106 protein-coding genes and 2 pseudogenes are annotated in these 113,667 nt (G+C 60.8%); 58 read left to right on the top strand and 50 right to left on the bottom strand.

From position 1 onward, the window contains the following. Positions 1-46: 46 nt before the first annotated feature. The 3 genes from NBH21_RS22910 to NBH21_RS22900 all read right to left on the bottom strand — a co-directional run bounded on the left by NBH21_RS22910 (position 47) and on the right by NBH21_RS22900 (position 4,191). The gene (locus NBH21_RS22910) at positions 47-2,509 is read right to left on the bottom strand and encodes a membrane-bound PQQ-dependent dehydrogenase, glucose/quinate/shikimate family (protein ID WP_250913117.1); all 2,463 of its coding nucleotides are present in this window, start codon (positions 2,507-2,509) and stop codon (positions 47-49) included. A 126-nt stretch (positions 2,510-2,635) separates the two neighbouring features. After that, positions 2,636-3,643, bottom strand: a complete 1,008-nt coding sequence (locus tag NBH21_RS22905) for an NAD(P)H-quinone oxidoreductase (protein ID WP_250913116.1) — start codon at positions 3,641-3,643, stop codon at positions 2,636-2,638. Further along, on the bottom strand, positions 3,640-4,191 hold the full coding sequence (locus tag NBH21_RS22900; RefSeq protein WP_250913115.1) for a hypothetical protein: 552 nt from the start codon (positions 4,189-4,191) through the stop codon (positions 3,640-3,642). Before NBH21_RS22900 ends, NBH21_RS22905 begins: the two co-directional genes overlap by 4 nt. 464 nt (positions 4,192-4,655) lie before the next feature. On the opposite strand from NBH21_RS22900, the gene NBH21_RS22895 reads away from it, so the two are divergent. Then, positions 4,656-4,859 (top strand): cold-shock protein, encoded by a 204-nt coding sequence (locus tag NBH21_RS22895; protein WP_250913114.1) that lies wholly within the window; start codon positions 4,656-4,658, stop codon positions 4,857-4,859. A 349-nt stretch (positions 4,860-5,208) separates the two neighbouring features. On the opposite strand, the gene NBH21_RS22890 is transcribed toward NBH21_RS22895, so the two are convergent. The 4 genes from NBH21_RS22890 to NBH21_RS22875 form a co-directional block, all read right to left on the bottom strand. Then, positions 5,209-5,595, bottom strand: coding sequence for a hypothetical protein (locus NBH21_RS22890; RefSeq protein ID WP_250913113.1), 387 nt, complete (start codon positions 5,593-5,595; stop codon positions 5,209-5,211). Positions 5,596-6,018: 423 nt separating this feature from the next. Further along, positions 6,019-6,423: a DUF2177 family protein gene (locus NBH21_RS22885; protein WP_250913112.1), complete on the bottom strand. Its 405-nt coding sequence runs from the start codon at positions 6,421-6,423 to the stop codon at positions 6,019-6,021. Positions 6,424-6,433: 10 nt separating this feature from the next. Continuing rightward, positions 6,434-7,105 (bottom strand): ChrR family anti-sigma-E factor, encoded by a 672-nt coding sequence (locus NBH21_RS22880; protein WP_250913111.1) that lies wholly within the window; start codon positions 7,103-7,105, stop codon positions 6,434-6,436. Further along, positions 7,102-7,788 carry a sigma-70 family RNA polymerase sigma factor gene (locus tag NBH21_RS22875; protein WP_342452022.1) on the bottom strand — a complete coding sequence of 229 codons (687 nt, stop codon included), beginning with the start codon at positions 7,786-7,788 and terminating at the stop codon, positions 7,102-7,104. Before NBH21_RS22875 ends, NBH21_RS22880 begins: the two co-directional genes overlap by 4 nt. Before the next feature lie 111 nt (positions 7,789-7,899). Here NBH21_RS22875 and NBH21_RS22870 point away from each other — a divergent pair, with 111 nt between their 5' ends. From NBH21_RS22870 to NBH21_RS22860, 3 genes are read left to right on the top strand one after another with little or no spacing between them, the layout of a single operon-like run. Continuing rightward, positions 7,900-9,258 carry an NAD(P)/FAD-dependent oxidoreductase gene (locus NBH21_RS22870; RefSeq protein WP_250913110.1) on the top strand — a complete coding sequence of 453 codons (1,359 nt, stop codon included), beginning with the start codon at positions 7,900-7,902 and terminating at the stop codon, positions 9,256-9,258. Further along, positions 9,255-10,058, top strand: a complete 804-nt coding sequence (locus tag NBH21_RS22865) for a DUF1365 domain-containing protein (RefSeq protein ID WP_250913109.1) — start codon at positions 9,255-9,257, stop codon at positions 10,056-10,058. Before NBH21_RS22870 ends, NBH21_RS22865 begins: the two co-directional genes overlap by 4 nt. Continuing rightward, entirely contained in the window at positions 10,055-11,269 is a 1,215-nt protein-coding gene (locus tag NBH21_RS22860) for an SAM-dependent methyltransferase (RefSeq protein WP_250913108.1), read from the top strand. Before NBH21_RS22865 ends, NBH21_RS22860 begins: the two co-directional genes overlap by 4 nt. 5 nt (positions 11,270-11,274) lie before the next feature. On the opposite strand, the gene NBH21_RS22855 is transcribed toward NBH21_RS22860, so the two are convergent. Next, complete coding sequence (locus NBH21_RS22855; RefSeq protein ID WP_250913107.1) at positions 11,275-12,033, bottom strand: SDR family NAD(P)-dependent oxidoreductase; 759 nt, start codon at positions 12,031-12,033, stop codon at positions 11,275-11,277. Between the two features lie 17 nt (positions 12,034-12,050). Then, positions 12,051-12,437, bottom strand: a complete 387-nt coding sequence (locus NBH21_RS22850; protein ID WP_250913106.1) for a hypothetical protein — start codon at positions 12,435-12,437, stop codon at positions 12,051-12,053. 248 nt (positions 12,438-12,685) lie between these two features. On the opposite strand from NBH21_RS22850, the gene NBH21_RS22845 reads away from it, so the two are divergent. The 6 genes from NBH21_RS22845 to NBH21_RS22820 all read left to right on the top strand — a co-directional run bounded on the left by NBH21_RS22845 (position 12,686) and on the right by NBH21_RS22820 (position 16,622). Continuing rightward, complete coding sequence (locus NBH21_RS22845) at positions 12,686-12,895, top strand: cold-shock protein (RefSeq protein WP_250913105.1); 210 nt, start codon at positions 12,686-12,688, stop codon at positions 12,893-12,895. A gap of 111 nt (positions 12,896-13,006) precedes the next feature. Further along, positions 13,007-13,297, top strand: coding sequence for a cold-shock protein (locus NBH21_RS22840; protein WP_250913104.1), 291 nt, complete (start codon positions 13,007-13,009; stop codon positions 13,295-13,297). A gap of 26 nt (positions 13,298-13,323) precedes the next feature. Next, positions 13,324-13,560, top strand: coding sequence for a 30S ribosomal protein S21 (rpsU, locus tag NBH21_RS22835; protein ID WP_250913103.1), 237 nt, complete (start codon positions 13,324-13,326; stop codon positions 13,558-13,560). A gap of 974 nt (positions 13,561-14,534) precedes the next feature. Continuing rightward, positions 14,535-14,780 (top strand): hypothetical protein, encoded by a 246-nt coding sequence (locus NBH21_RS22830; RefSeq protein ID WP_250913101.1) that lies wholly within the window; start codon positions 14,535-14,537, stop codon positions 14,778-14,780. Between the two features lie 64 nt (positions 14,781-14,844). After that, positions 14,845-15,744 (top strand): transglutaminase family protein, encoded by a 900-nt coding sequence (locus tag NBH21_RS22825; RefSeq protein WP_250913100.1) that lies wholly within the window; start codon positions 14,845-14,847, stop codon positions 15,742-15,744. 68 nt (positions 15,745-15,812) lie between these two features. Continuing rightward, the gene (locus NBH21_RS22820; protein WP_250913099.1) at positions 15,813-16,622 is read left to right on the top strand and encodes a transglutaminase-like domain-containing protein; all 810 of its coding nucleotides are present in this window, start codon (positions 15,813-15,815) and stop codon (positions 16,620-16,622) included. Positions 16,623-17,372: 750 nt separating this feature from the next. Here NBH21_RS22820 and NBH21_RS22815 read toward each other — a convergent pair. The 8 genes from NBH21_RS22815 to NBH21_RS22780 all read right to left on the bottom strand — a co-directional run bounded on the left by NBH21_RS22815 (position 17,373) and on the right by NBH21_RS22780 (position 25,748). Then, on the bottom strand, positions 17,373-18,902 hold the full coding sequence (locus tag NBH21_RS22815) for a GMC family oxidoreductase (RefSeq protein ID WP_250913098.1): 1,530 nt from the start codon (positions 18,900-18,902) through the stop codon (positions 17,373-17,375). Positions 18,903-18,905: 3 nt separating this feature from the next. Next, positions 18,906-19,949: a 2,5-dihydroxypyridine 5,6-dioxygenase NicX family protein gene (locus NBH21_RS22810; RefSeq protein WP_250913097.1), complete on the bottom strand. Its 1,044-nt coding sequence runs from the start codon at positions 19,947-19,949 to the stop codon at positions 18,906-18,908. A gap of 143 nt (positions 19,950-20,092) precedes the next feature. Further along, positions 20,093-20,608, bottom strand: coding sequence for a flavin reductase family protein (locus tag NBH21_RS22805; RefSeq protein WP_250913096.1), 516 nt, complete (start codon positions 20,606-20,608; stop codon positions 20,093-20,095). Continuing rightward, complete coding sequence (locus tag NBH21_RS22800; protein ID WP_250913095.1) at positions 20,605-21,903, bottom strand: amidase; 1,299 nt, start codon at positions 21,901-21,903, stop codon at positions 20,605-20,607. The genes NBH21_RS22805 and NBH21_RS22800 overlap by 4 nt, the downstream gene beginning before the upstream one ends. A gap of 11 nt (positions 21,904-21,914) precedes the next feature. After that, a complete protein-coding gene (locus tag NBH21_RS22795) occupies positions 21,915-23,333 on the bottom strand; it encodes an amidase (RefSeq protein WP_250913094.1) in 1,419 nt (472 codons plus the stop codon). 4 nt (positions 23,334-23,337) lie between these two features. After that, positions 23,338-23,727, bottom strand: coding sequence for a nuclear transport factor 2 family protein (locus NBH21_RS22790; protein WP_250913093.1), 390 nt, complete (start codon positions 23,725-23,727; stop codon positions 23,338-23,340). Positions 23,728-23,796: 69 nt separating this feature from the next. Next, positions 23,797-25,287, bottom strand: coding sequence for a 4-hydroxyphenylacetate 3-hydroxylase N-terminal domain-containing protein (locus NBH21_RS22785; RefSeq protein ID WP_250913092.1), 1,491 nt, complete (start codon positions 25,285-25,287; stop codon positions 23,797-23,799). A 59-nt stretch (positions 25,288-25,346) separates the two neighbouring features. Then, positions 25,347-25,748: a carboxymuconolactone decarboxylase family protein gene (locus tag NBH21_RS22780; RefSeq protein ID WP_250913091.1), complete on the bottom strand. Its 402-nt coding sequence runs from the start codon at positions 25,746-25,748 to the stop codon at positions 25,347-25,349. A 173-nt stretch (positions 25,749-25,921) separates the two neighbouring features. Here NBH21_RS22780 and NBH21_RS22775 point away from each other — a divergent pair, with 173 nt between their 5' ends. From NBH21_RS22775 to NBH21_RS22750, 6 genes are all read left to right on the top strand, one after another. Next, positions 25,922-26,776: an N-acyl homoserine lactonase family protein gene (locus tag NBH21_RS22775; protein WP_250913090.1), complete on the top strand. Its 855-nt coding sequence runs from the start codon at positions 25,922-25,924 to the stop codon at positions 26,774-26,776. Beyond that, positions 26,773-27,555, top strand: coding sequence for an SDR family NAD(P)-dependent oxidoreductase (locus NBH21_RS22770; protein ID WP_250913089.1), 783 nt, complete (start codon positions 26,773-26,775; stop codon positions 27,553-27,555). The genes NBH21_RS22775 and NBH21_RS22770 overlap by 4 nt, the downstream gene beginning before the upstream one ends. After that, positions 27,486-28,481 carry an NAD(P)-dependent oxidoreductase gene (locus tag NBH21_RS22765; RefSeq protein WP_250913088.1) on the top strand — a complete coding sequence of 332 codons (996 nt, stop codon included), beginning with the start codon at positions 27,486-27,488 and terminating at the stop codon, positions 28,479-28,481. The genes NBH21_RS22770 and NBH21_RS22765 overlap by 70 nt, the downstream gene beginning before the upstream one ends. Position 28,482: 1 nt before the next feature. Then, complete coding sequence (locus tag NBH21_RS22760) at positions 28,483-29,844, top strand: MmgE/PrpD family protein (protein WP_250913087.1); 1,362 nt, start codon at positions 28,483-28,485, stop codon at positions 29,842-29,844. Between the two features lie 18 nt (positions 29,845-29,862). Continuing rightward, a complete protein-coding gene (ppaT, locus tag NBH21_RS22755; RefSeq protein WP_250913086.1) occupies positions 29,863-31,047 on the top strand; it encodes a pyridoxamine--pyruvate transaminase in 1,185 nt (394 codons plus the stop codon). Between the two features lie 532 nt (positions 31,048-31,579). Further along, positions 31,580-32,299, top strand: a complete 720-nt coding sequence (locus NBH21_RS22750; RefSeq protein WP_250913085.1) for a GntR family transcriptional regulator — start codon at positions 31,580-31,582, stop codon at positions 32,297-32,299. 27 nt (positions 32,300-32,326) lie between these two features. On the opposite strand, the gene NBH21_RS22745 is transcribed toward NBH21_RS22750, so the two are convergent. Beyond that, the gene (locus NBH21_RS22745) at positions 32,327-33,094 is read right to left on the bottom strand and encodes an SDR family oxidoreductase (protein ID WP_250913084.1); all 768 of its coding nucleotides are present in this window, start codon (positions 33,092-33,094) and stop codon (positions 32,327-32,329) included. 277 nt (positions 33,095-33,371) lie between these two features. After that, the gene (locus NBH21_RS22740) at positions 33,372-33,773 is read right to left on the bottom strand and encodes a hypothetical protein (RefSeq protein WP_250913083.1); all 402 of its coding nucleotides are present in this window, start codon (positions 33,771-33,773) and stop codon (positions 33,372-33,374) included. Positions 33,774-33,949: 176 nt separating this feature from the next. Between NBH21_RS22740 and NBH21_RS22735 the strand changes: the two genes are divergently transcribed. The 4 genes from NBH21_RS22735 (at position 33,950) to NBH21_RS22720 (ending at position 38,588) form a co-directional block, all read left to right on the top strand. Then, positions 33,950-34,903: a putative B6 ABC transporter substrate-binding protein gene (locus NBH21_RS22735; protein WP_250913082.1), complete on the top strand. Its 954-nt coding sequence runs from the start codon at positions 33,950-33,952 to the stop codon at positions 34,901-34,903. A 77-nt stretch (positions 34,904-34,980) separates the two neighbouring features. Further along, on the top strand, positions 34,981-36,552 hold the full coding sequence (locus tag NBH21_RS22730; RefSeq protein ID WP_250913081.1) for a putative B6 ABC transporter ATP-binding protein: 1,572 nt from the start codon (positions 34,981-34,983) through the stop codon (positions 36,550-36,552). Next, on the top strand, positions 36,549-37,640 hold the full coding sequence (locus NBH21_RS22725) for a putative B6 ABC transporter permease subunit 2 (RefSeq protein WP_250913080.1): 1,092 nt from the start codon (positions 36,549-36,551) through the stop codon (positions 37,638-37,640). Before NBH21_RS22730 ends, NBH21_RS22725 begins: the two co-directional genes overlap by 4 nt. Positions 37,641-37,655: 15 nt before the next feature. After that, positions 37,656-38,588, top strand: a complete 933-nt coding sequence (locus tag NBH21_RS22720; protein ID WP_250913079.1) for a putative B6 ABC transporter permease subunit 1 — start codon at positions 37,656-37,658, stop codon at positions 38,586-38,588. A gap of 162 nt (positions 38,589-38,750) precedes the next feature. Here the strand turns inward: NBH21_RS22720 and NBH21_RS22715 are convergent, their stop codons facing one another. The 9 genes from NBH21_RS22715 to NBH21_RS22675 all read right to left on the bottom strand — a co-directional run bounded on the left by NBH21_RS22715 (position 38,751) and on the right by NBH21_RS22675 (position 52,008). After that, on the bottom strand, positions 38,751-40,832 hold the full coding sequence (locus tag NBH21_RS22715; RefSeq protein WP_250913078.1) for a carboxy terminal-processing peptidase: 2,082 nt from the start codon (positions 40,830-40,832) through the stop codon (positions 38,751-38,753). A 350-nt stretch (positions 40,833-41,182) separates the two neighbouring features. Then, positions 41,183-42,145 (bottom strand): dihydrodipicolinate synthase family protein, encoded by a 963-nt coding sequence (locus NBH21_RS22710; protein ID WP_250913077.1) that lies wholly within the window; start codon positions 42,143-42,145, stop codon positions 41,183-41,185. A gap of 155 nt (positions 42,146-42,300) precedes the next feature. Next, positions 42,301-43,002 (bottom strand): GntR family transcriptional regulator, encoded by a 702-nt coding sequence (locus NBH21_RS22705; RefSeq protein ID WP_250913076.1) that lies wholly within the window; start codon positions 43,000-43,002, stop codon positions 42,301-42,303. A gap of 155 nt (positions 43,003-43,157) precedes the next feature. Next, entirely contained in the window at positions 43,158-44,960 is a 1,803-nt protein-coding gene (locus NBH21_RS22700) for an aminopeptidase P family protein (RefSeq protein WP_250913075.1), read from the bottom strand. Between the two features lie 19 nt (positions 44,961-44,979). Next, positions 44,980-46,281 (bottom strand): alpha/beta fold hydrolase, encoded by a 1,302-nt coding sequence (locus NBH21_RS22695; protein WP_250913074.1) that lies wholly within the window; start codon positions 46,279-46,281, stop codon positions 44,980-44,982. An 11-nt stretch (positions 46,282-46,292) separates the two neighbouring features. After that, the gene (locus NBH21_RS22690) at positions 46,293-47,249 is read right to left on the bottom strand and encodes an ABC transporter permease (RefSeq protein WP_250913073.1); all 957 of its coding nucleotides are present in this window, start codon (positions 47,247-47,249) and stop codon (positions 46,293-46,295) included. After that, entirely contained in the window at positions 47,246-48,211 is a 966-nt protein-coding gene (locus NBH21_RS22685; RefSeq protein WP_250913072.1) for an ABC transporter permease, read from the bottom strand. Before NBH21_RS22685 ends, NBH21_RS22690 begins: the two co-directional genes overlap by 4 nt. Further along, the gene (locus NBH21_RS22680; RefSeq protein ID WP_250913071.1) at positions 48,208-50,055 is read right to left on the bottom strand and encodes a dipeptide ABC transporter ATP-binding protein; all 1,848 of its coding nucleotides are present in this window, start codon (positions 50,053-50,055) and stop codon (positions 48,208-48,210) included. The genes NBH21_RS22685 and NBH21_RS22680 overlap by 4 nt, the downstream gene beginning before the upstream one ends. 210 nt (positions 50,056-50,265) lie before the next feature. Continuing rightward, positions 50,266-52,008 carry an ABC transporter substrate-binding protein gene (locus tag NBH21_RS22675; RefSeq protein ID WP_250913070.1) on the bottom strand — a complete coding sequence of 581 codons (1,743 nt, stop codon included), beginning with the start codon at positions 52,006-52,008 and terminating at the stop codon, positions 50,266-50,268. Positions 52,009-52,229: 221 nt separating this feature from the next. Here NBH21_RS22675 and NBH21_RS22670 point away from each other — a divergent pair, with 221 nt between their 5' ends. Next, a complete protein-coding gene (locus NBH21_RS22670; RefSeq protein ID WP_250913069.1) occupies positions 52,230-53,363 on the top strand; it encodes an aminotransferase class V-fold PLP-dependent enzyme in 1,134 nt (377 codons plus the stop codon). Between the two features lie 100 nt (positions 53,364-53,463). On the opposite strand, the gene NBH21_RS22665 is transcribed toward NBH21_RS22670, so the two are convergent. From NBH21_RS22665 to NBH21_RS22635, 7 genes are read right to left on the bottom strand one after another with little or no spacing between them, the layout of a single operon-like run. Further along, positions 53,464-54,957: a M81 family metallopeptidase gene (locus tag NBH21_RS22665; protein ID WP_250913068.1), complete on the bottom strand. Its 1,494-nt coding sequence runs from the start codon at positions 54,955-54,957 to the stop codon at positions 53,464-53,466. 25 nt (positions 54,958-54,982) lie between these two features. Then, positions 54,983-55,930, bottom strand: coding sequence for an ABC transporter ATP-binding protein (locus tag NBH21_RS22660; protein WP_250913067.1), 948 nt, complete (start codon positions 55,928-55,930; stop codon positions 54,983-54,985). Then, the gene (locus tag NBH21_RS22655; protein WP_250913066.1) at positions 55,927-56,892 is read right to left on the bottom strand and encodes an ABC transporter ATP-binding protein; all 966 of its coding nucleotides are present in this window, start codon (positions 56,890-56,892) and stop codon (positions 55,927-55,929) included. The genes NBH21_RS22660 and NBH21_RS22655 overlap by 4 nt, the downstream gene beginning before the upstream one ends. Beyond that, a complete protein-coding gene (locus NBH21_RS22650) occupies positions 56,889-57,770 on the bottom strand; it encodes an ABC transporter permease (protein WP_250913065.1) in 882 nt (293 codons plus the stop codon). Before NBH21_RS22650 ends, NBH21_RS22655 begins: the two co-directional genes overlap by 4 nt. Beyond that, the gene (locus tag NBH21_RS22645) at positions 57,767-58,693 is read right to left on the bottom strand and encodes an ABC transporter permease (RefSeq protein WP_250913064.1); all 927 of its coding nucleotides are present in this window, start codon (positions 58,691-58,693) and stop codon (positions 57,767-57,769) included. Before NBH21_RS22645 ends, NBH21_RS22650 begins: the two co-directional genes overlap by 4 nt. A gap of 28 nt (positions 58,694-58,721) precedes the next feature. After that, positions 58,722-60,305, bottom strand: coding sequence for an ABC transporter substrate-binding protein (locus NBH21_RS22640; protein WP_250913063.1), 1,584 nt, complete (start codon positions 60,303-60,305; stop codon positions 58,722-58,724). A 41-nt stretch (positions 60,306-60,346) separates the two neighbouring features. Next, on the bottom strand, positions 60,347-61,207 hold the full coding sequence (locus NBH21_RS22635; protein ID WP_250913062.1) for a MurR/RpiR family transcriptional regulator: 861 nt from the start codon (positions 61,205-61,207) through the stop codon (positions 60,347-60,349). 204 nt (positions 61,208-61,411) lie between these two features. Here NBH21_RS22635 and menC point away from each other — a divergent pair, with 204 nt between their 5' ends. Together menC and NBH21_RS22625 are read left to right on the top strand one after the other, a co-directional pair. Next, positions 61,412-62,557 (top strand): o-succinylbenzoate synthase, encoded by a 1,146-nt coding sequence (gene menC / locus NBH21_RS22630; protein ID WP_250913061.1) that lies wholly within the window; start codon positions 61,412-61,414, stop codon positions 62,555-62,557. Beyond that, entirely contained in the window at positions 62,554-63,273 is a 720-nt protein-coding gene (locus NBH21_RS22625) for a GNAT family N-acetyltransferase (protein ID WP_250913060.1), read from the top strand. The genes menC and NBH21_RS22625 overlap by 4 nt, the downstream gene beginning before the upstream one ends. 304 nt (positions 63,274-63,577) lie before the next feature. Here the strand turns inward: NBH21_RS22625 and NBH21_RS22620 are convergent, their stop codons facing one another. Beyond that, positions 63,578-64,948 carry a sensor histidine kinase gene (locus tag NBH21_RS22620; RefSeq protein WP_250913059.1) on the bottom strand — a complete coding sequence of 457 codons (1,371 nt, stop codon included), beginning with the start codon at positions 64,946-64,948 and terminating at the stop codon, positions 63,578-63,580. Next, positions 64,945-65,604 (bottom strand): response regulator transcription factor, encoded by a 660-nt coding sequence (locus NBH21_RS22615; RefSeq protein WP_250913058.1) that lies wholly within the window; start codon positions 65,602-65,604, stop codon positions 64,945-64,947. Before NBH21_RS22615 ends, NBH21_RS22620 begins: the two co-directional genes overlap by 4 nt. Before the next feature lie 137 nt (positions 65,605-65,741). Here NBH21_RS22615 and NBH21_RS22610 point away from each other — a divergent pair, with 137 nt between their 5' ends. The 5 genes from NBH21_RS22610 to NBH21_RS22590 all read left to right on the top strand — a co-directional run bounded on the left by NBH21_RS22610 (position 65,742) and on the right by NBH21_RS22590 (position 70,088). Next, on the top strand, positions 65,742-66,023 hold the full coding sequence (locus NBH21_RS22610) for a PepSY domain-containing protein (RefSeq protein WP_250913057.1): 282 nt from the start codon (positions 65,742-65,744) through the stop codon (positions 66,021-66,023). 113 nt (positions 66,024-66,136) lie between these two features. Continuing rightward, positions 66,137-66,478: a hypothetical protein gene (locus NBH21_RS22605; protein WP_250913056.1), complete on the top strand. Its 342-nt coding sequence runs from the start codon at positions 66,137-66,139 to the stop codon at positions 66,476-66,478. 30 nt (positions 66,479-66,508) lie between these two features. Further along, a complete protein-coding gene (locus tag NBH21_RS22600; RefSeq protein WP_250913055.1) occupies positions 66,509-66,979 on the top strand; it encodes a DUF2271 domain-containing protein in 471 nt (156 codons plus the stop codon). An 18-nt stretch (positions 66,980-66,997) separates the two neighbouring features. Next, positions 66,998-69,196 carry a PepSY domain-containing protein gene (locus NBH21_RS22595; RefSeq protein ID WP_250913054.1) on the top strand — a complete coding sequence of 733 codons (2,199 nt, stop codon included), beginning with the start codon at positions 66,998-67,000 and terminating at the stop codon, positions 69,194-69,196. Continuing rightward, positions 69,177-70,088, top strand: a complete 912-nt coding sequence (locus tag NBH21_RS22590; RefSeq protein ID WP_250913053.1) for an FAD:protein FMN transferase — start codon at positions 69,177-69,179, stop codon at positions 70,086-70,088. Before NBH21_RS22595 ends, NBH21_RS22590 begins: the two co-directional genes overlap by 20 nt. A gap of 368 nt (positions 70,089-70,456) precedes the next feature. Here the strand turns inward: NBH21_RS22590 and NBH21_RS22585 are convergent, their stop codons facing one another. Together NBH21_RS22585 and NBH21_RS22580 are read right to left on the bottom strand one after the other, a co-directional pair. Next, entirely contained in the window at positions 70,457-70,702 is a 246-nt protein-coding gene (locus NBH21_RS22585; RefSeq protein WP_250913052.1) for a hypothetical protein, read from the bottom strand. Positions 70,703-70,938: 236 nt separating this feature from the next. Continuing rightward, entirely contained in the window at positions 70,939-71,601 is a 663-nt protein-coding gene (locus NBH21_RS22580; RefSeq protein WP_250913051.1) for a GntR family transcriptional regulator, read from the bottom strand. 395 nt (positions 71,602-71,996) lie between these two features. On the opposite strand from NBH21_RS22580, the gene NBH21_RS22575 reads away from it, so the two are divergent. Genes NBH21_RS22575 through NBH21_RS22555 form a run of 5 tightly spaced genes read left to right on the top strand, consistent with a single transcriptional unit; the run spans position 71,997 to position 78,247 of the window. Then, the gene (locus NBH21_RS22575) at positions 71,997-73,256 is read left to right on the top strand and encodes an NRAMP family divalent metal transporter (RefSeq protein WP_250913050.1); all 1,260 of its coding nucleotides are present in this window, start codon (positions 71,997-71,999) and stop codon (positions 73,254-73,256) included. A gap of 11 nt (positions 73,257-73,267) precedes the next feature. Then, positions 73,268-74,032 (top strand): LamB/YcsF family protein, encoded by a 765-nt coding sequence (locus NBH21_RS22570; protein WP_250913049.1) that lies wholly within the window; start codon positions 73,268-73,270, stop codon positions 74,030-74,032. Positions 74,033-74,057: 25 nt separating this feature from the next. Then, the gene (locus NBH21_RS22565) at positions 74,058-74,864 is read left to right on the top strand and encodes a putative hydro-lyase (RefSeq protein ID WP_250913048.1); all 807 of its coding nucleotides are present in this window, start codon (positions 74,058-74,060) and stop codon (positions 74,862-74,864) included. Between the two features lie 7 nt (positions 74,865-74,871). Then, positions 74,872-76,473, top strand: coding sequence for a 5-oxoprolinase subunit B/C family protein (locus tag NBH21_RS22560; RefSeq protein ID WP_250913047.1), 1,602 nt, complete (start codon positions 74,872-74,874; stop codon positions 76,471-76,473). 43 nt (positions 76,474-76,516) lie between these two features. Then, the gene (locus NBH21_RS22555; RefSeq protein WP_250913046.1) at positions 76,517-78,247 is read left to right on the top strand and encodes an acetyl/propionyl/methylcrotonyl-CoA carboxylase subunit alpha; all 1,731 of its coding nucleotides are present in this window, start codon (positions 76,517-76,519) and stop codon (positions 78,245-78,247) included. A gap of 269 nt (positions 78,248-78,516) precedes the next feature. Here NBH21_RS22555 and NBH21_RS22550 read toward each other — a convergent pair whose 3' ends face one another. Then, positions 78,517-79,737, bottom strand: a complete 1,221-nt coding sequence (locus tag NBH21_RS22550) for an ROK family transcriptional regulator (protein WP_250913045.1) — start codon at positions 79,735-79,737, stop codon at positions 78,517-78,519. A 228-nt stretch (positions 79,738-79,965) separates the two neighbouring features. Here NBH21_RS22550 and NBH21_RS22545 point away from each other — a divergent pair, with 228 nt between their 5' ends. The 7 genes from NBH21_RS22545 to NBH21_RS22510 all read left to right on the top strand — a co-directional run bounded on the left by NBH21_RS22545 (position 79,966) and on the right by NBH21_RS22510 (position 87,462). Next, positions 79,966-81,204, top strand: coding sequence for an extracellular solute-binding protein (locus NBH21_RS22545; protein WP_250913044.1), 1,239 nt, complete (start codon positions 79,966-79,968; stop codon positions 81,202-81,204). Positions 81,205-81,272: 68 nt separating this feature from the next. Next, the gene (locus tag NBH21_RS22540; RefSeq protein ID WP_250913043.1) at positions 81,273-82,154 is read left to right on the top strand and encodes a carbohydrate ABC transporter permease; all 882 of its coding nucleotides are present in this window, start codon (positions 81,273-81,275) and stop codon (positions 82,152-82,154) included. Next, the gene (locus NBH21_RS22535) at positions 82,154-82,999 is read left to right on the top strand and encodes a carbohydrate ABC transporter permease (RefSeq protein WP_250913042.1); all 846 of its coding nucleotides are present in this window, start codon (positions 82,154-82,156) and stop codon (positions 82,997-82,999) included. Before NBH21_RS22540 ends, NBH21_RS22535 begins: the two co-directional genes overlap by 1 nt. After that, a complete protein-coding gene (locus NBH21_RS22530; protein ID WP_250913041.1) occupies positions 82,996-84,018 on the top strand; it encodes an SIS domain-containing protein in 1,023 nt (340 codons plus the stop codon). Before NBH21_RS22535 ends, NBH21_RS22530 begins: the two co-directional genes overlap by 4 nt. Positions 84,019-84,023: 5 nt before the next feature. After that, positions 84,024-84,959: a PfkB family carbohydrate kinase gene (locus NBH21_RS22525; protein ID WP_250913040.1), complete on the top strand. Its 936-nt coding sequence runs from the start codon at positions 84,024-84,026 to the stop codon at positions 84,957-84,959. Beyond that, a complete protein-coding gene (locus NBH21_RS22520; protein ID WP_250913039.1) occupies positions 84,956-86,047 on the top strand; it encodes an ABC transporter ATP-binding protein in 1,092 nt (363 codons plus the stop codon). The genes NBH21_RS22525 and NBH21_RS22520 overlap by 4 nt, the downstream gene beginning before the upstream one ends. A gap of 471 nt (positions 86,048-86,518) precedes the next feature. Further along, positions 86,519-87,462 (top strand): IS630 family transposase gene (locus tag NBH21_RS22510; RefSeq protein WP_250913038.1). Its coding sequence is split into 2 segments (ribosomal slippage): positions 86,519-86,855 and positions 86,855-87,462, totalling 945 coding nucleotides; the frame shifts between segments, so codons are not numbered across the junction. 247 nt (positions 87,463-87,709) lie between these two features. Here NBH21_RS22510 and NBH21_RS22505 read toward each other — a convergent pair. Beyond that, complete coding sequence (locus tag NBH21_RS22505) at positions 87,710-88,657, bottom strand: LysR family transcriptional regulator (protein WP_250913037.1); 948 nt, start codon at positions 88,655-88,657, stop codon at positions 87,710-87,712. A gap of 90 nt (positions 88,658-88,747) precedes the next feature. On the opposite strand from NBH21_RS22505, the gene NBH21_RS22500 reads away from it, so the two are divergent. The 4 genes and pseudogenes from NBH21_RS22500 to NBH21_RS22485 all read left to right on the top strand — a co-directional run bounded on the left by NBH21_RS22500 (position 88,748) and on the right by NBH21_RS22485 (position 91,371). Then, positions 88,748-89,764: an NADP-dependent oxidoreductase gene (locus NBH21_RS22500; RefSeq protein ID WP_250913036.1), complete on the top strand. Its 1,017-nt coding sequence runs from the start codon at positions 88,748-88,750 to the stop codon at positions 89,762-89,764. A gap of 71 nt (positions 89,765-89,835) precedes the next feature. After that, entirely contained in the window at positions 89,836-90,138 is a 303-nt protein-coding gene (locus tag NBH21_RS22495; RefSeq protein ID WP_250913035.1) for a putative quinol monooxygenase, read from the top strand. Between the two features lie 176 nt (positions 90,139-90,314). Further along, positions 90,315-90,560 (top strand): annotated as a pseudogene (locus NBH21_RS22490) (Tn3 family transposase); the annotation flags it as partial. Between the two features lie 349 nt (positions 90,561-90,909). Then, positions 90,910-91,371, top strand: a complete 462-nt coding sequence (locus NBH21_RS22485) for a YHS domain-containing (seleno)protein (RefSeq protein ID WP_250913034.1) — start codon at positions 90,910-90,912, stop codon at positions 91,369-91,371. A gap of 84 nt (positions 91,372-91,455) precedes the next feature. On the opposite strand, the gene NBH21_RS22480 is transcribed toward NBH21_RS22485, so the two are convergent. From NBH21_RS22480 to NBH21_RS22470, 3 genes are read right to left on the bottom strand one after another with little or no spacing between them, the layout of a single operon-like run. Continuing rightward, entirely contained in the window at positions 91,456-92,691 is a 1,236-nt protein-coding gene (locus NBH21_RS22480; RefSeq protein WP_250913033.1) for a CaiB/BaiF CoA transferase family protein, read from the bottom strand. Positions 92,692-92,697: 6 nt separating this feature from the next. Further along, a complete protein-coding gene (locus NBH21_RS22475; protein ID WP_280924888.1) occupies positions 92,698-93,831 on the bottom strand; it encodes an OpgC family protein in 1,134 nt (377 codons plus the stop codon). After that, a complete protein-coding gene (locus NBH21_RS22470; RefSeq protein WP_250913031.1) occupies positions 93,815-95,452 on the bottom strand; it encodes a thiamine pyrophosphate-binding protein in 1,638 nt (545 codons plus the stop codon). Before NBH21_RS22470 ends, NBH21_RS22475 begins: the two co-directional genes overlap by 17 nt. A gap of 95 nt (positions 95,453-95,547) precedes the next feature. Between NBH21_RS22470 and NBH21_RS22465 the strand changes: the two genes are divergently transcribed. Then, positions 95,548-96,360: a CE1 family esterase gene (locus NBH21_RS22465; protein WP_250913030.1), complete on the top strand. Its 813-nt coding sequence runs from the start codon at positions 95,548-95,550 to the stop codon at positions 96,358-96,360. 37 nt (positions 96,361-96,397) lie between these two features. On the opposite strand, the gene NBH21_RS22460 is transcribed toward NBH21_RS22465, so the two are convergent. Both NBH21_RS22460 and NBH21_RS22455 read right to left on the bottom strand, forming a co-directional pair. Next, the gene (locus NBH21_RS22460) at positions 96,398-96,877 is read right to left on the bottom strand and encodes a hypothetical protein (protein ID WP_425340469.1); all 480 of its coding nucleotides are present in this window, start codon (positions 96,875-96,877) and stop codon (positions 96,398-96,400) included. Positions 96,878-96,911: 34 nt separating this feature from the next. Then, a complete protein-coding gene (locus NBH21_RS22455) occupies positions 96,912-98,240 on the bottom strand; it encodes a tetratricopeptide repeat protein (protein WP_250913028.1) in 1,329 nt (442 codons plus the stop codon). A gap of 233 nt (positions 98,241-98,473) precedes the next feature. Here NBH21_RS22455 and NBH21_RS22450 point away from each other — a divergent pair, with 233 nt between their 5' ends. Together NBH21_RS22450 and NBH21_RS22445 are read left to right on the top strand one after the other, a co-directional pair. Beyond that, positions 98,474-98,977, top strand: coding sequence for a hypothetical protein (locus NBH21_RS22450; protein WP_250913027.1), 504 nt, complete (start codon positions 98,474-98,476; stop codon positions 98,975-98,977). Positions 98,978-99,014: 37 nt separating this feature from the next. Continuing rightward, complete coding sequence (locus NBH21_RS22445) at positions 99,015-99,431, top strand: CopD family protein (protein ID WP_250913026.1); 417 nt, start codon at positions 99,015-99,017, stop codon at positions 99,429-99,431. Between the two features lie 63 nt (positions 99,432-99,494). Here the strand turns inward: NBH21_RS22445 and NBH21_RS22440 are convergent, their stop codons facing one another. Next, positions 99,495-100,199 carry a DUF1223 domain-containing protein gene (locus NBH21_RS22440; protein ID WP_250913025.1) on the bottom strand — a complete coding sequence of 235 codons (705 nt, stop codon included), beginning with the start codon at positions 100,197-100,199 and terminating at the stop codon, positions 99,495-99,497. 238 nt (positions 100,200-100,437) lie between these two features. Here NBH21_RS22440 and NBH21_RS22435 point away from each other — a divergent pair, with 238 nt between their 5' ends. From NBH21_RS22435 to NBH21_RS22405, 7 genes are all read left to right on the top strand, one after another. After that, the gene (locus NBH21_RS22435) at positions 100,438-101,055 is read left to right on the top strand and encodes a TetR/AcrR family transcriptional regulator (RefSeq protein ID WP_250913024.1); all 618 of its coding nucleotides are present in this window, start codon (positions 100,438-100,440) and stop codon (positions 101,053-101,055) included. Next, positions 101,052-101,783, top strand: coding sequence for a glutathione binding-like protein (locus tag NBH21_RS22430; RefSeq protein WP_250913023.1), 732 nt, complete (start codon positions 101,052-101,054; stop codon positions 101,781-101,783). The genes NBH21_RS22435 and NBH21_RS22430 overlap by 4 nt, the downstream gene beginning before the upstream one ends. Positions 101,784-101,900: 117 nt before the next feature. Further along, a complete protein-coding gene (locus tag NBH21_RS22425) occupies positions 101,901-102,467 on the top strand; it encodes a sigma-70 family RNA polymerase sigma factor (protein ID WP_163897601.1) in 567 nt (188 codons plus the stop codon). Beyond that, positions 102,454-103,089: an NrsF family protein gene (locus NBH21_RS22420; protein ID WP_250913022.1), complete on the top strand. Its 636-nt coding sequence runs from the start codon at positions 102,454-102,456 to the stop codon at positions 103,087-103,089. The genes NBH21_RS22425 and NBH21_RS22420 overlap by 14 nt, the downstream gene beginning before the upstream one ends. A 52-nt stretch (positions 103,090-103,141) precedes the next feature. Further along, complete coding sequence (locus NBH21_RS22415; RefSeq protein ID WP_250913021.1) at positions 103,142-103,777, top strand: NrsF family protein; 636 nt, start codon at positions 103,142-103,144, stop codon at positions 103,775-103,777. 338 nt (positions 103,778-104,115) lie between these two features. Continuing rightward, positions 104,116-105,063 (top strand): alpha/beta fold hydrolase, encoded by a 948-nt coding sequence (locus NBH21_RS22410; RefSeq protein WP_250913020.1) that lies wholly within the window; start codon positions 104,116-104,118, stop codon positions 105,061-105,063. A gap of 130 nt (positions 105,064-105,193) precedes the next feature. Then, entirely contained in the window at positions 105,194-105,769 is a 576-nt protein-coding gene (locus NBH21_RS22405; protein ID WP_250913019.1) for a CGNR zinc finger domain-containing protein, read from the top strand. Positions 105,770-105,794: 25 nt separating this feature from the next. Here the strand turns inward: NBH21_RS22405 and NBH21_RS22400 are convergent, their stop codons facing one another. Continuing rightward, complete coding sequence (locus tag NBH21_RS22400) at positions 105,795-105,980, bottom strand: LysR substrate-binding domain-containing protein (protein ID WP_250913018.1); 186 nt, start codon at positions 105,978-105,980, stop codon at positions 105,795-105,797. A gap of 54 nt (positions 105,981-106,034) precedes the next feature. On the opposite strand from NBH21_RS22400, the pseudogene NBH21_RS22395 reads away from it, so the two are divergent. Together NBH21_RS22395 and NBH21_RS26295 are read left to right on the top strand one after the other, a co-directional pair. Then, positions 106,035-106,265: pseudogene (locus tag NBH21_RS22395) on the top strand (transposase); the annotation flags it as partial. A gap of 25 nt (positions 106,266-106,290) precedes the next feature. Next, positions 106,291-106,893 (top strand): cyclophilin-like fold protein, encoded by a 603-nt coding sequence (locus tag NBH21_RS26295; protein ID WP_425340468.1) that lies wholly within the window; start codon positions 106,291-106,293, stop codon positions 106,891-106,893. A 167-nt stretch (positions 106,894-107,060) separates the two neighbouring features. Here NBH21_RS26295 and NBH21_RS22380 read toward each other — a convergent pair whose 3' ends face one another. Beyond that, positions 107,061-110,180, bottom strand: a complete 3,120-nt coding sequence (locus NBH21_RS22380; protein WP_250913017.1) for an efflux RND transporter permease subunit — start codon at positions 110,178-110,180, stop codon at positions 107,061-107,063. Beyond that, positions 110,180-111,292 carry an efflux RND transporter periplasmic adaptor subunit gene (locus NBH21_RS22375; protein ID WP_250913016.1) on the bottom strand — a complete coding sequence of 371 codons (1,113 nt, stop codon included), beginning with the start codon at positions 111,290-111,292 and terminating at the stop codon, positions 110,180-110,182. Before NBH21_RS22375 ends, NBH21_RS22380 begins: the two co-directional genes overlap by 1 nt. Positions 111,293-111,389: 97 nt before the next feature. Here NBH21_RS22375 and NBH21_RS22370 point away from each other — a divergent pair, with 97 nt between their 5' ends. Both NBH21_RS22370 and fabF read left to right on the top strand, forming a co-directional pair. Then, the gene (locus tag NBH21_RS22370) at positions 111,390-111,974 is read left to right on the top strand and encodes a TetR/AcrR family transcriptional regulator (protein WP_250913015.1); all 585 of its coding nucleotides are present in this window, start codon (positions 111,390-111,392) and stop codon (positions 111,972-111,974) included. Between the two features lie 167 nt (positions 111,975-112,141). After that, on the top strand, positions 112,142-113,440 hold the full coding sequence (gene fabF, locus NBH21_RS22365) for a beta-ketoacyl-ACP synthase II (RefSeq protein ID WP_250913014.1): 1,299 nt from the start codon (positions 112,142-112,144) through the stop codon (positions 113,438-113,440). Positions 113,441-113,667: the final 227 nt, after the last annotated feature.

Below are 113,667 nucleotides of genomic sequence, written 5' to 3'. Positions count from 1 at the left end.
CCCCGAGAGATCCCGGGGGCGGGGTTTCTGTCATGCCGGATCGCGATCAGTTCGCCTTCGGCAATGCATAGGCGACGAGATAGTCGCCGGGCTGCGTCTGCATCAGGTTGTGTCCGCCGGCGGCGATGACCACGAACTGGCGTCCGCTTTCGTTGGAGAGATAGGTCATTGGCGTGGCGTTGCCGCCTGCCGGCAACCGGTCCTTCCAGAGGATATCGCCGGTGGCGAGGTTCATCGCACGAAGTGACTGTTCGCCTGAGGCCGCAACGAAGACGAGGCCGGACTTGGTGGTGATGGTGCCGCCGAGACCCGGAATCCCCATCTTGATCGGCAAGCTGGCCTTGATCTTCGTCTTTCCGATGGTGATGCCGCTGTCCTCCGCCGTGCCGGAGCGCTTCGACCAGATGACCTTCTTGGTCGTCAGGTCGATTGCGGTCACCATGCCATAGGGCGGCGCGAGACAAGGTGCGCCGAGCGGCGACATGAACGGGGCAAGACCCGCCGCATAGGGCACACCCATCTGCGGAACATTGCCGCCGACGCTGGTGCCAGGCGAGCCGTCAGCCGCCTTGAGACCCATCTTGTCCGCTTCCGGGCGCGGAATGAGGCGCAGGTACATCGGCACGCGGTTCCAGTTGGCGACGAGGATCTTGCGCTCCGGGTCGTAGGAGCCGGAGCCCCAGTTGTTGCCGCCGAGCGAGCCGGGGAAGAAGACGATCGGGTCTTCGCCAGGCGGGGTCAGCGGACCTTCCCAGCGGGCCTTCCTGTACTGGATGCGGCACCACATCATGTCGAAGGGCGTGGCGCCCCACATGTCGGTTTCATCGATGCCGGTCACCTTCTGCGGGTCGACGCCGGAGAATTCCGGCATTTCGACCGAGAAGGGCTGCGTCTTCGAGAGCCGCTCCGCTTCCGCGCCACCCTGCGGCACCGGTAGTTCCTTGACCTCATAGACCGGCTTGCCGGTGCGGCGGTCGAGAACGAAGTTCTGGCCGCGCTTGGTAAGCTGCACGAGGGCTGGCACCGTTTCGCCGTTGACCTTGAGATCGATCAGACTCGGCTGGGAGCCGACATCCATGTCCCAGACATCGTAATGAATGGTCTGGAAGGACCAACGTACGGCACCGGTTTCGGCGTCAAGCGCCACGACCGAGCCGGAATATTTATTGTCGAAGTCCCGGCGATGGCCACCCCAGTAGTCCGGCGTCGCATTGCCGGTGGGCATGTAGACGAGACCCAGTTCATCGTCGGCGGAAATCGGCGCCCAGGAATTCGGTGTGCCGCGCGTGTATTCCTCGCCCGGTTCCGGCTCGCCGTGATAGGTGTCGCGGCCCATGTCGAAGGCCCAGGTGAATGCGCCGGTCCTGGCGTCGAAGGCACGGATCACGCCCGAAGGTTCGTTGACCGACTGGCCGTCGGAAATCCAGCCGCCGATGACCACCTTGCCGCGGACGATCTGCGGTGCGGACGAAACGTAGGAATAACCGGAAATGACCTCGCCGAGACCCTTCTTGAGGTCGACCTGACCGTTCTCGCCAAAGCCGGTGCAGGCTTCGCCAGTTTCTGCATCGACGGCGAGCAGGCGGGCATCGACGGTCGGGCCGATGATACGACGGGTGCAGAGGGCGTGACCGGCGCTGTTCTGTGCGGTATCCGTGCCCTGATCCGGTTCGGAAACCGGAGCCTCATAATAGGCGACGCCACGGCAGGCGGCCGAGCCGGTCACGCCCCGGAGGTTCACCTTGGCATTGAAGCGCCAGCGTTCCTTGCCGGTTTCCGCATCGAGCGCGACGATATCATTGCGCGGCGTGCAGAAGAACAAGCTGTCACCGACCTTCAGCGGCGTCACTTCGAACCGGCGGTTCGGGCCTTCCGGCGGCGGATAATCGCCCGTGCGATAGGTCCATGCGACCTGCAACTTGTCGACATTTTCCGGGTTAAGCTGCGTCAGCGGCGAAAAGCGCGTGCCGTGCTGGTCGTTACCGTAATAGTGCCACTCGCCTTCCGGCGCGGCGGATGCGTAGGTGTCCACGGCTTCCGGCAGCGCATGCGTGGCGGTCGTCTCATGAATGTCGCCCTTCACCAAGCCCCAGCCGAAAAGACCAAGGATGGAAAGCGCGAAAACTGCCGCGATGCCACGACGGAAACCTGCAGGACGGGGGCCGGAAACGATGCTGCGCTTATAGGCCGGAGTGAGGAAGAACAGGCTGAACAGGAAGGGCCCGGACAGTCGCGGCAGCAAGGTCCAGAAGTCTACCCCTGCCTCCTTCACCGCCCATACCCATGTGTAGGCAAGCATGGCGGCATACACCCAGCCGCCCCAGGCGCTGCCCCGCCAGACCAGGATAGCGGAGACGACGACGGCGATGCCGGTGATGATAAAGTAGGGAGAACCGCCGAGAGACGCGAGTTGCGCGCCTCCATAGGCGTAAGCCGCACCGATCAGGACCAGGATGACGGCAAAGAGCCTCACCACAAGCCCCGTCGGGCGCTGCGAAGATGTTGTCATTTGATTGACCTCGGTGATGGCGAGAGCGCCGATATGTCGCATGACAAAGGGCTTACCCGCAGAGAGACAATTTAAAAATGACTACAAGTTCACTTTTGTCAAGCCAGATCGAATTCGACGTTTAGACTAGGTCTCTGCACCAAGCCGGACGTCGTCGATTGTCAGAACGATCTTGCCGAAGCCTCCCCCGGCTTCCATGGAACGATGCGCCTGCGCCGCTTCGGATAATGGATAGGTCTGCCCGACTACAGGCCTCAGGCGACCATCCGCCAGCATCGGCAACCCATTTTCGGTGAAGCGGCGAACCATTGCTCGCTTCTCGTCGACGCTCCGTGATTTCATGACGGTGCCTATGAGACGGAGATGGTTGTGCAACAGGAGTCCGAGGGGAATCCTTGTATCCTCATGACCGCTGAGCAGCCCGACCTGCACGAGCCGACCACCGGGCCGGAGACTGCGCAGATTACGCCCGAGATAGTCACCGCCCAGAAAGTCGACGATGACGTCAACGCCGCTGCCACTCGTCTGTTCGCGAATGCCCTGCTCGAAATCTTCCGCGCGGTAGTCGAACACGACTTCCGCACCAAGCGCCTCAACCTCAGCTCGGCGAGCCGATGAAGCCGTGGCAAAGACCCTTGCGCCCAAAGCCTTGCCGATCTGGACTGCCGCTGATCCGATGCCGCCTGCGGCTGCGTGGACGAGAATGCTGTCGCCGGGCGCTATTTCACCCAGATGAACAAGCGCTTCCCAGGCCGTGACGAAGGATTCCATCACGGCAGCGGCGCCAATGAAATCGAGGCCTTCAGGAATTGCCACCGCCATGCCGCGATCAACGCGCGCATATTCCGCATAGGCTCCACCGCCAACGATGGCCATGACGCGATCGCCAGGCTGCATATCGACGACATCGGATCCGACTGCCACGACTTCGCCGGACAACTCCAATCCCAGCAGTGCACTTTCCCCATAGGTTTGCGTGCCGTAGTAGCCTTGACGCTGGAGAATATCGGCGCGGTTGACACCCAGTGCCCTGACCCTGACAAGGAGGTCTCCCGGGCGCGGTTCCGGCTGCGGAACATTGGCAAGGCGGAGAACATCCGCCGTGCCAAATTGATCGTAGACGACCGCCTTCACTTGACCGCCGCCTTAGCCCGGGCCTTGCGGGCAATGCTTTCTGCAAAAAGCGGAGTTTCGCGGTGGTTATGGTCGCCGCCGGCTGCCTGACGTGCTGCTGCGGCCTGTTCGAATGTCTGGCCATGCTGCTCGATGAAGGCCAGAAACACATCCGTCGGATGGCAGGTGACACGGTTGGTGTAGCGGGTGCGGTTGCCTTCGATCGGTTCAGCGATCAATTCCCAGATCACATTGACCTGCGTGCGATCGCCCGTCGGGGTAAAGACGTCGGAGATCGAGTTCATACGGCAATAAGAGGGCGTCGCCTCTTCTGCAACATAGTGCTGGATGACGAGACCGGTGCCGATCTTCTCCACGTTGATCGACATCTTGCGGCCGTCATCCGTGAAAGTTGCGCCGCAAGCGATATGATCAGGCGGGCAGCAACGCTGATACTCGGCCTCAGGCAAGTTGAACAGCCAATCGGCGATATCGACCTGTTCGAAGGGAATGTCGATATCGTGAGAATACGCGGATTGGGAAAGAAGCTTGTCGGTTACAACATTCATTGTCTCGTTCCTTCGGTCTGTGTTCGGCAGCGCCGTTTCGCGCCCTGCAGAAAGGGTCGCTGGCGCTTCGATGCTGGTCGTTGCGGAGTAAACTGAACGCCTGCTCCGGGGAGAAATGTGCCGCCGGACGCCTGCGGTCTCAATCATACGGGTGGATCCGAATCCTATCCCTTGGTCGTGCTCACCCTGAACCGAGGACCGCGCGCACTTGCTGCGGTCGGTTTTCCACCGTGAAAATGTGGATGTTTGTATCCAGCATGACTTCAGCATCAAGGAGGCTCTTGCGCCTGCAAGACCGGCTGATCATGCTCGCGCAGGCAGATAAGATGTCCGCTTTTCTTCCAAATATAGCCTCCCATCCGTGACCATTGCCAAAACCTCTCAATCGCGAAGTTGCACAAATAGCTGCCGGTCAATAAACTTCCGGCCAGCGGCAAACACGCCGCCTAAATCATGAGGATGCAATGGCAACGGGTACGGTTAAGTTTTTCAATCAGGACAAGGGCTTTGGCTTCATCACACCCGATAGCGGCGGCCCGGACGTTTTCGTGCATGTTTCGGCGCTGGCAGACGGTGGATCGCTTCGCGATGGCCAAAAGGTCAGCTATGAAATCGGGCAGGACCGCAAAACGGGTAAGTCAAAAGCGGAAAACGTAAGATCTGCTTGATCACGACCTGAATGCGCCCGCTCTGCTAGGGGCGCATTTTTCACCTGGATGAAGACAGCCGACATCCGGGGGGCCGGCCGGGGGTGGAATTCCCCCGCGTGGCGTCAGGCGAATACCTAACGGGGTGTTCCAGCCCCACTCTCGGAATGATCGAGAGCATAAATCGCACGCAGGCCATGATAGGCCGCGGAGAAACGAATACGTTGCCTTCCACCGTCCATCGCGGGCAGTGAAAATTTTCTGCGACCACACCCTTTGCCAAGAATGAGACCACCTGCAATGGTCATCGCCAAGTTCCATCGGCTGCGACAAACATCGCGCTCGAACCGCGTGAGCAGATCACCGCGACTTAACTGATGGAGAGCGAGTACAGACATTCCTTTTTTTCGGTCCATGCGGTCCGGGACTGGAAGAATGAGAGTATGAACGTCTCTCCTCTTTTCGCGCTGAAGACACGGGATGCAGGAAAGGAGCTGATGTCGGGCTGGAACCCGGGAGCAGAACTACGTTTTATTTCGAAGCCGCAGATGGCGTTTTCTGCGGCAACCTTGACGGTGATATCACCGTCCGCAGCTGATCGGTAAACAAACGAACGGGTGGTGTCGTGGGTAATGGTGCCAGCGACTTCATGAGAAATCTTGTCCGTGGACAGGAAGATTTCGGTAAATGGCTCCTTGGCGAACGCACCCGGCGCCATCAGCAAGAGAAGTCCCAAAGACAGCAGTGAGGTTCGCATGGATGTTTCCCTTAAAAATCATCCTGCGCACGATTGGGCGGTGATGGCCAGTCAATTCGTGTTGGCCGCCGCGTAACGGCAAGAAAAAACAGAACTGGCTCGGGAAATCTGCGCATCGGGGATAACTGGAATTTCTGCCCGGCTTTGGCATAGATGCCGGATTTAACCTGATACGGATCGTAACCTGGCAGGGTTTAGGTGGAGACCAATCAATTCCGGGCAGCGCCTGTGCTGACTGAAAAGGTTCTAATCAGTGTCATTGACCGCGATTGCAACCACCATAATACACAAGAACGGAAACGCTAAGCGCTCGGCGATGCAGGCATGCACATGTGCAAAGCCAAATTCGGCGGCACCGCCGCTGAAACTGGTCGCCAGTGAGAAAGATCGGATCACGGCAGGGCAGGCGCCCTGCATATCAGCTCAACCCTTGAAATAGGAGGAGACGAGGTAGCCGGAGGAAGCGGCGATCGCCGTCAGGATCGCACCCCACAGAACATCCACGACACTTACGTTGAGGGTCCAGTTCTTCAGCGTAGCGAGATTGGTGGCGTCGTAGGTTCCATAGGCGACAAGCCCGAGAAGCGCGCCATTGAAACATGTGACCGCGAGGCTCTCCTTCTGAAGGCCGGGAATGACTGCGAAATAGACGATGCCGCCGATGTAGAACAGGTAGAACGCTGCGGCCGCCGCCATGTTGGGTTTGTCGCGCAGCAAATCACCGATTTCAGATCGATAGAAACCGATAGCGACACGACTCAGCCAGATGTAATCAAGGCCGAAGAACACGACAGCTGCAGACAGATAGGCGATCAAGGGTGTCGGCATTGCAAGTCCCTCAAATCCCGAGAACAGGCTGTATCAACCGTAGGAAACGGCTTTTGAACCGCAGGGGCGCATCCGTTACGGCCAGACAGATGCAATCTTCTCCCGCGCCGGCAATCGGTTGATGTTGCAGCTCTTCATCGGCTTCCTCTATATCGCCGCGGCTGAATCGTCCCTGATCATCGGAAAAGTTCCCGGCCAACACGAGTGTCAACTCACGGCCGCCGTGACTGTGTTCAGGCACCGGTCGGCCGGCGGGAATACGCAACAGGCGAACGCTCGTCACGCCGTCGCCGGTTGGGATCGGCACCTGATAGGCACCGCGGCCGAGCGGTTTCCATTTCAATGCGGGTGCATCGGCCCCGACATAAGAGCGCAAGGGCTCAGGCAGCACCGGCACATCAGGAACCGACGCAGGAGCAGGTTTCAGCGCCACGGGAGCGATGGCATCCACCTGCACGGCAAGCCTCTGGGTAAGTTCTGTCCAGGATGTGCTCATATCATCAGACGCTTCAGGCAGGGCCTCGAGCAGGTCTCCCGCAATCATCTCAAATCCGCGAAGCCGGCTCCGGCAAGCAGGACAAAGTGCCAGATGGGTGGCGACGGCAAGGCTCCAGCCCTCCGCCAGATCACCGGTCGCATAGGCCGATAGAAGGGCGTCGCTTACATGGTGACGAACGTTCATCGCCGATCCTCCATGCTCTTGCGCAGCTTGGCTATTGCCATGCGGATACGGGATTTGACCGTGCCAAGAGGCAGGCCAAACTCCTGTGCCAAAGTGCTGTGCGGTACATCCCCGAAAAAGGAGCGCTGCACCAACTCCCGCTGTTCGGACGGCAGGTCGAGCAGAGCCGCATGAAGCGTTTCCGCATCCTGACGGCTTGCCAGCCCGACATCGGCCGGCTCGGTTGTAGCCGGTACGAAAGCCGGATCATTCGGGTCGAATTCCGGCCGGTTCTGTTTGCGGCAGGCGGAAATGAAGAGATTGCGGGCGATGGTAAAGATCCACGCGGAAACATTGCCGCGCGCAGGATCGTAAAGCGCGGCCTTCCTCCAAACAGTAACCATCGTCTCCTGCATCAACTCTTCTGCCATATGCAGATTTTTCGTCTGGCGAAGCATGTAGGTTTTCACCCTGGGGCCAAAATGCCGGAATAGAATCTCGAACGCCGCAACATCGCCTCGAGACGCGACGGCGTCCAAAAGTCGAGCCCATTCTTCCGGGGTTTCATCGATCACCGCTTCAGAAATCCTTACACGCGCAACGCCACTCATGCGCCGCGCGGACTGCGCGGTTAACACGGATTGCGTCGCCTCATTGTGGCATCGGCCGACGAAGTGTGAAACGCTTAATGTCATGCCTGCCATTACGCAGCCAACGAAACCTTGGATCATCGCGCCGAAAAATCATCTTGAACCGATCCAACCGGAACCTCCCGTCGTAGAGCCTTTGACGGTGCAATTGGCGGGAGCGGTTACATGGACACGTTGACTGGACGCAGGCAAGACGCGGCAAAACGCAAGGTGGCCGTGATCGGAGCCGGCATTTCCGGCCTTTCCGCGGCATGGCTCCTTTCTCGTTCGATGGATGTCACACTCTATGAAGAGGAAAACCGGGCCGGAGGCCATGCAAACACCGTCGAGGTTCGCGGCCCGAAGGGCCCGATCCCCGTCGACTGCGGCTTTATCGTCTTCAACGACCGGAATTATCCTAACCTTGTGGCAATGTTCGAGCATCTGGGCGTTGAGACGCAGACATCGGATATGTCGTTCTCTGCCTCGCTCGACGGTGGCCGTTTCGAATATTCCGGTTCGGGCATTGCTGGGCTGCTCAGCCAGAAGACCAATGCGCTGAAGCCACGCTTCTGGTCGATGGTTTCCGACATCATGCGTTTCTACAAGGAAGCGCCCCGCCTGCTCGAAACCGGCAAGATGAGCCAACTGACGCTGGGTGGCTATCTCGAGCGCGAGAAATATGGCGACGCATTCATCCGGGACCATCTGCTTCCGATGGGCGCGGCGATTTGGTCGACCACGGCGGGCGACATACGCTCCTATCCGCTTGAAGCCTTCGTGCGATTTTTCGTCAATCACGGGCTACTTCTTTTGAAAGGCCGGCCGGCATGGCGAACAGTCACCGGCGGTAGCCGAAGATATGTCCAGCGCATTCTCGAGGATTTCAATGGCGAACGACGCTTCGGCTCACCGGTTGTCGAAATCCGGCGTGACGCATTCGGGGTGACCGTCACCTGTGCCAACGGTCGAGCCGATCGCTTTGCCGACGTGATTGTCGCCACGCATGCCGACCGGGCGCTCACCATGCTGGCCGATGCGGACGACCGCGAAAACGCCGTGCTCGGAGCGTTCAGATATACTGGCAATCTGGCCGTCGTTCATTCCGACCCGAGTCTGATGCCGAAGCGTAAGGGAGCCTGGGCAAGCTGGAACTACGTCGCCGGCAAGAGCCACGAAAGCGACGCGCCGCTTTGCGTCACCTACTGGATGAACCGCCTTCAGGGTATCGATGCCGCCCAGCCGCTATTCGTGACCCTCAATCCCTGCATGGCAATCGACGAAAGCAAGGTTCATGGCCGCTTCCACTACACCCACCCGCTCTTCGACGCGCAAGCCATTGCCGCCCAGAAGGACATCTGGGGGCTACAGGGGCGCCGCCGCACCTGGTTCTGTGGGGCACATTTCGGCAGCGGGTTCCATGAGGACGGTCTTCAGGCCGGACTGGCCGTCGCGGAACAGCTGGGTGGCCAGCGGCGACCGTGGACGGTCGCCAATGAATCCGGGCGCATCTTCATCGACGCCCCGAAGGTTGGCGCAGAATGAACCCGGTTTCGGCAATTTTCTCGGGACATGTGTTTCACCATCGGCGCCGCCCGAAGGTGCATCGGCTGAATTACAGCGTTTTCTCCCTGTTGATCGATCTTGAAGAGGCCGAGGCCCTTTCTCGCAGCCTGAGGCTCTTTGGCTATAACCGGTCCGCAGTGTTCAGCTTCCATGACATCGACCACGGTCGCCAGGAAAAGGACGGCCTGCGGCGCTGGGTGGAAGAAGAGGTGAAGAAAGCAGGCATCTCGATCAAGGACATGGGCATATCGATACTCTGTTATCCCCGTATTTTCGGCTATGTCTTCAACCCACTGACCGTTTATTTCTGTCGCGCGGAAAACGGTGTGCTTCGGGCGATCGTATACGAGGTCTGCAACACCTTTCACGAGCGCCACGCATACGTCATCCCGGTTGAACCGGATGCGAACGGAGCCGTGCGCCATGAATGCGCCAAGGGCATGTATGTCTCCCCCTTCGTGCCGATGGATTGCCGTTACCGGTTCCGCATTGCGCCTCCAGACGAGACTGTATTGGTCGCCATCGATGAAGCCGACCGCGATGGTCCGCTTCTTTTTGCTTCCTTCGCCGGCAAGCGTCGGCCACTCACCGACCGCATGCTTGTAAAGATGCTTTTCACCTACCCGCTGATGACGCTGAAGATCATGGGCGCCATCCATTGGGAGGCGCTGCTTCTCTGGTTCAAGGGCGTGCCGGTCCATCGTCACCGCAAGGCAGACTCGTCGCTCGCCACCACCATCGTTATCGCCGGGAGCGCCATGAAGGGAAAAAAGGCATGAGCCATGCAGACCACTCAACGAACGCCATTTTCCGCCAGGAGCATCCATTCTGGCAACGCATGATCTGCGGCTGGGCCCGGCGCATTTCAATTGGTCGCCTGACACTGGTCTTCCCCGACGGTCACGAAGTGACCTTTATGGGCCGCGAAGCAGGACCGGCCGCAACGCTACGTCTCAACTCCCCCCGTCCTGTGTGGAAACTCCTGCGTTCAGGCAGCCTCGGCTTCGCGGAAGCCTATATGGACGGAGGCTGGGAAAGCCCGGATGTTGCCGCACTGCTCGAGCTCGCCCTGCTCAACGAGGAGCGCCTCAAGGACGTGATTGCCGCCCCGGCGCTGAGCCGGATCATTGCGCGTATTCGCCATGCGCTTCGACGCAACACCCGGTCTGGCAGTCGCCGCAACATCGCTTTCCATTACGATCTCGGCAACGCGTTCTACGCCGCCTGGCTCGACGGTACGATGACCTATTCCTCCGCGCTTTATCATCGTGATGATCTCTCGCTCGATCAGGCCCAGGAAGCGAAGTACGACCGGATCATCGATGAGCTCGATATCGGTCCCGATGATCATGTTCTGGAAATCGGCTGTGGCTGGGGCGGATTTGCCGAACGTGCCATCCGTCGCACCGGGTGTCGGGTGACAGGTCTGACGCTGTCCTGCGAACAGGCGAAGTTCGCAAGCGAGCGGCTGGCGAAGACAGGCCTTGCCGACAGATCCGACATCCGTCTGGAAGACTATCGCGACATCAGAGGCCGCTTCACCAAGATCGTATCCATAGAAATGTTCGAGGCGGTGGGCGAGGAAAACTGGCCGGTCTATTTCAGCCGTCTTCGCGAGCTTCTGGTCGATGGCGGCAAGGCTATCGTGCAGGTGATTACCATCGACGAAAACCGTTTCGACTTTTACCGGCGCGGGGCAGACTTTATCCAGACCTATATTTTCCCCGGCGGCATGCTCCCCTCCGTTACCGCATTCGAGGCCACCGCGACGAAAGCGGGCCTTGCCGTGACCGACCGCCTGCGTTTCGGTCGCGACTATGAGCGGACGCTGCTTGCCTGGGACAGAGCCTTCTCCGGCAACTGGTCGAATATTCGCTCGCTAGGCTTCGATGAGCGGTTCCATCGCACCTGGCGTTATTACCTGCACTATTGCGCCGCCGGTTTCCGCACGGGAAGGCTCGATGTGGTCCAGTTCACGCTGGAGCGATGAAAAACTCAGTCCTGACGCAGCAATCGCCGCGTCAGGGCAAAGAAAAGCGGATAAGGCAGAAGCCGCAACAGCTTCAGCCCAAACACCATCTGCCAGGGAAAGGCTATCTCGAAACGCTCTTTCCGCAGCCCTTTGTAGATGTGATCCGCTGCATCTTCCGCGCTGACGATGAAAGGCATCGGGAAGTCGTTGAGATCGGTGAGTGGCGTGCGCACGAAGCCGGGGTTGACGATGCTGACGGCGACGCCATGGCGAGCCAGATCCGGGGTGATCGATTCCGCCATTGTGATTAATGCCGATTTCGTCGCTCCGTAGAGCCCGCCACCGGGAAGACCGGCATAGCCTGAAACCGATGCGACAAGCGCAATTCGTCCTCCGCCGTCTGCGATGAGGATGGGAATAACCGCCTCGAGGCAATGGGCAGTGCCCATCAGGTTGAGCTCGACCAAGCGCCGCATGGCATCCGCATCGAAGGCGCTGGGAGTGTCGCGCAAATAGGTGCCGGCCGCCTGTACGACGAGGGAAAGCGGCCCCATCGACTGCCTTACGCCAGCTGCGACCCGCCGCACTGCATCGCGGTCGCAGATGTCGAGCGGGAATATTTCAACATCACTACCCGCCTCTCGACCAAGCTCGGCAAGCGCCTCCTCACGGCGCGCACTCACGGCGACGCGCCAGCCCTCCCGCACGAGCTTAAGAGCCAGCGCCCTGCCAATCCCGGAGCTGGCACCAATGATCCAGGCTGTCTTTTCACCGCTGCCCATGTCCGGTACCTCCTGGCTCAATCGCTGATGATCGCCGATCCCTTGGCACCGTCGTCGCGCAGCCAGGTGATACGATTTTCGCCGGCGCTGCGAATGGAGAAGCAGAAGGTCCGCCCATCATACCATGTGGGCCATTTCTGGCAGAGCCGATCTGCAGCCACCCACCAACGGCCCTCTTCCTTCGGTGCGAACATCCTGGCCATCGAAAAACTGGAAATATTGCCAGCGACCACGCCGTTGGGACGGTAGCGCAACGGAAGTTGCAGGCCGAGAGATGTGTTCAGTCGAACCGTCTTGCCCTCGATCAGCGCCTTTATCTCGTGACCGCTCAAATCCGCGGCCAGAACGGTTCCAGTCTGCAAGACCACCAATGCAGCCAATAAAACTTGCAGTGCGACAGACAAGGTTTGCCTCCTGCTTTTTGTTTGCCACCTTGTTTACGCTTGACTGTCCCGGATGGATCATTGGCAAAATCCGTACTCGGCGCCGATAATCCTTGTAAAATCAGGAATTGAGCTTATATAGCTAATATCGACCATTGCTTGTGACGTCGGTCCAGAGCCTAGCTCCCGTCGGATTTCCTCTCAAAACATCGATCTAATCCCGCAAAGTATGGCGGGAACAACAACGATTGCTTTGAAAGGAGATCGTTATGAACACTGGTATGGTGAAGTGGTTTAACGCCACCAAGGGTTTCGGCTTCATTCAACCCGACAATGGAAACACGGACGTATTCGTGCACATTTCGGCTGTTGAACGCTCGGGCCTCGGATCGATCGTCGAGGGACAGAAAGTCCGCTACGACATCGTCGAGGACCGCCGGTCCGGAAAAAGCTCCGCCGACAACCTTCAGGCGGCGTGAATTTGTCATTCGCTCCTGCTGACCACGGATGTACTGGCAGCAGAGCTGAGTGACTGTGAGAGGTCGGGTTAACGCCCGGCCTTTTGTCTTTTATGGCGATCGGAGTTTTTTATGCCGGAAGTCCGTTACCGCCCCGGAGATACGATCGTTCTCAAACCAAACGCACTCGGTGGCGTGCAGCCGCAGAGTACCGGGCGGATCATTGCACTTCTGCCCGAAGCACAAAGGTCGGTGCGCTACAGGGTACGTCTTCAGGGTGAGAATTTCGATCGAAGCATCGACGAAGACGATATCGACGTTGAGGCTTCGACCGCACGCAGGCCTGATCCCAATAGCGATTCATCACGCGGCAGGCACGGTTCGACCTGGATCGATCTATCCATCATCAGAACAAAAAAATAGCGGCAATTGTCGTATAAGGAGAGATTTTGCAGGTCATCGTCAGAGACAACAATATCGACCAAGCACTTCGCGTTCTTAAGAAGAAATTGCAGCGCGAAGGCGTTTTCCGGGAAATGCGGGCCCGACGCCATTATGAGAAGCCGTCTGAAAGGCGTAACCGTGAAGAGGCCGAGGCCATTCGCCGTCACCGTAAGATGGCGAAGAAAAAGATGCAGCGTGAGGGATTGCTCCCCGCCCCCAAGAAAGTTGTCCGCCCACGCTGACCGTCCATTGCGCCATCCGGAAAGGGAGTGGTCGTGACGACGACGACCTTGCAAACCCGGCAGACCTGAAACAGCTTGCCGGAACGCTGATACAGGCGCAGACTTCCCCAATCGGCAGCCATTTCAAGGGCGCTGCTGCTTCAGGGTCAATGACCCTGGCCCCAACGAAAGGAGGACGTGATGTCTTCCGACTTTTATCCCGCATGCCTGGCACGCAATCTCGTTCGTGCTGGAACGTTCGGATACCGCGAGAATGCCGACTTGCGCTCGCTTCCAGACGACGCCAATCGCACTGATAGCCGGCACAATCTGCCTACGGTGAATTTCGTGGCTTTTCCCAATTTCGGTCGAAGACGGAAAACGGGGTATCCTGATACGTCCGTGCCTTCCGCCTGACGAGTATGCCAGTCGTTCCGACGAACCTGCAAAGAACTCATCTCCGCACGCCAGTATTCGCGCGCGATTTCAACAGCAGACCAGACCTGTAATCCCACGAGATATTCCGAGGAGGAAATAATGGCCAAAGGCCAGATACGTAGCAACCGCGAAGCCCGCAAGCCGAAGAAAGACAAGACCGTCACATCGCCTCCTCCTCCCTCTGGATCGCAAGTCAAGCTGTCAGGTGGCGAGACGACAGGGTTCGGCAAGAAGAGATAGCCGAATTTTGTCACTCCGGCCCGCGCCAGCGCGGGCCGATCCATTCACTCTTCAAAAGGATAGAAAATGAACATCAACATCACACGCGAAACGGCGGATCATCTCTTTCGGCCACCGGATACCGAGACCGGCTCCAATGCGGAAAAGCTTCAGGCTCTTCGTCAACGACTTCAACTGCGCAAACGCGAACAGCGCTCCTTGGAACGTAAGGTTCGACAGGAAACGCGAGCGCGCCGCTCATGTCTGTCCTGAGTTTTCGCCGTAACAGATCCGTACCCGAACGCCCAGCCGCGTTCTGGACGGCCAAGGATGATCGCATGACCGAATTCGATTACACTTCCGGAGCCGGGCTATATGCCGGCAAGAGGCTGAAAGGCAGCAGCGGAACCCGGTATAGACGGTTCGAGACTGCCGCCGAGGCCGTTCGCTTCGCCGTTGAAAATCTATCCGGATCGCAGTTGCGTGGGTCCATACTTGAGGTTGACGAAGCCCGCTTCAATGATCAACAGATTCGTATGCTCTACGACGCCCCCCGGTTCCCGCTCGCACGCCGAATTCGGTGACCGGAAAACCGTGTAAATCACCGGCACGCATCGTCCGTGCCGTATGCGAGAGAACGAGAATGGAATGACCATATTCTCCGTTCAGCATCTCACCGCCTATCGCTACGCCCGGCCGGTCACGTTCGGTCAGCATCGATTGATGTTCCGTCCTCGAGACAGCTTCGATCAAACGCTGCTCAGCTGTTCGCTCGATGTTTTTCCGCCGCCGGATGCCGTGCGCTGGATACACGACGTTTTCGGCAATTGCATCGCCCTGATCGATATTGCCAAGGCGTCATCGGAATTGCGGATCCGGACCTTGATCAGGCTCGATCATACGGCCCACGTTCCGCTTGACCTCGAGATGGACCGGCAAGCCTTCGGCTTTCCCTTCGCTTATGATCCAGAGGAAGCGATAGACCTCGAACCGACTATTCTGCGTCACTATCCGGACCCCGACGACAGCGTCGGGAAATGGGCCCAACAGTTCGTGCCGATTGGGAAAACTGCCCGCACCGGCCATGTGCTGATGACGCTATGCTATGCGATCCGGGAGAGTTTCAGTTATGTTCGCCGCAACGAGCATGGCACGCAACACCCGGCCGAGACTCTCCGGCTTCGCAGCGGCACCTGCCGGGACTTCGCGCTTCTGATGACAGAAGCCACTCGCTCGCTGGGTCTCGCTGCCCGCTTCGTCACTGGCTACATCTACGTTCCCGATCGCGACGGGCCGGTGATGCTCGGCGGCGGTTCGACCCACGCCTGGTGCCAGGTCTATTTACCGGGTGCAGGCTGGGTGGAATTCGACCCGACTAACGGCATCGTCGGCAATCACGATCTCATCCGCGTCGGTGTTGCCCGCGATCCGGGGCAGGCAATTCCGCTTTCAGGCAGCTATGACGGAGGGCCGACGGATTTCGCCGGAATGGACGTGCAGGTCAATGTGACCACCGAACAGGGTTATGGCAGCGCGACCCGCGACTAGGCGGAACGCTCCGCCGAGCCCAGCGTTACTTCTATCCATTTATTTCCAACGCAAAGGAACGGAACGACATGAAGATACGCGCAGGCTTTCACTTGGGATACGAATGCGAGCACGAGACACCGATGTTGCTCGTGCTCAACATTCACCCCTCCCGCCGCGTCGATCTTCTGAGCGAACAGACGCTGGTGTTCGATCGTCCCATCGAGGCCTGGAACTACACCGACATCTTCGGCAATTCCTGCGATCGTATCGTCGCACCGGCTGGTCTCACGACCATATCAACGACATTCGAGATCTACGACAGCGGACTGCCCGATCCCGTGCCCGAAGACGCCATACAGCACGACATCAACCATCTGCCTGACGATGTGTTGATCTATTTGCTCGGCAGTCGCTACTGCGATACCGACCGGCTCGCGGAATTTGCATGGAAGACATTTTCCCACACGCCGCTCGGCTGGCCTCGCGTTCAGGCCATCCTCGACTTTGCCCATGGACGGATCGCCTTCGACTATATGAAGGCCGATCCCCTCAGAACCGCATTCGGCGGCTTCACCGACCGAACCGGCGTATGCCGCGACTATGCCCATCTCGCAATCACGCTCTGCCGCTGCATGAACATTCCTGCCCGCTATTGCACCGGCTATCTCGGCGATATCGGAGTGCCGAAGGATCCGAACCCGATGGATTTCAGCGCATGGCTGGAAGTCTATCTGAGTGGCCGCTGGTACACTGTCGATGCGCGCCACAACACGCCCCGCATCGGCCGTATCCTGATGGCAACCGGACGCGACGCGACGGATGTGGCCATGTCAACCGCTTTCGGTCCGGCAATCCTCAGGCGTTTCGAGGTCATCACCGATGAAATCGCCCCTTGAGCCCAACGATGACGAACCTCATCTGACTGCAAAACCACCAGCGCCAGGGACACCTGAGCGTCTCGGCAGGAACACAATTGACGGATATAATGCTTCATCGGTCGCATATGAAACGGGCGTTGCCGGCAGAAGGTTTCAACCTCCGCCCCAAGAAAGGAGGACGTCATGTCTTCCAGCGCTTATTTTGCAAACTATCCCGGCTCGGTCCTGACCGGTTACACCGTCTCAGCACTCAGCTTGATCTTCATCATCTATGTCACCGCCGAGGGTTGGCTCTGGTAACGATCCTTCGTTCCGCACGTATCGCCCCACAACGCGAACTTACTCGAAACATGGGAAGAGGAGGGCGTCACTCTCGAAAGAGCGAATGACAGAGAGGTTTACGTTCAAAAAGAGGATAAGTGAATGCTTGCTCAAAGATATGAATGCCAGCTTGGGGCGTCGGGAACGTGGAGTGTCATCGACACGTTTACGGGCCGGGTATGCGAGATCGGCGCACACGATGTTCACCGGCTTCGGCAAGGCGACGCGATCGAGATTGTGGAACTTTTGAATATCAAATCCGCCACCCCTGTAACCAAGCACTGAGATGATGAAGAAGCGGCGCAACCCCTTCTTTTACCGCTTGTATGTCGCTTCTACCACATAGTTGATCCATGACTGCAAAGACCTCTCAACCGGTCTTCAAAATTGCCCTGAGCCTGCCAAAGCACCGCCGCCATCTCTCAATCCAGTCAGGCTTATTGGATTTCAAGCCCCTGCAATCTGTCTTGCGAACGTCTCCGCGACCGCCAGTATAGCCGCGTGGATCGGCCCCGCCGTGAGGCTCGGCAGCACGGAGCCGTCGACGACGTAGAGGTTGTCCAGGCCCCGCAGGCGCAGGGTGGGATCGACGACCGCAGTCTCGTCCTTGCCCATCCGGCAGGTCCCGGAGGGATGGTGATGCGTGATCGCTGCCTTGGCGATGAAGGCGTCGATTTCCTCCGTGGTATCGAGCGGTCCCGGAAGCAGTTCGTGGCTGCGCCATTCGGCAAGTTCGACTTGCTGTCCGATCTCCCGTGCGGCGGCAAGGGCTGCGCGGAACATGCGACGGTCGTGATCGGTTTGCAGATAGCACGGGTCGATCTGGAGCGGATCGGTCATCTCCGGCCCGGAAATGCGCACATCCCCACGGCTTGTGGGGTGCGTCACGCCGAACAGGAAGGAATAGGCGGTTCCCGGTGCAGGCGCCGTAAAGCATTCCGAGACAATCGGCGCAACGCCGCAGCCGACCACGATTTCGGGCTGGCCGTCTGCGCTGAAACCCCCCGCCCGCATATAGGCCATGCTTTCCGAGTGCTGCAGACGTGACGGCGCCACCTCTTTTCGAGCGGCATAAAGATTACCCGCTCCGAGCAGATGGTCCATCAGGTTGCGCCCAAGCTCCGGCGACTTCACCCGGCAGGTGACGCCAGCCTGTTTCAGGACGTCTTCAGGACCGATCCCGGAGCGCATCAGCAGTGCCGGGCTTTCCAGCGAACCGGCCGACAGGACGAGGGTATCGGCGCCGATCCTGACACTGCCGGTCGGTCCGACAACCTCAAGGGCCGTGACTTTCGATCCGTCGAGTTCCAGACTGCGTGCAAGCGTCCCGGTCATGATCGTCAGGTTCGACCGTGCTCGCACCGATGGCGTAAGCCAGGCTTCGGACACCGTGACGCGCCGACCGTCCCTGATCATCAGGGAATTTGGCGTGACGCCGACCATCCTGCCGGTGTTGTGGCCGGGGATGCGCGGCAGGCCCAGGGCTTCGCCTGCCCGCATATAGGCCTGCGCCAGCGGGCTTACCTCATCACCGGGAATCCAGACGGGCATCGGCCCGCCCTTGCCGTGGATGCCGTCACCGCCCGGCGAATGGTCTTCGATGGCCAGAAAGGCCGGCAGCAGGCCCTCCCAGCTCCAGCGCTCGTCGCCAGTCGCCTCCGCCCAGGCGGCGAAGTCGGCGGGATGACCGCGCATATAGCCCATGGCGTGCAACAGGCTCGATCCACCAAGCGCCTTGCCGCGTGCCCAAGCATGGCTGCGTCCCGCCGTGCCCTTCTGGGGAAGGGTGCGATAGTCCCAGTCATAGCTGCGATGCTGGATCGCCGGCCACATGGCGGGCTTCCAGATATCGGGATCGGTCGGCTCGCCGCCCGCTTCGATCAGAAGCACCTGCCGCGCCGGATCTTCGCTCAGGCGGGCCGCGAGAAGGGCACCGGCAGAGCCGGCGCCGATGATTGTCACGTCATACTGTGTCATGGCTTATTTCTGATCTTCGGGAATGACCACGCCATCCAGCGTCATAACTTCGCCGTCGAGAGAAACCGAGCAGTTGCGAAGCGGAATGTCGAGATGGCACGGCGTGTCGCGGTCGCCGCCGGCCTCGGTGTTAGGGCCCGACGACCAGAGGAAGTTGCCGGCAAACGACCGGGCATCCATGCCGAGCTGTGCCTCGGGATTGTAGAGGCCGAGAACCGTCCAGTTCGCGCGGTTTTCGAGACCCCAGCCGACATGCGCCATTGCATAGGCCCGGGGATCATTGAAGCTGTCCATGAATCTGCGCATGAACTCGGCATCGTAGCCGCCCTTGATGTCGACGATGTAACCTTTTTCGATGGTCACCGTGACGGGCGCACGGGCATATTTCTTGAACGGGAGAAGGATGTCGCCCTCGTCGATCACGATCGTGCCTTCGGCGCTGCCTTCGTCCGGCCAGCGTGCCGAGAAGCAGCTCGGCCAGTGGTCCCAGCGGCCCGGTTCGTCGGCGAGACCGTACTGGGTGAGCACCGGATACTGCCCCAGCCGGCAGCGGAAATCGGTTCCGGCCTTCGAGGTCACATGCATTTCGCGCGCGGCGCCGATCTTGCGCGCTGCGGCGAGAACGCGCGCCTTGTCTTCGGGGCGCGGGATCTGACGCATCATGATCTCCGGCGGCTCCACGGCGAGCAGCATGCGCGTGCCGCCCTTCAGCACCTCTTCCTGCTCCTTCGAGAACAGAAGCTGCAGGGTGTCGATCACCAGATCGGATGCCTGGAGGCAGGCAAGCGCTGCGCTATTTCCTTCGAGAGGCGTCTTGCCGACATAACCTGATTTGTCGGGCGAAAGCGCCTTTTCGCCGTTCATCGGAGCAAGGTTCAGTTCGGTAACGACGGCCCCGAGATCCGATGCGGCAAGCTTGGCGATGTAGGCGATCTGCTTGTTGCTGTCGTCACCGGTCAGGATCGTCACCTGCTCGCCCGGTTTCAGGTTGCACATGCCGAGCACCTGTCTCCAGCCCTTCAAGAACTGCGCGTCACTGATTGCCATGATGTCATACCTCCGTTGGGCCATTGCGTTGCCCGTTTGATATTTGTGGCTGCGACCAGGCGCGGAGCCGGCCATGCCGGATCGAAGGCGCTCTTTGCTTTTGTCTTGTGGTCGAAGAGCCGGTTCCCGATTTCGTTGGTCGTTCAGAGTGCGGTCTGGTTGGCCAACGAGAAAAAGTTTCGATTGTAATGAAGCAATGGCGATGTTTCCGGCCCGAAGCGAATGGCCTTCACATTGCCGATGAAAATGGAGTGGCTGGACGTTTCCGATACCGAGGAAATCTCGCAGTCGAGATTGGCCATCGCACCGTCGAGGGCGGGAGCGCCGGTTGCCAGACGCGTCCATCCGTAAGGTGCGAACTTGTCTTCCCCCACCTCTCCGATCTGGCCGGCGAACCGCATCGCGATTTCGCGCTGGTCGTCGGAGAGGATGTTGACGCAGAAGCTGCCGGCGGCGGTGATCGCCTTGTGCGCTTCGCCGAAGCGGTTGACGCAGACCAGCATCGAGGGAGGCGTCATCGACATCGAGCAGACCGCCGTTGCCGTCAACCCACGCCGGGTCGCTCCCTCACCCGCGGTGATGATGTTGACGGTCGCCGCAAGCTGTCGCATGGCCGAGCGAAAGTCATCTGTCAGCTGATCCGTTGGAAGCTGGGTCATTTGATGCCTCCTTCGGCAGCGATGGCGGTTTCCAGGAATTGCGCGGCGGAGACCAGACGGTGGTCCGAACCGCGGGCACCGACAAGCTGGACGCCGACGGGAAGTCCCTGCGGGCCTTTGGTGACTGGCAGGCAGACCAGCGGCACCTGCAACACGCTCCAGAGACGGTTGAAGATCGGATCGCCCGTCGCCATGCCCTTCGGCGCTTCGCCGGGTGCGGCCAGCGTCAGCACGGCATCGAAGCGGGACAGGATCGCGTCCATCAGATGACGGATGCCCGGGATTTCGGCCATGGCCGAGCGATAACGGATTTCGTCGACGCGTCCCTGATCGTCCAGCATGGCTCGCGTAACAGGGGTCAGACCGTCCCGGTTGCGGGCAAGCTCGGAGGCAAGCGAGTTGGTCACTTCCCAGCCCATGACGGCTTCGTGCAGATCGAAGATGCCGTCATACCAGGCGGGTGCCGGGATGATCGTTGTTTCCGCGCCGGCCGTTTCCGCGATGGCTGCGAGCCGCTCGACTGCCTCGAGCGCACTGCCTTCAGCCTTGTCGAGGCGGGTTCCGGTCAGGATGCCTATGCGCGGCCGCGCCGGCGGGCTCGGGTTTTCCAGATCGGACCGGCCGCTCAGAGCCGCAGCGCAATGGGCCGCATCGCCGATATTGCGCGTGATGATGCCGAGCGTATCGAGACTATGGCAAAGCACCTTGATGCCGACGGTATTGATCAGTCCGAAGCTCGGCTTGAATGCCGTCACCCCGCAGAAACTTGCCGGGCGGATGACGGAGCCGGAGGTCTGCGTGCCGAAGGCGACCGGCACCATGCCGGCTGCGACCGCGGCGCACGAGCCCGACGACGAACCGCCGGGGGTGTGGGCGGGGTTTTGCGGATTGCGCGTCTTGTTCGGGCTCGCCATCGCCAGCTCGGTGCTGACGGTCTTGCCGAGGATCAGGCCCCCGGCGTTTCTGGCATTCTGTACGCAGGCCGCATCCCATGGAGGCTGAAAGCCATCATAGATGGAGGTGCCATAGCCTGTAGGCATGTCGGCGGTATCTATCACGTCCTTCACGCCGATCGGCACGCCTGCGAGTAGACCCGTCACGCCCTGCCGATCCATTGTGTCGGCGGAGGCAAGCGCCTTATCGGCGTCGAGATGCTGCCAGGCCATCACCGGCCCGTCGGTCTCTTCGATATGCTTCAGATACACCTCGGTAACGGCGCGCACCGTAAGTGTACGCGAACGGACGGCCGAAGCGATGTCGCGGACGCTCAATTCGAGGATTTCTTTGTCTTGCACGAGATTTCTCCTCAGCCGAACAGGGCGGGTCGCCGGTTGATCCATGGAGCGAAACGCTCCAGTTCCCCGGCCAGCGAAAGAAGCAGGGCGTCGTTGCCGAAGGCGGCACCGAAATGCGATCCGACAGGCAGGCCCTCCGTGCTCATGCCCAGCGGAACCGACATCGCCGGGCAGCCCGAGGTGTTGAAAACCGCGGTGAAGGGCGAGTGCGACCAGAAAAGGTCATAGAATTCGTCGAGCGTCTTGCCACGGCCGGCGAGCTTGCCCAACAAGGGAGCCGGTTCCGCCGCCGAGGGCGTCAGCATGACATCATACCGGCTGAAAAACGCCGCGAGCGCACGCGACGAGGCATGAAGCTGGTTGATCGCCCAGAGGTAGCGTGTGCCGGGAACGGCCAGCGCCTCGCGGACCCATTCCTGATTGACGGGCTCGAGCCTGGACAGATTCGCTGAGGCTGGGTCTCCGCCGGTCACTCCCAGCGCGACATTGACCCCGACGACGATGCGCCAGGCGGTTTTCAGCGCTTCGGCGTCATAGCCCGCATCCCGGACCTTTTCGACGTGATGACCCAGATTCTCCAAAAGACGTGCCGTTTCCTCGACGCTCGCAACCATGTCCGGTTCGACATGGCTCCCGGTGGGCACATCGACGATCATCGCAATCTTCAAACGCGGCGGCGTCTTGTAGACGGCAGCAAGATAGCTTCCCGCAACGGCCGGCGAGGCCCAGGGATCGCCCGCGTCTCCTCCGGCGGATATGTCGAGCATGGCGGCATTGTCGCGAACCGACCAGGAGACCGCGTGCGGGGTCGACATCCCGCCGATCGCCTCGGCTGCGGCCGGACCGACGGGATTGACCAACCGCGACGGCTTGAAGCCGAACAAGCCGCAATGGCTTGCCGGAAGTCTCGTCGAACCGGCGCCATCCGAACTGTTGGCAATCGGAACCATGCCGCTTGCCACGGCGGCAGTCGAACCACCGGATGAGCCGCCGGCCGTGCGCTCAAGATCCCAGGGATTACGCGTGGGGCCGAATGCATCGGGTTCCGTCGTGAAGCTGAGGGCAAACTCCGGTGTGTTGGACTTGCCCAGGATCACCATGCCCGCCGCCTTGTAGCGCGCGGTAATCGTGGAATCCCGCTTGCTGACATTGTTGCGCAGCAGTTCGGATCCGGTGGACAGGATCATGCCCTCGGCTTCGAAGCCGGTGTTCTTCAGGAGCGTGGGAACCCCGGAAAGGGGGCTTTCCGGCAATCCGGCCGCCACCTGCTTGCGGGCGAGATCGAAATGCTCGTGCACGACGGCATTGAGTTTCGGGTTCAACCGCTCGATACGCTCGATCGCGGCTTCGAGCACTTCGCCGGCGCTGATTTCGCGTTTGGCAATCAATCCGGAGAGAGCGATGCCGTCCAGTGTCGCAAGATCGTTCATCGGTTCAGCCCATCTGCGCCTTGAAAATGTCGAGGTCCCACATGTCCTTGCTGGAGGCGAACAGACCGTCGCGGATCTCGAAGATGTGCAGACCGTCGAGTGCGATCTGTCTCGGGGTTCCGTCACCTCCGCGAGGCGTGAAGGTCCCGGTCATGAAATAAGGAACGGCAACCTGATTGGCGGCCCGGATATAACCGCGCCGGTCCCACGAAACATCGGGCAGCATCCGCCAGAAGCCGACAAGTCCCTCCGCAAGGGCCGCTCGACCTTCGCGGCGCTTGGCCATCGCGACTTCCTCGTGCCAGCCGTCGGGATGATAGAGAGAGGCCACCTGATCCGCGTCGCGCGACGCGTAGGCCTGGTAGAGGCAGTCAATGAGCGTGGCGTGATCCATCACGGGCTCCCGCATTGTCGGACAAAGAGAACCCCGCCCTTCACTGGGTCGGGCGGGGTCGACTTGAATTCACTCGATGCCGGCGATCTTCTTCACCTGAGCGACATATCCGTCGCGTTTGACTTCGTTGTAAAGCCTTGCGCGAAGAGCGGGAGCCGGCGTGGCATTAACGTTTTCGAACAATGCGACGCGGCCGGCAAGTGAGCCGGAGGTCATGTCCCAGATGAAATTCATCAGCTGCTCCTTGACCATTGCCGACACGCCATGACCGGGCAGCAGTTCGTGCAGGAAGTGGCCGACATCCGGATTGTCGAAGGCCTTCTTGCCGAAGCGCATGACGAGACCCTGTCCGCACATTTCCTGAAGGATGTGGATGATCTTCGGGTAGTTCTCGATCGAGTAGAGACGACCGGCCGTCAACATCCCGACATCCGGGCGCATGACGTCACCTTCCGTCGGCACGGCGAGAGCCTCTGCCGCCGTCACGAAGGCGCGCAGCGTCTGGGCGTATTCGACGAGCTGGCCGAGCATCATCTGTACGGCCGGGATCTTGCCGGTGCCGAGATAGTCGAGGACCATCTGGCCTGCGCCGACGAACAGCTCCGCCTTGACGGCCAGACGGGTGAGCACGTGCCAGTGTGCAAAAACGCAGACCGGGCCGTAGTAGCTCATCGCGGTCGGATCGCCGAGATTGAAAAGCCGCTCCTTCGGAACGAAGACGTTGTCGAAGACGATGAACTGATCGGCTTCCTCACCGAGGCTGGAGATCGGATGATCGAATTTGCTGGACAATGGCTGTGACACCATCTCGCGCGAGATCATCTTGATGCCGGGGGTGTCGATCGGCACCGAACCCCAGATGCAGGCGTCAGCAGGCGTTTCCTGGATGCCGCCGAGATTGGTGAAGAAGATGTCGTTTGCCTGAGCGGCGATGGAGCCGACCGTCTTGGCGCCGTAGATGTAGACACCGTCCTTGGTGACCTTGCGCGCCTTGAGCAGAGAGGCCTCGGAGGCCTTGGGAGACGAGCGGTCGGCCTGCGGGCCGGCAAGGCTTTCCGATGCGGTCAGGTTGTTGTTCTGACCGTATTCCATGTAGCGTTCGATGTTTTCGGCAAAGTCCGGATCGATGCCTTCGATCAGCGACTTCTTCTTCTTGAAGGTCGGCAGGTAGGCGTAGAGGCCAACGACGATGGACGGCGCGAGATCCGGCGGGCGACCGAAAGTGCCGGCGGTCTTGAGCGAAGTGTATTCGATCATCCGGCGACGCGCCGCAAGGTCTTCCTTGGTGCGCGGGATCTGCCAGGACCGGCTCAGTACGGCTCCGACCTTTTCGTCATAATAGGTGGTGGCGTCGGCATGTTCCTCGGTGAACTGGTCGTCGAACATCGAGGCCAGGAGGTCGATGCCCCGTGCCAGCGCCGGTTCGTCATAGACCGAGTTCAGCTTTCCGCCGCCAACCCAGATCTGACGGTTATCCTTGAGCGATTCCTTGTATTCCTCACCAGTCTTGAGCCTGTGAGGCACGTCCTTTGTGGACTTCAGCGTTCCCGTCTCTGTCATTTAGGCCTCCTGTTGAAATTCGAATTGCCGATCGCGCGCCCTCGGACGCGAGGGCCAAATCAAGCTTTTTCTTCGCGCACCTGACGGATCACTTCCGTTACAACCCGCATCGCGTCCAACGCGGCCGGAACGCCGCAGTAGATTGCTGCCTGCAGGATGACTTCGACGATCTCTTCCTCCGTCACGCCATTGTTCAGCGCGCCGCGAACATGGATCTTGATCTCGTGCGGACGATTGAGGGCTGTCAGCATTGCAAGATTGAGGAAACTGCGGGTCTTGCGCTCCAGTCCCGGGCGGGTCCAGATTTCCCCCCAGCACCACTCCGTCACGAGCTTTTGCAAGGGAGCGGTGAGGTCGTCGGCGCTGGCAAGAGACGGCGCAACATATGCATCGCCGAGAACTTCACGCCTCACCTGCAGACCTTTCTGGAATTGTTCACCGCTGAATTCAGGACGAGTCATGCATCTCTCCGTTAAGGTGGGTAGGCAGGCAGTTGTCGAACCGGTCGCTCTGCCGTCCTGATGGTGAAGACTAGACACGCCGGACTTGACCTGTCAATAGATTGTATGACAAGATTACGGTCATATCGTAGGAGCCTTTTCCGCATCCGCCACCTGATCGCGACGAGGATTAAATGAGCATGATTGACCCGATGGCGGAGCCCGATGCAGGAATTGCGCCATTCGAACTCTATGCCCTGCGCTATGCCACTCATGGCGGACGGGTTGCCAAAGACAACTTCCTCCACGCCGACCCGCACGAGGCGGGAGCCGATCTCGATTACTTCATCTGGCTTGCCCGTCGCGAAGACGAGGTGTTCGTTATCGACACGGGCTTCGGCATCGAAGCGGCCAAGGCGCGGGGACGCACCTTACTGCGCGATCCGAAAGACGCGCTCGCCCTGCTTGGCGTTGATGCTCGCGAGGTGTCGCAGGTCGTCCTGACGCATCTTCACTACGATCATGCCGGGACCCTGGGGGATTTTCCCTCCGCACGGTTCCATCTTCAGGTCGATGAAGCCGGACATGCCACGGGTCCCTGCATGTGCGATGCAAAGGCGCGTGCGCCGTTCGACGTCGAGAATATCGTCGCCTATATCCGAAGCCTCTATGCGGGCAGGATCGAGTTTCATAGAGGCGACCGGGAGCTTGCTCCAGGTTTCTGGTTGCATGCGATACCGGGCCACAGCGCCGGCCTGCAGGCTGTGCGTGTCATGACCCGCCGCGGTTGGGTCGTTCTGGCGTCTGATGCGACGCATTTCTACGCCAACATGGAACGTTGCAATCCTTTTCCCGTGCTCTTCGACGAGGCCGCCCTCATTCGCGGCTATTCGAGGCTGATCGAACTTGCGCCCAGCCTCGATCACATCGTGCCGGGGCATGATCCGGCGGTAATGCGCGCCTATCCGCCGGCTTCGACGGAACTGGAAGGTGTCATCGTCCGGCTGGATGTCGCGCCTGGGCTCTCCTGGGAGGAACTGACGCGATGAGTGCCCTGAGCGGAAGAGGCGTCCTGATCACCGGCTCCGCCCTCGGCCTGGGGCTGGAGTTGGCGCGATCCTTTGCCAAGGCGGGTGACCGGGTTTTTCTGACCGATGTCCTGCCCGGCGTGAGAGAAGCCGCCGATGCGCTGGCGGAGCAGACAGGCCGGCCGGCCGGAGCGCTCGTAACGGACCTGTTCGAAGCGGGCGCTACTTCGCGCCTCGTTTCCGAGGCGGAAAATTACCTCGGCGCGATCGACGTGCTGATCAACAATGCGGTGGTTCGCAAGATGTCGCCGGTGGAAACGCTTGGCGATGCGGACTGGGACCGGGCGCTCGAGGTCAATCTTTCCGCGCCGTTTAGGCTGATCAGGGCGTGCCTGCCGGGGATGCGGGCGCGTAATCAGGGGCGCATCATCAACATGGCCTCGGTCTACAGCCTGATCGCGCTTGCCGGACGAGCGGATTATGTCACCACCAAGCACGCCATGGTCGGCCTGACGCGCACCATCGCGCTCGAACTGGCATCGACGCGCATCACCTGCAACGCGATCTGCCCCGGCCTGATGGCAACGGATTCGGCACTCGGCCGCATTGAGGCCCTGGCGGACGAAAAAGGGATTTCCCGCGACGAGGCGCAACGGCTTTTCCTTTCCACCCGGCAGCCGGGGGGGAAATTCATCCCGATAGAGACGGTGACGGCGCTTGCACAGTTCCTTTGCGGCCCCTCCAGCGAGGGCATCAACGGTGCGGCCATCCCCGTGGACAATGGCTGGTCTTTCGCTTGAACAGCGGGCCGCGACAACAGGAGAGTGAAATGAGTGAGATTGGTTTCATTGGCCTTGGCAACATGGGCCGACCGATGGCGGAACGCATCATCGGTGCGGGCTACAAGCTTGTCGTCAATGATCGTGTCGATGCGGCGGTCGCCGCCCTGACGGATGCCGGCGCTGACGCTGCGGCAACCATTCCCGAGCTGACCGCTCGCGCCGAAACGCTTTTCCTGTCGCTGCCGACGCCCGAAGTGGTGCTGGCCGTCGGCCGCAGCATTGCCGAAAACCCGGGCATCGTGAAACGCGTCGTCGATCTTTCGACGACCGGCCCGAAAGCCGAGATGGATCTGGCGGAGATCCTGTCCGCAGCCGGCATCGCATTGGTCGACAGCCCGGTATCGGGCGGCGTCGCCGGCGCGACGAAAGGCAGCCTCGCCCTGATGGCCGCCGGACCCTCGGCCGATTTTGCCGTTGTCGAGCCGATGCTTCTCTCGCTCGGCAAGGTGATCCGCGTCGCCGAAGAGCCCGGAAAGGCCCAGGTGATGAAGCTGATCAACAACATCTGCTCGGCTGCGGCGCTCGCAATCACTTCCGAGGCGATGGTGATGGGCGCCAAGGCCGGCCTTGATGCCGACGTCATGATCGAGGTGCTCAATGCCGGATCCGGCCGCACCTCCGCGAGCGTCGACAAGATCCCGCGTTTCGTCCTGCCGCGCGGATTCGACTTCGGCTTCGCCATTGCACTGTCACTCAAGGACATCCGCCTTTGCCTCGAGGAAGCCGATCGCCTCGGCGTCCCTATGCTGGTCGGCAATGCGGTGCGAATGCTCTTCTCGATCACCAAGGCCGATTGCGGCCCGTCAGCCGACATGACGGCCATCATCCGTCCCCTGGAAAAATGGGCGGATACCGAAGTTCGCGGCAAGGCTGCCGGGGCCTGATATGGCCAACCTCAGCGCCACCGTCGCCGCCTTCGTCCATGCGCCGCCGGAAATGCCCGACGCCGTCGTCCTTGCCGGCCGGCGTTCCCTGCTCAACATGGTGGGCACGGCGGTCGGCGGCTCCGGCGAAGCGGCGATCGATAAGCTGTCAGCGTTGCTGCCGGCCTTCTCCGGTCCCCCGACCAACACGCTGATTGGACGCCCCGAACGGGCGGACATGTTATGGGCCGCCTATATAAACGCGGCCTCGGCAAACATCTGCGACTATGACGATACACATATACCGACCGTGATCCACCCATCGGCGCCGGTCGGACCTGCCGTATTGGCGCTGTCGGAAACCTTGGCCGCCAAGGGGCGTCCTGTCAGTGGCAGAGCCCTGATCGAAGCCTTCGTGCTCGGCGCGGAGATCACCTGCCGCCTCGGCAATGCCCTCCATCCGGTGCATTATGCGCGCGGCTGGCACATTACATCGACTTGCGGTGTGTTTGGCGCGGCCATGGCCGCTGGACGCCTGCTTGGCCTCTTACCTACCCAACTGGTCGATGCGCTGGGGCATGCGCTGGCGCAAGGTGCGGGTTCAGTCGAAACGCTCGGCACCATGTCGAAAAGCCTCTCGGTGGGACAGGCCGCGCGCGGCGGCCTGATGGCCGCACTGCTGGCCGCCGACGGATATACCGGCCCTGAAGAACCGCTCGAAGGCAAACGCGGCTTTCTGGCCCTTCACACCGATACGCCGGATTATGCTGCCATCACCGGCGAACTCGGCAGTCGCTGGGAGATCCTGAACAACACCTTCAAGCCCTACCCCTGCGGCGTCGTGCTGAACCCGGTGATCGAGGCATGCCTTACCCTGCACGCGAAGGGCGGCTTCAGCCCGTCCGACATCGTGTCTGTGGAACTGACCGGCCACCCGCTACTGCGCCAGCGCACCAACCGGCCCGGCGTGACCTCCGGGCGATTGGCACAGGTCAGCGCCCAGCATGCCGTGGCCTTCAGCCTGCTGCACGGTAAAGCCGATCTGGCAGCCTTTTCCGACGAAGCAGTCGCCGACCCGGACGTCCGCGCACTCGGTGGAAAACTCGCTTTTTGCGATGATGCTGCCTCTGCACTGGACGCTGTGCAGATCCGTATCCGGCTGATCGATGGGCGCGAAATACTGCATGCCGTTACGGCCGCCAAAGGCGGGCTCGGCTATCCGATGAGCGATACGGACCTTGCTGACAAATTCCGCAATCAGATTGCATGGCGAGGCCTTCGATTAGATGGAGATGCCTTGATTGCGGAACTTGAGAACCTCCAGAATGCCGCCGATGGAGCAGCATTCCTGCGCGCAACACAGCCTGCAACTTTTCAGAAATAGGATTTACAGGAGGACTTCATGAGCCGCGGAAAATTTTCAGATCCGATCTTCACACTGACGACCGGGCCGGTGGATGCCTATCCCGAAGTGCTGCGGGCGTTGTCCAGGCCAGTGCTCTACGACTATGATCCGGCGTTTCTGGAGCAGTATGAGGCAACGAACGACAAGGTCCGGCAGGTATTTCACACCAGCACACCGCCGCTGATTCTTCAGGGCGAGCCGGTACTGGGGCTGGAAGCTGCGGCAGCGTCGCTGATCGCAAAGAACGACGTCGTGCTCAACCTCGTTTCAGGGGTATACGGCAAAGGCTTCGGCTTCTGGGCTGCGCGCTACGCCAGGGAACTGGTCGAACTTGAAGTTCCCTACAACGAAGTGCTCACCGCGGATGCCGTGGCCGACATGCTGAAGAAGCGTCCCGACATTGCGATCGTCTCGATTTGCCACCACGACACACCGTCCGGCACGGTCAATCCCGTCGCGGAAATCGGCGCGGTCGTGCACGCGGCGGGAAAGCTGCTGATCGTCGATTCCGTTTCGGCATTCGGCGGAATGGAGGTTCTGCCGGAAACCTGCTTTGCCGATATCTTCGTTACGGGACCGAACAAATGCCTCGGCTGCCCTCCGGGATTGTCACTCCTGCATGTAAGCGAGGCCGCGTGGGAGAAGATCGCCGCCAACCCCGATGCTCCGACCGCTTCCATCCTGTCCATCAGCGACTGGAGACGAGCGCATGAGGCAAGCCGGCCCTTCCCCTTCACGCCCTCCGTCTCCGAGATCTACGGCCTCGATGCCGCGCTCAACCTCTATCTTGAGGAAGGCGAACAGGCGGTGTGGGCACGTCATGCCCTGACGGCCAAGGCGTGCCGGGCCGGCGTTCTGGCGGCCGGCCTCAAGCTTTGGCCGGCGAGCGAAGCGATTGCTTCGTCAACCTGCACCGCCGTCACGATTCCGGATGGTGTCGACGAAGCAAAGCTGCGGGCCTCCGTCCGGGCGCGCTACGGCGTCGTCTTCTCGTCGGGGCGGGGCGAGACGCTGGGCAAGCTCACCCGTATCGGACACATGGGACCAACCGCACGCCCGACCTACTCGCTCGTCTCCGTTGCAGCCATCGCGGGCGGCCTCCAGGCAGCCGGCGTCAAGGGGATCGACGTCGGTGCGGGCGTCGAGGCGGCAATGGCCGTGATAGACGCAGCCCAGGCTTGAGGCCTCGCCCGGTATCGAACCGGCTTCCGTCGAGACATGCCTTCCGGACAGGCGATATCAGTTCGGGAGGCTATTCACCTCGGTGATGGCATGCGTTGTGGAGCACGCCAGCCGGGGCATGAGCATGGGGCGGAAAATTGTTGAAGATTGCCGAAAACCATAAATAGCGGGAGTAACTATCGCTTCGGATTTCAGCATTATCGTTATGGATCTGTTTTGCCATTGAACTGATTCGCTTCAATGGCAAGGCGATACTGTAATCATGCTCACTAATGTCCATGGTCGAGGGTATTATTCCATTTCCAGCTTTCCCCATTTGCCCAATGTCTACGCCGTTGCTTGGCAGGAATGGTGCGTCGGGGCATGAAAATTTCGAGCTGGGCCTTCTGCGAGATACCCGTTTGAAGGCAGTTGTGAGCAGCATGCTGCACCCTAAACAGGCATTCGGGCAATCTACCGCTTTTAAAGCAGGCAGTTTCCGTGTAATAATACGGTATTATCAATTCTCAGTTCGCGAACAGGGCACCAACTGATGGCCAAGCTGCTGCAACGGAAGACTCCGCCTATCGATTTCAAGGTCGTCAAGGCCGCAGCACCCGTTCGCCATAGTGTCACCGAGAGCATTCGCGAGTCGATTGCGGTTGGATACTTCAAGGCCGGCGAGCGCATCACGGAACGTGATCTTTGCGAGATGACCGGCGTCAGCCGTACCGCGGTGCGCGAGGCGCTGCGCCAGCTGGAGAGCGAAGGACTGGTGCAGGTCGTGCCCCATCGTGGGCCGATCGTTGCGCGACTGCTGCCGGAACAGGCCGAGGGCATCTACCAGGTGCGGGTCGAACTGGAAGGTCTCGCCTGCGAACTGTTTGCCCGTAATGCGACGGATGAGGATATCGAAGCGCTGAAAGCCGCATTCGAAGTCCTGAAACGCGGAGAACACATTACCGATCCGCTCGAGCGCCTGACTGCGAAGAACGCATTCTACGACTGCTTAATCTATGGTGCCCACAATGAAGCTCTCGGGCACACGCTTTCCTCGCTCAACGCACGCGTCATGGTATTGCGCGCAACATCCCTCGGTGCGCCCGGACGGACGCGCGAAAGCCTGGAAGAGCTTGAGGAGGTCGTCGGCCATCTTGCAGCCCGGCGCGGCAAGGAAGCCCGCAAGGCAGCCGCACGCCATGTAATGAATGCGGGCAAGACCGCGCTCGCCATCCTGCGCCAGCGGCTGGCCGAAGAAGAGCAAGAGGATTGAGCATTCGGCCCGATAGCGGGCCCAATGTCAGATTCCCGGCGTCGCGCCGCCATCGACGTTTATGACCGTGCCATGCACATATGACGCGGCCGGGCTGCAAAGAAACCGCACGACATTCGCGACCTCCTCTGGATCGGCAAAGCGCTGGATACCCTGTTCCAGACGCATTTCTTCACGCGCATCCTCAAATGAAATGCCCCGATCCCGGGCGAGGGTTTCGATACGCTTGGCAAGCCGGTCCGTCACGATATGGCCGGGGCACAGGGTGTTGATCCGCATCCCGGTATCGCGGGCCCGCTTGGAGATGGCCTTGGTAAAATTGATCAGGGCGGAGTTGACCGAACCGCCGATCGTGAAGTCGGGCTCAGGGGTGTGAGCCCCGACGCCTGATATGTTGACGATCACGCCCTTGCTTTCCGCCAGGGCGGGCCATGCGGCCCGGCAGAAACGCACGGTGGCGTGAAACTTGAGCGCGAAGCCCTCGAGGAAATCGTCGTCGGTCAGTGCGAAGAAATCGCCCCGCTTCGTGGCGCCCGCATTATTGATCAATGCATCGATGCGCCCGGTTGCCGCCAGAGTGGCGTCGACGACATTTTCGGCGGCGCCTGCCCGGGAAAGATCTGCGGCGACAAGATTGACCTTGGGCGAGCCTGCGTTTCTCGCCAGTTCCGCTGTCTCCTCCAGCCCCGCCACATCGCGCGCGCAAAGGCTCAGCGCGTAGCCGTCCCGCGCCAGTCCGATCGCAAAGGCTCGTCCCAATCCACGGCTGGCTCCGGTGACAATCGCAGTCCGCATATCCACTTTTCCTCTCAAGTCCAGCGATCCTGTATTTACAATAATATGTTTGAAATCAGCCGCTTAAATTGATGGCGAGAAAATTCACCGTCGGTGCCGTTTTTCATTATTGTATTACGGTATGATCATGCTATCGTATTCTCACGCTGTCAATCGAGAACATCGCTATGGCTTTCCTGGCAATCTTTGGTTCCTTGCGCTGCCAGCCCGGCCCTCCCGGAAAGGGGAGCCGGATCCCGCCTCGCGCTCGACGGCAGGCATCCCGCTCCAAGAGCGCTCATTGCGCGCTGCAGTGGGCCTTTTCTCCATCCGCGGCGCACTGCAGACGAACGGGCTTCGGGACCACGCCTGCCCGGCGCTCCAGCGGGATTTCCTCCCGCGTGCGCCAGTCGTCGCCCTTGCGGCCACACCAGACCCGCTGCACCGCCATTTTGTCGCCGACCGAGTTTTGCTGGAACACGTTTCCGGATGCAACGTCGACGCCGAAACTGAACGAGATCTTCGCGCCGGGAGCAGCTTCTCCGAGGTCGGCGGAAAACCAGTGCGCGATCGCGGCGCTGCAGGTCAGCGCGGTCTTTCCCGTATTCTCGACCGCGACGTCCAGCATCTGCGCCGCAGAGAAGGCCGGAGCGGAAGCGAAGCTCAACAGGAGTGCCGGAAGAAGGAGGTAAACTTTCATATCTGGACCCATTTTGGATTTTACGAAAAGTAAAATCTAGCATGCATCGAGTTAACGTCAACAAAAATCAAGAAGGGAACAATATAATGATGAATAAAATCAAGTCGTCAGCAAGTATTGCTGCGATTTCTGTATCTGTTTCGATGCTTTATTCGATATCCGTCTCGGCTGCAGACTTGGATTCCATTGCCATTCTGGCCCCTGAAATGGGCACGGACATGGGTTGGAACCAGCAGGGTGTTGATGCGGCCAAAGCTGCCGGCGCAGCCGCAGGTGTAAAGGTGGTCGTGGCCGAGAATCTCGGTTACGGCGACGTTCGCCCCACATTGCGCGAACTCGCCGAGGACGGCGCGGACCTTCTGATCGCCCACGCCTCGGGTTACAACACCGCGGCGCCGGAAATCGGTGCGGAACTGGGGGTTCCTGTTGCTATCGTCGACAGCCCCGACAAGCTGTCCGCCGGCAAGATCGCCGACTATACCGCAGCCGGCAGCGACGGTGCCTATCTCGCAGGCCGTCTGGCCGCCAAAGTGTCCCGCACGAAGGTTGTCGGGATCGTCGTATCCGGCGAACCGCCGTCCTGGAACAACATGTCGGTCGCCTTCGCGCAAGGCGTCAAGGCAGAGAACCCGGCAGTCGAAGTCCGTTATGCAGTCATAGGCCCGGCAGCCTATGCGGACGCCGCAGGCGGCAAGCGCGTGACCGAAACCGTCATCGCTTCGGGCGCGGACATCATCTTCGGCCAGGGCAATGGGTCCAGCTTCGGCATGCTGCAGGCTGTCGAGACCACTCCGGCAACCGATGGCGGCAAGGCCTACTTCATCGACGTGATCGGCGACAAGACGTCGATCGACAAGGGCTTCCTGCTGTCTTCGGTCATCTGGAATCTCGAACCCGTCTATGCAGCCATGATCCAGGATCTCAAGGACGGCAAATACGGCAGCCATAACTACGACATCAAGCTCGCCGACGGCAGCCTCCGCCTGCTGAAGACCGCCAACGCTCCCGCCAATGTCTGGACGGAGATCGAGGCGCTTCAGGCCGATATCGTCTCCGGCAAGATCAAGGTCGAGCCCAAGTTCGATGCCGAGAGCGTTCACGCACTGGTAAAGACGGTCGGCTCGAACTGAGCCATCCTGCTCCGAATACCTGAATTGCCGCATGCACGATGTATGCGGCAATTCGGACTTCCATGAAGGAATTTGAGATGCAGGCGTCAAGCGAGGCAGCAACCTCTCCGACACACGCGCTCGGGAGACCGTTCATCGGTCTGCGCGGCGTTACCAAGCGCTTTCCCGGTGTCATCGCCAACAACAATGTCAACATCGACATCTGGCCCGGCGAGGTTCATGTGCTCCTCGGCGAAAACGGCGCGGGCAAGTCGACCCTGGTTGGCATGCTATCCGGCCTGCAGCAGCCGGACGAAGGGGCCATAGAGATCGACGGAACCGCCGTCACCATTTCGTCGCCCCGTCAGGCCCTCTCCTTTGGCATTGGAACGGTCTTCCAGCATTCCATGCTGGTCCCAAGCCTCAGCGTCGTGGACAACTTCACGCTCGACGGCGTCTGGTGGCGCAAACCGGATCGAAGCGGAGTTGCAAAACGCATTCACGAGATTGCGGAGCGCGTCGGCTTGCGGGTCGATCCTTTTGCGCTGGTCTCCACCCTGTCGCTCGGCGAACGCCAGCAGGTCGAAATCCTACGAGCCCTCATGCGCGGCAGCCGGTGCCTGATCCTCGATGAGGCGACAGCCATGCTGACGCCACACGAGGCAACCGCCCTTGGCGCACTGATGCGCCGGCTTGCCGCTGACGGTCTCGCGGTCATATTCATCACTCACAAGCTGAACGAAGCCCTGGCCTATGGCGACCGGATTTCGGTCCTGCGGCTTGGACGCAATGCGGGCACCATCGGCCCGCAGGAGCTTCGGGAGCAATCCGACGAAGAGAACACCGGCAACATCATCGGGTTCATGTTCGGTCAGTCCGCCGTCGGGAAGACAACCGACCAGCCGCGCCCTGCCCGTGATTTCGGGGCGGTTATCCTGAAAGTCGAAGGACTGACCTCACAGGCCGGGCGCATTCCGCTGGCCAACATCGCATTCAGCATACGCGCCGGCGAAATCCTCGGGATCGCCGGCATCGACGGTAACGGACAGAAGGAACTGGCCGAAGCCTTGGCCGGCCAGACGGAAGCGTCGGGAAGCGTGCAGCTCAACGGCGCGGAGATCGGTTACCATAATGTCGGCGGACGCCGCACGGCCGGATTGAGATATGTCACCGATGATCGATTGGGCGAAGGCACGGTGGGCATCTTCAGCGTGGCCACCAACTTCCTGCTGAAAGACATCGGCGCCACACCGTTCTGGCGAAGGGGCCTGGAGAAGCCGAAGGCGATCAATGCGCAGGCTGCAGAGCATGTCCGTAATTTCGACATCCGAACGCCGAGCATTCAGACGCCGGTCGGCACGCTTTCCGGCGGCAACATCCAGAAGGTCCTGCTGGCGCGGGAACTGACCGGAGCGGCGGAAGCAGTGATCTTCGCCAAGCCGACCTATGGCCTCGACGTCAAGAACATTCGCGCGACACGCGAGCGTATCCGCGAGGCAGCCAATAGCGGCAAGGCGGTCCTGTTGATTTCCACTGATCTCGACGAGCTCCTCGAGCTTTCCGATCGGATCAGCGTAATTGACAGGGGCAGATTGCTGGGCGCTGTCCAGAACGGCCCGGGTGCCCGTGATGCCGTCGGTCGCCTGATGAGTACCGGAGAAGAAGAATGAGCAAACCACAAGCGACCGTCGCCACGACAACAGGCTCCGCCAGATCGGGCGTGTTTCCGCCCTGGGGCCGGGTGCTGGCCATAAGCGTCGGGCCGCTCGTCGCTGCATTGGCGCTCGGCGGGATCATCCTTCTGGCCATGGGCGTCAATCCGCTGAGCTATTATGCTTATGTGGTGGAAAGAGCGATCCTGTCGCCCTCCGGCCTGTCGGCGACCCTGACGAGGATGGGGCCTTTCCTGCTGATCGCCGCCAGCCTGATCGTCGCCTTCCGGGCCGGGATCTGGAACCTGGGCGGCGATGGCCAGTTTCTGCTCGCCGCCGTCATCGTGGCGGCGACAACGCCGCTGATGTTCAGCGCGGGCCTTCCCATCTGGATCAACCTGGCGATTGGCCTGGTTATCGGCGCCGTAATCGGCGCGCTGTGGGGTATCCTGCCGGCCTTGTTGAAAGCATGGCATGGAATCAACGAAATCATCACGACGCTGATGATGAGTTTTCTCGGCGTTTCACTTGCCAACGTTCTGGTGAAGCTCGCTTTTCTCGATCCCGCCACCACGACGCCCCAGACCCGCACCCTCCCCGTCGAGGCCCGTCTGCCGAAACTGTTCGATACGACTGTCTCTTCGGGACTGATCGTCGGCCTGATCGCAATCGTGGTGGTGCATCTGATGATGACGCGCACGTCCTTCGGCATGCGGTTGCGTCTCGTCGGCGCCAATCCCCGGGCGGCCATTCATGCGGGACTTTCCGTGCCAAAGCTGACGATTGCTGTCTTTGCCATCTCGGCCGGTCTGGCCGGTCTTTCGGGTGCCGTCGATATTCTCGGCACTCAGGGCAATGTGCGGGCCGACTGGAACCCGGCTTACAGCCTGACCGTCGTGCCGCTGGTGTTTCTGGCAAGGCTCAACGGCTTCGGCTCGATTGCCTATGTCTTCCTGTTCTCCGCTCTCACCATTGGTGGCGAAAGCGCCGCCCGGCGACTTGGCGTGCCAAGTTTCTTCTCGCTGGTCATCGTTGCACTCCTGCTGATTACGCTGGGGCTCGCCGAGTACCTGGACAAGCGTCGGCATTACCGCGCGAAGCTCTGAGCAAAGGTTCGATACATGTCGCTCTTCACGGAAAGTTTCATCATCACCTTGTTTCTCGGAGCCATTTCGGCCGGGACTCCCCTTCTATTGGCCGGCCTTGGAGAACAACTCTCGGAAAAGGCAGGCGTATTGAACATCGGTCTCGAGGGCATGATCCTCGCGGGTGCCTATGCCGGCTTTCTCGTCGCCTGGGCAAGCGGCAGTCCGGCCCTCGGATTTGTCAGCGGCGCTTCGGCGGGCGCATTCATCGCCGCCTTCATGGTGCTGTTCTGCGTGCGCCTGGGCCTCAACCAGATCGTGATCGGGATTGCGCTGACGCTTGCGGTGCAGGGCCTTACCGCCCTTCTGCATTTCGTGCAGTTTTCCCGGAGCTATCCGCGTCTGGACGGTGTGTCGAAATGGCCGATCTGGCCCCTGTCCGACATCCCGGTAGTCGGGCCGATCCTCTTCAACCATAATCCGGTCGTTTACCTGGCAATTGCCTTTGTCGCGCTCTTTGCCTGGGTGTACCGGATGACCCATCTCGGCTCCGTCCTGCAGGCCGCCGGCGACAAGCCGGCAGCACTGGACGCCATGGGCGTGGACGTGTTCCGCACCCGCAGCCTTGCCGTTCTCGCCACTGGCGCGCTGGCAGGGCTCGGCGGCGCTTTCATGTCGGTGGCTGTCGCCGGCGTCTTCATCCCGTTCATGAGCCATGGCAACGGCTTCATCGCCATTGTTCTTGCCATGCTGGCACGGGGACGACCGCTCTGGGTCCTTGGGGGTGCGCTCCTTTTCGGAGCCAGCCTTTCGCTGACCACGGCGCTGCAGGTGGCAGGGGTGAACGTGCCTACCGACGTGATCCAGATGCTACCGTTCGCAATGGTGATGATCGTGCTGCTCGTCGCCGGCAGGAAGGCGAGCCTGCCGCAGGCCCTGGGCGAGAGTTTCGTGCGAGGGGCTCGCTGAGCCGCTGGCGATATCCCGCGGGGGTCGGAGGTTCTCCGACCCCCGCGGGAATGACACCGTGGTTTGGCTGTTGTTGTGGAGAACAGTCATATGAAAGCCCCCACTCCATCTATTCACGGTAACGGTTTGCCGATGGCGATTTCCGATCGCCAAGATCTCGCCCTATCGTGCCTGTTCCAGCAGATCCGCCTGATCGGCAACGATTGACACTGCTTCGTTCCTCAGGACGTCCTTTGCATTCTTGCGGGCGTTCTCCATCGCGATATCCGCCTGCAGGCCGCGCTCATCCGCCTGCAGACCATCGTCCGGTCGGGGAAGCAGACTGTCGTCTTCCTGCTCGCGAGCCTTCAGACGGTTTGTAAGGGCGGTCATCTCGTTGCGGCGTTCAGTCTCGTTGAGAGAGACGATGCGCTTTTCGCGCTGTGCCTTCAGTTCCGCAGCATCCTCCACGAAGCGCTGAAAGTCCGGATCCTTTTCCACCCGAGCATCATGAAGGCTTTGAAGCTTCGGCAACACCGCAGTCATTTCGGTGTTGATCTTGTATTTCGCAGGCTTGATCTCCGTCCAAGGCAGCGCATTGTCGTAACTCGCTTCACCAAGGGTCTTGGGGTCGGAAAGCCCGGGCAGGCTGATATCGGGCGTCACACCACGCAGCTGCGTCGTTGCCCCGTCAACCCGAAAGAACTGGGCAACCGTAAATTTCAGCTGACCGAACTTGGGTTCGCTGTTGCGCGCCACCTGATCCAGGTCGACGACCGTCTGGACGGTGCCCTTGCCAAAGCTGGGTTCACCGACAATCACTCCCCGGCCATAATCCTGTATCGCCGCGGCAAAAATCTCGGAGGCAGACGCGGACCCGCGATTGATCAATACACCCACGGGGCCTGTCCAGACAGGCTTGGAAAGGTCGTCACTCTGCACCTTTACCTTGCCTTCGGCGTTGCGCTGCTGGACCACGGGACCTTTGCCGATGAACAGGCCGGTCAGGTCGATTGCCTCGGACAGCGAGCCGCCGCCATTGTCGCGCAGATCAACCAGAACGCCATCCACATTGTCATGCTTCAGCTCGTCAAGAAGCTTGGCAACATCGCGGCTTGCGCTTCTATAGTCCTTGTCGCCTTTCTGTCGCGCGTCGAAGTCCTCATAGAAGGTCGGCAAGGTAATCACGCCGATCCTGCGCGTGATACCGGCGTCCTCGACCGGAAGGATGTCCTTCTGCGCAGCCTGCTTCTCCAAATTGACCTTGTCCCGCACCAGATCAATCACCCGGTGGCTGCCCCCTTCGCCGGCATCTGCCGGCAGGATATCCAGGCGAACGACGGTATCCTTTTCCCCGCGTATCAATTGTACGACTGCGTCGAGGCGGGTGCCCAGGACTTCCTGTACGGCACCGTCTTCGCCCTGGCCGACACCGATAATGCGGTCCCCGACGGCCAGCTTGCCGGACAATTGCGCCGGTCCACCGGGCACGAGTTCACGGACGGTCGTATAGCCGTCCCGTTCCTGCAGCACGGCTCCGATGCCAACCAAGGAAAGCTTCATCGAGATATCGAAGTTCTCCGAAGCGGCGACACCAAAATAGTCCGTGTGCGGATCGACCGATGTCGTGTAAGCGGCCATGAACGACTGGAAGACATCGTCGCTCTTATATGTTTGAACGCGCTCCAGGATGTTCTTGTAACGCTTGTCGAGTGTATCGCGGATTGCTTCGTCGGACCGCCCCGCCAGCTTCAGCCGCAGCCAGTCGGATTTGACGCGCTTGCGCCAGAGGTCATTGATCTCGGCCTCTGATCGCGCCCAGGTCCCGTTGTCATCCGGTAGCGTGTAGTTCTCCTGCGCGGTGAAATCGAAATTCTGTTTGAGAAGGTCGCGCGCATGGGTCAGGCGCTCGATGATCCGTTGCGAATAGACGTTGAAGATCGAAAACGGGATCTTCAGGTCCTCGGCAGCTATGGCATCGTCGATATTGGTCCTGTCGGCCATGAACTTATCGATATCCGCCTGCAGGAACAGACTCCGGTCCGGGTCCAGAGACTTAATGAACCGGTCCATTATCTTCGCCGACAGTGCGTCGTCGAGCGGAACGGGCTTATAGGCGTATCGCGTCAGGAACTGCGCGCTCAGATTTGCGGCTTGCTCCTGCTGTTCACTCGGTGATAGAGCCGGGGGGGCTCCAGCTTCAAGCGCATAGGCCGGCGGAGCGATTGCAAGGAGGAGGGCAATGAAACCGTATTGAAGGCGCATTCAGCTTTGATCCCGGTTGCGATATCGAGTCTTTACCACGGGATGTGGGACATTCACGTCGTTTTGGCAATCACATGTGATGCAACATTTCGTGTCTTTTTGGGGAAGTTGAGAAATGGATGGCCGGGAATCTGGCCCCTGCAGCCAACCGGCCTGGATCTCAAAATGAGCTGTTGACGCAGCAATCAGCAGATAAGCACTGCTGTGGTTCATCCATGCGCGTGAATTGATCAAGCCCACCGATCGGCCACAATGGGACAGGACCACCCCGGCCCGAAGCGATCGACAAATGCGCAAAGGCCCGCGTGACGCGGGCCTCTGTTTTGTTTATCGCATGTTCGGGGAGGCGATCAGGCCTTGCAGGTCTGAACCGCGCCGGGGAGCTTGCTCCACTCGGCGTACCAGTTGTTGAACAGTTTGAACTGGGCTTCCACATAACCGCGCTGGCTGTCGGTCAATGCGTCGGCTTCGTTGAAGTGCAGCGTGTATTCCGCATCGCCCTTCAGCACCATCATGTGCTTGAAGAACAGCACGAGATCCGGGCCTTCGTCGAAGGAGGAAAGGACGGCAAGCGCCTGTTCCAGCTCCAGTGCCCGCTGACGTGCATCCGCGTTGCCGGCGGCGGCGGCCTGAGCAAGGTTGCAGAGGTGAAGGACTTCCTTCGGCAGGACGTTGCCGATGCCGGTGATCGCGCCGGTCGCACCGCAGTTGACGAAGCCGTGGAACACAGCGGTATCAACACCGATCATCAGCGTCACTTCGTCGTCACGGCTGGTGATGTTCTCTGCCGCGTAGCGCATATCGGCCGGGCCGCCGAACTCCTTGAAGCCGACGAGGTTCGGGTGTTCGGCCCTGAGCGCGAAGAACAGGTCGGCGCGCGTCGCGAAACCGTAATAGGGGCTATTGTAGATGACTGCCGGCAGATCGGGGGCGGCAGAGAGGATCGCCTTGAAGTGCGACTTCTGGGCGGCGATGACTGAGCCGCGCGACAGCACCCGCGGGATAACCATCAGGCCCTTCGCGCCGACTTTCTGGGCATGTGCTGCATGCGCCACTGCCGAGGCAGTGTTGACCGCGCCGGTTCCGACGATAACCGGCACGCCGGCCTTCGCAAGACGCTCGACACCTTCCATGCGCTGTGCATCCGTGAGGAGCGGCCAGTCGCCCATCGAACCGCAATAGACCACTGCCGACATTCCGGCGGCGATCAGTTCCTTGCCCTTGCGGACAAGGGCGTCGAAGTCAGGCGTACGGTCCGCCTTGCAGGGGGTCATCAGGGCCGGAATCACCCCTGAAAAAATGCTGGCAGTCATTTTCGTTTCCTTTTGAGCTTGAATGGTCGGGCAACGACGACCCGACCGATCGCGATCACCGCATGATGGCCATAGCAGATATCACTTTGTATTCTCTTTGTCGACAACAAGAATAATCTTGTGCCGCAATATATTCGACCACTCGCGCGACCGCCTCACAGCGCGATGTCAAGCCGGCCGTCACGCACCAGCAACTTGCGGACCTGCTCGACGATCTGGTCGGCGTGAGCGCGGCCAAGCCGTTCGGAAAGGGCCGTGTCGCGTGCGGCAATAGCTGCAATCATTTCGTCGTGTTCCTCGACGAAACGATGCGGCAGGCGATCCTCGTAGGACTGGTAATAAAGGCGCAGGATGCGCCGGCCCTCATCGAGCAGACGCTTGAACAGACTGGTGAAATAAGGGTTCCGGCCCGCCTCTGCTATCGCCATGTGAAACGCAGCGTTGGTGGCGATCATGGCCAGTGCATCCTGCGCCTCGACGGCCGCCGCGAATTCCGCCTGCAGCGCCCTGATACGGTCGAGGTCCTCCGCCCGGTGGTACTGTGCGGCAAGCTGCGCCGTCACCCGATACATGAGCGTCAGCGCGTCGAAATAGGTGTGAATGTTGAGGAAATCGATATTGGAGACCATGGTCGAACGGTTCGGCAGGGTATCGATCAGCCCCACGCCGGCCAGACGTACCAGCGCCTCGCGAATGGGCGTTCGCGACATGCCAAAACGTTCTGCGAGCTGAACCTCGTCTATCGGGCTTCCGGGCGCGATGACCAGATCCAGGATCTCGTCCCGAAGAACGTCGTACACATATCGCGCCCCGGATCCGCGCTTGCGTTCGCCGCCGTTTGTTTCCACTTCCACCATTGAGCCCCCTTGTCACTGCCTCCGGCCAGCGGCGCATAGCCGCGTCAAACAGCCACCATCTGGCGGCGGTTTAACACAGCAATGCGCGTCAGGCATCTGTCCCGGCCGGGATTCGGGGCTGCATCGGCGAGGAATATCCCGGTTGCCGGTCCAGTTTACAGGATCTCGGCAACCGGACGGGTCTGCTCCAGGAGGAAAGCACGGGTCTCTTCCGCAACAAGCGGCATCAGCACCTGCCGGACATGGGCATGATAGACGTCGAGAAAGGCGCGCTCCCCGTCGGTCAGGATCGTCAGGTCGGCGGCGGAAAGGTCGATCGGCGCAAGTGTCAGCGATGCAAAACGGCAGAGACCCGCGCCGTCGGCCACGACCTCTACCTGGTTCTCTATTCGCAGGCCATATTGCCCCTCTGCGTAATAGCCCGGCTCGATGGTCATGATACTACCAGGCTCAAGGCCATAGGGGTTGGCCAGTTTGGCGAAACGGTGCGGATATTCATGGACAAGCAGGTTGTGACCAACACCGTGGCCAGTGCCGTGGTCGTAGTCCAGACCAAGGTCCCAGAGCGGGCGACGGGCGAACGCGTCCAGTTGATGGCCCTGTGTCCCGACCGGCATCCGCACCGCGATCAATGACAGGAACCCTTTCAGCACCGCCGTGTAGGTGCGTCGGATCTCGGGCGTCATAGGCCCGAGAAACAGGGTGCGGGTCACATCGGTGGTGCCATCGAGATATTGCCCGCCGGAATCGATAAGATAGGGCAGCCGGCTGTCGATGACAGCGTCGGTCGCCTCCGCAGCGTTGTAATGACACAGCGCTGCGTTGACGCCCGATGCGGAAATAGAGCGGAAGCTCGCCTCGAGAAAGCCCTTACGGGTAGCGCGAAACGCCAGAAGCTTCGCTTCGGCCTCGAGCTCGGTCAACGGCCGGTCGCTCGCTTCGCGCCGCCGGCCCTCGCGCTGGACCCAGGCGAGGAAATCTGTCAGGGCCGCCCCGTCCTCGACATGGCACCGCCGGTATCCGGCAAGTTCCGTCTCGTTCTTCACGGCCTTCAGCAAGGTCAGCGGGCTGGTTCTGTAGACGATCGCGCCACCGGCGGCCTTCACAGCCAGCCGAACCGAAACCGGCGCGAACTGGGGATCGGTCAGGACAGGACCGCGCTTGACGACCTGCCCCAGCCGTTCGAGGAAATCGGATGTCGGCGAGAGCTTGACCTGCTGCAGCTCAAACCCGGAGAGATCGTTCCCTAGCTTTCGACGATCCACGAACCATTCGACCGTTCCATCCGCATCCAGAAGCAGGAAGGAATGGGGAACGGGGTTCATCGGCACATCGCAGCCACGCAGGTTGAGCAGCCAGGCGATGTTGTCCGGCGATGTCTCGGCCAGAGTGGTTGCACCCGCCTGCCGGATTGCCTCGCCAACGCGTCGCGTCTTGCCCGCAACGCTTTCGCCGGAAACGGCCACCGGCATGGCGCGCACCGCGCCGAGCGGCACTGCTGGCCGGTTTGGCCAGATGGCGTCGAACAGGTCTTCGCTGCACGGTACGAGCGTGCCGCCGTGGGCGGCCATGGCATCCGCCATGCGGTCGTGGAGTGCGCCATTCACCAGCATGGGGTCGAAGGCGATGCGCATGCCGGAGGTGGCCTGCTCACGCATCCACCGGTCGATGGGGTCATTGTGAAGATGCCGGATTTCGAACAGCTCCGGGTCGACTTCCCGCCGCACCTGTATGTCATAGCGCCCATCGACGAAGATCTGCGCGTTCTCGGCCATGACGAGGGCAAGGCCCGCCGAGCCGGTGAAGCCGGTGATGTAGGCGAGGCAGTCGTCGCGAGCGGCCGTCACCTCACTCTGGTGGGCATCGGCGCGTGGCACGACGAAGCCGTCATAGCCCCGCGCTGCCAGTTCCCTACGAAAGGCCGCCAGACGGTCGGCAATCTTCCCTGAAGTTTGCATGGATATCTCCGTCGAAGGGTCAGGCGCGCGGGCCGCCGCGCTGCTTGACCATATCGGTCAGGCATCGGAACACTTGTGGCGACTGGCGCACGCCATCGTGCTCGTATTCATTCGTGACCCAGCATTCGAGATTGCCGACGCGTGCGGCCGTCTCCAGCGAAAGACCGGCATCGACATACATGTCGTCGAAATACACGGCCGCGGCCACCGGCACCTCGTTCGCACCAAGGCGGGCGGGGTCGTAAAGCGCGTCGTAACCGGTGCGTGCGGCAAGCGCCATTGCAGCGGCGCGGAAGGGTCTCAGCGAGCGGATCTCCTCGAACATCCACGGGAACATCATCTCACCGGTGAAGGGCAAGGGTCGGCACGCCTCAGCAAAGTCCGGAAACTCCTCGCGGATGCGCTCGGCAGCCCAGCCGGTCGCTTTCTCTCCCTGCCCGTAGATGCTTTCCTGAAGCACGGCGAACAGGGGATTACCGTCATAGGACGTGGCCCCCATGACGGCACTGAGGAACGCATCGGAGAGGCTGTCCTCGCGCGGCGAGGAGAACGCCTCGTCGATCAGCCAGTGGATGTTCTCGAAGCCAGGCCCCATGCCGAAATCGATGCCGACGGTTTGCAGGCGGCGCACGGAAAGCCTATCGCCATCCGGTAGCAGGACCTCGTTGTTGTCGATGAAATCGGCGATACGGCCGATGCGTTCGCGGTCTACCGGATAGCGGTCGTAATAGCGCTTCGTCTTGGCGGCCACGCGCGGAAAGGTGCGACGATAGATGTCGTCGGCCGTGGCGTCGAGACCGGAAAGTCCGCCGGTCACGTAGCAGGCCGAAAGCCCTTCCGGTGCGTTGGAAAGATAGGTCAGCGTCAGGAAACCACCATAGCTCTGGCCAAGTGTTTCCCAGCGTTTTCCGCCATAGACGATTTTGCGCACATGCTCGAAATCCGCAACGATGCTGTCGGCGCGGAAGTGCAGGAGATAATCCGCCCCCGCTTCACCATCGGCCCCGAAACGCGCCATCGTCGCGCTTTCGACACGCGTACTGCGTCCGGTGCCGCGCTGATCGATGAGGACGACGCGGTGGGTTCGGATGGCTTCGGCAAGCCAGGAAGGTCCGCCATTCGCCGGACGCGGGGACTTGCCGCCCGGTCCACCCTGAAGGAAGGCCAGCAGCGGCAGATCCTCGCCGCGTCGCACGGGATCGCAAACCTCGCGGACGAAGACGTCGATCGTCTCGCCTTCCGGCCTCTTCCAGTCGAGCGGGACTGGAACCAGCCGGTCGCGAATGAAAAGGCCGGGAATAGTGTATTCGGTGACGGTCAAAGTCTTGTCCTTTATCGCCTGACCCTGGGGTCGAGTACCGCATAGAGAAGATCGACGACAATGTTCATCAATACGATGAAAAGTCCGCCGAGCAACACGACGCCGATGATGATCGGTCGGTCCTGGTTCTTCACCGCCTGCACGGCGAGCGCACCGACACCCTGAAGGCCGTAGATCTGCTCGATGACGATCGCTCCGCCAAGAAGAACGGCGATATCGGCACCGAGCTGCGTGACGAGCGGTGTCAGCGTGCTGCGCAGGCCATGGCGGAAGAACACCGTTCCCTCCGAAAGCCCCTTGGCGCGGGCGGTGCGGATATAGTCCTCGCCCATCACCTGCAACAGGTTGCCGCGCGTCAGCCGCGCATAGATCGCCGCCGTCACAAGCGCCAGCGTGGTCCAAGGCAGGAAGAGATGCCAGGCCCAGAGCACGGGATCCTTGAGAAAAGGCTTGTAGCCGCCCGGCGGAAAGAGAGTGAAACCGGCCTGCCGGGGCAGGAAGTAGAAGAGGTACAGCGACAGCATGCCAAGCACGAAGGTGGGGAAGCTGAGGCCGACCAGAATGAACCCCTGCCCCAACCGATCACGCAGGCCGCCGGGATGACGCGCCGACATGATGCCGATCGGAATGCCGATCGCCAGCCAGAACACCACGCCGCCAAACACCAGCGAAACCGTGGCCGGGATGCGGTTCACCACCAGCTTGGCGACCGGCTGCTGGTTGCGGTAGGAGAAGCCGAGGTCGCCCTGCACCGCCTTGGAGACGAAGCCGGCATACTGTTCGTATATCGGCCGGTCGAGGCCGAGATTGGTTCGGATCAGCGCGAGTTGGGCCTCGGTCGCCTTTTCGCCGGCGATGATACGGGCCGGATCGCCGGGCGCGACGAAGAACAGCATGAACACGAACAGGCTGAGCGCAAACAGCACGAAGACGGAGAAGAAGAGGCGCTTTGCTAGGAAGCGGATCATGCGCGGCCTGCCTTTCTGCCCGGCTTGCGGAAACGGCTCTTGCGAACCGGACGCGGTTTCGGGTCGAGCGCGTCGCGAAGACCATCGCCGAGAATGTTGAAGGCAAGCGTCGTCATCAGAAGCGCCGCGCCGGGAAAGATCACCAGCCACCAGGCGACAAGGTAGATCGAATTGCCGGCCGCATCCGCCAGCATGCCGCCCCAGCTCGGAGTGGGCGGGACGATGCCGAGCCCCAGGAAGGAGAGCGTAGCCTCGAAGACGATGGAGCTGGGGATCATCATCGTCGTGTAGACGATGATCGGTACGCTGAGATTGGGCAGGATGTCCCGCACCATGATGGAGACGGGACCGGCGCCGAGTGACCGGCTCGCCTCCACGAATTCCCTTCGGCGAAGCGACACTACCTCGGCGCGGATGACACGGGCCATGGTGGTCCAGCTGAAGAAGACGATCACGCCGACGCTAAGCCCTAGGCTGGGGCCGAAGACGGAAACCAGCGCCAGCGCGCAGAGCAGGAACGGCACGCTCATCACGAGGTCCATGATCCGGCTGAGCACCATGTCGGTCGGGCCTGCAAAATAACCCGCGACGACGCCGACCGTAAGGCCAATCATGGCAGCGGCAAGCGAGGCAAGCACACCGACGAGCAGCGATACCCGCGCGCCATAGGCAAGCCGGACGAGCACGTCGCGACCCAGATGATCCGTACCCAGCAGGAATTCGCGGTTCGGCGCGACAGGCATGCCCATCGAACTCAGTCCGGTTTCCCGATACTGTTCGATGGCGGAATGTCCGGCCGCGGCTTCGACCAGCGGCGCACAGGCCGCGAAAAGCACGAGCAGCAGGATGAAAACCAACGCCACCAGACTGGCCCTGTCGCGGGCGAAACGGCGCATTGTCAGCTCATAAGGGCTGCGCTGGACGACGGCTGCCACCTCCTCCTCTTGGGTTTCGACGCTCACGCAACTTCTCCCGGAATGGTTTCGACCAGCCTGCGCACACGCGGCGCGCTGGAGCGCGGCTCGTGGAAGGAGGCCGCTATCAGCTCCCGTGTGTAGGGATCGCTGGCATTGGTATAGATCGTCTCGGCATCGGCCAGTTCGACGATGCGGCCCTTGCTCATGACGGCAATGCGGTCGCAGACATGGCGTACCACCGCGAGATCGTGGGAAATGAATAGATAGGTGAGCTTCAGTTCCTGCTGGAGCTCCCGCATCAGGTTCAGCACCTGCGCCTGGATGGAAACATCGAGCGCCGAAACCGGCTCGTCGAAGATGACGAGTTCCGGGTTCAACGCCAGTGCGCGAGCAATGCCGATGCGCTGGCGCTGGCCGCCGGAAAACTCGGAAGGGAAGCGGTTGTAATGTTCCGGGTTGAGGCCGACACGTTCCATCAGCTCCTGCACGGCCCGCTTGCGGGCAGCGCCCGAACAGATGTCATGGATGCGCAGCGGCTCGCCGATGATCGAGCTGACCCGCCGCCGTGGATTGAGTGAGCCGAACGGGTCCTGGAAGACAAGCTGGACGCGCTTGCGCATTTCGCGCCATTCCCGGGTCGACAGGCTTTCGATGGCCCGACCCTCGAAGTGAACCGATCCGCCGGTCGCCGGCGTCAATCCGGCAAGCACGCGTGCGAGCGTGGACTTGCCGCAGCCGGACTCCCCGACGAGGCCAAGCGTTTCGCCCTTGTAGAGGTCAAGGTCGATGCCTTTCAGCACGTCGAGCGTCTTCGCTCCCTCGAACAGGCCGCCGAGATTGTAGCTCAGGCGAACGTCGCGGGCCTCCATGATGCGCGGACGCTCCTGCGGCGCGGACGCCGCTACAGCTTGCGTTTCCGTCGATGCCGCGGCTTCGGGCAGGCTTTCGAGCCAGCAGAGACTGTTCGTCCCGTCCTCGAAGACGCGCAGCGGCGGAGGGCTTAGACACTGCGCGGAAGCATGGTGGCAACGGGTGCGGAAAGCACAGCCGCGCGGCAGATGAATGAGGCTCGGCGGACGACCGGGAATGGGAACGAGCGTGCTTCCGGGCGTGTAATTGGCCGGCGAGGAATTGAGCAAGCCGGCGGTATAGGGATGGGCAGGAGAACTGAAGAGGTCTTCGCTCTTGCCGGTCTCCATGCGATTGCCGGCATACATGACCATGACGTGATCGGCCACGCTGGCGAGCAGGCCGAGATCGTGGGTGATCATGATCACGGTGGTTCCGCGTTCGCGGCGCATTTCGTTGATCAGTTCGATGATCTGCTGCTGAACAGTCACGTCGAGCGCGGTCGTCGGCTCGTCGGCGATGATCAGCGGCGGGTTGAGCACAAGCGCCATGGCGATCATCACGCGCTGGCGCATGCCGCCGGAAAACTGATGCGGATAGCTGTCGAAACGCGACCCGGCATCGACGATCCCCACCCGTTCGAGCAGTTCGCAGACGCGCTTTCTGGCCTGATCGCGGGAAATGCGCTCATGGGCATGGATCATTTCGGCGATCTGCGCACCGATGGTGTAATAAGGATGCAGGCTGGAAAGCGGATCCTGAAAGATCATGCCGATCCGCGCACCGCGCACCTTGCGCATCTCTCGGGGGCCGAGGCCGAGCAGGTCCCTTCCCTCGAAAAGCACTTCGCCATCGATATCGGCATTGGGCAACATGCCCATGATCGCCTGCGTCAGCACGCTCTTGCCCGAGCCGGATTCGCCGGCGATGCCGAAGAACTCGCCTTTGTCGACGGAGAACGACACATTGCGCGCGGCTTGCACCACGCCGTCCTCGGTCGGAATGCGAATAGTGATATTTCGTGCCTCGAGTATAGGCATAACGCCTCCTCATCCATGTTCGCGGTGAACGGATTGCCGGCCTGGCGACGCACGGATGCGCGGATTAAAAGGTATTGCGGCGGCCGTGGTTCCCGTCGGGGGCTGTCCGTTCAGGCATACAGGCCGGGTGCGTCGCATCCGCATCCGGCCTGCGATGTCCAACGGTGCGCCGGTGCGTCGGTCAAACGACGCACCGATCGCTCCTGAAACTCAGCGGTCCAGCCAGACGTTCGTCCAGTCACCCTGCGCGCCAAGCGCATAGGGCTGGAAGTTCTGCACGGCGGAACCGCGATAGAGCACGATCTTTTCAGCGACATACGGCACGACCGGCGCATCCTTCATGACCAGCTGGTCAACCTCACCCCACAGGCGCGCGGCGTCTGCCGAGGTCGTGGCATTGATGGCCTGCTGGGCAATCTTGTTGGCCTCGGGATTGTTGTAGTCCGTGTAGTTATAGGTCTGGTGCGTGCCATTGAAGGTGAACTGCGGCTGGAATACCGAGCGCGCCGCGCCGCCAACCCAGTCCGGCGACCAGCCGACCGGAGCGATATCCCAGTTGCCTTCCTTGGTGTTCAGCGGGTTAGTCATGAACTTGGAATAGTAGTCCGCCGCCGCCACAGGGGTCAGTTCGATCTCGATGCCGGCCTTCTTCAGGCTTGCCTGGATGGTCTGGGCAATGGCCGGTAGATCGTTCTGGTTGCGGTAGGGCATCTTCAGCTTGATGCCGTCCGGGAAGCCTGCTTCGGCCAGAAGGGCCTTGGCCTTTTCCGGATCGCCCTTGGCGCCTTCCGACGGGTAGAGATCGAATTCGTGATAGCCGAGCACGCCGGGGCCGAAAATGCCGTTCTGCGGCTGGGCCAGCGTTGAACCGCCCATCTGCTGGACGATAGCCGCCTTGTCGATGGCATACTGAATGGCCTGACGGACCCTGATGTCCTTCAGCGCACCGTTGTTGTTGTCCGAAACGGTGTTGACGAAAAGGAATGCCGTGCGGCCGACCGACATGGTCAGCAGCTTGTCGTCGCCGCCCGCCGTCAACAGGTGCAGCGTCGCCGGGGGAATGGTGATGTCGTAGGTCATGTCGGCGTCACCGGCCTGCAACTGCTGGATGGCGGCGTCCGGCTGAATGCCGAGGGTGATGTCGATTTCGTCGACGTAAGCCTTGCGCAGCGGATCGGACTCGGCCTTCCAGGCAGGGTTGCGCACGAGATGAATACGTCCGTCCGGAACGTATTCATCAACTGTGTAGGGACCGCTGGAGATGAAGTTCGATCGATAGTCCGGACCATCCGGAAGATAGTCCAGAACTTCGATCGGCGCAGGAGCGGCTGTCGGCAGCGACAGCATGTAGACAAAATCGCCTGCCGTTTCGGTCAGGTGGATGACGATGGTCTTGTCGTCAGGCGTCTCGATACCCTCGATGTCATTGCCTTCGACATAGGCCTTCATGGCCTCGACGGTCGGCTCGACCTTCGCGAAACCCTCGCAGAAGGCGCTCATGCCCTTGATCAGGTCGACATAATACGTAAGAGCCGCCGACCCGAGCGCCGGGTTGCACATGCGCTTCACGCCACGTTCGAAATCGGCGGCAACGATGGCGCGCGGGCCGGACGGCGTGTTCCAGGTCACGCCATCACGCAGGGTGAAGGTGTAGGTCAGGCCGTCATCGGAAGGCTGCGGCACCTCGGTCACGAGGTCACCCTTGGGCTCGATCCGGAGGTTTTCATCCGTCGAAGATTCATAGCTGATGAGCTGACGGCCGACGGCACGCATGAAGTTGTTGCTCGTCACGAGCGCGGCGGAGGTGGGATCGAAATGGTCGATATCGGCCGTGCCGACGATCCTGAGAACACCACCAGTCTGCGGGTCGGCGGCAAAGGCAAGCGTCGAGCATGTAGCGGCAAGAAAGGACACCATCATGCGCTTGGTAAAGCGTATGCGATCGAAGGCCATCTTTATTCCCCTTGTTTTAAGCGATCCGACCGATGCCGGTCGCAGCGTGACTGCGACAAAACTCGCCTCTCGAGCGACATCTGTCAACTCATATGTCGACAAAGTGAGCACAAGAATATATTTTTATTGTCGACACAAGTTGCAAGCATCAAGAAAGAACCCGCGATGGACCGTTACGCGACCGCCGTTTCATGCATTTCCGACACCGGAAAACCGTGCGCATGAGCGCCCTCCCGCCAGTCGCGGCGATGACGCTCTCACCGGAAGAATACGAACGTGCCTTCATTGAGGACGAGCGCTATCTCAATTTCGCCAGCCTCGGCCCGATCAGCGAGCCCGTGGTGGCGACGGGAGAACGCCTGTTGCGGGCAACGGCAACGGCGCGACCCGGCGATGCGGCCATGCTCTCCGCGCAAGTGCCGAGAGCACTCGCCGTGCTCTCCCGGCTCTCGGGTTTTCCCGAAAGCAACATCACGCTGGTTTCGAACACCTCGTCTGCGCTGGTGCAGGTCGCGCTCGGCCTGCCGTCCGGGACAGGTGTTTTCAGCGGCCGTTACCAGTTTCCGGCCAATGTCTTGCCGTGGCGGAACGCGGCTGAGACCGGCCGCATCTCGCTGCGGCTTGCAGGCGCACTCGACGAGCCGGTGACGCCTGAATTGCTGCGCGCGCATCTCGACGCGTCATGCGATGCAGTGGCGATCAGCCACGTGGATTTTCGCACCGGCTATCGGGCCGATCTCGCTCGCATCCGCGAGGCCATCGGCAACCGACTCTTGATCGTCGATGCCATTCAGGCATTCGGCGCAGTCGAGGAAGACTGGACATTGGCTGACGTTGTGATCGCCGGAGGACAGAAATGGATGCGTGCCGGTCAGGGGACCGGCTTCATGGCGCTATCGGACAGGGCGCTCGATCGAATCCGGCCACTCGCGGCAAACTGGGGTGGTATTGCGGACAGTCTGGACATTCGTCGCGATGACCAGAGCCCGCTTCCCGGCGCCGGCCGCTTCGATTCGACACGCCCCTCACCGGTTCTCGCGGCATGCCTTGCGCAAGCGCTGGAGCTTGTCGAAGGTGTTGGCCTCCACTGGATCACATCAAGAATCCAGTCCCGATACGAATACCTGGCCGAAGCAGCGTCACGGCGAGGACTGAGACTGCTTCCCGGGTGGCCCGCCGAACAAAGAGCCGGGATCGCCGTCATCGAGGCCGCCGATCCCCGAGCGGTGAACCGGCTCCTCCATGCAGGCTTCACCGTAACGGTGCACGATACCAATCGTGTTCGCGTGAGCTTGCACGCAACAACACGCACCGCCGCCATTGATGAAGCCGTTGAGGTTCTGACCGGGACCTGACGACAGCCAGCGACTTCACACCGCTGATGCATGCTTCATATCCGTGTCAAACACACGAAACAAAGCGGCCGGCAGGTTCGCGCTTCACTGTGCGATGGGATCATCGATCAAGCGGCCAGATCGGCCTCTTCACACGCGTATATGGCCGAAGCTCCGCCCGCGGCGTCGCGAGGGCGCCACTGTCGCAGACGACCACTTTTCCGGCAACCGGTTCGAAGGCCGCGCGGAAATGCTGCATGGATTTGACGACAAGGAAGCGGAGCTTCGTGGGTTCTATGCCGAAGGCTCTGAGCTGCTGCAGATCGAGCATCTGGCCTGGCAGAGTGACAACGAGAATGTCGATCCCGCCGACCCGGAAAACGGCCGTGGGGCCGAACGTATGCGTGATGCCGCCAAGGATGGGGCCGTCACCGGTATAGACACCGTCCGAGAGCTTTATGATTTCGCCGGTCAACGTCAGCGGACCACCGCCAAAGGTGGGATCGATCTTCCCGCCCAGTTCGAGCGTGGCCACATCGCCTTCGCGATAGCGATGCAGGAAGGCAGCCGCCTCGGGGTCTATCACAGGGGCAAAAGCTCCGTCGGCAGACCCGACCGCCAGCAGCGCCGCCAGCAAAGCTGTGGCGTCGCCATAGGCGCCGGCACCCGGATTATCAGCGTAATCCGCAATCACCAGCGGCCCGCCGGAGGCATCGAAACCGCGTGCAAGTTCCGCGGCTTCTTCCGGCGAAAGGAAGGTGTTCGATACCTGCCCCCGCTGGGACCAGATCGTGTCGGCAAGCGCACGCGCGATTGTTTCTGCCCTTGCCGCGGCCCCATCGACGCCAGTGTCATGGGTTACCAGTACCGTTGTCCCAGCTTCCTCGACATCCGCTTCGGCAAAGGCCGCGTTAATCGATACCGCCAGAATGCCCGGCTCATTTTCATGGATGCTGGCGCGGTCATACAACGCCTTGGTTTCGGGAACGTCGGTGCGACCGGCGTTTGCCTCGTCAAGCATGGGAACATGCACCCGCAATGTCGAAGGTCTCGTCAAACCACGCATGGCCTGATCGAGAAGACGACCGGCATGCAACCCGGTCTCGCGCATGTCGACATGCGGATACGTCTTGAAGGACACGAATATCTGGGCGTGGCGCATCATCAGGGGCGTGGCGATGGCGTGCAGGTCGAGCGATACGGCGATAGGAAGGTCCGGGCCGACGATCTCGCGGAGGCGACGCAGCAATTCCCCTTCCCCGTCCTCGCAGAAATCCGGCACCATGGCGCCGTGAAGACCGAGCAGGATGCCGTCGAGATTGTCGCGCTCCTCGATGGCTGCCTCGCAGATCAGGCCGGCGATGTAATCGAACGCCTCGCGTGAAACCCGGGCTCCGGGGGTAGCGTGAGCCGACAAGACGTGACGGACGCTCCAGCCAGCCTCGCGTCCCGCGTCGAGAAATCCCGCAATCTCGGCATTCACATCGCCAAACCTGTCAACCGCGTCCTGCCCGATGTCGAGCGTTTCCGCGCAAAAGGTGGCCAGCTCCGTGCGTCCTTTCTTGAAGGTGTTGCTTTCATGAACGAATTCGGCAGTCAGGACGCGAAAAGGCATAGGTTACATCCTAGGATTTGAAACGTCAGAGGGGTGAAAAACAGGCGATCGCCGAAGCGCCGTCCTGCAGGAGAGGCGGGCGCTCCGTACGGCAGATTTCGCTGGCGCGCGGACAACGGCCCGCAAACGCGCAGCCGGCGGGAAGATTGAATGGAGACGGGATTTCGCCCGAAAGCGGTACGATCGATCGTCGGGCGGCCGGGTCGGGCGTGAAGCTCGAATCCAGCAATGCCCGGGTGTAGGGATGCCGTGGCATCGATTTGCCACTGGGCATGACTTCGACCACGGCGCCGAGATACATCACCACGACACGATCGCAGAAATAGCGAACCAGTCCCAGATCATGGGATATGAACAGATAGGTCAGCCCGAAGCTGCCCCGCAGCCCGGAGAGCAGTTCAATGATCTGCGCCTGAATCGAAACATCGAGCGAGGCCGTCGGCTCGTCGAGCAGCAGCAGTTCGGGCTTCAGCATCAGGGCGCGCGCAATGCCGATGCGCTGTCGCTGACCGCCGGAAAGCTGATGCGCATACTGGCCCGCCATGGCGCTCGGCAGGCCGACAGCATCGAGCATTTCCCCGACGGCCGCCTTCGGCATCGGACGTCCCTGCACGACGAACGGCTCGGCAAGGAGTTCGGCGATCGTGTAACGGGGATCGAGCGAGGAGTATGGGTCCTGAAAGACCATGCCCATGCGTCGACGGATCGACCTCAGTTCCCGCGCCGGCAGGCTGGTGACATTCACACCGTCGAGCAAGACGCTGCCGGCGCTCGGCTCGATCAGGCGCAAGATCAGACGCGCAAGTGTCGACTTTCCGCACCCGGATTCGCCGACCACGCCAACCACTTCACCGCGTGTAAGGGACAGGGAAACATCCCTCACCGCTGTCATGCTGCGTGCCGGCTTGAACACGCCGCCGCCTGTGGAGAAATGTTTGCTCAACCCGTCGATCTGCAGCAACCTCTCGCTCATAAGGCCTCCACGGAAGCAAGGTGACAGGCGACCGTACCGCCATCCGGCAACGGGCGTTCCTTCGGTCTGTCGATGGCGCATTGCGATATCGCGGAGACGCAGCGAGGATGAAACCGACAGCCGGCCGGATAGGTTGCCGCGGTCGGAACGGAACCGGGGATACCCCGCAAACCGCCGGCCTCCATTGCCTCCTGCGGAATGCAGCCGATCAGCGCCCTGGTGTAGGGATGGGCGGGGTTGGAGAAGATACCTGCGACCGACCGTTCTTCCGCAATACGTCCGGCATAGAGAACGGCCACGCGATCGCAGACCTGAGCGACGACCCCCATGTCATGAGTGATGAGCAGAAGCGCCAGCCCCCGCTCGCGTACAAGTGTTGTCAGGATCTGGATGATCTGCGCCTGAACGGTCACATCGAGCGCCGTTGTCGGTTCGTCCGCGATGATGAGGTCCGGATCGCCCGCGAGCGCCATGGCAATCACGACACGCTGCTTCATGCCACCGGACAACTGGTGCGGATAAGCATCGGCCACGGCGCCGGCATCCGGTATGCGCAACTGGGTCATGAGATCCAGCGTGCGGGATCGCGCCGCCGATGCCGACAGCCCGAGATGCAAGCGCGAGACGACGTCGATCTGGCCCCCTACCCGCTGCACCGGATCGAGTGCGGTCATAGGATTTTGCATCACAAACCCGATCCGCCCCCCTCGCAGCCTGCGCAGCTCACGGTCCGTCATCCGGGTCAGGTCCGCTCCGTCGAAACGGATCGCCCCCTCGGCCACACTGGCGCCAATCAGCGGAAGAAGTCCGGTGATTGCCAGCGCAGTCAGGGATTTTCCCGAGCCGCTCTCGCCTACGAGGCCGAGAATCTCGCCGCGTTCGAGACTGAAACCGACACCATCGAGCAGGCGTGTCCGTCCGACTTTGACAGACAGCTGGGACAAAGAGAGAAGTGAAGTCACTCAGCTCTCCTCAACTGGCTCTTGACGTCAAGCGCCGCAATCAATGCATCGCCGAACAGATTGATCGCGATAACGGTGACGGCGACGGCGAGACCGGGAAACAGGATGATCCACGGCGCCTTGAACAGCAGTGCCGATCCGGAGGACATCATCGATCCCCAGCTCGGAAGGGGCGGCTGGGCTCCGAGGCCGAAGAAGCCAAGGGTCGCTTCGAGGATAATCGCATCGCCGGTTGCGAGCATGGCGCTCACGAGAACGGGTGCCAGCGCATTGGGGATGAGGTGAGCGAACAATATATGACGGTGGCTGGCGCCCAGACTGCGAGCCGCCTCGATATAGGTTTCCTCCTTAAGCGTCATGATCTGCGTTCGCGTCAGACGGGCAAACTGCGCGACATAGGCAACCGCGATTGCCGCCATCGTGCCGCCCACTCCCGGACCGATGATCGCGACCAGAATGAGCGCGATGAGGATTTCCGGAAAGGACCAGCTCAGGTCGACGACAGTTGTGACCATACGGTCGAAAGCGCCGCCGAAATAGCCGGCTGCGGCACCGAGCGTCATGCCGCACAGAACCGAGATCAGGATGGATATGCTGCTCACGGAAAGGGAGGTGCGGGCCCCGAACATCAGTCGCGTCAACAGATCCCGCCCGAACTCGTCTGTCCCGAGCAGGTGAGTTGCCGACGGGGGCTGGAAAGCCTCTTTCAGCACCTGGGCGTCATAGGCGTATCCCGTCAGGAACGGTGCAAACACCGCAGCGAAAATGACGATGACCAGCCAGGCTCCGCCGATTGCTCCGGCCGGCCGCCTGAAGACGTCGCGCAGAAGCTTGAGATGCCGGGAGGACGAGACGGATATGGATAGGGAACCGCTCACAGAAGCGCTCCCCTTACGCGTGGGTCCATTGCCGCCTGCAGCAGGTCTCCAAGCAGCGTGCCCAGCATGACCGCCATGGCGAGCATCAGCAGGCTTGCCTGCACGACCGGGTAATCGTGCTGGTTCAGCGCCTTGATAAGCAGAGTACCGAGGCCCGGACGGGCGAACACGACTTCGACAGTCACCGCGCCGCCGAGGATCCAGCCGATACGCAAGGCAAGGATCGTGACGACCGGTATCAATGCGTGCCGCAGCACATGACGGAGGTAGATGGCTGCGGGCGACAGGCCCTTTGCATGAAGAAGCATGACAAAATCGCGCGCGGCAGCATCGAGCATCGAAACACGGGTAATGCGGGCAACCAGGGCGGTTCCACCAAGGCCGATGGTGAGAACCGGCAGGACAAGCGAGTTCCATCCTCGGGCGCCGGAGACTGGAAACCAGCCCAACCCCACGGAAAAGGCAAGGATGAGAAGCAGGCCGAGCCAGAAACTCGGCAATGTGGACCCGAGCAGGACACCTCCCATAACAACGCGGTCGATGATGCGATCACGGTTCAGCGCGGCAACCACCCCCAGACCAACGCCGACGATGGTGGAAAATGCGAGGGCGAGGCCCCCGAGCGCCAGGGAATGCGGCAAGGCCTGGGCGATCAGATCGAGGACCGGGCGACGGGCGACAATGGCTGTCCCGAGGTCTCCGGTGATGAGCTTTCCCAACCAGATGGCGTACTGGACCGGCAACGACCGATCCAGACCATAACGGGCCATCATCTCCGTGCGCTGCTCCGGGGGAGCCCCGACCTTCAGAAGGTTGTCGATCGGGTCTCCCGGTAGGAAATGCAAGATCAGGAAGATGATGACGGACACCGCGAGGAATACCGGCACGAGCATCATTATGCGTCGAATGGCATAGATTATCATGGGTGGATCCTCGCGGCGTCTGCCGTAATTACTCCTTCACCTCAATATCCATGATGGCGGTGGCGCCGACCGAAGGCGCATGGATTTCAGCCGGCAACACCAGGCGGTCCTTGTTGTAGCCGACCGATGTCACCGGCTGGTAGATCGGCGCCATCGGAAACTGCGACAGGACATATTCGTGATAGGCCTTGAAGCTGCTGATGCGCTCGGCCATGTTCTTCGAACCGGTCATCGCCTTCTTGCGCAGTTCCTCGGCCTTCGGGTCATTGAACATCGAGACGTTCGGGTATCCGAGGCGGTCGCCGCCGAAGAACCAGTCGATGATATCGGCATTGTCCCAGTTGTAGGAACGGACAGCGAGTTGCTGGGTGCCGCTCTTGTACTGGTCGCGGATCGCGGAACTGTCGAAGGTGGTAATTTCGCTGTCAATGCCGACAGCCTTCAGCTCGGCCTGGATGACCTCGGTCAGGCGCCGGAAGCTGGAATCGCTCTGCGTCCAGAGAGAAACCTTGAGCGGCTTGCCGTCCTTGCTGCGGATGCCGTCTGCACCTTTCGCCCAGCCGGCTTCATCGAGCAGGCTGTTGGACCGTTCCGGATCGTAGGAAATCCTGTACTTGTCTTCCACCTTCGATTCCGGCAGCGCCGAGATCAGGAAAGTGTTCGCAACCTCACCGACACCGCCATAGATGGAATCGAGAATTTCCTTCTGGTTGATCGCCTTGGCCGCGGCCTCGCGCACGCGGACGTCGGTGAAGGGCTCCTTCGTCACGTTGATCGGCATGTAGGCGACGTCCTGTCCCGGCAGCGTGACGACGGCAAGATTGCCCCCGGCTTTCACCTCGCTGAGGAAATCGGTCGGAACCCCGAGAAGCATGTCCACCCCACCGGACTTCAGCTCCAGAAATGCGGTGGAGTCCTCAGCGATCTCGCGAAGCGTCAGCTTGGCGATTTTCGCCGGACCACGATTCTTGGCGAGCGGTGACGCCCACGCATAGTCATCATTGCGGACCAGGACGGTTTCCTGACCGACCGTGAAGGTGTCCAGCTTGAAGGGTCCGGTTCCGTAGACTTCGGTGACACCGTAATTGTCGCCGAGTTCGACGAAGGATTTCGGCTCGATCACGCTGAGGTAGCTGGATGAGAAATTGTAGAGAAGGTTCGGTTCGGGGCGGGACATCACGAACTTGACCGTCGTATCGTCGACCACCTCGACCTTCTGGATCGCTTCGGTCATGTAGGCGTTTTCACTGGCCTTGAAGAGGTCCAGCCATTTCACGATCGTCTCGGCATTGAACGGTTCGCCGTTGTGGAATTTGACTCCCTTTTTCAGGTGAAAAATCCAGGACATGCCATCGGCGGCCTCTTCCCAGCTTTCGGCGAGCCAGGGATGAAAGGAAAGATCCGCATCCTGCGAGATCAGCCGGTCGAATATCAAGGTGGTACCTATGTTCAGGTTCGAGGCCTTGATCGGATTATAGGTCGGGGCGCCGACTTCATTGGTCGCCATGACGAACACGGCTTCCTGAGCCAGTGAAGCGCCGTAGCTGGACAACAGCGCGGCGAGACTGATACCGGCGGCGGCGAAGGATTTGCGAAGTTTAAGGCTATTCATTTCGATCCTCTCTGCAGGTTTTTTGTCGTTTGTTTTATGATTCAGCTTTCGGAGCGGGGTTGACGGCGGAACTGCCCCGTGTGACCGATGAAATTGTCGTAGTAGGTGGAGATCCGGGCCATTCGCTCCTCAACCTCGGTACCCAGTTCCTTGAAGACGCCGTTGACCAGCAGGCCGATCAACGAAGACATCGCCGAGGTCGTGTCCCAGAAATGGTTGAGGTCAGTGGGTACGGCGAAAAGCTCGCTAACCGCGTCATGCGCCCAGTCGCAATAGGGGTCAGTGATCAGGGAGACGGGGATGCCGGCATCATGAGCCGCAAAGGCAAGATCCCGGGTCAATCGCGAATAGCGCCGGCCGTCGATGAGAACCAGCGTCGAGGTCTCCGGCGGCGACAGCAGGATTTCACCAAAGTGACCGCCGGCGACATCGGCCAGCTGCACACCGGCACGCAGGTACTGGAGATTATGCACGAGTTCGGCGGCGTGCCCGCGCTCCGTCTGGAAGCCAGCCACGAAGACGTTCGTTCGCCGGGCAAGGCGCTTCACCGCGTCATCGAACCCAGCCGTCGCAGCGATCTCGTAGACGGCGACCAGCGCCGCCATTTCCTTTTCGAGCGCCTGCGCCAACTCGTCCTTGCCGGACTGGCTGCGAAGGTGAAAATCCTGCAGCCGATCGCCGATCAACCACGCCTGATCGCCAAGATCGGACTGGAGCCCTCCCTTGAGGTCCTTCAAGCTGCGATAGCCGATCGAACGGCAAAAACGCCCGATCGATGCTTCCGACACTCCGATCTTCACCGCAACGGTTGCGGCGGTCTCGAAGGGGATCGACTGAAGATTGCTGAGAAGATAGCCGGCAATCGCCCGTTCGGCCGGAGTGCCCGCGGCAACTTGTTGCAATAACTTCTGGCGAAGATCGCCTGCCGGCGCCTTTCGCTCGCTTCCCTGCCCGTCTTTCTCTTGATCAAGATCGCTGTCTGACACCGGCCATTCCCTTGGTTTCGGCAAAGATTGACAGAAGACTTTCATAACGTCAATCTTGCAAGAAAACTAAAATCAACATAGCTTCATCCCGATTTCGATTGAAGTGGAGAAGCAATCAAGATGACCAGCCCCACACCTCGCGCAGAGCTTCGTGCGCCGCTGCGGATCGATGGCGCCGATATCCGGCTGGTTCGCCTGCCCCTGCTCACACCCTTCACCATCTCGAGCGGAACGATGTACGAGAAGCTCTTCCCCCTGCTCACATTGAAGTCAGGCGGGCTGGAAGGATATGCCGAAGGTGTCATGGATCCCCTCCCTGACTACCTTGAGGAAACTGTCGCCGGAGCACTGGAGCTGATCCGCACGGTTTTTCTGCCGCAGATCATCGGACAGGAGTTTGAAAACCCGCAGGCGCTTCACCGCGTGTTGCAGCCTTGGCGGGCCAATTACATGGCCAAGGCCACCGTCGAGATGGCCTTCTGGGACCTCTGGGCAAAATCGCTGGGGCTCCCCCTCAAGACCATCCTCGGCGGAAATGGCGATGCGGTGGATGTGGGTGTTTCCCTTGGTCTCGGCCCCATCGCGGAGACCCTGGAGCGGGTCGGCATCCACCATGAGCAAGGCTACAAGCGGATCAAGCTCAAGATCAAACCGGGCCACGACCTTCAGCTGGTTTCTGCCGTCCGCGCCGTCTATCCCGACATTCACCTGACAGCCGATGCGAACAGTGCCTACAGCCTGGCGGACAGCATGCTTCTTGCGCGGTTGGACGACTACAATCTCGACTATGTCGAGCAGCCGCTGGCGTGGAATGACATCCATGACCACGCAATCCTACAGACCAGAATGCGGACTTCCATTTGCCTCGACGAAAGCATCCGCGGTCCGGAGGATGCCCGAAAGGCTCTGCAGACGGATGCCGCAAGGGTCATCAACATCAAGGTCGGCCGCGCCGGTGGCTATTTGAACTCGCTGCAGATTCACGATCTCTCGGCCGCCTTTTCCGTCCCCGTCTGGTGCGGCGGGATGCTGGAGAGCGGGATTGGCCGCGCCCATAACATCCATCTGTCGACCCTGCCGAACTTTTCCAAGCCAGGCGACACCTCATCGTCGAGCCGCTATTTCCATCGAGATATCGTCGAGCAGAAGCTTGAGGCCGTGTCGGGCCGCATGGCCGTGCCAACGGCGGGTGCCGGGATCGGCGTCACGCTCGACCACGACTTCCTCGCGCATGTAACGACCTTCAGCGAGAGCCTTGCGGCATGACCGAAGTCGAATTTCGCGACCTCTCGGGCATTACGGAGTTTCGTGCGGCGGAAGCTCTTCAGGTTTCGGTCTGGGGCGCCGGAGACACGCCGGATCCCGCCGACCTGATGATGGTCATCCAGGTCGAAGGAGGCCTCGTCGGCGGGGCATTCGCCGAAGGCCGGCTCGTCGGTTATATCTTCGGATTCCCGACCGGCACTCACGGCATTCAACACTCCCATCGACTGGCCGTACTGCCGGAAATGCGCGGGCGTGGTCTCGGCGCAGAGCTGAAGTGGTATCAGCGCCGATGGTGCCTCGAACGCGGCATCCATCATGTCCGCTGGACTTTCGATCCGTTGAGATCAACGAACGCCAGACTGAACCTCCGTCAACTCGGCGCCCGTTCGAACACATATTATGTCGACTACTACGGCGAGATGGGCGGCATAAACCACGGGCTCCCTTCAGATCGCCTTCTGGTGGATTGGTATCTTGACGATCCGTGCGTGAAAAAGCGACTTGCCGGCTATTCCGAAGCGCCAGCTCTCGGAAACCTGCTACGCATCCCGCTATCGGACGGCGTGCAGAAATCCACGAACCCATCTCCGCCAGACGATCTCGAATGCCGGATTAACCTCAGAAAGGCCCTCTTGGACGCGTTCGCCTGCGGTTATGAACTCATCGACTTCGTGGGCAACGACTATATCTTTCATAAGGTGACAGTGGCGAAGTAACCTGATCTTGGAGCCTGATCTTCCTCCAGATTTTGGCAGGGTCCGTCACCCGGAGAAGACGGCCGGGAAGTCGCAAGGGTCTGAAGCCTTCGGGCATTCGCTGCTCGGCATCCCAGGAATAGATGCCAGTGAGGTTGATTGCTCCCGACTGTGCGGCGAGACGTGCTTGAGCAGTTCGTCGGCAATGTTCCTGCCGTGCTGGCGCAGATGTTGGTTATAGGATGGCCCGCCCTTCCCAAAACGGACCCGGCGAGTTGGGCGCCTGCGACCCTCGCGCTACCATTTGCGGCTCAACAGCCTGTTTTCAGGTTCTTTCGGGTCGACTGACTGGCAATAGAACAGCCACCTGAACCCCGGCCTCTCTTCCGGGAATCGGCGAGGTCACGGAGAGATGCCCGCCGGCACGCTCGGTAATCGCCTTGACGATGGCAAGGCCGAGGCCGCTACCCTCGGAGCCCGTGGCGCCACGCTCGAAGCGCTGAACCAGTTTGCCAATGATATCCGGCGAGAGGGGCGCACCCTCGTTCCGCACACGAAGTTCCCCTGCCGAGTCGAGGGCTACCTCGACAGGTTGATCGGCAGGACCGTGACGCAGCGCGTTCTCGATGAGGTTGCGACAGAGAATGCCGAAGGCGTCGGGATCGAGATCCGAAATCACAGGATCGGGGGGCAGGGAAAGTGTAATCCTCTGGCCAGCACCGCAGCGGGCAAAATCCGCGGTGACCAGTCGCAGAACAGGCCGCAGGTCGGACGGGACTTCCAGCCTGAGGCGACCTCCCTCGGCCCTGGCAAGCTGCATCAGTTTTTCTGACATACGCATCAGCCGTTTCAAGGTCGCTTCGATCTCGGTTGCGCGTTGGGCGGCATTGTCATCCCGCGTTTCCGCCCTTATGCGCTGCGCCTGAGCGATGGCACCGGCAACCGGGGTGCGCAGTTCGTGAGCAGCATTGGCCGCGAAATTGCGCTCGGCCTCGAAGGCAGCCCTCAGGCGGGCGAGCAACTGGTTTATGGCCCCGGTGATAGGTTCCAACTCCGTCGGAAGCCCCGTATCGGGTAAAGGCGAAAGATCCTGCACGCCACGTGTCTCGAGGGCACCTTTCAGCTTTCGAACCGGGCGCAACCCCCCACGCGTGGCAAATGCGATGGCTGCAAGACTAAGCGGGATCACCACGATCAGCGGCAACGCGAGGCTAAGCAACATGCTGCGCCAGACCTTGGTCCGGTGATCGAGCGGTTCGGCCACGGCGATCGTGATTCGTCCGTCGCGTGCCGCATCTGAATAGATCCTATGGGTCTCCGTCTTGCTGAAACCTGCCTTCTCGAAGGGCGGGAATTGGAGGCCTTTCGATCCGTGGGATTGCAGCAGAACCGTGCCGCTCAAGTCCCTTACGACATAGGTCACCGGCTCCTCGCGTTCGTCCAGCCGCTCAATATGCCGGTCGCCCTCGTCGTCGTCTTCGTCGCCGTTGTCGTTGTCGTTATTGCGTTTCCGAAGGTCATGAAGGGCAAGGGGCAATATCCGTTGCGCCGTCGCTTCGAGGTCCCTGTCGAAGACTTGCTCCATTTCTCGCCCGAGCCGATTCGCCGTGACGGAGGCGGCAGCGAGCCACAGGACCGTCACCGACAACCCGACCGCCAGCGCCAGACGCGCCTGAAGCGAGCGAGGGGGCTTCATGACCGCCCCAGGCGATAACCGAGACCGCGTTCCGTTTCGATCACATGTGCCCCGAGCTTCTTGCGCAAGCGGCTGACATGCACCTCGATCGCATTGCTGTCGATTTCCGTGTCGAAGGAGTAGAGCCTCTCCTCAAGCTGTCCCTTGGACAGCAATTGACCGGGGCGCTGCAGGAAGGCCTCGAACAGCACCCATTCTCTCGCGGTCAGAACCACCGGTCGACCGTCCTTGAGAACGCTACGCGCGGCTAAATCGATTTCCAGCGAGCCGAGTGTGATCAGCGGATTGGGATTGCCGACATAACGCCGGGCCACCGAACCGATACGCGCCGAGAGTTCGGCGAGGTCGAAGGGTTTGACCATATAGTCGTCCGCCCCGGCGTTCAGTCCTTCGATCCGGTCGGACACCTGATCGAGCGCCGTGAGGATGATGACGGGGGTGACATCACCGCGCCCGCGAAGAACCTTGAGGAAGGGAATGCCGCGCCCATCGGGCAGCATCAGGTCAAGTAGAACCAAGTCGTAGACGGCGCTCGCCAGCGCGTCGCCCGCCCGGTCGAGCCGTGTGACCCAATCTATCGAATGCCCATCCGAAGCGATCTGGTCGCGCACGGCCGCTCCCAGCACGGTATCGTCTTCGACCAGCAGTACCCTCATCGACCTTCCTCGTCTTTGCGTCATCAGCTTTAGTCCATCACCCGCCTTACGGGAAGCTGAAGCCAGGTCGCACCCTCTGTCAGCGACCGGTCAGCTTCGGAAGGCCATTCTCCTCCCGTCCGAAGTGGAGGAATGACATGACATCTCGAACGGTTCTCACAACGGCATTGATCGCACTTGCGACCGGCACGGCACTGGCCGAGGACGACTGCAACATACCCATGGCGAACTGGCAGCCACGCGAGGCCGTGCGTGCGATGGCAGAGGCGCGCGGCTGGCAGCTGAGGCACATCAAGATGGATGACGGCTGCTACGAGATCCATGCCATCGACGGCAACGGTCGGGCCTTCGAGGCGAAAATCGATCCGCAGACACTCACCGTCATCGAGATCGACGAAGAGCACCACAACCGTCGCTAGTTGGCCTCGCGCATCGACGCTGACGGGAAGCTGAAGCAGATCGCTGCGAGCCGTCAGGAAGCGATCAGCCGGACAGCACATCCAGCAATCATCACACGACCAGGAGCCCATCCATGAAAGAACATCGCAGACTTCTCCTCGCAACCCTCATATCCGGAACTGTTCTTGCGGCTTTCGACGCCTTTGCAGTCCCCCTGCCCTTCTTCAGTTCTGCCGTCCCAGGCGAGGCCGCATCCCGCTCGATGATCCACCCCGTCGACACCGACGATGACGACGTTTGGCTGACGGGCCAGCAGCGCCACGGTGACGACGGTGAAGACGGTGAAGACGATGATGACGACGACAACGAACGGAACGGTCGCTCACAGCCCTCGCCGCTCCCCGCCGGCCCGACAACGCCGCCGAACAACGGTCTGATCCTCAGGGGATCGACCCCGAAGGTTCAGGTCAACTGATCCCCTCCCTCTGATCAAAGGAAACAGACGATGAAATCCCTTGTTGCAGCCCTTGGCCTCACCACCGCGCTCGTTCTCCCCGGCATGGCCCTCGCCCGTGAGGTTACGCTCACCACCAACCTCAAGAACTACGGTGGCGATGGCGCCTATCTCGCCTATTACGTCACGGCCGCCGACGGCACCTATGCCGGCAGCCTGTGGATGGCGGGCGGCAAGGCCAAATACTACGAGCACCTGAGCGGCTGGTACCGGGCCTCCGGCGGGAACACCGCCGAGATCAGCGGCATCACCGGCGCGAGCGTCGGTGCCGGCCGCACGCTCTCCGTGACGCTCGACCTGGCCGACACACTGTTCGACGCGGGCTACGAGTTGCATGTCGATGCTGCCGTCGAAGACATGCGCGACAGCCCGTCGGAGATCGTGGTTCCACTCACCACGAACGGCGCCGCCAAACCGGTTGCCGGCAGCCGCTACATCGCCGACTTCACTTACGGTCTTTGAGCAGAAAGGGTGCACGCCATGATCCGGACGCTTCATCGTTGGCCAGGCCTCATCGCCGCGATTCTCCTGGGCGTCATCGCCTTGAGCGGAGCGGTCCTGTCGATCTATCCCGCCATGGAGGTCTTGAACGCACCACGCTCATCCGGGATGAGCGTGGCTGAACTGGCAAGCCGAGTTCAGGCTCAGGAACCAAGGGTGGAACAGATCCGGCGGGCGCCCTCCGGCAAGATCACTGTCTATTTTTACGAAGGAGACCAGCCCGCCGCCGCTACCATCGATCCAGGGACCGGCGCGAGGATCGGCAGCGCGGACACCCCGGCATTGCAACGCTGGCTGACCAACCTCCATCGTTCCCTGTTTCTCGGTGACGGCGGGCGCATCGTGGTCGCATCGGGCGCCGCCGCCATGCTGTTGCTCAGCCTCTCCGGGCTGCTGCTCCTTGCCCGCCGCTCCGGCGGCTGGCGGCATCTGTTCTCTCCCATGCGCGGCCAGGGCGAGGGGCGCCGTCATGCGGCGATCGCCCGGCTGTCGGTCTGGGGATTGACCCTCTCCTCGGCAACGGCGCTGTGGATGACGGCGGCAACCTTCGGCCTTGTGCCGGAGGGCGCCGGCGCTCCCGCGTTTCCGGCGGCGACGAGCGGCAAGAGCGGACTTCTGCCGGCAGAGATCGCGGCTCTTCAGCAGGTTCCCGTTGATGAACTTCGCTCGCTTACCTTCCCCGCCGCCGGCGACAAGACCGACGTCTATACGCTGAAGACCGCGTCCGGCGAGGGCTACGTCGACCAGGGAAACGGCGCGCTTCTCGCCTGGAACGACGCAGGCGCATGGCAACGCATCGGCGACGTGGTAACTCTTCTGCATACCGGTCGTGGCGCGTCGGTACTGGGACTTCTTCTCGGGCTCTCGGCGCTTGGCGTTCCGATCATGGGCTGGTCCGGCATCCGGCTCTGGTTCTCCGGTCGGCGCAGCCGAAGACAGGCCAGCGTGCCCGCAGGCAAGGCCGACACCATCATCCTCGTCGGCAGCGAGGGCGGCAGCACCTGGGCCTTTGCCGACACACTTCAGGATTCACTGACTTCGATCGGTGCGCAGGTTCACACCGCAGCGATGTCCACCTTTGCCCCGGATCAATGGCCGAAGGCTCGCCGCATCATTCTGCTCGCCGCCACCTATGGCGAGGGTGAAGCACCGGCTTCAGCGAAGGGCTTCCTCGAACGCCTGGGCGGCCTGCCCGGAGCACCCACCGCACCGGTTGCGATCCTGGGCTTCGGTGATCGCAGCTTCCCCGCCTTTTGCGGCTATGCCGCCGAAGTCGCGCGTGCGGCCGAGGCCAAGGGCTGGCAGCAACTGCTGCCCATGGACACCGTCGATCGCCAGTCGCCGCAGGATTTCGCCCGCTGGGGCCGCGCCCTCTCCGCCGTGCTCGGAACCGAATTCGATCTCAATCACCAGCCGAAAAAGCTCCAGACGCGCGAACTGGTTCTCGTGTCGCGGCGCGATTATGGTGCCGAGGTTCAGGCACCGACGGCCATCCTGCGCTTTGCATTGCCGCATGCCTCGATCTGGCAGCGCCTGACCGGACGAACCTTCCCAACCTTCGAGCCCGGCGACCTCATCGGCGTCGTGCCGGAAGGCTCGGTCGTACCCCGCTTCTACTCCCTCGCCTCGGGCAGTCGCGACGGCTTCATCGAGATCTGCGTGCGCAAACAACCGGGCGGACTGTGCTCGACCCAACTGACGCTGATGGAACCCGGCGATCGTGTGCAGGCCTTCCTGCGCCCCAACCCCGTGTTCAAGCCGAAGCGCGGCAATATGCCTGTCCTGCTCATCGGCGCCGGCACCGGCATCGGCCCCCTCGCCGGCTTTGCGAGAAACAACTCGAAGGGTCGGCCGATGCATCTGTTCTTTGGTGCCCGGCATCCCTCAAGCGATGCTCTCTATGCCGAGGAACTGGCGGCGTGGCGAGAAGACGGCAGGCTTGCCTCCATCACCAACGCCTATTCCCGCGGCCCGGCACCGATCTACGTTCAGGACGCCCTTCGCCGGGATGGCGAACGCGTGGCGCGTCTGCTCCGGGACGGGGCACAGGTCATGGTCTGCGGCGGGCGTGACATGGCGGCCGGTGTCGCTGCGGCAATCGGCGAGATTCTTGCGACCCAGGGCATGAGCCCTGCGACATTGAAGGCGGAAGGACGCTATGCGGAAGACGTTTACTGACCTTGTTCGCCACGCTCTGAACGGGCCGACCATGGGAACCCGCTGGTCCGCCCTCTTCCATGCGCCTGCCGGCTTCGACCCCGAGCCTGTCAGGATCGCAATGGCCAAGTCCGTAGCGGAGGTGGATGCGCAGATGTCAACGTGGAAGCCGGACAGCGACCTCAACCGCCTGAGCGCGGCCGACCCCGGCGAGCCGGTCTTGCTGCCTCCGGCGCTGATGGAAGTCCTCGCCGCCGGCCTCAAGATCGGGCGCGTATCGGGCGGGGCCTTCGACATCGGCATGGCCGACGCCGTGGTCGCCTGGGGCTTCGGCCCCAACCGAGCCGACGAGTATCGCATCCGGGCTGCGCGGGCCAAATCTCGCAGCCCGGCCCATGAGGTTCTCGAACTCGATCAGGCGCAAGGAAGCGCCCGAAAGTCGCAGGCGATGGCCTTCGATTTGAACGGTATCGCCAAAGGCTATGCTGTCGACCGTCTCGCCGCCACGGCACAGGCCTTTGGTATCGACGGTGCGCTTCTGTCCATTGATGGGGAATTGCGTGCCATCGGCACCCAGCCGGACGGCTCTGCCTGGACCGTCGCCGTGGAGGCACCGGACAGCGAGCGTCGTGCCGCGCACTCGATCCTCGAACTCACCGACATTGCAGTCGCGACCTCCGGCGACTACCGTCATTGGGTGGAGGTCGGTGGACGCCGTCTCAGCCACACCATGGATCCCCGGCGTGGCATGCCGCTTCTGAACGCCCCCGCCTCCGTCACCGTCCTTGCCGAAACGTGCATGATGGCAGATGCCTGGGCCACCGCAATGATGGTACTGGGCCGTGAACGGGGTCAGCAGCTCGCCCGCTCCCTCGGGCTCTCTGTCTTGTTTATCGATCCTGCTCCCCGGTGAAGCTGTTGGTGCCTTCCACGGGAGCGGTCGGATTATTGCCGTGGGCGTGGTGATAGCGGGCGCATGACCATCTTTGGCCGGCGGAGTGATCGTGGTCTGGGCAAGTGCGGCAATGCTACGGGCGCTCAGCGCTCTCCACGGTCATGACTGACAGAAATCTTTTCATGGATTTCTCCGCTCAGAAACCCGAAGACATACAGTGATCACCCGGCGTCAGCGCCCAATTGTTCCGCAAATATTCCCAAAACGATAGTGCCGGAAGAGGGCATCCGAAGGCAGCGGGCCAGGCGCATCACACACAGCATAACGCACGATCACCGACGCCCAAAGGCGCTGCGAATTTCAGGGTTAAGAAGATCTCCTGCTCGTCAATAGCCGGAAATGGCATCGCCGCGCTGACCGCGTTTTCGCCAGTATCTCAATCGGAGCCTGGGTGCGATGAACCTGGCGAGAATCAGAGCGAGAACGAAGCTCAGCACGACCACGAGCGGGATCCATATCTTGGCGTCTGCGGCCATGACGGGACTGACCAGTACAATGACTGCTCCCAAGCCAAAGAGCACTGCGTTGATCTGCATGGCGCAGATGATGTGAAGCCAGGTGTTCGTCGACATAGTCGTTCCTCCACGTTGCTATCCAAGCCAAACGAGGAAGCGATGAGATCGTTCCGGAGAACCGCCTCGCGGCAATCGTCATGGCCATGAGTTCTGCGGATGGGCGCAAGCGCAAAGCCGGTACGGAACAATATCTCTCCAACCGTCTGAACCGGACAGGATTTTGGAGCGTCAATTTCTCTTCCGATGGCCATTTTTACGGTTCAGCGCGAATACTTGCGGCTGGCCACACAACGTCATGTATTGACGTCAATTCGCGAAAACGCTGCCAGCACCGTGCGTTCGGACTGCAGAAGATAGCTCTCCAGTGCCTCGGCCGCCTCCTTGGTCCTTCCGGCCACCAGCATCTCGACCAGCGCGGCGTTGAGGTCCACATACGGGCCGTGCAGAAGCTCAGGGCTGGCGAGCAGGCCGAAGCTCAAGCGAAGCTCGGCGGCGATTTGCGCGTAGAAGGCATTGAGACGCTGACTGTCGGCGAGGTCCACGATCGCGGCATGGAACACCATGTTCTGGCTGCCGACCGTGCCCCAATCCTTCTCATCGCGGGCGCTCCTTGCGCATTCCACCGCGCTGCGCATGCGCGCGACGGCGGGGTGATTGGGATAGGCTCTGGCGATCGCCTGGCATTCGATCATTCGGCGCACCCGGTAGATGTCGATGATCGAGGCCATGCTGGGAGTGGCGACGAAAACGCCTCGATGGGGTTCGTGGTGCAGCAATCCTTCCTTGGTGAGCAGGCGGAAAGCTTCCCTCAGCGAATTGCGCGAAACCGCGAGATCACCGCTCAAGGCCGCTTCTGACAGGCGCTGACCGGGCTTCAGTTCCCCGGCAATGAGCTTGTCGCGGATCTCTTCCGCCAGGCGAGGCGCAAGCGCCGATGTGGTTTCCTGCTCAGCCATCAATGTCCCTTGAACATTCCAAATGCAAGTAATTGGCCCCAGCGCATCGTTAACGTGCTTTGCACGGAAACGAAACTGCTTCTCCCTCGCAGGAGAGCTTTATGGTCAGCGATGTTTGCCCAGCTGCATCCGTGCATCGCGCCTGACGGCAACCCTCCAGACTTGTGAAGGCCAGTGCCGACAACCGATCCGGGATGGTGCATATCTACGCAAATCGAGGAGATAAGTGCCCAAGAGGAAAGCAAATCGCTCAACATTTGTCCACAATGGTAGAACGATGCAATAAAATTGTTGAACAATATTGACAGAATTGTGAAACCAGACGACCTTGCCTTTATCGATAGTCAATTCCGCCACGAGTTTCGAACAATCGATCGATCAACGGAGAGGGTAACATGGATCAGAATTCGACATCCCAAAGCAGCGCCAGCCCCGGCGGCATGTCCGCAAGGTCACGCCGCGCGGCATTGACGGCCGCGATCTTCCTCATGGCAACCTCGGCCATCGGGCCGGGCTTCATCACCCAGACGGCGACCTTCACGACCAAGCTCGGGTCTGCCTTTGCCTTTGCCATTCTGGCGTCGATCCTGATCGATTTCGTGGTGCAGTTGAACATCTGGCGGATCGTGACGCTCACCAGGATGCGCGCCTCCGATATTGCCAATGCCGCCGTTCCGGGCACGGGTTATGTGCTGGCCGTTCTCGTCATCGTCGGCGGCCTTTTCTTCAACATCGGCAATATCGGCGGCTCCGGCCTCGGCCTCAACGCCATGCTCGGCATCGATCCGAAATGGGGCGGTGCGGTCAGCGCGCTGATCGCCATCGCCATATTCCTGTCGAAGCGCGCAGGCGTCGCCATCGACCGGCTGATCATCGTGGCCGGCGTCCTGATGATCGTCCTGACGCTTTATGTCGCCATCGTTTCCGGTCCCCCGGTCGGTGATGCGCTTTTCCAGACCTTCCTGCCGAGCACGATCGACTTCGCCACGATCACCACCATCGTCGGCGGCACCGTCGGCGGCTACATCACCTATTCCGGCGCCCATCGCCTGCTCGACAAGGGGACGGTCGGCATCGAAAACCTCGGAGCCGTCAACCGCGCGGCGCTGACGGGCATCGCCGTCACCGGGCTGATGCGCTATGTGCTCTTCCTTGCAATCCTCGGCGTCGTTGCCAGCGGTGTCGTGATCGACATCTCGGGCAAGGGGGCAAACCCTGCAGCGCAGGCTTTCCAGGCCGCCGCCGGCGATGTCGGCTATCGCATCTTCGGTGCCGTGCTGTGGTTTGCCGCGATCACCTCGGTCATCGGTGCCGCCTATACCTCGGTCTCGTTCATCACCGTCTTCAAGAAGGACATCAGCGAACGCGCCCGCAACATCGCCACCGTGATCTTCATCGCCGTATCGCTGTTCTTCTACGTGGTCATCACCACGCCACCGGCCCAGATGCTCGTCTTCGTCGGCGGTCTGAACGGTCTGATCCTGCCGATCGGCCTGTCGATCTTCATCTATGCGGCCTGGGCTCGTTCGGACCTCATGGGCGGCTATCGCTATCCGCGCTGGTTGCTGGCGCTCGGTGTGCTGACCTGCGCGCTCACCTGGTACATGGGCTACAAGTCGATCGGCCCGATCTTCGCGCTGCTGACTGCTTCCTGAGGAAAAGAGACATGACTGCCATCGATCTGAACAGTGACCTCGGTGAAAGCTATGGCGCCTGGGCCATGGGCGATGACGCGGCAATGCTCGCCATCGTGTCCAGCGCCAATGTCGCCTGCGGCTTCCATGCCGGGGACCCCGCCGGCATTCTGAAGACCGTCAAGGCGGCGGCCGGGAAAGGTGTTTCCATCGGGGCGCATGTCTCCTATCCGGATCGCGTCGGCTTCGGCCGGCGCGACATGGACGTGACGGGCGGAGAACTCATCGCCGACGTCATCTATCAGATCGGTGCCCTCAAGGGCATCGCCGCCGCTGCCGGCGTTGGCGTCGGATATGTCAAGCCGCATGGCGCGCTTTACAATCGCATCGCATACGATCCGAAGCAGGGCCAGGCGGTGATCGATGGCATCAAGGCCATCGACCCCTCGCTCGTCCTGATGGGCCTTGCAGGATCTCCAATCCTCGAACTCGCCCGCAAGTCGGGCCTGAACGTGGTCGCGGAAGCTTTCGCCGACCGCGCCTACACGCCGGACGGTCAGCTTGTTTCCCGTCGCGAAGAAGGTTCCGTCCTGCATGACCCACAACTGATCGCCCGCCGCATGCTGCAGCTTGCCCGTGAAGGTACGCTCGAAGCGATCGACGGCTCGACCATCAGGATCGACGCGCAGTCGATCTGCGTCCACGGCGACAGCCCCGGTGCCGTTGCCATCGCGCGGGAAATCCGGCGCGCATTCGAGGCCGATGGCATCACCGTCCGCTCGTTCCTGACGGCTTGATCAGGATCATCGAAGGAAGAACACAATGATCGCGACAGACCATCTTCGTCACGTCAATACCGAGCCGGCCCGTATCGCCCGCGAGCGTTATCGCGCAGGCGCGATCGAGCCGACCTCCGGCGTTGCCCCCGGCTTCACCCAGGCCAACATGATCGTGCTGCCGCGCGACTGGGCCTTCGATTTCCTGCTTTATGCGCAACGCAATCCGAAAGCCTGCCCGGTTCTCGACGTCTCCGATCCGGGCTCGCACGCGACGCTTCTGGCGCCGGGCGCGGACCTGCGCAAGGATCTGCCGCTCTATCGCATCTGGCGCGATGGCAAGCTCGCCGAGGAAACCGCCGATGCGACCGCCGCCTGGGCGGAACATCCCGATCTCGTCAGCTTCCTCATCGGCTGCAGTTTCACCTTCGAAACCCCCATGGTCGAAGCCGGCATCGAAATTCGTCACATCACCGACAAGTCGAACGTGCCGATGTACCTGACCGACAAGCCCTGCCGCCCGGCCGGTCGCCTGCACGGGAACATGGTGGTCTCGATGCGGCCGATCAAGGCGTCGCGGGTCGCCGATGCGGCCACGATCTCCGGTCGTTTCCCGTCGGTGCATGGCGCGCCCGTGCATGTCGGTGCTCCCGAAGAGATCGGCATCCGGGATCTTTCCAGGCCGGAATTCGGTGATCCGGTGCGCATCGAGCCCGGTGAGGTTCCCGTCTTCTGGGCCTGCGGCGTCACCCCTCAGGCGGCCGTTATGGCGTCTGGCGTGCCCTTCGCAATCACCCATGCGCCGGGGCATATGTTCATTACCGACATTCCCGATTCCGCATATCACGCCTGAGGTTTCGATGCGTTTCCTGCCCGTCAGCCTGACAGTTCTGCTGGTAGAACTCGCCGATCTCGACGAGACGCTGGCGCTGTTCGCCTCGCTCGAAGCCGATCCGGTGGAAGGCATCGAGGACATGGTGCCCGCCGCCCGCACGCTGATGGTTCGCTTCCGGCCCTCAAGGCTGTCGGCGGAAGAGCTCGCCGGCGAAATCGCAACCCGCGATTTGTCGGCCCGCGTTGCCACCTCCGACAAGCTTGTCGAGATCCCGGTCAGCTATCATGGCGAAGACCTGGCCGACGTGGCGGAGCTGACGGGTCTTTCGGTCGAAGAGGTCATCCGCCGCCATACCGAGAGCACCTTCACAGTGGCCTTCTGCGGCTTCGCTCCCGGCTTCGGCTATCTCGTCGGCGGCGATCCTGCACTTCACGTGCCGCGCCGCAGCAGCCCGCGCACGAAAATTCCGGCGGGCTCGGTCGCCCTGGCCGGCGCGTTCTCCGGCGTCTATCCGCAAGCCAGCCCCGGCGGCTGGCAGATCATCGGCACGACACCGGAAAAGATGTGGGACCTGTCACGCGATCCGCCGGCGCTGTTTCAGCCCGGCTACAGGGTGAGGTTCTTCGATCTGGAAAAGAGGACGGTTCCCGTTTCCGCCACGGGGACGAAGGTTGCCGTCGCTCCAACGGTCGCGGCCGCCGCCGACGGTCCGACGCTGAAAGTTTTGACCGCTCCCGTGCCGGCCCTGTTCCAGGATCTCGGCCGTTTCGGACAGACCGGTCAGGGCGTGTCGGCATCCGGCGCGCTCGACCAGGGCGCGTTCAAGGCTGCCAACCGCGTCGTCGGAAATCCCGTCAACGCACCCTGTCTCGAAATCATCCCGGGTGGCTTCTCCTTCGAGGTATCCGGCCGCGCCGTGATGGCGCTTACCGGCGCCCCCTGCCCGATCTCGATCCGCGACGCCTCCGGCCGCATCAGCAAGGCCGAGACCTATCATCCAATCTCGCTCGAAGCAGGCGACATCGTTACCCTTGGCCATGCCCCCCGGGGAATGCGCAGCTACCTCGCCGTCCGCGGCGGCTTTCGCGTGAAGCCGGTCCTCGGCAGCGCCTCGACCGATACGCTGGCCGTGGTGGGACCCGATCCGGTCACCACGGGAGCGCTGCTGACAGTCGACAGCGAAACATCGAACCTGACCAGTGTTTCGCTATCCGAAATGCCCGCCTTCGATCATCCGGCTCCCAGCGAAATCGTAACGCTCGACGTGATCATGGGGCCGCGCAGCGACTGGTTTACGCAGACGGGCATCGCCACGCTCTCCGACCAGCTCTGGCAGGTGACGCCACAATCGAACCGCGTGGGTATCCGCCTTGCCGGCGAGGTCTCGCTGGAACGCAAGGACAGGGCGGAACTGCCGAGCGAAGGCACGGCCACCGGCGCCATCCAGGTGCCGCACAGCGGCCAGCCGGTTCTGTTCCTGGCGGACCATCCGCTGACCGGCGGCTATCCCGTCATCGGCACGGTGGCGGACTACCATCTCGATCTCGCCGGGCAGATCCCGGTCAATGCCCGGATACGTTTCAGGCCCGTGACGGGTTTCGCCGATATTCAGCCGAGCAAGGCTTGAGACGCGCGGACCCGCGGCCAACAAGAACAGTGAGGAGACATCCATGAAGAAAGTGCTGATCGCCAACCGCGGCGAAATCGCCGTCCGCATCATCCGCGCCTGTCGTGACCATGGCCTGCAATCGGTCGCGGTCTATGCGGACACGGACATGGATGCACTCTTCGTCACACTGGCCGACGAGGCCTATGGACTGGAGGGCAGCCGGCCGGCGGAGACCTATCTCGACATCGAAAAGCTGATCGCCATCGCCAAGCGTTCCGGGGCCGATGCGGTCCATCCGGGCTACGGATTCCTGTCCGAACGGGCCGAGTTTGCCCGCGCCGTACAGCAGGCGGGACTGATCTGGATCGGCCCCGACCCGCATGTCATCGAAGCGCTCGGCGACAAGGTTGAAGCGCGGCGGATTGCCCTGAGCGTCGGAGCACCGCTCGTCGCCGGAAGCGACGGCCCCGTCGAGACGGCCGCGGAAGTGGTCGCCTTTGCCGAACAGCATGGCCTTCCGGTCGCCATCAAGGCGGCCCATGGCGGCGGCGGGCGTGGACTCAAGGTTGCCTGGAAGATGGAGGAAGTGGCGGAACTCTACGAATCCGCCGTTCGCGAGGCAAAGGCCGCCTTCGGTCGCGGCGAATGTTTCCTCGAACGCTTCCTTGACCGCCCCCGCCATATCGAGGCGCAGGTTCTGGCCGACAAGCACGGCAATGTCCTGGTGCTCGGCACCCGAGACTGCTCGCTGCAGCGCCGCAACCAGAAACTCGTCGAGGAGGCCCCCGCGCCCTTCCTCTCGCAGGCCCAGCGCCAGCAGATCCATGATGCCGCTAGGCGCATCTGCGCCGCGGCCGGATATTCGGGCGCCGGCACGGTCGAATTTCTGCTCGGTATTGACGGCACGATCTCCTTCCTCGAGGTCAATACCCGGCTTCAGGTCGAACATCCGGTGACCGAAGAGACGACCGGTATCGATCTGGTCATCGAACAGTTCCGCATTGCCGACGGTTTGCCGCTGCAAGTCACTGAGACACCCGCGCCACGCGGTCATGCGATCGAGTTTCGCATCAATGCCGAAGATCCGGGTCGTGGCTTCCTGCCGACGCCGGGCACGATCTCGACCTTCTCCCCTCCCTCCGGCCCCGGCATCCGCCTCGATAGCGGCGTGGTGTCCGGCTCGACGGTGCCCGGCACCTTCGATTCCCTGACGGCCAAGCTGATCGTCGTCGGCGCGACCCGGGAGCAGGCCCTCGCGCGCGCGCGCCGCGCTCTGGGAGAATTCCGGATTGAAGGGGTCGCCACCGTTCTTCCCTTCCATCGCGCCGTGGTGGAAAACGACGACTTCATCGGTGAAGGCGGCTTCAAGGTGCATACGCGCTGGATCGAAACGGATTTCGCATCGACTTTGGAGGCCGCCGCCCGGCCCGAGCCGATCGCCGACACCACGCTGATCCGCACCTATGTCGAGATCGATGGCAAGCGCCACGCCCTCGGGATTCCGGCCGCCATGCTGGCCGGTCTCGGCGGCCTGGTCGGGTCCGGCATCGGTCAGACACCGGTGGCCGATGCGGAAGACGCCTCGAGCATTACGGCGCCCATTTCCGGCACGCTACAGGCGTTCAGGGTCGAGGATGGCGCGGAGGTCGCCGTCGGAGACCTGATCGCGGTGATGGAAGCGATGAAGATGGAAACCCAGGTCATCGCGACACGCAACGGCAAGATTCGGCTGAAAGCAAGCGCCAACGACTATCTGCAGGCCGGGGACGAAATCGCACGTTTCGAAGGGTGAGAAAGGACGCTCACCCGCGTTGCTGCATGGGGCGTAGGACAGACGGCTTTCAGCAGTTAAGACGGACGCTAAGCTCTTGCTGTTTTATGGGATCTAGGGTGACCCGTGCGCTTGGATGTAATTCGCCATGCCCCTGATCGACTTGAACTCGAAGGCGCGGCTGGGAAGATCGCGCGTCCATTCGAGCACGAAGCCGACTTCAAGCCCCCCCGAGACTGCTTGGGCAATCGGCATCAGGTTGCAGATCGGCTCGCCTTAGTGACACGGCTCTAGGCGACGAACCCCGCACGCGTCTTCAGAATGGCCGAAAAGCGCGGGTCGAACGTGCGACCGATCGGCTCGGCGGCGGCGCCAACCGCCACGGCCCAGGGATCGGTAAAGCCGAGTTGAAGCCGGGGAAACGTGCGGTCCCGCCGTTCCGCGATGGACGGAAGCAGAGGATCGAGGGACTGCATCAGGAGACGCGCAAGCGTTTCCGGCAAACTCCCGCAGAGGATGATCGTTTGCGGATCGAAGATGGTTTCGCTCATCTGGATCGTCGCGCGCAGATCCGCCGCGGCGCCCTCCACCCATTCGAGCAGTCTTGGGTTCCTCATCGCTACGGCATCCGTAATCCTGCCATACAGGTCGTCGATGGCTGGATCTATATCCATAACCTTGCAGAGCGAGGCGATGGAAGTGCGATGCTCAAGCGGGGAAAGCCTTCCCTCGGGTCGGGTGGTAAGAACCATGCCGATTTCGCCCGCATTACCATTCGCACCGCGATAAAGATCCCCGTCAAGGATAAGACCGGCGCCAAGGCCATAACCGAGATAGAGACATATGGCGTGGTCGATCCCGTTGGCTGCGCCGATCATTTTTTCCGCCGTGGCTGCCGCTGCTGCGTCATTCTGGAGCGCAACGTCTAATCCGGTGCCCACGGCAAGCGTCTCGAGCAGTGGAAAATTCTGCCATGCGCTCATCATCCAGGGATCGTCATCGACCGTCTCGATACCGAAAGGCCCGGGCATCGCCACGCCAAGTCCAACGAGGCGTTCTTCAGAATGGGTAGCGATCTTCGCCAGTTCCCTGCGCGTTTTCTCCACGAGATCGAGCACTGTTTTTACGCCGGCCGACGGGCCACCTTGAGGCAGGCTGGCGGCAAAGCGGACCAAAACAGTTCCGACAAGATCAACTGCGATGGAGCGAGTGACATGGCGATCGATCTGCAAGCCGATGGCATAGGCGCCCTCCGGCACAAGCCTGTAGGGCGTCGAAGGCTGGCCGCGCCCGCTACGCACGGCGGTCAGCGACACGACAAGACCGTCGCGTTCCAGTTCATCCACGATGTTCGACACCGTCTGTTTCGTCAATGCCGTCGCGCGCGCCAGGTCGGCACGTGACAATTGCCCGTTCAACCGAAGTGCTTCCACGATCACGCGCCGGTTATGCGCGCTCGCACCTTCCAGATTCGTCCCGCGCTTGGCGCGGATGGGGCGGACATTGTTCATCGGAGATTTCCTCTTGACACGTTTAGATTATCGAACAATAAATAAGTCAAGACAATTGACTTAATGAAGCCAAAGAAGCTTCCGGGGAACAAATCGGAAAACGGCGAGCGCCGAATCCACGCGTTTCGATCGATATGTCGACGGCTGCCGCAAAGAGCGGCGGAAATTTCAGCGCCGGACGACGCCAAGCGTCCCGGCCATCGAATCTGATCGCCAATGGAGGGCAAGATGTTGAAGAACACGCATAAACTGCTGATCGGAACCGGCTTCGCCGCGCTGTCATTCGCAAGCAGTGCTTTCGCAGAGACGACGCTGAACGCGCTTTTTATGGCGCAGGCGGCCTATAGCGAGGACGATGTCCGCGCCATGACGGAGGCTTTTACGAAAGCCAACCCGGACATCAAGGTGAATCTCGAATTCGTCCCTTACGAAGGCCTGCATGACAAGACAGTGCTGGCCCAGGGATCCGGCGGCGGTTACGACGTCGTGCTGTTCGACGTGATCTGGCCGGCCGAATACGCAAGCAACAACGTTCTCGTCGATATTTCCGACCGCATTACCGACGATATGAAGAAAGGCATCCTGCCGGGAGCGTGGACCACGGTCCAATATAGCGGCAAGAGCTACGGCATGCCCTGGATTCTCGATACGAAGTATATGTTCTACAACAAGGAAATCCTCGAAAAGGCCGGCATCAAGGCGCCGCCCCGCACATGGGACGAACTTGCGGAGCAAGCCAAGATCATCAAGGACAAGGGGTTGCTTTCAACACCGATCGCCTGGAGTTGGTCTCAGGCGGAAGCGGCAGTCTGCGACTATACCACTCTCGTCAGTGCTTATGGCGGAGACTTCCTCAAGGACGGAAAGCCTGATTTCCAGACCGGTGGCGGGCTCGACGCTTTGAACTACATGGTGACGAGCTATAATTCCGGCCTGACCAATCCGAACTCCAAGGAATTCCTGGAAGAGGATGTCCGCAAGGTGTTCCAGAATGGCGAAGCCGCTTTTGCCCTCAACTGGACCTATATGTACAACATGGCCAACGATCCCAAGGAAAGCAAGGTAGCGGGGAAAGTGGGCATTGTTCCCGCACCGGGCGTCACCGGCAAGAGCGAGGTGTCCGCAGTCAACGGTTCAATGGGACTCGGCGTCACGACCACCAGCAAGCATCCTGAGGAAGCCTGGAAGTACATCGTCCACATGACTTCCCAGCCCGTGCAGAATGAATATGCGAAACTCAGCCTGCCCATATGGGCTTCATCGTATGATGATCCGGCCGTGACGAAGGGTCAGGAAGAGCTTATCGCCGCTGCCAAGCTCGGCCTTGCCGCCATGTATCCTCGCCCCACCACTCCGAAGTATCAGGAACTGTCGACGGCCCTGCAACAGGCCATACAGGAAGCGCTTCTGGGACAATCCTCGGCAGAGGATGCGCTGAAGACTGCCGCGGAAAACAGCGGCCTCTGATCCGACCGCTTTCCGTCACCATCCCAGGGATGGTGACGGAAACTCCTCCCTGATCAAGGAACTGCATGATGCCGGGCACATGGATGACAACTCGGGCATGGCTGCTCATGCTGCCATTGCTTGTAGTAATGACCGCCGTGATCGGCTGGCCTCTGTTCGATACCGTTCGGTTGTCTCTTACCGACGCCAAGCTGGTCGGCACCGAGGGAACATTTGTAGGCTTCGCCAACTATGCCAAGTTGATCGGGAACGCCGGTTTCCAACGGGCACTTGTTACCACGACATTCTTTGCCGTCATATCTGTAGCCGTGGAGATGGTTCTTGGCGTGCTGACGGCCCTGTTACTCAATCAGCCATTCCATGGACGAACTGTCCTGCGCGCCCTTCTCATTCTGCCCTGGGCGCTACCAACGGTGGTCAACGCCACGTTATGGCGCCTCATCTACAATCCGGAATACGGTGCGCTCAACGCAGCACTGACCCAGATCGGCCTGCTTGACGCCTATCGTTCCTGGCTGGGCGAACCCGGGCTGGCGCTTGCCGCGCTCATTGTCGCTGACTGCTGGAAGAATTTTCCGCTTGTGGCGCTCATCGCACTTGCCGCCTTGCAGGCTGTACCGCGCGATATCACTGCAGCGGCGCTTGTCGACGGTGCCGGCGCATTCAACCGTTTCCGCCACGTAACACTTCCCTATCTCGTCGGCCCGCTTCTGGTGGCTCTGGTTCTGCGAACCATAGAAGCTTTCAAGGTCTTCGACATCATATGGATCATGACACGCGGCGGGCCGGCCAACAGCACCCGGACGCTGTCCATCCTCGTCTATCAGGAAGCCTTTTCATTCCAAAGAGCAGGATCAGGTGCATCGCTGGCGCTCATCGTCACCCTGATCGTGACATTGCTCGCCATCGTCTATGGCACCCTGGTGCGCAAAACTGCGGGAGCGGCGTGATGGAAAGACAAAGCCGCGCCTTCTCGATCTTTGTCCATTGTGCGGCCTTGCTGCTTGCTGCCGTGATTCTGGCACCGATCGCCTGGCTCTTCATCATGAGCATTTCCTCTTCGGCCGACCTTTCCGCACGGCCGTTGCACTGGTGGCCTGATACGATCGACCTGTCGCGTTATGCCACACTCCTGACGCCTGTAACGAACAGCGCAGGTGCAGCCTTCACGGCAGCGCTTGTCAACAGTCTGATGGTATCTGGCCTTGCCACGATCGCGGCCATGGCGATTGCGGTTCCCGCCGCCTGGGCGGTATCGCGTACGCCTTCCGTGTCCTGGTCGCTGCACGCGGTCATCGCCACCTACATGTTGCCGCCGGTCGCGCTGTCGGTCCCGCTCTACATGGCCTTGGCGGCCCTGGGCCTGCTGAACTCCGTGTTCGGGTTGGCGTTGATCTATCTGACGATTCTTGCGCCCTTCACCACATGGCTTCTGAAGTCGGGCTTCGATTCCATCCCGCGTGAGATCGAAAGCGCAGCGATGATGGATGGCGCGCGTCTTGACCAGATACTGCGGCTCATCACGTTGCCCCTTGCTGCCCCGGTTCTCGCCACATCCGCTCTTTTCGCCTTTCTGCTGGCCTGGGACGAATTCTTCTACGCGCTGCTCTTCACCTCCGACATGCGCGCCAAAACCCTCACCGTCGCCATCGCGGATCTCGCCGGCGGCCGTGTCTCCGACTACGGATTGATCGCAACGGCCGGTGTCATTGCCGCCCTACCGCCCGTGCTGATCGGCCTTCTCATGCAACGAGCCCTGATTTCGGGGCTTACCAGTGGCGGCGTTAAAGGTTGAACATGACAGATATTTCCAATCGGCCGGCGGGGCTTGTTGCAATCGACCGCGAGATGGCTCGACAGCATGCCGACGCTCTTGCCTCATTCGAGGCGAATGCGGAAGCAGGCCGAAAGATCGCGGCCTCGTTGAAGGCCACCGGGCGCCTCTTGCTTCTTGGCATGGGCGGCTCCCATGCCGTCAGCCGCGCCGTGGAGCCGCTTTACCGGTCGCTCGGCATTGAAGCCGTGGCACTGCCATTATCTGAGCAGCTTGGCCAACCGTTGCCGCTCGCCGGCAGGACCATTCTCGTCACGTCCCAATCCGGCGAAAGCGCCGAAGTCATACGCTGGTTTTCTGAGACCGGCGGGACACCGGACACCTTCGGCCTCACGATGGAAGGCAGTTCCTCCCTCGCCCGTTCCACCACATCCCTGGTAGGGCTCGGGGGAACCGAACTGGCCTTCGCCGCGACCCGCAGCCTGACGATTACCTTCGCCCTGCATCTCGCCATTCTTGCTGGGCTCGGCCTCGATCCTTCCTCGGCACTGCAGGCGCTCAAGACACCGCAGACACCGGACATCGATGCGGCTCTGGCAAGCTTCGCCGATATCGACGTGATCGTCACATCGGGGCGGCGGTTGCAGGGGCTTGCCGAAGCGATCGCGCTTGGCCTGACCGAGTTGTCGCGAATGCCCTGCTTCTCTCTCGAAGGCGGACAGCTTCGTCACGGCCCCATGGAAATGCTCGGCCCGAAAGTTGGCGTGGTCCTCTTCCGCGCGGATGACGCTACAGCGCCACTCGTCGCAGCCATGGCAACCTCCGCCGCCGAGGCGGGCTCGCCCGTCATCGTCTTCGACGCATCGGGCCTTCCCCCGATTGAAGGCGTCAAGACCGTCGCATTCCCACCAGCCAACGGGATGACGGCGATCCTCGCGATGCTGCCGGTCGCGCAGAGCTTCATGGTGGCTTTCGCCGACGCGCGCACCCCGAATGCAGGAACCCCCTTGCGTTCCTCCAAAATCACCCGCAGCGAGTAAACCGAATGCGTCCACTTGCCGCCATCGGCAACGTCAATGTCGATCTCATTCTCGGTCCCGCAGCCCCTTGGCCCAAAGTGGGCACGGAAATCATCGTGGATCATTACGAACTCCGGGTTGGTGGCTGCGCCGGCAACAATGCGCTCGTATGGGACGCGCTCGGCGTGGACTATTGCGTCGCCGCAAGCGTCGGAAATGATCAGTTCGGAACATGGTTGCTGCAGAGCTTTGGCGAAAAGGCGAAGGCATGGCCGGTCGAACAGACCGGAACGACCCTCTCAATCGGCATCACGCATCCTGACGGAGAGCGGACCTTCTTCACCACTCGCGGGCATCTGCCGGTGTTTCGCCTCGCTTCCGTATTCGACATACTCGACGGAGAGTCCTTGCGGGGCGGATATATGCTGTTGTCGGGCGCATTCCTGATGGATGCGCTCGCGGAAGAATACGACCGTCTTTTCGACTGGGCGGATGCCCACGATATCGCTGTCGCTCTCGATACGGGCTGGCCCATGGAAGGCTGGAATGAGGACAACAAGCGCCGGACAACGAACTGGCTGCGGCGCTGCCGCCTTGCGCTCTTCAACGAAATCGAGACCACAACGCTCACCGGTATTTCGGACCCGGTCGAAGCCGGGCGGAAGCTGAAAACCATCATGCCTGACGATGCCATCGTTATCGTGAAGCGCGGCGCCGATGGGGCAACGGTTCTCGATCCATCCGGCACTGTCATTGGCGCGGAAGCGCGGGCGGTTACGGTCGTTGACACGATCGGTGCCGGTGACGTCTTCAACGCTGCCTTTCTTGCGGCGCTGGCAGCTGGCCTGCCACTCAAAACCTGTCTTTCGACCGGCGTTGCCGTCGCTACAGAGGCAATCTCAACCTTGCCTCGCAGTTACGGCGATCTTCCGTCAGCCATACTTCAGGATAACAGACCATGAGTGCACTCGAAATCCGGGGAATTCGCAAGCAGTACGGCGACTTGCAGACATTGAAGGGTATAGACATCGCGCTTGAGAGCGGGGAATTCCTCGTTCTCCTGGGATCGTCTGGCTGCGGCAAGTCCACACTTCTCAGCATCATCGCCGGCCTTGCCGAACCCACAGCCGGAGACGTGACGATCGATGGACGCTCCATCCTGTCGGCCCACCCCAAGGACCGCGACATTGCCATGGTGTTCCAGTCCTACGCGCTCTATCCGAACATGAGCGTCGCGCGTAACATCGGATTTGGGCTGGAAATGCGCAAGACGCCGGCAAGCGAGCGCGAAAAGGCGGTGCTGGAAACAGCGAAACTTCTGCAGATCGAGAATCTTCTCGACCGCAAACCGGCGCAGCTTTCCGGAGGCCAGCGTCAGCGTGTGGCCATCGGTCGAGCGCTGGTGCGCAATCCCCGCGTATTCCTCTTCGATGAACCCCTGTCCAATCTCGATGCGAAACTGCGCATGGAAATGCGCACGGAGATCAAGCGTCTGCACCAGATGCTGAAAACCACGGTCGTTTACGTCACACACGATCAGATCGAAGCTATGACGCTCGCCACGCGGATCGCCGTCATGAAGGACGGGCGCATCGAACAACTCGGTACCCCGGAAGAAATCTACAACCAGCCAGAAACGCTCTACGTCGCGGGGTTCGTCGGTTCGCCGCCAATGAACATACTCGATGCGATCGCTGTAAACGGCGGTCTGCGGATCGAAGGCCTCGAGGAGATAATCCCGCTTCCCGCCCGCTTCGGGAGCGCTATTAGCGAAGGTCACGCCGTGAGGCTCGGAATTCGTCCGGAAGCCCTGAAGGTCTCTTCCGACGCGCCAGGCCTAGTTTCTCTACCTACGCGAGTTTCCGTGGTTGAACTTACCGGGCCCGAAAAGGTGGTCACGGCACAGGTGGCAAACCGTTCCATTACCGCCTGCCTGCCGGCCAACGCCTCTGTCCAACCCGAAAGCCAATGCGTATTTTCACTCGATGTCGACGCCTTGCATGTTTTTGACGCAGCCACAGGCCGCACCATGGCACATCGACCGTCCTGAACCTGGATCGAACCGGATTTGGCGGTGTGTTTCGGCATGCAAATATTGTGCGCCGATATGGACTGCGTCCCCGAGGGTGGACAGACAGGCTTGATGAATTGACCAGGTTTGTCGGGTTTCCGAAAGTGGAGCCCGTAGCAAGACATCGTCGTCACGGTATCGAGTTCAAACGGGAGGTCGCGCAGGAGTTTATCGCGGGCGAGACGCTGCATGGTCCGGCCAAACGCCACGACGTGTCGCGCAACCTGATCCGAATTTGGGCGCACAAGTATACCGCGGCTCACAATATGCTCTGCCCAGCTTTGTCGGGATGCGCTGGCCGGCGGTGATCTGGTTAGGTCAATGGGCCGCAGAGGCAATCCCTATGATACCGCTGGAGCACATCCATTGAACGCGGAATCGTTTTGAGGATTCCTTTGCTGACGAAAACTTGATTCGCTTGCTCCGACTGTTGATATGGTCGGAGGGAACATGACTCGAGCTTTCAGCGACGATCTTCGTAGCCGCGTCTTGGCTGCATCCCGTGATGGTATGGCGGCGCGCTCGGCGGCGGCTCGATTTGGGATCGGCATTTCGACAGCCATCGCCTGGATTGCCAGTGCGCGGCAGGGGCAGATGACGCCAGCGAAACAGGGACGACGTGGCGGCACGCGGATTGATGCCCACGAGGATTACATCGTCGGTATGATAGAGGAGGCAAAGGACGTCACGCTCAATGAGATGGTCCTGCGGCTGGCCGAAGAGCGGGCGGTCTCCATTGGCCGCAGCGGGCTTGATGTCTGGCTGCGAAAGCGTGGCTGGACATTCAAAAAAAGACCGCACATGCATTGGAGCAGGAGCGCCCCGACCTTCTAAAGCGCCGTCGGGACTGGTTCGAGGGACAACTCGATCTCAATCCGGCACGTCTCGTCTTTATCGATGAAACAGGCCTGAGCACAAAAATGTCCCGGCTTCGCGGACGGGCTATTTGCGGAGAGCGGTGCCGTTCCCCGATCCCGCACGGACACTGGAAAACGACGACATTCACCGGAGCACTCAGGCTTTCGGGCATGACCGCACCCATGGTCCTCGACGGCGCGATGAACGGGATCGCGTTTCTGGCCTATTTTGAGCAGGTTCTCGTTCCAACCTTGGCACCGGGCGACATCGTCGTCATGGACAACCTGCCTGCGCACAAAGCCGAAGGTGCGCGCCGTGCAGTCGAAGCGGTGGGATGCCGACTGCTCTACCTCCCGCCATACAGCCCAGACTTCAATCCTATCGAAAAGGCATTCGCAAAACTGAAGGCGGTCTTACACGCAAAGGCCGAGCGGACCGTCGATGCTCTTTGGGATGCGGTCGGCCAAGTCGTCACCATGTTCGAACCGAAAGAATGCGCCAATTACTTCATATCCTGCGGATACGATCCCGAGTAAAGTGGACGCGCTCTAGTGTAAAATCAGCTCTACGAACTCGTGGCTCACTGACCCGGATTCATTCCAAGACCCACTCTCACCAATCTTTGCCCTTACCGTCCGCTGGCAGGACCGGGACATGCCGGTCAACGCGGCGATCGACAGGCGAACAACGGCTTTTCTTGGTAAATGCCCTCGACCTCGCCATCGTCTCCATGGCCGGAAATTATGGCGCTCCGGCCATCGCCCAACCGCTGAACAACATCCTTCATCCCGTAGGTATGTACGGCTGTCCCGTTGCGGGCATCCGCGCCTGAAAAGCCTGCTGCAAATGGGTGAGAAAGGCGCGTACCGCCGGATTGGAGCGGCGGCTTTCCGGCCAGACCGCTGTGATATTGTCCCGCTTGACCGCATAGTCGGACAACACCGGCACCAATTCTCCACTCGCCACATAGGGCGCCGCGACGAAATCCGCACTGATGCCGATGCCGCCGCCGGCGACAAGCGCGGCAATGTGCGCCTCACTGGCGTCCACGATAATGCCGGACTGCGGTGCCAACTCGATATCGCGGTCACCGGCGCGAAAAGGCCAGAGCATCACAAGACCGGTGCTTTGATATCGGAGGCTTACGGTATCGTGTTCCTCCAGTTCATTCGGATGCGAGGGAGTGCCACGCGCAGTCAGATAGTCCGGCGACGCGAAACAGCAGAAGATGTGGGGTGCCAATTTGCGTGACAGAAGTCGCGAGTCAGCGAGGTCGCCGATCCGTACGGCGACGTCCATCCCTTCCTCGATGATGTCGATGAACCGGTCGCTCAGACGCAGATCGACCACGACCTCGGGGTAGCGCTCTCGAAATGCCGGGAGGGTGGGAGCGATCATATGGATGCCGATGGGCAGCGATGCAGCGACCCGCAGGGTGCCCGATGGTTCCGAGCGCGCGGACTTTGCCGCCTGCTCGATTTCCTCCGCCGCGCTCAACAATCGCAGGGCACGTTCATGCAGATCGCGACCTTCAGGAGTGAACCTCAGCGAACGGGTTGTACGGGTGAAGAGGGAGACACCCAGGTTCTGCTCCAGCCGCTGGATGCTCTTGCTGACGGCCGAGGGGGAAATCGCCAACGACCGGGCGGCGGCAGTGTAACTCCCCATTGACCCAGCACGGGCAAAGGCGATCAGGCCCGTCAGTCGATCGAGCGCTATTTGTTCCTTCATGGCATTACTAAAGCGATTTTTGACGACATTATCAAGCTAGGCGTCCTTCGTCATATCTCCTCAAACGAAATGAAACTGATGGAGTAAGCGATGATCGATACTATGAAAGCCGTTCGGCTGTATGCGTTCGGCGGTCCCGAAGTGCTGCGGTATGAGGATGCTCCCCGGCCTGTTCTAGGTTCGGGCGAGGTGCTGGTCCGGGTTTGCGCGGTCGGCCTGAACCCGCCGGACTGGTATCTCCGGGACGGCTATCGATCGCTTCCGCCCGAATGGCGGCCTAATCCCACCTTTCCGCTCATACTCGGATCGGACGTATCTGGCGTTGTCGAGGCGGTCGCCGACGGCGTGGAGGATTTCAATATCGGCGATGAAGTCTACGCAATGGTGCGATTCCCGGCCAATGTGATGGAGGGCAGCAAGGCCTATGCCGAATATGTCAGCGTGCCCGCATCGGAACTGGCGCGCAAACCATTAGGCATCGATCATATTCATGCGGCGGGCGCTCCCATGTCGCTGCTCACCGCCTGGCAGTTCCTGATCGAGTTGGGTCACGACGAACCCAATCCGTTCCAATCGTACAGGCATGCTCCACCCCGGCTGGAAGGCAAGACCGTTCTGGTGAACGGCGCCGGGGGCGGCGTCGGGCATCTGGCCGTGCAACTCGCCAAGTGGAAGGGCGCGCGCGTCATCGCCGTTGCATCGGGCAAGCATGAAGGATTGATGCACGACTTGGGCGCCGACCAGTTCATCGACTACACGCGAATGGCGGCAGATGAGATTGCGCGCGATGTCGACCTCGTTCTCGATTCAGTGGGCGGTCCGGGCACAGGCCGTTTCATTCACACCCTGAAGCGGGGTGGCGCCCTGTTCCCGGTTTACCCGCTGGGTTTTACCGGCCACGAGGAAGCCGAAAGGCTGGGAATCACGGTTTCGACAACCCAGGTCCGTTCCAGCGGCGCACAATTGACCGAGGCCGCCCGCCTGCTCGACGATGGCACCATCCGCATTATCATCGACAGTACGTTTGCCCTGGCAGAGGCTGCACGAGCACATGAGCGAGCCGCTCGCGGCAACATTCAGGGCAAGATCGTTCTCACTGTGGCGTGATGCGAACACAACGCCTCCGTTCGTCCCCGAAGCTGACGAACGGAGGATCTGAGAACACAAAGGATACAACAATGCTGATCGTAACAGGACACATACACGTCGAACCGTCCGACAGGGACGAGTTCACCGCCGATATTCAGGCGCTTGCACGCAGCAGCGGGCAGCGTGACGGGAACCTTTTCTATGCCGTTGCAGTGGATGATCGCGGAGCCGGACGGCTGCTCGTCGTTGAACGATGGCGGGATCAGGCTTCCCTTACCGCTCATCTTCACGAGCCCGATACTCGTGAATTCGTGATGCGATGGCAGGGTCGCATGAGAGCAGACATTCGCAAATACGATGCCAGCAACGAGCGGCCCCTCATGGAGGGATAAGGCGAAGGGCTCCTCAGCCGGGAGGAGAGGAGAGAAAACGGCGGTTTCTGGCGGTAAATCGTTCGTAGAATTGGCCGTTTTGACCAAGGTGACAGCACACCCTGGGATTAGAACGCCGATTAAAGGAGGGCTATGGCGTAGATGTAGTTCTCATCATTACCCGGTACGGTGCACCAATCAACACCGCGCTTATCATGGAACATTGGGACGAACTCCCGCGCCTTGCCGCCTCATCGAGATCGAGCGAACTGGCCAGGGCATTGCGAGAACTCGGCCGCATTGAGCGAACCCTATTCATGACCGAATGGTATTCGACGCCGGCACTTCGCCGGCGTTGTCAGGCCGGCCTCAACAAGGGCGATGCCAAGCGCAAGCTGAAACGCGCCGTCTTTTTCCACGAGCGGGGCGAAATCCGTGATCGTTAGGATCGGGATCAGAGAGGTAAGAAGTAGAGACGCCACCGCCCCGTTGAATGTCAATACGGCACGGCGGGAGGGCAAGAAACGCCAAAAGGAAACGCCAAGCGCGGCCCACGCGACAACGCTTATGAAAGTCATCCCGCCGAATACGACCGCAAAAAAGACTGCACGCTGAAAGTGCCTAATCTGTCCCATTGTGCCGTAAGTGACGACAGCACCACCCACCATGATCAATAGCTTTGGATTGATAAACTGAACGAATGCCCCCTGCACGTATTCGTGACCGGTTTGGGGAAACAAAACCATGTCACCCGACGAATAGTGGAGGTTGAGCCTATGAAAAGGAGACCTCATGTTGTCGTACGGCCGAAATCTCATTCATCTGACGATCGTTGCCTCCAGCCTCGCCTACTCTGAACCAGCCCGAGCCGGCGAAATGTTCACGCCCGATGGCGTTGCCATCCATGGCTATGATCCGGTGAGCTATTTTACCGATGGAAAACCCGTTAGGGGTTCCGCCGCCTTCACCACGATCTACAAGGGTGCGACGTTCCGATTTGTCTCCAGGGCCCACCGTGACCTCTTTGCGGCCGACCCCGAGCATTACTCCCCACAATATGGCGGCTTCTGCGCTTATGGAACGGCCCGGGGATACAAGGCGACAACGGAGCCGCAAGCCTTTTCGATCGTCGATGGCAAGCTCTACCTGAACTACGACGACGAGGTGGCCAAGACCTGGAGGAGCGACAGGCAGGCCTTCATCAAACGGGCTGATGAAAACTGGGACAAGGTGAAGACACAAGCCGCCCCCTGAACTGCATGACCATGGTACCCAGCCGTCGGCATGCACTTCATCCTGCCGGCTGGGTGCCTTGATGAGCTTGCCGGACGCTGCGGTCTATCCCGATGCGGACTGACCAACAGGCAGCAGAGCAGCCCGCTCCGCCTCTTCAAGCAGTCGAATGACATGGTCGCGGTCCTGATCGACATGCGGCGGCGCAAGATCGAAGCGAACGGGTGTGGCCGACATCTTCAGGGGATTGCCGAGAAGACGAATATCCGGCCCCTGATCGCTCTTCATCGTCACGACCATTTCACGCGCCAGAGTGTGAGGATGGTTGAACACCTGATCGAGCGTGGCAACGCAACCGGCAGGTACCCCGACCTCCGTCAGGCGTTCCTCCCATCGCTCCGCGCTTTCCTTTGCTAGCGCCTGCGATATCAACTGGTCCAGAACCTCGACGTTGACCACGCGGTCGCGATTGCGGTGGAAGCGCGGATCATCCGCAAGCCCGGGAGAGCCGATGACAGCGCAGAACCTTGTGAACTGCCGGTCATTGCCGACGGCAACGGCCAACTCACCTGCGGCAGTGGGGAACGTCTGGTAGGGCGCGATATTGGGATGACGATTGCCGATGCGCCCGGGAACCCTGCCGGAAGCGAGGTGACCGGTTGCGGCATTAATCAGCCAGGCGACCTGCGCATCGTAGAGGGCGAGATCGATGAACTGACCTTCACCAGTCCGGTCGCGGTGCCTCAGCGCTGCCAGGATGCCCACTGTCGCATACATGCCGCACATCACATCGGCGATACCGAGCCCCACCTTGAGCGGGCGTCCGCCCACTGCGTCAGGCTCGCCGGTAATGCTCATGATACCGCCCATCGCCTGCACCAGAAAATCATAGCCTGTCCGACGGGAATAAGGTCCGGTCTGGCCGAAGCCGGAGATGGAGCACCAGACGATATCCGGCTTTGTCATCCTGATATCGTCGTATCCAAGGCCACGCCGAGCGAGATCCCCCGGCTTGTAGTTTTCGATGACGACATCGGAAATGGCAGCCAATCGCCTCACAAGCGCCGCTCCCTCATCCGTGGCAAGGTCGATGGCGATCGAACGCTTGTTACGGTTGGCACAAAGGAAATATGCGCTGAGATCGCTATCCTCGCCGTCCTCATCCGGGATGAAGGGCGGCCCCCATCCGCGCGTATCATCGCCCACCCCTGGCCGCTCGACCTTGATGACCTCCGCGCCGAGATCGGCCAGCAACTGCGTTGCGGTCGGGCCGGCGAGTATGCGTGACAGGTCAAGAATACGCAGTCCATCGAGACTGCGGGGAAAAACCTTTTCAGACATGAAACCTCACACTTTCCACGGAGAGCTCTTGAACCAGCGAACGAGATAGGCGGTAGCGATGAGAATGCCGAAACCTGCGAGATTGGCTGCCGCTTCGGTCAAGAGGTTGCGCCCCGCCTGATCCAGCGCGATGCCGATGAGTTGGGCGACCACCATGCCGGTGATGAAGACAGCCAGCGATTGCTGCCCGACAACGGTCAGGACCCTGACGGTCCGGCCGCGCAGACGAGAGCCTTTCTCGCCGACGACATGGACGGCAATGTAGCAGAGCGCGAGAAAATGGACGAAGCGCAACGCTCCGAAATGGCTCTTGTCTGTGAGAAACGCGATCTCGTGAGCCGCGGTCTCGAAGAAAGGGTGCATTTCAAAGAACCGCACCCAGGCAAAAGGGACAGAGAGGAAAACCAAGGCAACGGCGAGAAGCATCAGCCGGCGGTCGAAACCGGGATGGGGCAGGCTTCCGCGCATCAGGAAAAAACCGGTGAAGAATAGCAGTTGCCAGCCGATAGGGCCGAAGAACCATGTTCGTTCGGACCAGGGTTCGGCCGAAAAACCGAAGAACCCGAATTGTTCGGCCAGCCAGAGACCGTTCATCAGTAGGAAAGGCAGCACCCGGTGAGAACGCTCCGCCAGCAGCATCACCGGCATGAGCGCCAGCACGACGATATACATCGGCAGGATATCGAAATAGTTCGGCACATAGCGCAGCGTCAGGAGTGAGCCCATCAGCGATCCGGGATCACGCATGAAGGGAAGAAGATTGAGGCCTTCGAGATAGGAGACACCGTCAGGGCGGGTGCCGGCCGCAGCCATGATTGCAACCAGCACAACGAAGACCGCAATATGGGCCCAGAAAATCTGCCAGATACGCTGTGCGACCCGTGCGACGAGCGCCAGCATCCCGGCCCTGTCGAACGTCGACCCGAATGCGATGGCGGAAGCCATTCCGGACTGAAAGACGAACATTTCCGTGGCATCGGAAAATCCGAAGCGAGCGGGAATCCACAGCGCCCAGCCGTCATAGGGAATATGCGCGATCAGAATGATGAGCATACCGACCCCACGAAAGAAATCGAGACGCGGGTCGCGGACTCCGCCAGCCGCGGTTTTGACTGCCGCCGCGCTAGAAAGCGCCTGCATAGGCTGCGGCATCGAACCGGCAGCAGATAAGACTGAAGCACCGGCGTTCTCGCGCGGCCGCAAGTTCGTTACGGAAATCATCGAGGGTCTCCACATTGATACCGTATCCGCCGAAGCCATGCGCCACGGCGGCAAAATCCGTCAGACCGAGCTCGACACCGATCGGCTGCAGACCCGCAGAAGCCTGCTTCAACGCGATCAGGGCGAGGCTCCGGTCCTGAAAGACGACGATCGTCAGAGGCAATTTCTGGTCTCGCACAGTGGCGAGTTCTCCGATCCCCATCTCGAGGCCGCCATCGCCCATGACGGCAAAAACGCGTCTTTCCGGCGCGGCGATGGCGGCGCCGATGGCAAGGGGAAGCGCCGCAGCCATGGTGCAGAAGCCCGCCGATTGCAGTAGGACAAGCGGCCTCTGCGCGACCCATTTCTGGGACAGCAATATGCGGTGCGCACCGCTGTCTACGGTCACGGTCGCGGCATCGCCGGCTTCTTCCTGCAAAGCCTCGACGATGGCATGAGGGCCCCAAGCCGGTGCCGAAGAAAAGACGCCGGCAAGCGCCGCCCGAGCCGCCACCGGCTCTCCATCCGCCCAGCCAGGGATACTGTTCCCTTTTATCACGAGCGCGTCGATGAAGGGCTTCAGCGGCGCAACAACCTGCATGCCGGCATGGTGCATGCCATGGTCGACTGCCGCTTCGGTGATCTCGATGAGCTTCGTGCCGTCTCCGGCGAAGTCCAGCCAACCGAGCCGCATCTCGATTGGATCGTAACCAATAGCAAGGATCAGATCGGCGAGTTGGCAAAGCGGCAGCAGGATGTCATCGGCGCGGGGTGAAAGACCCACCCCTCCAAGCGCAAGCGGGTGGCTTTCCGGGATGACGCCCTTGCCTTTGTAAGTCGTGAGAACGGGCGCTCCCAGCGCTTCGGCAAGAGACAGCAGGGAGGTCCCTGCTGCGGCGCGGCTTGCCTCGAAGCCAGCAAGAATAAGCGGGCGCTCCGCATGGCTGATCCGTTCCAGAACCGTGACTACGGCCGGATCGTCAAATCGTATTGCCGGACGCAATATGGCAGGAGGTGGAACAAGATGTCGCTCCGGGCCAGTCATCGCCGCGACGGTCGGAGAAAGATCGAGGTGCACCGGCCCCATTGGTGCGGTCGTCGCGATGGCGATGGCGCGGGCGACAGTGGAGGCCGCACTTTCCGCCTCGATCTCGAACGACGCCTTGACGATCGGGGCGAGCAGCCTTGCGTGATCGATAACCTGATGGGTGTATCTTCCTCTTGTAGAGCGATCGACGATGCCGGAAATCACGATCAGCGGTACGCGCTCCTGCAGGGCGTCGGCAATACCATTGACCGCATTCGCCAGTCCGGGACCGACCGTGGTGACGAGCAGCTGCGGCCTGCCCGAGACAACGGCAGCCCCGGCAGCCATGATGGCCGCAGCGGTTTCGTGACGGGCGAGATGAAAGGTAACGCCGGCCTTTTCGAGGCCATCCACCAAAGTCACAACCTCGCCTCCGGGCATTCCGAACGCATCAGTCACACCATGAGCGGCCAGGGTTTCAGCGACGCTGTCGGCCACCCGCACGACGGCGGGCAAGATGTTGCGGGGTGTCATTAAGTCCTCTCGTCAACGTGAATGCTGGGGAAATTGCCGCCGTTGGACAAAGCCTGTACGCCTTTGCCTATCAGCCTGTTTTCGGAGCCTGCCCAATGCTTGTACGCATTCCAGCCATCCTGTTTTGTGTCGGACTGTCCCTGCCCGCAACGGCGGCGGGAATGCCGTGTGGCGGCGACACCGCCTGCGTGGTGGAAGGCGGCGACTATCGGATCGAGATGCCGGGGAATAGCGACGTTCGCGGCGCCTATGTCTTCTTCCATGGATACAAGGGGTCTGCGGAACTGCAGATGCGCCAGCACCGTGACCTCGTGGAAACCGCGTTTGCTCATCACCTCGCCTTCGTGGCCGTGGACGGCATTGATGGAAGCTGGTCGGTTCCAAACGCTCCCAGCCAGGACCGCGATGAGTTCCGTTTCGTGTCGAACGTGCTCGATGACCTGAAAACACGCTATGGCTTTGGAGCCCAAAACACCGTAATCGGCGGATTTTCGCTCGGGGCTTCTATGGCCTACTATGCGACATGCCGCATGGGTAACCGGGTCAGCGCCATGGTAACGTTTTCCGGTGTCTTCTGGGATCCGCTGCCAGTGCCTTCCGAATGCGTTTCCGGGCAGCCGAAGGCCATCCATTTTCACGGCCGCGCTGACAGGACCTTTCCACTGAACGGCAGGGCGATCGGAAAATCGTATCATCAGGGCGGCGCGTTCAGAAGCGTGGCGGTTCTTCGCGAGGCGGCGAAATGCGATATCACGGCAGGGCGCAAGATCGTGATCGACGGCATCGAATGCGACGACGTCCCCGGATGCCAGCGCGGCAACAGTGTCTTGTGTATTCACGATGGCGGACATGAGGCGCGTGCGAACCTTCTCGATGCCGGTTTGCGGGAAGTCGGCTTCCCGGAATGAAAAATGCCGCCCGCATGAATACGGACGGCAATCGGGTTCAGCGACCGAAGGCGCGCACAACATAGGCGACGACGACGCCGAAGATGATGTGACCGAAGAGCGATGCCCAGGTCAGCGGAATGAAGCCGAGAAAGGGCGGAAACCCCGCGAACAGATGTGCCATCACATAGAGCGCAAACACCCAGAGCCCTGTACCAAAGCCGATACCTGTGAGCAGCAGGGGCAAATTCGGAAGGGCTATCCTCTGCAACGGGCGAGCAATGAAGAGGTAGCCGATCGGGTAGAAAATGATGCCGACGGTAGCATGGATAGCCTCGGCCACGAGCAAGTTGCTGAAGCCGAATACCGACTGCACCAGGGCCGCCGGCTCAAGCGGCCCGCCGACGAGGAAGGGCGTGACGAGCCGGGCCCATATTTCCCAGGAAATATCGGCAGCAAGACCTGCCGCGATGATCGTCCGAATCAAGCCGGGTTCGATGACGGGAAAGATGGACGGTTTATGCATATCATTGATCATGGTCATGGTGGTTTTCCTCCGGGTTCAGATGGGTTCAGGCGGATAGTCCCGATCCGACGGCTATCTCTATCGAACGAAGGAGCCGGTCCTCGGTCTTCAGGTGCCGGCGCACATCGCTTACCCGGGAAACGCCGGCGATATCGCCATTGCTACCCAGCGCTCGGGCAAGGGCCAGAACGAAGAAATCCCTCTGCGCGTTGCTGCCGCCGATCTTGGGCAGGTTGACCATCATGCGGTCGAGCATCTGCCGATCCGCAGGAGCGCCAAGACCGGCGAGCATGCGCGCAAGCGGCACACCGACCTCGGCGGCCACCCTGCCCTGATCTCCCGGGCCGAGAGCCCTGGCCTCGATCTCCGCGACCAGCGTTGCGGCGGCGTTGCGGTCGCCTATGGCGACGAGAGCTGCAAGGTTGTGAAGGGCGGCAAAGACGAGCGTGGTGTCCGTCTGGCGGCCGCGGGCCACTTCGGCGAGATCATGCCAGCGCGCGCCCGTATGGACGCCCATCTGGTTCAGCCTCCAGAGAAGCGAGACGGCATTGGCCATGTCGCGGAAATCATCGGTCGGCTGCGGACGGACCTCGTCGTCATAAAGCTCCAGCACACGGTCGTGATCGCCGCGCTCCAGATGAAGCAGCGCCAGATGCCAGGCCATATGAAAGGAAAAGTTGTTGCAGCGCGACCAGGCGCTCCGGCTGTCTTCCAGCCAGTCTATGCCTTCCGCGGTTTGTCCGCGCATTTCGTATACGTGGGAGACGGCATGCAGTCCCCAGGAATCGTCGGGCTGCAACGCGACCGCCTTCTGCCCAGCCTTCAGGGCCTCCTCGTAATACCCGGCCTCCTCCAGCGAGAAGGCATGGCAACCATGGATGAAGCCGGCGGCGGCGTTTGCGGGATCAAGGGCATCGATCGCCCGCCGCGCCGCATTGAGCATACCCGGCCCGTCACCCATCATGAACCGCAGCGCGTGGGAGAGCTTGAAGGGAAGAAATGTCGCAGGCCGTTCAGAAAAGCCGCTGTCGAGAAGATTGATCGCCTGGGTGAAGGAGCCACCTTCGGCAGCAGCCAGCGCCTCGACCAGAACGCGCTCGTCGCGGGATCCCCCGGAGCGTGCCGCAAGCGAGCGTCGGGCGTCGGCAAGAGCCTCGCCGGCGACGGTATTCAATTCCGAGCGCGCGAGAATGAGATTGGCAAAACCTTTCAGCGCATGAGCACCGACGTGATCGGGGTCGGCACGCAGGGCGGACTGCAGTGCAGCCCCCGTATTTGGCCGGTGCGTTGCAAGACCATGGACCGCATGTTCGAACGCGCGTCGTGCCTCGAGGCTTTCGGTGCTGGTATGCAGATCATAGGCATCACGGTTCATTTCAGTCTCCTTGAGTGGGCCAACGGACAGGGAGGTGATCCGGGCATCGTCGGTCGAGGGGCCGACTTTGGCGTTTACGAACGCGGCCCGGGGATCGTTACAGCGGAGCGCCTTTTTTCCGGCGCCGCATCGTTTTCGGGCGAGTGATATCAAGAAATCTTCGTGCTGGCGTAACGAACCGGCCTCGGCCAACGAACCCGATCCGGAAGAGCGCAAAGACAAAGGAGCGAACTATGCCCCGCCCGGAAACGGCAACAGACAAGCTCGGGATCGCCATAGAGGATCTCACCGATATCGCTGGAGAGGGAACCGACACGAGATGCGGCGATATCGTGACACCGGAGCTTCTCGATCTTCTCCGGAGCGGGATCGTGCTGACGGTTGCTCCCTCGATGTGGTGGCCGCATCTCCATGAAACGGAAAACTGGGAGTTCACGGTGCGGTCAGGTGCGGGAGAGCGTTTCCTAGCGCTCGATCAGAGAGGCTTCGGTCCGCTGGCAGTGGTCGATCCGAAGGAGATCGTTGTCCTGCACAGCGTGACGGACGTCTTCGTCTTTCAGTTATGGGGACGCCTGAGTCTGGTGGAATCCAAGGGCGCCCGTTTCGAACTCGTTCTCTGGCAGATCACTGCGACCCAACCCGACCTGCCGGCGCTGCTGAAGCGACGGATCAGGCAATTGCAGGAGACTGTCGACTGGCTCCGGCTGGAAGTCTCACTGAACCACGCGCAGCAATAACGACGCTCCCGAGCGGGACCAGCCGAAGGTGCAGGACATGTACATATACGCCAAGGCGATCCACGTTTTCGCGGTCGGAACACTGATCGGCGGCATGCTGTTCGTCGCCATCCTGTTGCGTCTGACTTCCGGCAAGGAGCAATCGCCCGATATGCAATGTCTGGTGCGCAGGGCGATATGGTGGGACAGCCGGATTTCGACCCCTGCCCTCTTCGTGGCCTGGGCAGCGGGGTTTTCGATGGCTGCCGATGCCGGCTGGTTCTATACCGGCTGGATGCTGCTCAAGCTGATACCTGTTGCGCTTCTGACCGGACTGCAGCTGTTTTCCGGCGCGATGCTGGAGAAGCTTGCTCTCGGCGGAAGGGACTATCGGTCCATTCGAAGTTATATGCCGGCAGTCGTTCTTCTGGCCTTCGCCCCGATCGTTTTTCTTGCTGTCGTCAAACCCTTCTGAGTGCTCGGACCATCTTCGGGCATCGCGCCGGATGGCTTACGCGGACCGGCGCGACATGCTCCTCTAGCGATCGGTTCCGGCCGAAAGGAGAGCACCTCCATGCGGCAGTTGCAGCAGAACCGCAGTGCGCAGGTTCTGCCCGGCCTGAGGAAATTTCAACCTGACTGCCTCCCCCCGATAGGTTCCAAGATGCCGAAGCGCGTGCACCACATGCGTATGGGCAAGCGTACTCCCACGGTTTTCACCGCGCGATACGGGAACGTTCTCGACTGCGGGATCGTAACGGACGAGCCAGATGTCGGCTGTCTGTCGAAAACCATGTTCGCGCCCGATCTCCACGGAGGAGCGGTTGACCGCGATGGCCGGGCCATCAAGCGGTTTCGCTCTCGATATGAGTTCCCGGGCTTCCGGCAAATTGTTGCCAACGGCGCTCGTCCGGCCGTTGAAAACCATCTGCGGAGTAAAGGGGCCGCGCAAGCCAAGCGCAGGTTCGTAGACCACCTGCCGTGCGGTGAACTCCTCCCGCCCATTGGTGTCCTTCCAGCCGAGATAATCCCAATACGTCACCGAAAAGCTGAGGACGAGAATCTTCCTGCCGCGGGCAAGTTCAATGAGATTGGCATTGGCAGGAGGGCAGGACGAGCAGCCCTGACTGGTGAAGAGTTCCACGACGGTCAGCGGCTGTTCGGCTGCGCGAACTGCCGCCCCCTGTGAGAGCGCGAAGCCCGCCGCCAGGATCTGCATAGCGATGGTTCTTGAAATCCGCATGAGAGCATTTCCCTTCCTGTTGCAAGGTCGCCAGGCCCCATCGGCCCGGCGTCTTTCATTCGCCCCGACAACGGGTCCTGTTACGCCTTCACTCAAACGTGAGGGCTCGTCTGCCAGGTCGCGCTCCGATTGGTCGACTTTACGGGAAGGCGTGGATTGTATTTTATATCAGTCGTTCTAAAACATACCGAGAGAGCTTAATCGAGCAATCACTCGGCCGTTCTTCCCGGAGATATCAGTGGGACGTCCCAGACAATTTGACGAGGAAGCCGCGCTCGACCTTGCTGTCGAGCAATTCTGGGAACATGGCTACGAAGCGACGTCGATCCGCGACCTTGCCGCCAGCATGGGCCTGACCACGGCAAGCCTCTACAATTCATTTGGCGATAAGCGATCCCTCTACCGCCAGTCGCTGAATTTTTATGTCGAACACAGCTTCGCGGATCGGGTGAACCGGTTCGAGGCAAGCCTGCCACCGCGTGATGCGGTCGAGGCCTTCTTTGCGGAAATCGTGGATCGGTCGCTGGCCGACCCGAAACGCAAGGGATGCATGCTGGTCAATTCGGCGCTCGAACTCGCCCCCCATGATCCTGAGTTCCAACGAATGATCGCGCAGGTGCTTGTTCGGGTAGAGGCCTTTTTCCAACGCTGCGTAGAGTCGGGTCAGGCCGACGGCACAATTTCCACCGCCCAGCCGTCCGCCGATCTGGCAAGGATGCTGCTCGCCGGGCTGCTCGGCATTCGTGTCCTTGCCCGCGTGCGCCCGGAGCGCGAACTTTTCGAGGGCATTGTGAGACCACTTCTTGCGATGCTCGATCCCACCATACCACCAGCGAAGGAGCTTTTGCCGTCATGATTGAACTCTACTACTGGCCAACGCCAAACGGGCACAAGATCACGATGTTTCTCGAAGAAGCCGGACTACCTTATGAGATCCATCCCGTGGACATCAGCGCCGGCGATCAGTTCAAGCCGGACTTCCTCGCTTTTTCGCCCAACAATCGCATGCCGGCAATTATCGATCGAGAACCTGCTGACGGCGGTGAGCCGATTACGGTATTCGAGTCCGGCGCGATCCTCGTCTATCTCGCGGAGAAGACGGGCAAATTCCTGCCACGGGATATTCGCGGGCGAAAAACTGTTCTGGAATGGCTCTTCTGGCAGGTCGGAGGCCTCGGGCCGATGGCCGGCCAGAACCATCACTTCGGTCTCTATGCACCGGAAAAACTGCCTTATGCGATCAGCCGCTATGTCAACGAAACCAATCGTCTCTACGGCGTTCTGGATCGGCGTCTGGAGGGCCGCTCCTTTATTGCGGGTGACGAGCTTTCGATTGCCGACATGGCCTGCTATCCATGGATCGTTCCGTGGAAGCGCCAGCAGCAGGATCTGTCCACGTTCCCGAATGTCGAGCGCTGGTTCAAGGCGATCGCCGAGCGGGACGCGACGCATCGAGCCTATGCCCGGGGCGAACCCTACGCCGCCCGGCCGGCCGTGACGAAGGACGGAAAGAAGATCCTGTTCGGCCAGAACGCCGCTAATACGGCACAACCCGGCGGGCGAACCGCAGACAATAGCCGCTGAAAAGGCCCGATCCGGCCGGCAGCGCCGATCCGGTGATCGAGGTGGAATACCTCATTCGCCACAAGATTGATGAAGGCCGGTAACAAAAGCCTCTCCCTATCCGTAAGGAACCGCAGGATGACCAATTCGGAACGGGAAATGGAATGGGCGAACATGATGCGCGCCGCCATCGGCGGCGACGCTCGCGCCTATCGTGATCTGCTTGTCACGATCACGCCGCACATCCGCTCGATAGCGCGAAGGCGCTGCGACCAGTTCGGTGTGCCAGTAAGCGAGGCTGAGGACGTGTTGCAGGAGGTCTTGCTAACCATCCATCTCAAACGCGGCAGCTGGGATGCCGACCGGCCGCTCGGCCCCTGGCTTGCTGTGATCGTCCGCAACAAGCTGATCGATGGCCTGCGCCGTCGCGGCCGGCATGTGAGCATTCCGATCGAAGACGTAGCCGCGACCCTCGGCGTTGACGACGGAGCGAACATCGGGAACCGGCTGGATGTCGAACGGATGCTGCAGACGCTTCGCGATCCTCAAAAAACGATCGTCCGCTCGATTTCGGTGGAAGGAGCAAGCGTTCGCGAGACCGCGACGCGGCTGAACATGACCGAAGTCGCGGTTCGGGTTTCCTTGCACCGCGCTCTCAAGGCGTTGTCCGCGCATTTTCGAGGGGGTGCCAATGGAGACGAATGAACTTATCGGAATTCTGGCAAGGGACCCGGGTCCGGTCGTACCGCTGAACCAGATCCTGATCAATGCGGGCTGTGCGGCCGTGCTGATGGCAGCAATCCTGTTCTTCATGATGATCGGCTTTCGCACCGATATCGGCCTGGCGATCCAAAGCGGCCGTTTTCTCTTCAAATTTGCCATAACCCTGGCGCTGGTTCTGTCGTCCTGCGCAGTGCTTATCCGGATTGGCAAGCCCGGAGTGCCGCTCGGTGGGGTAGCCGTGTTCCTCCTTTCGCCGCTTGCGCTGGCGCTGGTTTCAGCGGTTGCGGAATTGTGGGTGATGCCCGCTGATACATGGCTGGTGCGGGCCATCGGCCACAACGCGCTGAATTGCCTGACGTTGATCCCCCTGCTGTCGGCTGCGCCGCTTGCCTGCTTTCTTTACGGATTGCGGCACGGCGCCCCGCAGAACCCGGGACTGGCCGGACTTGTGGCGGGACTTGTCTCCGCCGGTATCGCCGCCACCTTCTACGCATCGAATTGCGATGACGACAGCCCGCTATTCGTTCTGTTGTGGTATTCTGTTTCCATCGCCTCCGTCGCACTGTGCGGCTACTTGGCCGGCCGGTTCATGTTGCGATGGTAAGCGATGATTGCAGCCGGTCGGCGTCAGTTCGACCGACCGGCATGGAGTGAAGATGAAGACCGACGACCTGATCAATCTTCTTGCCGAGGATGCTCCCGTATCTCGCAGCCTGACGCGCGGCCTTGCCATCGCTCTCGTGTCGGGTGCGCTGCTGTCTGGCCTCTTCCTGCTGGCCACCATCGGGATCAGGTCGGATATCGCCGAAGCGGTGCAAACGTTGCGGGTGATTTTCAAGATCGGGCTGACGTTCGTTTTGGCCGCAACCGCCTGCAATCTGGTTTTCAGGATCGGCAAGCCCGGCGTCGCGTTGAGGCCATCCGTCGTCCTGTTGTTCCTGCCTCTCGTGTTTCTGGGAGCTGGTGTCATCGCGGAGCTTTTCGTGACGCCCGCCGGCGAATGGAAAACGGCACTCGTCGGTCGCTATTCCGCGTTTTGCCTCGTCTACATTCCGCTGCTTTCGTTCGTGCCGCTTGCGGCATTCCTTCGGGCGCTGAAGGGCGGAGCGCCGGAAAATCCCGTCATGGCAGGCGCCGCTGCGGGCCTTGCGGCCGGGGCGATTGGTGCGGCCATCTATGCCTGGCACTGCCCGGACGACAGTCCACTGTTCATAGCGAGTTGGTACACCATCGCCGTCGCCTTTGTGACGCTGTGCGGCGGTCTGGCGGGCCGCTCCCTGTTGCGCTGGTAAGCCACCGGCTTTCCGTTCCCGAACATTCCCTGAGAACACAATCGCTGCCTCTGGCTGAAGGCTGGCATCCCGTGCCCCGTCCGGCACCTGCTGCGGGTCTCGGCAAGCGCGGTCGATCGTCAGCCCCGTTCCATCACCATTCCTCTTCGGTCAACACGGCTTGCGGTCCTGTCTTTTGCCGTCCGCGCTCTTCTGCATCGGTCTGCCCGGCATGAATGCCGCCAGACGTCCATCCCCGGCTTCACGGCTTCGTGAATGTAACCTGTAAAATAATTATTTAACAGTTACGAAATATATGTAACCGTCAATTGTTGAAAACAGAAGTTACGGAGATTTCCATGTACCATTCCCCATCCCAGTTGCCGGTTCTGGCGATTGCGGCTGTCGTTGCTGCGATTGCGGCCGCCGAGCCGGCGGTCGCAAGCCAGACCGTCCAATCCAAGACGGTGAAGATCAACGGAGTTGAGCTCTTCTACCGCGAAGCCGGGCCGTCCAACGCACCCACGGTGCTCCTGCTGCACGGTTTCCCGTCGTCGTCCCACATGTTTCGCAATCTCATTCCGCAGCTTTCGGAGCGCTATCATGTCATTGCGCCGGATTATCCGGGTTTTGGCCATACCGTGGCGCCCGCAAATTTCTCCTATACCTTCGCTTCCGTCGCGAATCTCATCGACACGTTTACGCAGACGATTGGCGTCAAACAGTATACGCTGTTCGTGCAGGACTATGGCGGTCCCGTCGGCTTCCGACTTGCCGTGAAGCATCCGGAACGTCTGCAGGGGCTCGTAATCCAGAATGCCGTTGCCAATGTCAAAGGGTGGAACCCCGATGCCGTCAAGCAGTTCGCCCCCTTCTGGAAAGAGCGCAACGCGGAAACCGAGAAGCCGATCCGGGCGCTCCTGACGGCCGATACGACCCGGTTCCAGTATGAACACGGCACGACAAGACCGCAGAACCTCTCTCCCGACGCCTGGACAATGGATCAAGCCGGCCTCGACCGGCCCGGCAACGATGCGATCCAGCTCGGTTACCTCTTTGATTACCAGAACAACGTCGCCGCCTATCCGGCCTGGGGCGAACTCCTGAAGAAACAGCAGCCGCCGACGCTGATCGTCTGGGGCAGGAACGACCCCTTCTTCACCATGAAAGGCGTCGAATATTTCCGCAACCTCCTGCCACAGGCCGTGGTGCATGATTACGATGCCGGACATTTCGCACTGGAAACCTATGGCGACGAGATTGCCGCGGAAACCCTGAATTTCCTCGACGCACTCCCTCGCAGGTGATGCTCTTCGGGAGGTGGCCCTGCCCCACCTCCCGTCTGCCTGTCGGAAATCGTATTATCGGCTTTCTAACATGGCCGTGAAGGACTACGTTGCCGGTAACCGTCAAACCGAGTTACAGAGGTTTCTGATCGTGACCCAGCATCCCCCGGGCGATTTTCGTGAAGGCATGCCGTTTCTCGGCGGCAGGCTGTGGATCGATCTCGTCAACACAAGATCCGACGCCTTGGGAGACCTCGTCTCCTCCTCCGAGGGCTGGCAGAGATGGGCGGTCGCAGCAGAGCTGGAGCCTGCGGCCGACGCCACTTCCGAGGCGGAGGAAGCGAGGGAATTGCGCAGTGCACTTACCAGACTGTTCGATCCCCTGATCGAAGGAAACCGGCTGCCGGCCGATGCGATCGGCGTTATCAATGCTCATTTGCGTCAGGCCGCAACATTTCCTGAGTTGTCCGCGCATGAGAGCCATCTCGCTTTCCGGCAGACACCCGTCGAGCCTTTGTCAGCGGTCGGCAAGATCACCGTCGACTTTGCGAATTTCATCGCCGATGGCTTCGAGCCGGCAAGACTCAGACATTGCTCCGGCGATGCCTGTACCCTTGTCTTCTATGACAGCTCACGCAATGGATCGCGACGGTGGTGCTCCATGGAGGTCTGCGGCAACCGCCACAAGGTCAAAAGCCATCGGGCGCGCAAGACGGACACGGAATAGCGCATGGCCACTTTTCCTTCGTGTATCAGATGCGCCCGTAATCCCGCCTGAAGGCTTCAGCCAGAAATGTTGCAAACGCGCGTGCCGCCGGCCTTGCCGCGCGCGCCGCAGCAAAAACCGCGTGGAGATCGATTGCGCCGAGATCCCATTCCGGCAGAACGTGAACAAGCCGCCCGGCATTAAGCTCGTCCCGTGGTAATCCCCCCGGCAATTAACGGGCTTCAAAAGTGGAATTTTCTCGCGCTTTATGGTCGATGAGTTTTTGATGAAGACGAGCAGATTCAGCGAAGCACAAATCCTTGCCATCCTTCACCAGGCGGAAGGTGGTGTCCCAGTCCCCGAGCTTTGCCGGGAACGTGGAATGAGCACGGCGTCCTTATACAAATGCCGATCCAAATACGGCGGCATTGACGCGTCGATGATCAGCCAGATGAAGGCTCTGGAGGATAAGAACCGTCGGCTGAAGAAGATGTATGCAGAGAGGAGCATGCAGGCATTCTTCCTCCCATGGAAGAGGAGAAATGACCAAGATCTATCGCCGCATGACTGCGCTTCTTCTGGCAATCCTCGTTATGGCCTCCGGTGTCGCAGTTTCCTATTCGCAAAACTCGAATGCCGAGGCTGGACAAACCGAAGAGGTCGCGGGCACCGTGGTGCGCTTTACCTCCGGCCCGACCAGCGTGGATGTCACGATCGGTAAAGACAATCCCACCGTGCGCGACTTGCTCTCCCTCCTGCCGGTCACGATCAGGCTAGAGGAATATGCCGGCCGCGAGAAGATTGGCTATTCCGAGCGCAAGCTGACCACTGACGGTTCGCCCGGTTCCGATCCCGAAGATGCGATCTCATTTACTTCGCACCATGGGGCAATCTCGGCTTTTACTACAACGCCTCCGGAATCAGCTTTTCGAACCAGACCATTCACATCGGAAAATACAGAGCATCGGCGGCCGAGCTTGAACGGCTTACACGCCAACCCGTCCGCATCGAGCGCATCCGCTAATTCAGGAACTCAGGAGATCATTATGATGAAGGATAAGGTCGTCATCATTACTGGAGCATTACCCGGTATTCGAGATGGCGAGAGTGTTTTTCCGCCACCTCCAGAATCCTTTCTTGCATAACGGCAATGTCAGTTTCGTTGGAGGCATAGCCCCTCTGCCGCCGAGATCCCGGTGCCTCTTGTGATCCATGGTTCCGAAGCACGTCCAATGGGCGACGAATACCGGCACGAAGCGTGTCTAGATACGCTGAGGCAAAGAGAGGGACCAATCGTTGTCGCGAGCATGTCCTATTCCGCAGCCATCGCCGGTGCGTACCCCGGTTCGCTCTCCTCATCCGTTTTTTGCTGATGGCCTCCAGTTTTCCGCGGTCTTATCCGAAACCACACAGCATAGAGGGCGGGGAGGAAGAGCAGGATCATTGCCGTTCCTGCAGCAGTTCCCCCGATCAGCGTGTAGGCCATCGATCCCCAAAACACCGAATGGGTCAGCGGAATGAACGCCAGGATTGCCGCGAGTGCCGTCAGAATGACGGGGCGTGTCCGCTGGACGGTCGCTTCGATGACAGCATGGTAGTCATCGAGACCAGCCGCCTGGTTCTCCTTGATCTGCTCGGTCAAGATCAGCGTGTTACGCATTAGGATCCCTGCCAGTCCGATCAGCCCCAGGATTGCGTTAAATCCGAAGGGTTGATTGAACAGGAGCAAGGTCGGGACAACGCCGGCAAGACCAAGCGGCGCCGTCAACATCACCATCGTCATGGTCGACAGACTACGAACCTGCAGGATGATGACGATCAATGTTGCGGCAATCATCAGCGGAAAGACCTGAACAAGGGCGACATTCGCCTTAAGTGATTCCTCGATGTTGCCGCCCATCTCGATACGGTATCCGACCGGAAGCGATGCTATCAGCGGCTGCAGAGCCTTCAACACCTGCTTCGAAACCTCCGGTGGTTGCGTCGCCTCATTGATGTCCGAGCGGATCGTGATGACCGGGATACGGTCGCGACGTTTCAGGATCGGCTCCTCGAACCGAATCTCGGAATGGCCGAGTTGATCCAGCGGAACCGGGCGACCATCCCTGCTCATCAGCGAGAAGTCGGCAAGCCGCGAAGGGTCGAGGCGGTTCTCGCCCGCGCTTCGCGCAACGACAGGGACGTTGCGGATGTTGTCACGCACCTGCGTAACAGGAATGCCGCTGAGCAGCATCTGCATCTGCTGGGCTGCTTCCGAAGGTGAAAGGCCAATCAGATTGAGCCTTTCCTGGTCGGGAACAAATCGTAGAACAGGTGTTCGGTTGCCCCAATCGCGGTTCGCCTGCCGGACATCGGGAACGGTCTTCATGAGGGCCAGAGCCTTTTCGGAGATCCTGTAGAGCTCATCCTGATCCGGTCCCATGATCCGGAACTCCACGGGAAATGGCGTGTAGGGACCGAAGACGAGTTGGGTCACACGCACGGAAGCCTCCGGAACGAGACCCTCCGCAATTACGCCTCGAAGACGGTGCTTCAGATCTTCTCGTGCATGGGCATCGGGGGTCAGCACGACGATCTTGGCGAAGGCGGGGTCAGGCAATTCCGGTGCCATGGCAAAGAAGAACCGAGGGGCGCCCTGCCCCATGTAGCTGGTAACGATTTTTGTTTCCGGCTGTGTCTGCAGCCAGTCTTCGACTTTCTTCACCGCTGATGTCGTCGCTTCAATGCTCGTGCCTTCGGGCATGCGCACTTCGACCAGTACCTCAGGTCGATCAGAGGTCGGGAAGAACTGCTGCTTGACACTTCCCATGCCGACGACCGACACGGCCATAGTGACACCGACCACTGCACAGGTTAGAAACTTGTGGCGGACCGCAAACTCGATGAGTGAGCGCAGGCGGCGGTAGTTGGGTGTATCGTAGATGGCGTGGTGTCCGCCCTCGACGGGCTTGATTTCGGGCAACATTTTAACACCCAGATAAGGCGTAAACGTCACGGCGACGATCCAGGAAACGATCAGAGCAAAACCCACGACCCAGAAGATATTGCCGGCGTACTCGCCAGCGGTCGACTTGGCGAAACCCACAGGCATCAGTCCGATAATCGTTACCAGGGTGCCAGACAGCATCGGTGCAGCCGTGTGGCTCCAAGCATAGGCGGCCGCCTTGATGCGGTCCATGCCCTCTTCCATTTTTACGACCATCACCTCAATGGCGATGATGGCGTCGTCAACGAGCAGCCCGAGCGCCAGAATAAGAGCGCCGAGTGTGATGCGGTCAAAAAAGCGACCAGTTTCCAGCATGATCAGAAAGACGACCGCAAGGGTGAGCGGCACGGTAAGCGCCACGACGATGCCGACACGCCAGCCGAGTGCAATCAGGCTTACGAACAGAACCACACCCAGCGCCATCGCGAACTTGAGCATGAATTCGCCGACGGCCTCGTCGATGTTGACGGCCTGATCGCTGACTTTGGTAAGCGACATGCCCAGCGGCAATGTCTGCGAGATCGCATTCGAGCGCGCTTCAAGTGCCTTGCCGAGATCAAGACCGTTCCAGCCAGCCTGCATCACGGCACCCAGCATGATTGTCGGCTCGCCTTCGTGGCGAATAATATAGGTCGCAGGATCCTGATAGCCGCGCCGTACCTCCGCCAGATCGGAGAGTTTGAGCGTTCGTCCACCAACAGCGATCGGGGTGTCGGCAATCGCCTGTACACTGTTATAAGCGCCATCAAACCGGATGAAGACCTGAGGCCCTCTTGTGTCGATTGCACCCGCGGGCGTGACGGTATTCTGTCTTTGCAAGGCTGCGGCGATATCCTGAGCGGATATGCCAAGCGTTGCAAGCTTGGCGAAGGAGAACTCGACGAAGATCTGTTCGGGGCGCTCGCCGATGATGTTGATCTTCTTGATACCGGGAACGTGCAACAGATCCTGGCGAATGACTTCGGCCTGACGCACGAGGTCGCGCATCGGCAGGCCCTTTGCCTTGAGAGCATAGAGACCGAAGCTCACATCGGAATACTCGTCGTTCACGAACGGACCCATCACGCCTGGGGGGAGATTCCGGGCTTCGTCACCGAGCTTTTTGCGAGCTTGATAGAACTCCTCGTCAACGGCAGAGGCCGGCGTATTGTCCTTCAGCGTGACCGTAAGGAACGCGTAACCCGGCCGCGTTGTCGTCTCGACACGATCATACCAGGTGAGTTCCTGGATACGCTTCTCAAGCGGCTCGGCAACGAGGTCCTGCATTTCGCGGGCAGTGGCACCTGGCCAAACCGACGTAACGGTCATGGTTTTGATGGTGAAGGATGGATCCTCGGCTCGCCCCAGCTTGACGAAGGCGTAGACGCCCGCAGCGGCAAGCAGGACGATGAAGAACAAGGTAATGGCACGTTCGCGAACGGCAATGGCGGAGAGATTGAAGCTCATCAGTTGGCCACCTCCCGCTGCACGCCGGTCCTGACCGTCGCGCCATCCTCAAGGAGATGCGCGCCGAGAGCGACGACCTGCTGGCCAACCTCGATCCCCGTGACAAACGCGGTCTCTTCGCCGATCCGCTTCACTTCAATCGGTGTGAACGTGACAGCCGAGGATCCGTTGATGACCCACACACCTGTCCGGGTGCCGTCATTGAGGATAGAACCCACCGGGACGGCAACCTCTGACTGGCGATCCGCATCCAGAATACTGACCGTGACCGTCGCGCCAAGCGGAGCAGAGGCAGCAGGACCTTCCAGGACATATCGTGCCTCGTAGGTTCGGGTCTGCGCGTCGGCAGAATCGGAGATCTGACGCAACCTGGCTTTCCCGCTGAGGCCATTGTTACCGTAGACACTTGCCTGCGCCTCTGATCCGACTTCGGGACGCAAGGTCTCAGGCAACCAGACAACCGCTTCTCGCGGACCTGCCTTTGCCAGTTCAACCACTGTCTGGCCCGCAGTCACCACTTGCCCCGGGTCCCCGAACGTGGCGACGACCGTTCCGTCCGAATCTGCCCGCAGAATTGTGTAGGTTGCCGCGTTCTCAGCCACCTCGGCGTCCGCTTCAGCGGCAGCCAGTTGGGCGCCGGCCGTATCGAGAGCCGCCTTTGCCTGTTCGTATCGCTGCGGAGTGGCAGCCAGGCCGTTCTTCACCAGAACAGCATAGCGTTTCTCGTCCGCCTGCGCCTGGACCAGCACAGCGCGTGCTGCCGTGACCGCATTTCGCCTGGCCGTGAGCGCCAGCTGCAGGTCGGTTTCGTCGATTCGCATCAGTGCCTGACCTTGGACCACCGACTGGCCCACATCGACCATTCGCTCAACAATCTTGCCCGGCACACGAAAGCCCAGATTGCTCTGGACGCGTGAGGCAACCGTTCCCGTAAATGAGCGCTCCGCCGTGCTGGTCGCGGTCGCCTGCGCCACTCTCACCAAGGGGGAGGTTGTCCTGGGGTCCACCGCCACGGCTGTTTGTTTCTGGGGCTCGACCATCAGGAAAAAGGCACCGGCTGTGCCAGCCACTGCGACAAGACCGGTTAGGGCCAGGACATGTTTGCGTTTCATTTTCAGTTCTCTCTTGACCAGCAGCCTCAACGAATTAGATTGCGATCTAACTCTATTGCTGTTATAGATGTCAATAGAAATCTAATTGGAGATCGATATGAGAGTGAGCAGGGCACAGGCTGAAGAAAATCGGGAAACCGTTATCAACGTCGCAAGCCGTCTGTTTCGCGAGTATGGTTTTGACGGGATTGGCCTGAAGGATTTGATGAAGGGTGCCGGCTTGACGCAGGGCGGGTTCTACAAGCAGTTCGCGTCGAAAGACCATCTCGCCGAACTTGCGTCGAGACGTGCAATGGAAAGCGCCACGAGGCGATGGTCAGCAGCGGCGGACGACTCCGATCCTCTCGAAGCTGTGATGGCGTTCTATCTCTCGAAGGATCACAGGGGAGAAAAAGCAGAAGGCTGCCCCCTGGTCGCACTGGGATCCGACGCGGCCCGCCAGAGCTTGGACGTCAGGCGGCCATTTGAAGACGGTATCCTTGCACACTTCGAGGTATTGGATGAGTTGCTGGGCGACAACAAGACCTCCGAACCAAGCAGCAGGGCTATGGCGATACTGTCGCTGATGGTGGGCGCGGTGACGCTGTCACGGATCATGGAGGACGAGACCATTTCGCAAGGCATCCTTGATGCCGTAGCAGGCGAGGTCAGGCGCATTGCGCGCAGCGACAGCGTTGCCTGAAGCCGGATCCGACGAACTGGCTTGAATTGAGCGGAGTTCGGTCACTGGGTTATCTGCGAAGCTCCGAAGGTACTGGATAAACTGCATGTCCGACAACAGGCGCTGACCCCATAGTCGGTCAGGATACCGAAGGCATGCCATTTTTTAATTGAAGACAGGTGGAAAGTATGCGTCGTATTGTTGTCACAGGAATGGGTGCTGTGAGCCCCCTTGGTGCAAATGTCGGGATTTCCTGGACGCGGCTTCTTGCGGGTCAAAGTGGAATTCGTCGACTGGGAGATGAGATCGTTGGGGATCTTCCTGCGAAAGTTGGAGGGGTCGTGCCCTCGATCGCCGAAGATCCGAAAGGCGGTTTTGATCCAGACAAGGTCATGGCTCCGAAGGACCAACGCAAGGTGGACAGGTTCATATTTTTTGCGTTGTCTGCCGCAGACGAGGCTCTCGCACAGGCGAACTGGAAGCCGAACTCGAATGAAGACCGGCTGCGAACCGCGACAATTATCGCGTCAGGCATCGGCGGCTTTCCTGCCATCACCGATGCGGTTCGCACCGTCGACCAACGCGGCGTCCGTCGTCTTTCGCCGTTTACGATACCGTCGTTTCTCGTCAACCTCGCAGCCGGCCAGGTGTCGATCCGCCATGGCTTCAAAGGCCCGCTCGGTGCGCCTGTCACCGCGTGCGCTGCCGGTGTCCAGGCAATCGGCGATGCTGCAAGGCTGATCCGCGCAAACGAGGCCGACATCGCGATTTGCGGCGGGACAGAGGCCTGCATGAACATCGTCAGTCTTGGGGGTTTTGCTGCCGCCCGATCTCTTTCGACTGGCTTCAACGAAACGCCGGGTCAGGCATCCCGCCCCTTCGACGCGAGGCGTGATGGCTTCGTCATGGGAGAAGGAGCCGGGATTCTGGTCATTGAAGCCCTGAGCCATGCGCTGGCGCGAGGTGCCACGCCACTAGCCGAACTCGTCGGATACGGAACGACAGCCGATGCCCATCACATCACCTCCGGGCCGGAGGACGGAAACGGTGCGCGCCGAGCCATGGAAATCGCCATCGCGCAGGCCGGCATTTCCGCGCGTGAGATAGGCCATCTGAACGCGCACGCAACGTCCACTCCGGTCGGGGACCTTGGGGAAATCAGGGCCATCAAGAGTGTGTTCGGTTCCGACAGATCGGTTGTAGTCAGCGGGACCAAATCGGCGACGGGACATTTGCTAGGCGCGGCCGGAGGACTGGAAGCTATCTTCGCGATCCTGGCGCTTCAGAACCAGACCGCGCCGCCGACCCTGAACCTGAACGATCCCGATCCTGAAACCGAGGGCATCGATATCGTGGCCAACCAGAAGCGCAGCCTTGATACCGGGTACGCGATAACGAATGGTTTTGGCTTCGGCGGGGTTAATGCCAGCGCCATTTTCAAGCGTTGGCCGGGTGGCAGTTCGGGACGCTCACCTTCCACTAGCTGAACTGAAGCAAACCGGTTTCAAAGGTAATCATCGAGAAAGCGGCCATGCATGACTCGCAGGCGAACGGCCACCTACGAGTTTGCTTCCGTCAGATTGCCGAGATGACCTTGCCCCGTTGACATAATCCATTTTGAAGTAAGCTCTGGCCCATTGAGAGGACCAGGGAATGAAGCGCAACCGTTTCACGGACGAACAGATTATCGGCATTCTGAAGGAGCACGAGGCGG

It is taken from the genome of Ciceribacter sichuanensis (assembly GCF_024055605.1).
Taxonomy (GTDB): domain Bacteria; phylum Pseudomonadota; class Alphaproteobacteria; order Rhizobiales; family Rhizobiaceae; genus Allorhizobium; species Allorhizobium sichuanense.
The sequence above is the reverse complement of the archived record's forward strand: the minus strand, read 5'-3'. Positions and strand labels throughout refer to the sequence as shown.

What these genes read in the sequence shown, in the direction of transcription:
- NBH21_RS22620 (WP_250913059.1), bottom strand. Translation starts at nt 64,948, where the DNA reads ATGAAGCCCCCTCGCTCGCTTCAGGCGCGTCTGGCGCTGGCGGTCGGG.
- NBH21_RS22505 (WP_250913037.1), bottom strand. Translation starts at nt 88,657, where the DNA reads ATGAAGGAACAAATAGCGCTCGATCGACTGACGGGCCTGATCGCCTTT.
- NBH21_RS22535 (WP_250913042.1), top strand. Translation starts at nt 82,154, where the DNA reads ATGGAAAGACAAAGCCGCGCCTTCTCGATCTTTGTCCATTGTGCGGCC.
- menC (WP_250913061.1), top strand. Translation starts at nt 61,412, where the DNA reads ATGACCAGCCCCACACCTCGCGCAGAGCTTCGTGCGCCGCTGCGGATC.
- NBH21_RS22645 (WP_250913064.1), bottom strand. Translation starts at nt 58,693, where the DNA reads ATGATAATCTATGCCATTCGACGCATAATGATGCTCGTGCCGGTATTC.
- NBH21_RS22760 (WP_250913087.1), top strand. Translation starts at nt 28,483, where the DNA reads ATGGCCAACCTCAGCGCCACCGTCGCCGCCTTCGTCCATGCGCCGCCG.
- NBH21_RS22545 (WP_250913044.1), top strand. Translation starts at nt 79,966, where the DNA reads ATGTTGAAGAACACGCATAAACTGCTGATCGGAACCGGCTTCGCCGCG.
- NBH21_RS22700 (WP_250913075.1), bottom strand. Translation starts at nt 44,960, where the DNA reads ATGCAAACTTCAGGGAAGATTGCCGACCGTCTGGCGGCCTTTCGTAGG.
- NBH21_RS22640 (WP_250913063.1), bottom strand. Translation starts at nt 60,305, where the DNA reads ATGAATAGCCTTAAACTTCGCAAATCCTTCGCCGCCGCCGGTATCAGT.
- NBH21_RS22855 (WP_250913107.1), bottom strand. Translation starts at nt 12,033, where the DNA reads ATGGGCAGCGGTGAAAAGACAGCCTGGATCATTGGTGCCAGCTCCGGG.
- NBH21_RS22875 (WP_342452022.1), bottom strand. Translation starts at nt 7,788, where the DNA reads ATGGCAGGCATGACATTAAGCGTTTCACACTTCGTCGGCCGATGCCAC.
- NBH21_RS22555 (WP_250913046.1), top strand. Translation starts at nt 76,517, where the DNA reads ATGAAGAAAGTGCTGATCGCCAACCGCGGCGAAATCGCCGTCCGCATC.
- NBH21_RS22895 (WP_250913114.1), top strand. Translation starts at nt 4,656, where the DNA reads ATGGCAACGGGTACGGTTAAGTTTTTCAATCAGGACAAGGGCTTTGGC.
- NBH21_RS22910 (WP_250913117.1), bottom strand. Translation starts at nt 2,509, where the DNA reads ATGACAACATCTTCGCAGCGCCCGACGGGGCTTGTGGTGAGGCTCTTT.
- NBH21_RS22785 (WP_250913092.1), bottom strand. Translation starts at nt 25,287, where the DNA reads ATGACAGAGACGGGAACGCTGAAGTCCACAAAGGACGTGCCTCACAGG.
- NBH21_RS22425 (WP_163897601.1), top strand. Translation starts at nt 101,901, where the DNA reads ATGACCAATTCGGAACGGGAAATGGAATGGGCGAACATGATGCGCGCC.
- NBH21_RS22380 (WP_250913017.1), bottom strand. Translation starts at nt 110,180, where the DNA reads ATGAGCTTCAATCTCTCCGCCATTGCCGTTCGCGAACGTGCCATTACC.
- NBH21_RS22705 (WP_250913076.1), bottom strand. Translation starts at nt 43,002, where the DNA reads ATGGTGGAAGTGGAAACAAACGGCGGCGAACGCAAGCGCGGATCCGGG.
- NBH21_RS22560 (WP_250913047.1), top strand. Translation starts at nt 74,872, where the DNA reads ATGCGTTTCCTGCCCGTCAGCCTGACAGTTCTGCTGGTAGAACTCGCC.
- NBH21_RS22550 (WP_250913045.1), bottom strand. Translation starts at nt 79,737, where the DNA reads ATGAACAATGTCCGCCCCATCCGCGCCAAGCGCGGGACGAATCTGGAA.
- NBH21_RS22585 (WP_250913052.1), bottom strand. Translation starts at nt 70,702, where the DNA reads ATGTCGACGAACACCTGGCTTCACATCATCTGCGCCATGCAGATCAAC.
- NBH21_RS22465 (WP_250913030.1), top strand. Translation starts at nt 95,548, where the DNA reads ATGCTTGTACGCATTCCAGCCATCCTGTTTTGTGTCGGACTGTCCCTG.
- NBH21_RS22775 (WP_250913090.1), top strand. Translation starts at nt 25,922, where the DNA reads ATGAGCATGATTGACCCGATGGCGGAGCCCGATGCAGGAATTGCGCCA.
- NBH21_RS22595 (WP_250913054.1), top strand. Translation starts at nt 66,998, where the DNA reads ATGATCCGGACGCTTCATCGTTGGCCAGGCCTCATCGCCGCGATTCTC.
- NBH21_RS22880 (WP_250913111.1), bottom strand. Translation starts at nt 7,105, where the DNA reads ATGAACGTTCGTCACCATGTAAGCGACGCCCTTCTATCGGCCTATGCG.
- NBH21_RS22665 (WP_250913068.1), bottom strand. Translation starts at nt 54,957, where the DNA reads ATGCCTTTTCGCGTCCTGACTGCCGAATTCGTTCATGAAAGCAACACC.
- NBH21_RS22795 (WP_250913094.1), bottom strand. Translation starts at nt 23,333, where the DNA reads ATGAACGATCTTGCGACACTGGACGGCATCGCTCTCTCCGGATTGATT.
- NBH21_RS22885 (WP_250913112.1), bottom strand. Translation starts at nt 6,423, where the DNA reads ATGCCGACACCCTTGATCGCCTATCTGTCTGCAGCTGTCGTGTTCTTC.
- NBH21_RS22860 (WP_250913108.1), top strand. Translation starts at nt 10,055, where the DNA reads ATGAGCCATGCAGACCACTCAACGAACGCCATTTTCCGCCAGGAGCAT.
- NBH21_RS22740 (WP_250913083.1), bottom strand. Translation starts at nt 33,773, where the DNA reads ATGAAAGTTTACCTCCTTCTTCCGGCACTCCTGTTGAGCTTCGCTTCC.
- NBH21_RS22790 (WP_250913093.1), bottom strand. Translation starts at nt 23,727, where the DNA reads ATGGATCACGCCACGCTCATTGACTGCCTCTACCAGGCCTACGCGTCG.
- NBH21_RS22730 (WP_250913081.1), top strand. Translation starts at nt 34,981, where the DNA reads ATGCAGGCGTCAAGCGAGGCAGCAACCTCTCCGACACACGCGCTCGGG.
- NBH21_RS22870 (WP_250913110.1), top strand. Translation starts at nt 7,900, where the DNA reads ATGGACACGTTGACTGGACGCAGGCAAGACGCGGCAAAACGCAAGGTG.
- NBH21_RS22690 (WP_250913073.1), bottom strand. Translation starts at nt 47,249, where the DNA reads ATGATCCGCTTCCTAGCAAAGCGCCTCTTCTTCTCCGTCTTCGTGCTG.
- NBH21_RS22445 (WP_250913026.1), top strand. Translation starts at nt 99,015, where the DNA reads ATGTACATATACGCCAAGGCGATCCACGTTTTCGCGGTCGGAACACTG.
- NBH21_RS22710 (WP_250913077.1), bottom strand. Translation starts at nt 42,145, where the DNA reads ATGACTGCCAGCATTTTTTCAGGGGTGATTCCGGCCCTGATGACCCCC.
- NBH21_RS22495 (WP_250913035.1), top strand. Translation starts at nt 89,836, where the DNA reads ATGCTGATCGTAACAGGACACATACACGTCGAACCGTCCGACAGGGAC.
- NBH21_RS22625 (WP_250913060.1), top strand. Translation starts at nt 62,554, where the DNA reads ATGACCGAAGTCGAATTTCGCGACCTCTCGGGCATTACGGAGTTTCGT.
- NBH21_RS22485 (WP_250913034.1), top strand. Translation starts at nt 90,910, where the DNA reads ATGTTGTCGTACGGCCGAAATCTCATTCATCTGACGATCGTTGCCTCC.
- NBH21_RS22525 (WP_250913040.1), top strand. Translation starts at nt 84,024, where the DNA reads ATGCGTCCACTTGCCGCCATCGGCAACGTCAATGTCGATCTCATTCTC.
- fabF (WP_250913014.1), top strand. Translation starts at nt 112,142, where the DNA reads ATGCGTCGTATTGTTGTCACAGGAATGGGTGCTGTGAGCCCCCTTGGT.
- NBH21_RS22565 (WP_250913048.1), top strand. Translation starts at nt 74,058, where the DNA reads ATGATCGCGACAGACCATCTTCGTCACGTCAATACCGAGCCGGCCCGT.
- NBH21_RS22770 (WP_250913089.1), top strand. Translation starts at nt 26,773, where the DNA reads ATGAGTGCCCTGAGCGGAAGAGGCGTCCTGATCACCGGCTCCGCCCTC.
- NBH21_RS22820 (WP_250913099.1), top strand. Translation starts at nt 15,813, where the DNA reads ATGAAGATACGCGCAGGCTTTCACTTGGGATACGAATGCGAGCACGAG.
- NBH21_RS22590 (WP_250913053.1), top strand. Translation starts at nt 69,177, where the DNA reads ATGCGGAAGACGTTTACTGACCTTGTTCGCCACGCTCTGAACGGGCCG.
- NBH21_RS22890 (WP_250913113.1), bottom strand. Translation starts at nt 5,595, where the DNA reads ATGCGAACCTCACTGCTGTCTTTGGGACTTCTCTTGCTGATGGCGCCG.
- NBH21_RS22480 (WP_250913033.1), bottom strand. Translation starts at nt 92,691, where the DNA reads ATGTCTGAAAAGGTTTTTCCCCGCAGTCTCGATGGACTGCGTATTCTT.
- NBH21_RS22675 (WP_250913070.1), bottom strand. Translation starts at nt 52,008, where the DNA reads ATGGCCTTCGATCGCATACGCTTTACCAAGCGCATGATGGTGTCCTTT.
- NBH21_RS22570 (WP_250913049.1), top strand. Translation starts at nt 73,268, where the DNA reads ATGACTGCCATCGATCTGAACAGTGACCTCGGTGAAAGCTATGGCGCC.
- NBH21_RS22715 (WP_250913078.1), bottom strand. Translation starts at nt 40,832, where the DNA reads ATGCGCCTTCAATACGGTTTCATTGCCCTCCTCCTTGCAATCGCTCCG.
- NBH21_RS22840 (WP_250913104.1), top strand. Translation starts at nt 13,007, where the DNA reads ATGCCGGAAGTCCGTTACCGCCCCGGAGATACGATCGTTCTCAAACCA.
- NBH21_RS22830 (WP_250913101.1), top strand. Translation starts at nt 14,535, where the DNA reads ATGACCGAATTCGATTACACTTCCGGAGCCGGGCTATATGCCGGCAAG.
- NBH21_RS22500 (WP_250913036.1), top strand. Translation starts at nt 88,748, where the DNA reads ATGATCGATACTATGAAAGCCGTTCGGCTGTATGCGTTCGGCGGTCCC.
- ppaT (WP_250913086.1), top strand. Translation starts at nt 29,863, where the DNA reads ATGAGCCGCGGAAAATTTTCAGATCCGATCTTCACACTGACGACCGGG.
- NBH21_RS22845 (WP_250913105.1), top strand. Translation starts at nt 12,686, where the DNA reads ATGAACACTGGTATGGTGAAGTGGTTTAACGCCACCAAGGGTTTCGGC.
- NBH21_RS22610 (WP_250913057.1), top strand. Translation starts at nt 65,742, where the DNA reads ATGACATCTCGAACGGTTCTCACAACGGCATTGATCGCACTTGCGACC.
- NBH21_RS22780 (WP_250913091.1), bottom strand. Translation starts at nt 25,748, where the DNA reads ATGACTCGTCCTGAATTCAGCGGTGAACAATTCCAGAAAGGTCTGCAG.
- NBH21_RS22475 (WP_280924888.1), bottom strand. Translation starts at nt 93,831, where the DNA reads ATGCAGGCGCTTTCTAGCGCGGCGGCAGTCAAAACCGCGGCTGGCGGA.
- NBH21_RS22450 (WP_250913027.1), top strand. Translation starts at nt 98,474, where the DNA reads ATGCCCCGCCCGGAAACGGCAACAGACAAGCTCGGGATCGCCATAGAG.
- NBH21_RS22865 (WP_250913109.1), top strand. Translation starts at nt 9,255, where the DNA reads ATGAACCCGGTTTCGGCAATTTTCTCGGGACATGTGTTTCACCATCGG.
- NBH21_RS22745 (WP_250913084.1), bottom strand. Translation starts at nt 33,094, where the DNA reads ATGCGGACTGCGATTGTCACCGGAGCCAGCCGTGGATTGGGACGAGCC.
- NBH21_RS26295 (WP_425340468.1), top strand. Translation starts at nt 106,291, where the DNA reads ATGACCAAGATCTATCGCCGCATGACTGCGCTTCTTCTGGCAATCCTC.
- NBH21_RS22410 (WP_250913020.1), top strand. Translation starts at nt 104,116, where the DNA reads ATGTACCATTCCCCATCCCAGTTGCCGGTTCTGGCGATTGCGGCTGTC.
- NBH21_RS22460 (WP_425340469.1), bottom strand. Translation starts at nt 96,877, where the DNA reads ATGATCAATGATATGCATAAACCGTCCATCTTTCCCGTCATCGAACCC.
- NBH21_RS22815 (WP_250913098.1), bottom strand. Translation starts at nt 18,902, where the DNA reads ATGACACAGTATGACGTGACAATCATCGGCGCCGGCTCTGCCGGTGCC.
- NBH21_RS22455 (WP_250913028.1), bottom strand. Translation starts at nt 98,240, where the DNA reads ATGAACCGTGATGCCTATGATCTGCATACCAGCACCGAAAGCCTCGAG.
- NBH21_RS22520 (WP_250913039.1), top strand. Translation starts at nt 84,956, where the DNA reads ATGAGTGCACTCGAAATCCGGGGAATTCGCAAGCAGTACGGCGACTTG.
- NBH21_RS22680 (WP_250913071.1), bottom strand. Translation starts at nt 50,055, where the DNA reads ATGCCTATACTCGAGGCACGAAATATCACTATTCGCATTCCGACCGAG.
- NBH21_RS22750 (WP_250913085.1), top strand. Translation starts at nt 31,580, where the DNA reads ATGGCCAAGCTGCTGCAACGGAAGACTCCGCCTATCGATTTCAAGGTC.
- NBH21_RS22540 (WP_250913043.1), top strand. Translation starts at nt 81,273, where the DNA reads ATGCCGGGCACATGGATGACAACTCGGGCATGGCTGCTCATGCTGCCA.
- NBH21_RS22900 (WP_250913115.1), bottom strand. Translation starts at nt 4,191, where the DNA reads ATGAATGTTGTAACCGACAAGCTTCTTTCCCAATCCGCGTATTCTCAC.
- NBH21_RS22575 (WP_250913050.1), top strand. Translation starts at nt 71,997, where the DNA reads ATGGATCAGAATTCGACATCCCAAAGCAGCGCCAGCCCCGGCGGCATG.
- NBH21_RS22580 (WP_250913051.1), bottom strand. Translation starts at nt 71,601, where the DNA reads ATGGCTGAGCAGGAAACCACATCGGCGCTTGCGCCTCGCCTGGCGGAA.
- NBH21_RS22375 (WP_250913016.1), bottom strand. Translation starts at nt 111,292, where the DNA reads ATGAAACGCAAACATGTCCTGGCCCTAACCGGTCTTGTCGCAGTGGCT.
- NBH21_RS22725 (WP_250913080.1), top strand. Translation starts at nt 36,549, where the DNA reads ATGAGCAAACCACAAGCGACCGTCGCCACGACAACAGGCTCCGCCAGA.
- NBH21_RS22720 (WP_250913079.1), top strand. Translation starts at nt 37,656, where the DNA reads ATGTCGCTCTTCACGGAAAGTTTCATCATCACCTTGTTTCTCGGAGCC.
- NBH21_RS22660 (WP_250913067.1), bottom strand. Translation starts at nt 55,930, where the DNA reads ATGAGCGAGAGGTTGCTGCAGATCGACGGGTTGAGCAAACATTTCTCC.
- NBH21_RS22805 (WP_250913096.1), bottom strand. Translation starts at nt 20,608, where the DNA reads ATGACCCAGCTTCCAACGGATCAGCTGACAGATGACTTTCGCTCGGCC.
- NBH21_RS22605 (WP_250913056.1), top strand. Translation starts at nt 66,137, where the DNA reads ATGAAAGAACATCGCAGACTTCTCCTCGCAACCCTCATATCCGGAACT.
- NBH21_RS22430 (WP_250913023.1), top strand. Translation starts at nt 101,052, where the DNA reads ATGATTGAACTCTACTACTGGCCAACGCCAAACGGGCACAAGATCACG.
- NBH21_RS22600 (WP_250913055.1), top strand. Translation starts at nt 66,509, where the DNA reads ATGAAATCCCTTGTTGCAGCCCTTGGCCTCACCACCGCGCTCGTTCTC.
- NBH21_RS22440 (WP_250913025.1), bottom strand. Translation starts at nt 100,199, where the DNA reads ATGCGGATTTCAAGAACCATCGCTATGCAGATCCTGGCGGCGGGCTTC.
- NBH21_RS22810 (WP_250913097.1), bottom strand. Translation starts at nt 19,949, where the DNA reads ATGGCAATCAGTGACGCGCAGTTCTTGAAGGGCTGGAGACAGGTGCTC.
- NBH21_RS22470 (WP_250913031.1), bottom strand. Translation starts at nt 95,452, where the DNA reads ATGACACCCCGCAACATCTTGCCCGCCGTCGTGCGGGTGGCCGACAGC.
- NBH21_RS22420 (WP_250913022.1), top strand. Translation starts at nt 102,454, where the DNA reads ATGGAGACGAATGAACTTATCGGAATTCTGGCAAGGGACCCGGGTCCG.
- NBH21_RS22670 (WP_250913069.1), top strand. Translation starts at nt 52,230, where the DNA reads ATGAGCGCCCTCCCGCCAGTCGCGGCGATGACGCTCTCACCGGAAGAA.
- NBH21_RS22825 (WP_250913100.1), top strand. Translation starts at nt 14,845, where the DNA reads ATGACCATATTCTCCGTTCAGCATCTCACCGCCTATCGCTACGCCCGG.
- NBH21_RS22370 (WP_250913015.1), top strand. Translation starts at nt 111,390, where the DNA reads ATGAGAGTGAGCAGGGCACAGGCTGAAGAAAATCGGGAAACCGTTATC.
- NBH21_RS22415 (WP_250913021.1), top strand. Translation starts at nt 103,142, where the DNA reads ATGAAGACCGACGACCTGATCAATCTTCTTGCCGAGGATGCTCCCGTA.
- NBH21_RS22615 (WP_250913058.1), bottom strand. Translation starts at nt 65,604, where the DNA reads ATGAGGGTACTGCTGGTCGAAGACGATACCGTGCTGGGAGCGGCCGTG.